Annotated in this window: 102 protein-coding genes and 5 tRNA genes (2 of these 107 cut by a window edge); 29 read left to right on the top strand and 78 right to left on the bottom strand. The window is 71.7% G+C overall.

The window, feature by feature from the left end; all coding sequences use genetic code 11:
• The 8 genes from rnc to ACGH52_RS27550 all read right to left on the bottom strand — a co-directional run.
• Positions 1-794, bottom strand: partial view of a ribonuclease III gene (gene rnc / locus ACGH52_RS27585; protein WP_193777418.1) — the 5' portion only. Its footprint begins 37 nt before the window's first position; only the first 794 of its 831 coding nucleotides appear in the window; it begins with the start codon at positions 792-794; the stop codon falls past the left edge of the window.
• A gap of 7 nt (positions 795-801) precedes the next feature.
• Positions 802-975: a 50S ribosomal protein L32 gene (gene rpmF / locus ACGH52_RS27580; RefSeq protein ID WP_003951102.1), complete on the bottom strand. Its 174-nt coding sequence runs from the start codon at positions 973-975 to the stop codon at positions 802-804.
• Between the two features lie 2 nt (positions 976-977).
• Positions 978-1631 (bottom strand): DUF177 domain-containing protein, encoded by a 654-nt coding sequence (locus ACGH52_RS27575; RefSeq protein WP_059300789.1) that lies wholly within the window; start codon positions 1629-1631, stop codon positions 978-980.
• A 144-nt stretch (positions 1632-1775) separates the two neighbouring features.
• Positions 1776-2918, bottom strand: a complete 1143-nt coding sequence (locus ACGH52_RS27570; protein WP_210974438.1) for a cell division initiation protein — start codon at positions 2916-2918, stop codon at positions 1776-1778.
• Positions 2919-3051: 133 nt separating this feature from the next.
• Positions 3052-3531 carry a pantetheine-phosphate adenylyltransferase gene (coaD, locus tag ACGH52_RS27565; RefSeq protein WP_076976499.1) on the bottom strand — a complete coding sequence of 160 codons (480 nt, stop codon included), beginning with the start codon at positions 3529-3531 and terminating at the stop codon, positions 3052-3054.
• A 26-nt stretch (positions 3532-3557) separates the two neighbouring features.
• Positions 3558-4145, bottom strand: a complete 588-nt coding sequence (gene rsmD, locus ACGH52_RS27560) for a 16S rRNA (guanine(966)-N(2))-methyltransferase RsmD (RefSeq protein ID WP_059300786.1) — start codon at positions 4143-4145, stop codon at positions 3558-3560.
• A gap of 55 nt (positions 4146-4200) precedes the next feature.
• Entirely contained in the window at positions 4201-6417 is a 2217-nt protein-coding gene (recG, locus tag ACGH52_RS27555) for an ATP-dependent DNA helicase RecG (protein ID WP_399943174.1), read from the bottom strand.
• A 61-nt stretch (positions 6418-6478) separates the two neighbouring features.
• A complete protein-coding gene (locus tag ACGH52_RS27550) occupies positions 6479-8227 on the bottom strand; it encodes a DAK2 domain-containing protein (protein WP_399943171.1) in 1749 nt (582 codons plus the stop codon).
• A gap of 267 nt (positions 8228-8494) precedes the next feature.
• On the opposite strand from ACGH52_RS27550, the gene rpmB reads away from it, so the two are divergent.
• The 3 genes from rpmB to ACGH52_RS27535 all read left to right on the top strand — a co-directional run bounded on the left by rpmB (position 8495) and on the right by ACGH52_RS27535 (position 13176).
• Positions 8495-8680, top strand: a complete 186-nt coding sequence (gene rpmB, locus ACGH52_RS27545; protein WP_003973430.1) for a 50S ribosomal protein L28 — start codon at positions 8495-8497, stop codon at positions 8678-8680.
• Positions 8681-8816: 136 nt separating this feature from the next.
• Positions 8817-11849 carry an ATP-binding protein gene (locus tag ACGH52_RS27540; RefSeq protein WP_399943167.1) on the top strand — a complete coding sequence of 1011 codons (3033 nt, stop codon included), beginning with the start codon at positions 8817-8819 and terminating at the stop codon, positions 11847-11849.
• Positions 11850-11973: 124 nt separating this feature from the next.
• Complete coding sequence (locus tag ACGH52_RS27535; protein ID WP_399943164.1) at positions 11974-13176, top strand: FAD-dependent monooxygenase; 1203 nt, start codon at positions 11974-11976, stop codon at positions 13174-13176.
• On the opposite strand, the gene thiD is transcribed toward ACGH52_RS27535, so the two are convergent.
• Together thiD and ACGH52_RS27525 are read right to left on the bottom strand one after the other, a co-directional pair.
• Complete coding sequence (gene thiD / locus ACGH52_RS27530) at positions 13157-13957, bottom strand: bifunctional hydroxymethylpyrimidine kinase/phosphomethylpyrimidine kinase (RefSeq protein ID WP_399943161.1); 801 nt, start codon at positions 13955-13957, stop codon at positions 13157-13159. The genes ACGH52_RS27535 and thiD overlap by 20 nt on opposite strands.
• Positions 13954-14922 carry a thiamine-phosphate kinase gene (locus ACGH52_RS27525; protein ID WP_052838407.1) on the bottom strand — a complete coding sequence of 323 codons (969 nt, stop codon included), beginning with the start codon at positions 14920-14922 and terminating at the stop codon, positions 13954-13956. The genes thiD and ACGH52_RS27525 overlap by 4 nt, the downstream gene beginning before the upstream one ends.
• 239 nt (positions 14923-15161) lie before the next feature.
• Here ACGH52_RS27525 and ACGH52_RS27520 point away from each other — a divergent pair, with 239 nt between their 5' ends.
• The gene (locus ACGH52_RS27520; RefSeq protein WP_003973433.1) at positions 15162-15395 is read left to right on the top strand and encodes an Lrp/AsnC family transcriptional regulator; all 234 of its coding nucleotides are present in this window, start codon (positions 15162-15164) and stop codon (positions 15393-15395) included.
• A gap of 178 nt (positions 15396-15573) precedes the next feature.
• Here the strand turns inward: ACGH52_RS27520 and ACGH52_RS27515 are convergent, their stop codons facing one another.
• From ACGH52_RS27515 to ACGH52_RS27505, 3 genes are all read right to left on the bottom strand, one after another.
• Positions 15574-16743 (bottom strand): D-alanine--D-alanine ligase family protein, encoded by a 1170-nt coding sequence (locus tag ACGH52_RS27515; protein WP_076976493.1) that lies wholly within the window; start codon positions 16741-16743, stop codon positions 15574-15576.
• Between the two features lie 103 nt (positions 16744-16846).
• Complete coding sequence (locus ACGH52_RS27510; RefSeq protein WP_059300779.1) at positions 16847-17857, bottom strand: NAD(P)H-dependent glycerol-3-phosphate dehydrogenase; 1011 nt, start codon at positions 17855-17857, stop codon at positions 16847-16849.
• Positions 17854-18660: a lysophospholipid acyltransferase family protein gene (locus ACGH52_RS27505; RefSeq protein ID WP_399943158.1), complete on the bottom strand. Its 807-nt coding sequence runs from the start codon at positions 18658-18660 to the stop codon at positions 17854-17856. The genes ACGH52_RS27510 and ACGH52_RS27505 overlap by 4 nt, the downstream gene beginning before the upstream one ends.
• A gap of 143 nt (positions 18661-18803) precedes the next feature.
• Here ACGH52_RS27505 and cofC point away from each other — a divergent pair, with 143 nt between their 5' ends.
• On the top strand, positions 18804-19442 hold the full coding sequence (gene cofC / locus ACGH52_RS27500) for a 2-phospho-L-lactate guanylyltransferase (protein ID WP_399943155.1): 639 nt from the start codon (positions 18804-18806) through the stop codon (positions 19440-19442).
• A gap of 9 nt (positions 19443-19451) precedes the next feature.
• Positions 19452-19673, top strand: coding sequence for a hypothetical protein (locus ACGH52_RS27495; protein WP_210974430.1), 222 nt, complete (start codon positions 19452-19454; stop codon positions 19671-19673).
• A gap of 118 nt (positions 19674-19791) precedes the next feature.
• Here the strand turns inward: ACGH52_RS27495 and ACGH52_RS27490 are convergent, their stop codons facing one another.
• The 4 genes from ACGH52_RS27490 to leuC form a co-directional block, all read right to left on the bottom strand.
• Positions 19792-20448, bottom strand: a complete 657-nt coding sequence (locus tag ACGH52_RS27490; protein ID WP_003973439.1) for an HU family DNA-binding protein — start codon at positions 20446-20448, stop codon at positions 19792-19794.
• A 137-nt stretch (positions 20449-20585) separates the two neighbouring features.
• The gene (locus ACGH52_RS27485) at positions 20586-20816 is read right to left on the bottom strand and encodes a hypothetical protein (protein ID WP_076976488.1); all 231 of its coding nucleotides are present in this window, start codon (positions 20814-20816) and stop codon (positions 20586-20588) included.
• Positions 20817-21102: 286 nt separating this feature from the next.
• The gene (gene leuD, locus ACGH52_RS27480; RefSeq protein ID WP_210974429.1) at positions 21103-21696 is read right to left on the bottom strand and encodes a 3-isopropylmalate dehydratase small subunit; all 594 of its coding nucleotides are present in this window, start codon (positions 21694-21696) and stop codon (positions 21103-21105) included.
• Between the two features lie 5 nt (positions 21697-21701).
• Positions 21702-23132 carry a 3-isopropylmalate dehydratase large subunit gene (gene leuC / locus ACGH52_RS27475; RefSeq protein ID WP_059300772.1) on the bottom strand — a complete coding sequence of 477 codons (1431 nt, stop codon included), beginning with the start codon at positions 23130-23132 and terminating at the stop codon, positions 21702-21704.
• Positions 23133-23329: 197 nt separating this feature from the next.
• Here leuC and ndgR point away from each other — a divergent pair, with 197 nt between their 5' ends.
• Positions 23330-24046 (top strand): IclR family transcriptional regulator NdgR, encoded by a 717-nt coding sequence (gene ndgR, locus ACGH52_RS27470; RefSeq protein WP_011030305.1) that lies wholly within the window; start codon positions 23330-23332, stop codon positions 24044-24046.
• Positions 24047-24136: 90 nt separating this feature from the next.
• Here the strand turns inward: ndgR and ACGH52_RS27465 are convergent, their stop codons facing one another.
• Positions 24137-24661, bottom strand: a complete 525-nt coding sequence (locus tag ACGH52_RS27465) for a DUF4188 domain-containing protein (RefSeq protein ID WP_076976487.1) — start codon at positions 24659-24661, stop codon at positions 24137-24139.
• 38 nt (positions 24662-24699) lie between these two features.
• On the opposite strand from ACGH52_RS27465, the gene ACGH52_RS27460 reads away from it, so the two are divergent.
• Positions 24700-25344, top strand: coding sequence for a MerR family transcriptional regulator (locus tag ACGH52_RS27460; RefSeq protein ID WP_399943148.1), 645 nt, complete (start codon positions 24700-24702; stop codon positions 25342-25344).
• A gap of 57 nt (positions 25345-25401) precedes the next feature.
• On the opposite strand, the gene ACGH52_RS27455 is transcribed toward ACGH52_RS27460, so the two are convergent.
• The 9 genes from ACGH52_RS27455 to ACGH52_RS27415 all read right to left on the bottom strand — a co-directional run bounded on the left by ACGH52_RS27455 (position 25402) and on the right by ACGH52_RS27415 (position 29411).
• Positions 25402-25474 (bottom strand) — tRNA-Glu (locus tag ACGH52_RS27455).
• Positions 25475-25518: 44 nt separating this feature from the next.
• A tRNA-Gln gene (locus ACGH52_RS27450) sits at positions 25519-25590 on the bottom strand.
• A 20-nt stretch (positions 25591-25610) separates the two neighbouring features.
• Positions 25611-25683: transfer RNA gene (locus ACGH52_RS27445), tRNA-Glu, on the bottom strand.
• A gap of 62 nt (positions 25684-25745) precedes the next feature.
• Positions 25746-25818 (bottom strand) — tRNA-Glu (locus tag ACGH52_RS27440).
• A gap of 39 nt (positions 25819-25857) precedes the next feature.
• A tRNA-Gln gene (locus ACGH52_RS27435) sits at positions 25858-25929 on the bottom strand.
• Positions 25930-26021: 92 nt separating this feature from the next.
• On the bottom strand, positions 26022-26756 hold the full coding sequence (locus ACGH52_RS27430; RefSeq protein ID WP_059300770.1) for an HAD family hydrolase: 735 nt from the start codon (positions 26754-26756) through the stop codon (positions 26022-26024).
• 99 nt (positions 26757-26855) lie between these two features.
• Positions 26856-28340 (bottom strand): glutamate--tRNA ligase, encoded by a 1485-nt coding sequence (gene gltX, locus ACGH52_RS27425; protein WP_399943144.1) that lies wholly within the window; start codon positions 28338-28340, stop codon positions 26856-26858.
• Positions 28333-29118, bottom strand: a complete 786-nt coding sequence (locus ACGH52_RS27420; protein ID WP_059300768.1) for a fumarylacetoacetate hydrolase family protein — start codon at positions 29116-29118, stop codon at positions 28333-28335. The genes gltX and ACGH52_RS27420 overlap by 8 nt, the downstream gene beginning before the upstream one ends.
• Before the next feature lie 104 nt (positions 29119-29222).
• Positions 29223-29411 (bottom strand): hypothetical protein, encoded by a 189-nt coding sequence (locus ACGH52_RS27415; RefSeq protein ID WP_171987422.1) that lies wholly within the window; start codon positions 29409-29411, stop codon positions 29223-29225.
• Between the two features lie 602 nt (positions 29412-30013).
• Between ACGH52_RS27415 and ACGH52_RS27410 the strand changes: the two genes are divergently transcribed.
• The 8 genes from ACGH52_RS27410 (at position 30014) to ACGH52_RS27375 (ending at position 40815) form a co-directional block, all read left to right on the top strand.
• On the top strand, positions 30014-34033 hold the full coding sequence (locus ACGH52_RS27410) for a nitrate- and nitrite sensing domain-containing protein (RefSeq protein ID WP_399943141.1): 4020 nt from the start codon (positions 30014-30016) through the stop codon (positions 34031-34033).
• A 9-nt stretch (positions 34034-34042) separates the two neighbouring features.
• Positions 34043-34456: a roadblock/LC7 domain-containing protein gene (locus tag ACGH52_RS27405; RefSeq protein WP_003973453.1), complete on the top strand. Its 414-nt coding sequence runs from the start codon at positions 34043-34045 to the stop codon at positions 34454-34456.
• 111 nt (positions 34457-34567) lie between these two features.
• A complete protein-coding gene (locus ACGH52_RS27400) occupies positions 34568-34966 on the top strand; it encodes a DUF742 domain-containing protein (RefSeq protein ID WP_003973454.1) in 399 nt (132 codons plus the stop codon).
• Complete coding sequence (locus tag ACGH52_RS27395) at positions 34947-35522, top strand: ATP/GTP-binding protein (protein ID WP_003973455.1); 576 nt, start codon at positions 34947-34949, stop codon at positions 35520-35522. Before ACGH52_RS27400 ends, ACGH52_RS27395 begins: the two co-directional genes overlap by 20 nt.
• A 406-nt stretch (positions 35523-35928) precedes the next feature.
• On the top strand, positions 35929-39162 hold the full coding sequence (locus tag ACGH52_RS27390; RefSeq protein ID WP_399943138.1) for a nitrate- and nitrite sensing domain-containing protein: 3234 nt from the start codon (positions 35929-35931) through the stop codon (positions 39160-39162).
• Between the two features lie 10 nt (positions 39163-39172).
• Entirely contained in the window at positions 39173-39586 is a 414-nt protein-coding gene (locus ACGH52_RS27385; protein ID WP_004983065.1) for a roadblock/LC7 domain-containing protein, read from the top strand.
• Between the two features lie 94 nt (positions 39587-39680).
• Positions 39681-40253 (top strand): DUF742 domain-containing protein, encoded by a 573-nt coding sequence (locus tag ACGH52_RS27380; protein WP_076976478.1) that lies wholly within the window; start codon positions 39681-39683, stop codon positions 40251-40253.
• Positions 40234-40815: an ATP/GTP-binding protein gene (locus ACGH52_RS27375; RefSeq protein WP_009314218.1), complete on the top strand. Its 582-nt coding sequence runs from the start codon at positions 40234-40236 to the stop codon at positions 40813-40815. The genes ACGH52_RS27380 and ACGH52_RS27375 overlap by 20 nt, the downstream gene beginning before the upstream one ends.
• A gap of 275 nt (positions 40816-41090) precedes the next feature.
• Here ACGH52_RS27375 and ACGH52_RS27370 read toward each other — a convergent pair whose 3' ends face one another.
• From ACGH52_RS27370 to ACGH52_RS27360, 3 genes are all read right to left on the bottom strand, one after another.
• Positions 41091-41288 (bottom strand): acyl-CoA carboxylase epsilon subunit, encoded by a 198-nt coding sequence (locus tag ACGH52_RS27370; RefSeq protein WP_121701115.1) that lies wholly within the window; start codon positions 41286-41288, stop codon positions 41091-41093.
• A 17-nt stretch (positions 41289-41305) separates the two neighbouring features.
• Positions 41306-42889, bottom strand: coding sequence for an acyl-CoA carboxylase subunit beta (locus ACGH52_RS27365; RefSeq protein WP_076976477.1), 1584 nt, complete (start codon positions 42887-42889; stop codon positions 41306-41308).
• 154 nt (positions 42890-43043) lie between these two features.
• Positions 43044-45383, bottom strand: a complete 2340-nt coding sequence (locus tag ACGH52_RS27360) for a polysaccharide lyase 8 family protein (protein ID WP_399943133.1) — start codon at positions 45381-45383, stop codon at positions 43044-43046.
• A gap of 151 nt (positions 45384-45534) precedes the next feature.
• On the opposite strand from ACGH52_RS27360, the gene ACGH52_RS27355 reads away from it, so the two are divergent.
• On the top strand, positions 45535-46092 hold the full coding sequence (locus ACGH52_RS27355) for a YceI family protein (RefSeq protein ID WP_076976475.1): 558 nt from the start codon (positions 45535-45537) through the stop codon (positions 46090-46092).
• Here the strand turns inward: ACGH52_RS27355 and ACGH52_RS27350 are convergent.
• Both ACGH52_RS27350 and ACGH52_RS27345 read right to left on the bottom strand, forming a co-directional pair.
• Positions 46079-46654, bottom strand: coding sequence for an isochorismatase family protein (locus ACGH52_RS27350; RefSeq protein ID WP_210974425.1), 576 nt, complete (start codon positions 46652-46654; stop codon positions 46079-46081). The two genes, ACGH52_RS27355 and ACGH52_RS27350, sit on opposite strands and share 14 nt — an antisense overlap.
• Before the next feature lie 42 nt (positions 46655-46696).
• Complete coding sequence (locus tag ACGH52_RS27345) at positions 46697-47281, bottom strand: TetR/AcrR family transcriptional regulator (RefSeq protein WP_399943129.1); 585 nt, start codon at positions 47279-47281, stop codon at positions 46697-46699.
• Positions 47282-47360: 79 nt separating this feature from the next.
• Between ACGH52_RS27345 and ACGH52_RS27340 the strand changes: the two genes are divergently transcribed.
• Positions 47361-48299 (top strand): DMT family transporter, encoded by a 939-nt coding sequence (locus tag ACGH52_RS27340; protein ID WP_399943126.1) that lies wholly within the window; start codon positions 47361-47363, stop codon positions 48297-48299.
• A gap of 17 nt (positions 48300-48316) precedes the next feature.
• Here the strand turns inward: ACGH52_RS27340 and ACGH52_RS27335 are convergent, their stop codons facing one another.
• The 6 genes from ACGH52_RS27335 to ureA form a co-directional block, all read right to left on the bottom strand.
• Entirely contained in the window at positions 48317-49669 is a 1353-nt protein-coding gene (locus tag ACGH52_RS27335) for a hypothetical protein (protein ID WP_399943123.1), read from the bottom strand.
• A gap of 88 nt (positions 49670-49757) precedes the next feature.
• Positions 49758-51362, bottom strand: a complete 1605-nt coding sequence (gene cimA / locus ACGH52_RS27330; protein ID WP_059302319.1) for a citramalate synthase — start codon at positions 51360-51362, stop codon at positions 49758-49760.
• A gap of 309 nt (positions 51363-51671) precedes the next feature.
• Positions 51672-52271 (bottom strand): TetR/AcrR family transcriptional regulator, encoded by a 600-nt coding sequence (locus ACGH52_RS27325; RefSeq protein ID WP_076976469.1) that lies wholly within the window; start codon positions 52269-52271, stop codon positions 51672-51674.
• A gap of 8 nt (positions 52272-52279) precedes the next feature.
• Positions 52280-53299 carry an agmatine/peptidylarginine deiminase gene (locus tag ACGH52_RS27320; RefSeq protein ID WP_210974421.1) on the bottom strand — a complete coding sequence of 340 codons (1020 nt, stop codon included), beginning with the start codon at positions 53297-53299 and terminating at the stop codon, positions 52280-52282.
• Positions 53300-53327: 28 nt separating this feature from the next.
• On the bottom strand, positions 53328-55004 hold the full coding sequence (locus tag ACGH52_RS27315) for an urease subunit alpha (RefSeq protein WP_361469658.1): 1677 nt from the start codon (positions 55002-55004) through the stop codon (positions 53328-53330).
• Complete coding sequence (gene ureA, locus ACGH52_RS27310) at positions 55001-55684, bottom strand: urease subunit gamma (protein WP_059302315.1); 684 nt, start codon at positions 55682-55684, stop codon at positions 55001-55003. Before ureA ends, ACGH52_RS27315 begins: the two co-directional genes overlap by 4 nt.
• Before the next feature lie 162 nt (positions 55685-55846).
• On the opposite strand from ureA, the gene ACGH52_RS27305 reads away from it, so the two are divergent.
• Positions 55847-57277 carry a cytosine permease gene (locus ACGH52_RS27305; RefSeq protein WP_399943118.1) on the top strand — a complete coding sequence of 477 codons (1431 nt, stop codon included), beginning with the start codon at positions 55847-55849 and terminating at the stop codon, positions 57275-57277.
• A 77-nt stretch (positions 57278-57354) separates the two neighbouring features.
• Here ACGH52_RS27305 and ACGH52_RS27300 read toward each other — a convergent pair whose 3' ends face one another.
• From ACGH52_RS27300 to ACGH52_RS27280, 5 genes are all read right to left on the bottom strand, one after another.
• Positions 57355-58443: a branched-chain amino acid aminotransferase gene (locus tag ACGH52_RS27300; RefSeq protein WP_399943115.1), complete on the bottom strand. Its 1089-nt coding sequence runs from the start codon at positions 58441-58443 to the stop codon at positions 57355-57357.
• Positions 58444-58704: 261 nt separating this feature from the next.
• Positions 58705-59748 carry a 3-isopropylmalate dehydrogenase gene (locus ACGH52_RS27295; RefSeq protein WP_059302312.1) on the bottom strand — a complete coding sequence of 348 codons (1044 nt, stop codon included), beginning with the start codon at positions 59746-59748 and terminating at the stop codon, positions 58705-58707.
• Between the two features lie 75 nt (positions 59749-59823).
• Positions 59824-59955, bottom strand: coding sequence for a hypothetical protein (locus ACGH52_RS27290; RefSeq protein WP_076976462.1), 132 nt, complete (start codon positions 59953-59955; stop codon positions 59824-59826).
• 306 nt (positions 59956-60261) lie between these two features.
• On the bottom strand, positions 60262-61902 hold the full coding sequence (gene pruA, locus ACGH52_RS27285) for an L-glutamate gamma-semialdehyde dehydrogenase (protein ID WP_399943110.1): 1641 nt from the start codon (positions 61900-61902) through the stop codon (positions 60262-60264).
• Positions 61903-61948: 46 nt separating this feature from the next.
• Positions 61949-62875, bottom strand: a complete 927-nt coding sequence (locus tag ACGH52_RS27280) for a proline dehydrogenase family protein (protein WP_121701505.1) — start codon at positions 62873-62875, stop codon at positions 61949-61951.
• Between the two features lie 165 nt (positions 62876-63040).
• On the opposite strand from ACGH52_RS27280, the gene ACGH52_RS27275 reads away from it, so the two are divergent.
• The gene (locus ACGH52_RS27275; RefSeq protein WP_076976459.1) at positions 63041-64246 is read left to right on the top strand and encodes a CdaR family transcriptional regulator; all 1206 of its coding nucleotides are present in this window, start codon (positions 63041-63043) and stop codon (positions 64244-64246) included.
• On the opposite strand, the gene ACGH52_RS27270 is transcribed toward ACGH52_RS27275, so the two are convergent.
• A complete protein-coding gene (locus ACGH52_RS27270) occupies positions 64227-64817 on the bottom strand; it encodes a TetR/AcrR family transcriptional regulator (protein ID WP_076976458.1) in 591 nt (196 codons plus the stop codon). The two genes, ACGH52_RS27275 and ACGH52_RS27270, sit on opposite strands and share 20 nt — an antisense overlap.
• Before the next feature lie 84 nt (positions 64818-64901).
• On the opposite strand from ACGH52_RS27270, the gene ACGH52_RS27265 reads away from it, so the two are divergent.
• Positions 64902-66449: an MFS transporter gene (locus ACGH52_RS27265; protein ID WP_238696685.1), complete on the top strand. Its 1548-nt coding sequence runs from the start codon at positions 64902-64904 to the stop codon at positions 66447-66449.
• 53 nt (positions 66450-66502) lie between these two features.
• Here ACGH52_RS27265 and serA read toward each other — a convergent pair whose 3' ends face one another.
• The 6 genes from serA to ACGH52_RS27235 all read right to left on the bottom strand — a co-directional run bounded on the left by serA (position 66503) and on the right by ACGH52_RS27235 (position 76506).
• Positions 66503-68092, bottom strand: a complete 1590-nt coding sequence (gene serA, locus ACGH52_RS27260) for a phosphoglycerate dehydrogenase (RefSeq protein WP_076976456.1) — start codon at positions 68090-68092, stop codon at positions 66503-66505.
• 221 nt (positions 68093-68313) lie between these two features.
• Positions 68314-69312 (bottom strand): ketol-acid reductoisomerase, encoded by a 999-nt coding sequence (gene ilvC / locus ACGH52_RS27255; protein ID WP_007444763.1) that lies wholly within the window; start codon positions 69310-69312, stop codon positions 68314-68316.
• A 118-nt stretch (positions 69313-69430) separates the two neighbouring features.
• A complete protein-coding gene (gene ilvN, locus ACGH52_RS27250) occupies positions 69431-69955 on the bottom strand; it encodes an acetolactate synthase small subunit (RefSeq protein ID WP_052838449.1) in 525 nt (174 codons plus the stop codon).
• A 21-nt stretch (positions 69956-69976) separates the two neighbouring features.
• The gene (locus ACGH52_RS27245; RefSeq protein WP_076976482.1) at positions 69977-71818 is read right to left on the bottom strand and encodes an acetolactate synthase large subunit; all 1842 of its coding nucleotides are present in this window, start codon (positions 71816-71818) and stop codon (positions 69977-69979) included.
• A gap of 243 nt (positions 71819-72061) precedes the next feature.
• A complete protein-coding gene (locus ACGH52_RS27240) occupies positions 72062-75157 on the bottom strand; it encodes a bifunctional diguanylate cyclase/phosphodiesterase (RefSeq protein ID WP_171987419.1) in 3096 nt (1031 codons plus the stop codon).
• Between the two features lie 407 nt (positions 75158-75564).
• Positions 75565-76506 (bottom strand): 2-hydroxyacid dehydrogenase, encoded by a 942-nt coding sequence (locus ACGH52_RS27235; RefSeq protein ID WP_076976454.1) that lies wholly within the window; start codon positions 76504-76506, stop codon positions 75565-75567.
• A gap of 74 nt (positions 76507-76580) precedes the next feature.
• On the opposite strand from ACGH52_RS27235, the gene ACGH52_RS27230 reads away from it, so the two are divergent.
• Both ACGH52_RS27230 and ACGH52_RS27225 read left to right on the top strand, forming a co-directional pair.
• Positions 76581-77579 (top strand): aldo/keto reductase, encoded by a 999-nt coding sequence (locus ACGH52_RS27230; protein ID WP_059302302.1) that lies wholly within the window; start codon positions 76581-76583, stop codon positions 77577-77579.
• An 87-nt stretch (positions 77580-77666) separates the two neighbouring features.
• Complete coding sequence (locus ACGH52_RS27225; protein ID WP_076976453.1) at positions 77667-78875, top strand: sorbosone dehydrogenase family protein; 1209 nt, start codon at positions 77667-77669, stop codon at positions 78873-78875.
• Between the two features lie 8 nt (positions 78876-78883).
• Here the strand turns inward: ACGH52_RS27225 and ACGH52_RS27220 are convergent, their stop codons facing one another.
• The 11 genes from ACGH52_RS27220 to ACGH52_RS27170 form a co-directional block, all read right to left on the bottom strand.
• Positions 78884-79090 carry a DUF6191 domain-containing protein gene (locus ACGH52_RS27220; RefSeq protein WP_059302300.1) on the bottom strand — a complete coding sequence of 69 codons (207 nt, stop codon included), beginning with the start codon at positions 79088-79090 and terminating at the stop codon, positions 78884-78886.
• 38 nt (positions 79091-79128) lie between these two features.
• Positions 79129-82227, bottom strand: a complete 3099-nt coding sequence (locus ACGH52_RS27215; RefSeq protein WP_399946888.1) for an AAA family ATPase — start codon at positions 82225-82227, stop codon at positions 79129-79131.
• Between the two features lie 104 nt (positions 82228-82331).
• Positions 82332-82517, bottom strand: a complete 186-nt coding sequence (locus ACGH52_RS27210) for a hypothetical protein (protein ID WP_059302299.1) — start codon at positions 82515-82517, stop codon at positions 82332-82334.
• Between the two features lie 196 nt (positions 82518-82713).
• Positions 82714-83310, bottom strand: coding sequence for a hypothetical protein (locus tag ACGH52_RS27205; protein WP_121703849.1), 597 nt, complete (start codon positions 83308-83310; stop codon positions 82714-82716).
• Between the two features lie 35 nt (positions 83311-83345).
• Complete coding sequence (locus tag ACGH52_RS27200) at positions 83346-83930, bottom strand: GNAT family N-acetyltransferase (RefSeq protein WP_399943099.1); 585 nt, start codon at positions 83928-83930, stop codon at positions 83346-83348.
• Positions 83908-86154, bottom strand: coding sequence for an MMPL family transporter (locus ACGH52_RS27195; RefSeq protein ID WP_121703850.1), 2247 nt, complete (start codon positions 86152-86154; stop codon positions 83908-83910). Before ACGH52_RS27195 ends, ACGH52_RS27200 begins: the two co-directional genes overlap by 23 nt.
• Before the next feature lie 241 nt (positions 86155-86395).
• Entirely contained in the window at positions 86396-87910 is a 1515-nt protein-coding gene (gatB, locus tag ACGH52_RS27190; protein WP_121703851.1) for an Asp-tRNA(Asn)/Glu-tRNA(Gln) amidotransferase subunit GatB, read from the bottom strand.
• Between the two features lie 15 nt (positions 87911-87925).
• Positions 87926-88165 (bottom strand): hypothetical protein, encoded by a 240-nt coding sequence (locus ACGH52_RS27185; protein WP_007444751.1) that lies wholly within the window; start codon positions 88163-88165, stop codon positions 87926-87928.
• Complete coding sequence (gene gatA, locus ACGH52_RS27180) at positions 88162-89655, bottom strand: Asp-tRNA(Asn)/Glu-tRNA(Gln) amidotransferase subunit GatA (RefSeq protein WP_121703852.1); 1494 nt, start codon at positions 89653-89655, stop codon at positions 88162-88164. The genes ACGH52_RS27185 and gatA overlap by 4 nt, the downstream gene beginning before the upstream one ends.
• 5 nt (positions 89656-89660) lie before the next feature.
• Positions 89661-89957 carry an Asp-tRNA(Asn)/Glu-tRNA(Gln) amidotransferase subunit GatC gene (gene gatC / locus ACGH52_RS27175; protein ID WP_003973500.1) on the bottom strand — a complete coding sequence of 99 codons (297 nt, stop codon included), beginning with the start codon at positions 89955-89957 and terminating at the stop codon, positions 89661-89663.
• Between the two features lie 208 nt (positions 89958-90165).
• Positions 90166-90537, bottom strand: a complete 372-nt coding sequence (locus ACGH52_RS27170) for a DUF4267 domain-containing protein (protein ID WP_076976447.1) — start codon at positions 90535-90537, stop codon at positions 90166-90168.
• A gap of 85 nt (positions 90538-90622) precedes the next feature.
• Here ACGH52_RS27170 and ACGH52_RS27165 point away from each other — a divergent pair, with 85 nt between their 5' ends.
• Complete coding sequence (locus ACGH52_RS27165; protein ID WP_059302292.1) at positions 90623-91213, top strand: TetR/AcrR family transcriptional regulator; 591 nt, start codon at positions 90623-90625, stop codon at positions 91211-91213.
• 171 nt (positions 91214-91384) lie between these two features.
• On the opposite strand, the gene rmdB is transcribed toward ACGH52_RS27165, so the two are convergent.
• From rmdB to ACGH52_RS27140, 5 genes are all read right to left on the bottom strand, one after another.
• A complete protein-coding gene (gene rmdB, locus ACGH52_RS27160; protein WP_059302291.1) occupies positions 91385-93631 on the bottom strand; it encodes a cyclic Di-GMP phosphodiesterase RmdB in 2247 nt (748 codons plus the stop codon).
• Between the two features lie 257 nt (positions 93632-93888).
• Positions 93889-96096, bottom strand: a complete 2208-nt coding sequence (gene ligA, locus ACGH52_RS27155; protein WP_399943093.1) for an NAD-dependent DNA ligase LigA — start codon at positions 96094-96096, stop codon at positions 93889-93891.
• Positions 96097-96111: 15 nt separating this feature from the next.
• Positions 96112-97107 (bottom strand): methionine synthase, encoded by a 996-nt coding sequence (locus tag ACGH52_RS27150; RefSeq protein WP_076976445.1) that lies wholly within the window; start codon positions 97105-97107, stop codon positions 96112-96114.
• A gap of 64 nt (positions 97108-97171) precedes the next feature.
• A complete protein-coding gene (locus tag ACGH52_RS27145) occupies positions 97172-97861 on the bottom strand; it encodes an SDR family oxidoreductase (protein WP_059302331.1) in 690 nt (229 codons plus the stop codon).
• Between the two features lie 27 nt (positions 97862-97888).
• Positions 97889-98428 (bottom strand): TIGR00730 family Rossman fold protein, encoded by a 540-nt coding sequence (locus ACGH52_RS27140; RefSeq protein ID WP_171987417.1) that lies wholly within the window; start codon positions 98426-98428, stop codon positions 97889-97891.
• A 96-nt stretch (positions 98429-98524) separates the two neighbouring features.
• Here ACGH52_RS27140 and ACGH52_RS27135 point away from each other — a divergent pair, with 96 nt between their 5' ends.
• Both ACGH52_RS27135 and ACGH52_RS27130 read left to right on the top strand, forming a co-directional pair.
• Positions 98525-98857, top strand: a complete 333-nt coding sequence (locus ACGH52_RS27135) for a DUF427 domain-containing protein (protein ID WP_059302287.1) — start codon at positions 98525-98527, stop codon at positions 98855-98857.
• 37 nt (positions 98858-98894) lie between these two features.
• The gene (locus tag ACGH52_RS27130) at positions 98895-99674 is read left to right on the top strand and encodes an alpha/beta fold hydrolase (RefSeq protein WP_399943088.1); all 780 of its coding nucleotides are present in this window, start codon (positions 98895-98897) and stop codon (positions 99672-99674) included.
• 13 nt (positions 99675-99687) lie between these two features.
• On the opposite strand, the gene mnmA is transcribed toward ACGH52_RS27130, so the two are convergent.
• Complete coding sequence (gene mnmA, locus ACGH52_RS27125; RefSeq protein ID WP_361465045.1) at positions 99688-100818, bottom strand: tRNA 2-thiouridine(34) synthase MnmA; 1131 nt, start codon at positions 100816-100818, stop codon at positions 99688-99690.
• Between the two features lie 60 nt (positions 100819-100878).
• Between mnmA and ACGH52_RS27120 the strand changes: the two genes are divergently transcribed.
• A complete protein-coding gene (locus ACGH52_RS27120; RefSeq protein ID WP_399943085.1) occupies positions 100879-101607 on the top strand; it encodes an N-acetylmuramoyl-L-alanine amidase in 729 nt (242 codons plus the stop codon).
• A 16-nt stretch (positions 101608-101623) separates the two neighbouring features.
• Here the strand turns inward: ACGH52_RS27120 and ACGH52_RS27115 are convergent, their stop codons facing one another.
• The 3 genes from ACGH52_RS27115 to ACGH52_RS27105 form a co-directional block, all read right to left on the bottom strand.
• Positions 101624-102793, bottom strand: a complete 1170-nt coding sequence (locus tag ACGH52_RS27115) for a cysteine desulfurase family protein (RefSeq protein WP_399943082.1) — start codon at positions 102791-102793, stop codon at positions 101624-101626.
• 91 nt (positions 102794-102884) lie between these two features.
• Positions 102885-103178, bottom strand: coding sequence for a DUF4190 domain-containing protein (locus ACGH52_RS27110; protein ID WP_076976439.1), 294 nt, complete (start codon positions 103176-103178; stop codon positions 102885-102887).
• A gap of 35 nt (positions 103179-103213) precedes the next feature.
• A complete protein-coding gene (locus ACGH52_RS27105; protein WP_210974408.1) occupies positions 103214-103384 on the bottom strand; it encodes a hypothetical protein in 171 nt (56 codons plus the stop codon).
• A gap of 141 nt (positions 103385-103525) precedes the next feature.
• On the opposite strand from ACGH52_RS27105, the gene ACGH52_RS27100 reads away from it, so the two are divergent.
• Positions 103526-104155 (top strand): TetR family transcriptional regulator, encoded by a 630-nt coding sequence (locus ACGH52_RS27100; protein ID WP_399943079.1) that lies wholly within the window; start codon positions 103526-103528, stop codon positions 104153-104155.
• A 13-nt stretch (positions 104156-104168) separates the two neighbouring features.
• Here the strand turns inward: ACGH52_RS27100 and ACGH52_RS27095 are convergent, their stop codons facing one another.
• Together ACGH52_RS27095 and ACGH52_RS27090 are read right to left on the bottom strand one after the other, a co-directional pair.
• Complete coding sequence (locus tag ACGH52_RS27095) at positions 104169-105029, bottom strand: thioesterase family protein (protein WP_399943076.1); 861 nt, start codon at positions 105027-105029, stop codon at positions 104169-104171.
• A gap of 25 nt (positions 105030-105054) precedes the next feature.
• Positions 105055-105798 (bottom strand): TioE family transcriptional regulator, encoded by a 744-nt coding sequence (locus ACGH52_RS27090; RefSeq protein ID WP_399943074.1) that lies wholly within the window; start codon positions 105796-105798, stop codon positions 105055-105057.
• Positions 105799-105856: 58 nt separating this feature from the next.
• Between ACGH52_RS27090 and ACGH52_RS27085 the strand changes: the two genes are divergently transcribed.
• Positions 105857-107062, top strand: a complete 1206-nt coding sequence (locus ACGH52_RS27085; RefSeq protein ID WP_399943071.1) for an erythromycin esterase family protein — start codon at positions 105857-105859, stop codon at positions 107060-107062.
• 13 nt (positions 107063-107075) lie between these two features.
• On the opposite strand, the gene ACGH52_RS27080 is transcribed toward ACGH52_RS27085, so the two are convergent.
• The 6 genes from ACGH52_RS27080 to ACGH52_RS27055 all read right to left on the bottom strand — a co-directional run.
• Complete coding sequence (locus tag ACGH52_RS27080) at positions 107076-107735, bottom strand: trimeric intracellular cation channel family protein (RefSeq protein ID WP_003973517.1); 660 nt, start codon at positions 107733-107735, stop codon at positions 107076-107078.
• 78 nt (positions 107736-107813) lie between these two features.
• Complete coding sequence (locus ACGH52_RS27075) at positions 107814-109187, bottom strand: ABC transporter ATP-binding protein (protein ID WP_399943068.1); 1374 nt, start codon at positions 109185-109187, stop codon at positions 107814-107816.
• A gap of 23 nt (positions 109188-109210) precedes the next feature.
• Positions 109211-110308, bottom strand: a complete 1098-nt coding sequence (locus ACGH52_RS27070; RefSeq protein WP_076976434.1) for an ABC transporter ATP-binding protein — start codon at positions 110306-110308, stop codon at positions 109211-109213.
• Positions 110305-111303 (bottom strand): ABC transporter permease, encoded by a 999-nt coding sequence (locus ACGH52_RS27065; RefSeq protein WP_076976433.1) that lies wholly within the window; start codon positions 111301-111303, stop codon positions 110305-110307. The genes ACGH52_RS27070 and ACGH52_RS27065 overlap by 4 nt, the downstream gene beginning before the upstream one ends.
• Before the next feature lie 108 nt (positions 111304-111411).
• Entirely contained in the window at positions 111412-113217 is a 1806-nt protein-coding gene (locus ACGH52_RS27060) for an ABC transporter substrate-binding protein (protein ID WP_210974406.1), read from the bottom strand.
• Between the two features lie 71 nt (positions 113218-113288).
• Positions 113289-114036: the 3' portion of an ABC transporter permease gene (locus tag ACGH52_RS27055; RefSeq protein WP_076976431.1), read on the bottom strand. Its footprint extends 260 nt past the window's final position; 748 of the gene's 1008 nt are visible here — the last part of the coding sequence; the start codon falls outside the window, past its right edge; it ends in the stop codon at positions 113289-113291.

Here is a 114036-nt window from a genome sequence, read left to right as displayed (position 1 = left end):
ACGGCGTTGGCCGTCGCCTTGGCGCGCTCGTCCGCCGCGGCCCGGATGGACCGCCACGCGGATTCCGCGGCCTGCTGCTCCGCCTCCTTCTTGCTGCGGCCGGTGCCGGTGCCGTACGAGACGCCTCCGACGCGGGCGGCAGCAGTGAAGGTCTTCTCGTGGTCGGGGCCGGTCTCCGTGACCAGGTACTCGGGGACGCCGAGCCCTTCGGTCGCGGTCAGCTCCTGGAGGCTGGTCTTCCAGTCCAGGCCGGCACCGAGGTTCGAGGACTTCTCGATCAGCGGGTCGAACAGGCGGTGCACCAGTTCGGAGGCCGCGTCGAGGCCCTGGTCGAGATAGACCGCGCCGATCACCGCTTCGAGGGTGTCGGCGAGGATGGACGCCTTGTCCCGGCCGCCCGTGCCCTCTTCACCGCGGCCGAGCCGGATGAAGGAGCCGAGTTCGAGCCCGCGGCCCACCTGAGCCAGCGCACGCGAGTTGACCACCGCGGCCCGCAACTTGGCCAGCTGGCCTTCGGGCAGGTCGGGGTGGGTGCGGTACAGCGTGTCCGTGACGACGAGGCCGAGCACGGAGTCCCCGAGGAACTCCAGCCGCTCGTTCGTCGGCAGACCGCCGTTCTCGTACGCGTAGGAACGGTGGGTCAGTGCACGCACCAGAAGGGCGGACTCGAGCTGATAGCCGAGCCGCCCTTCCAGAAGCGTGTGGGACGAGGCCTGGGTGTCCGCCTTCTTCTTGGCGGGTGGGTCCGCCTTGGCGTCTTCCGCCTTCTTGGGGACTGACACAGTGCCTCTCACCAGCCGCTCAGACCTCGAGGACCTGGCGCTTGTTGTAAGTGCCGCAAGACGGGCACGCGATGTGCTGCTGCTTGGGCTCGTGGCAGCGCTCGCACGCAACCAGGGTGGGGACCGCAGCCTTCCACTGCGACCGGCGGTGGCGCGTGTTGCTGCGCGACATCTTCCGCTTCGGAACAGCCACGGCTACTTCTCCTGCTTCTCGGCGGCGTCCGCGGAGTCTGCCCCGTCGCCGCTCATCTCGTCCTTCTCGCCGTCTCCGAGTGAACCGGCGAGTCCCTGCAATGCCGCCCAACGGATGTCGACGGCGTCGTGGTGGTGGTCCGGGTCGTCCGACAGGCGCACTCCGCACTCGGAGCACAGACCCTGGCAGTCTTCCTGGCACACCGGCTGCATCGGCAGTGCGAGCACCACCGCGTCGCGCAGCACGGGTTCGAGGCCGATCAGTCCGTCCTCGACGAAGAACCTGTCCTCGTCGTCCTCGGCGTCGTCGCCCGGTTCCGCCACGGGGCGGCCACGGTCGTCGGCGTCAGGGTACGAGAACAGCTCCTGGAAGTCCGCTTCGAGCTGCTGCTCCAGCGGCTCCAGACACCTTACGCACTCCCCCTCGGCCCTGGCACGGGCGGTGCCTGTGACGAGCACCCCTTCCATGACCGACTCGAGCCGGAGATCGAGTTCCACGGGGGCGCCTTCCGGCACTCCGATGACTCCCTGGAGACCGAAGTCCTTGGGAGCGTCGACCGTGCGGGTCAGGCGCTGGAGCGCACCGGGCCGCCGTCCCAGCTCGTGCGTGTCGAACACGAGGGGGTCGCGGTGGTCGAGGCGCGCGTTCAGAACCATTCCTGCTTTCGGTCTTCGTGGGTTGGGGGTGCCGCCCTTCGGTGTTCCCGGGCAGCGGCGATCGCGGACGTACACGCGACCGAAGAGCCAGGATACTGGACCAATCGCTCTCGGCCCAATCCGGCCCGGGGCACCCCGCTGCCCCTAGAGCCCGCGGCCCTGTTCGTACGCGCGCAGCTGCTCGGCGCTGATCATGCTGGTGTCGAAGAGGCTGGTCTCGTCGAGCGCCTGCGGCTGGGCCTGCGGGGGGTGCGGAGGCTGCTGCGGGGGGTGCGGGGGCTGCTGCGGCTGGGCGTAGCCCTGCTGTCCGTCGTACGCCTGCTGCCCGCCGCCGTACTGGTAGGCGTACGGGTCGGCGCCCTGCTGCTGGTAGCCGTACGGGTCCTGACCGGCGTCGTAGGTCTGTTGGTAGGCCGCGTAGGGGTCGGGCTGCTGCGGGGCGTAGCCGTACGCCGGTTCCTGGGCGGGCATCTCGGGCACGGCCTGCGCCGGCACCTGGGCGACTGCGGGCTGCCGCTCGCCGTACTGCGGCTGTGCGGGCTGCTCGGCGGCGGCCGGAGCGGGGACGTCGGAGAGGCCCGCGAGGTCGGCGAGGTAGTCGGCGTCGCTGGAGTGCTGGACGGTGGTCATGTCGTCGGCGAGGGCGCCGAGGTCGTCGGTGGCGATGCGGCCGTGCAGCTTCTGGCGGCCCTTGCCGACCGCGTCCAGCGTCTTGGCGAGCACGGCCTCGAAGGCGCCGAGCTTGGTGTCGACGTAGGCGTCGGCGTCGCGGCGCAGGGTCTCCGGGTCGTGGCTGCGCTCGGGGGCGTCCTCGTCCTCGTAGCCGTTCTCGTCGAGGCCGGGTCCGGTGCCGAGGAGCTTCTCGCGGCCCCGGCCGACGGAGCCGAGGGTCTTGGTGAGGACGACCTCGAAGTTGGCGAGCTTGGAGTCGACGTAGTCGTCGGCCTCGGCGCGCACCTCCTCGGCCTCCTGGCGGGCCTCGGCGAGGATCCGGTCGGCCTCGGCCTGGGAGCGGCGGGCGACCTCGGTGTCGGCGATCAGGGAGCCGCGCTCGGCGTGCGCGCTCTCGATGATCCGGTCGGCCTCCTGGCGGGCCTGCGCGACCATCTGCTCGCGGTCGCCGATCAGCTCCTGCGCCTGGGCGAGGGAACCGGGCAGCTGCGCGCGCAGTTCTTCCAGCATCGAGAGCAGTTCGGCGCGGTTGACCACGCACGAGGCCGACATGGGCATGGCGCGGGCGCCGGAGACCATCGCGGTGATCTCGTCGAGCTTGTTCTGCACGTCCACCGTGTGCTCGCCACTCTCTACAGCTGTGTTGGAGACGGACGGGACGACTGTACGACCCCGGGGTGTCCCGGGGACACCGGGTGACGGGTTGTCAGTCTCCGTGCGCGGCGACGGTGGCTGTGCGACGGGGCGGTCAGCGGCCGCGCAGACGCTCCGTGAGCGCTTCGAGGACCAGCGGCGGCACCAGGTGGGCGACGTCGCCGCCCCAGGTCGCGACCTCCTTGACCAGGGAGGACGACAGGAAGCTGTAGGTGGGGTTGGTGGGGATGAAGAGGGTCTCCACTCCGGAGAGGCCGTTGTTCATCTGGGCCATCTGCAGCTCGTAGTCGAAGTCGCTGACCGCGCGCAGGCCCTTGACGATGGCCGGGATCTCGCGCTGCTTGCAGAAGTCGACGAGCAGGCCGTGGAAGGACTCGACGCGGACGTTCCCGTACTCGGCGGTGACCTGGCGGATGAGGTCGATCCGCTCCTCGATCTCGAACAGGCCCTTCTTCGCCTGGTTGATCATCACGGCGACGTAGACCTCGTCATAGAGGCTGGAGGCCCGGGCGATGATGTCGAGGTGTCCGTTGGTGATCGGGTCGAACGACCCGGGACAGACGGCACGGCGCACTTGTGTTCCCTCGCTCTCCGGTCCGGTCATCGTGCGTCTTCGCACGTAGAGGCGGCGCGACCGTACCAAAACGTTCCCTCGCCGTAGCGACGGGCCCGGATCGCTTCGAAGCCGTGCGGCCAGCGGAATTCGCCGCCCCTGGTGCTGCGCTCCACGGTGACGAGCGCTTCGGTCCCGAGCCACCCCTCCGTACGGAGTGTGAGCAGGATCTCCCGAAGATCGTCGTCCGAGACGGCGTACGGCGGGTCCAGGAACACGACGTCGTACGGCTCGTCCGGGGCCGGGGTGCGGATGATCTGTTCCGCTTTGCCCGCCCTGACCTCGGCGCCGGGCAGACCGAGGGACGAGACGTTCTCCCGGACCGTGCGGGCGGCACGGGCGTCGGCCTCGACGAGCAGGACGTGCCCCGCGCCGCGCGAGAGCGCCTCCAGACCGACGGCGCCGGAGCCCGCGTACAGGTCGAGGACCCGCTCGCCGTCCAGCGGGCCACCGAGCAGGGACTGCCAGGTGGAGAACAGGCCCTCGCGCGCGCGGTCGGAGGTGGGGCGGGTGCCGGTCCCCGGCGGGACGGCCAGGCGACGTCCGCCGGCCTTGCCGGCGATCACGCGGGTCATTTCTGCGTCCTTGTCGGTGTACTCGGGTGGACGGACGGTGTCCGTTGCCAGTCTGTCAGCCCTTCTCCAGATACTGCTCCCGGTCCTCGTCCAGCAGCGCCTCGAGGGCCGTGCGCAGCCCCGGCAGACCGGTCAGCTCCGGGTCGGCGGCGACGACGGCCGCGGCCTCCACTCTGGCCTCCGCGATGATCTCCTCGTCCTCGATGACGGCGAGGACGCGCAGGGAGGTGCGGGCGCCGGACTGGGCCTGGCCGAGGACGTCGCCCTCTCGGCGCTGTTCGAGGTCGATGCGGGACAGCTCGAAGCCGTCGCGGGTGCTCGCGACCGCGTTCAGCCGCTGCCGGGCCGCGCTCGCCTCGGGCATCTCGCTGACCAGCAGGCACAGGCCGGGAGCGGAACCGCGGCCGACCCGGCCGCGCAGCTGGTGCAGCTGGGAGACGCCGAAGCGGTCGGCGTCCATGATCACCATCGCGGTGGCGTTGGGGACGTTCACGCCGACCTCGATGACGGTGGTGGCGACCAGGACGTCGGTCTCCCCGGCGGCGAAGCGGCGCATCACCGCGTCCTTGTCGTCGGGCTGCATCCTGCCGTGCAGCACCTCCACCTTGAGGCCCTGGAGCGGGCCCTTGGCGAGCTGCTCGGCGATGTCGAGCACGGCGAGCGGGGGGCGCTTCTCGGCGTCGTCCTCCGGCGATGTGCGCGGGGCGGCCTTCTTCTTCGGGTCGTCGTCCTCGTCGCCGATGCGGGGGCAGACGACGTACGCCTGGTGGCCGCCCGAGACCTCCTCGCGGACCCGCTCCCAGGCGCGGGCGAGGAAGTGCGGTTTGTCGGCGGCCGGGACGACATGGCTGGCGATCGGGGACCGGCCGGCCGGGAGCTGGTCCAGGACGGAGGTCTCCAGGTCGCCGAAGACCGTCATCGCGACGGTGCGCGGGATGGGCGTGGCGGTCATGACGAGCAGGTGCGGGGGCTGCTTGCCCTTGCCGCGCAGGGCGTCGCGCTGCTCGACGCCGAAGCGGTGCTGCTCGTCGACGACGACCAGGCCGAGGTCGTGGAACTGGACCTTGTCCTCGATCAGGGCGTGGGTGCCGATGACGATGCCCGCCTCGCCGGTGGCCAGGTCGAGCAGGGCGTGCCGGCGGGCGGCGGCGCCCATGGAGCCGGTGAGCAGCACCACCTTGGTGGCCTGCTCGGCGCCGCCCAGCATGCCGCCCTCGGCCAGCTCGCCCATCATCTCGACGACCGACCGGTGGTGCTGCTGGGCGAGCACCTCGGTGGGCGCCAGCATCACGGCCTGTCCGCCCGCGTCGACGACGGCGAGCATGGCGCGCAGGGCGACCAGGGTCTTGCCGCTGCCCACCTCGCCCTGGAGCAGCCGGTGCATCGGGTGGTCGGTGGCGAGGTCGTCGAAGATCTCGCGGGAGACCCGCTGCTGGCCGTCGGTGAGGGTGAAGGGGAGGCGGTCGTCGAAGGCGGTGAGCAGGCCGTCCGGGCGGGGCTTCCTGGGAACGGCGGGGAGTTGGGTCTCGGCGTGGCGGCGGCGGGCGAGGGCGACCTGGAGGACGAAGGCCTCGTCCCACTTCAGACGGGCCCGGGCGTCCTCGATGTCGGCCTTGGTGTGCGGGCGGTGGATCTTGAGGAGGGCCTCGGGCAGGGAGACCAGGCCCCGGCCCGCGCGCAGGGAGTCCGGCAGGGGGTCGACGGCTTCCCGGGCGCTGGGCAGCACCGTCTGGATCGCCTTGGCGAGCTTCCAGGACTCCAGCTTGGCGGTGGCGGGGTAGAGGGGGATGAGAGCGCCCGCCCAGGACTCGACGGACTCCTCGCCCTCGGAGTCGCCGCGCAGCAACTCGTACGCCGGATGGGCCAGTTGCAGGCGGCGGTTGAAGACGGAGACCTTGCCCGAGAACATCGCCCGGGTGCCCGGCAGGAGTTCCTTGTGGGGCTTGTGCACGCCGTTGCCGAAGAAGACCAGTTGGAGGCGGCCGCTGCCGTCCGTGATGGTCACTTCGAGGCGCTGCCCCTTGCCGCGCGGGGCCTTCGAGGAGGCGAAGGTGTGCAGCCGGGCGTCGGCGACCTGGGCGACCACGGTGACGTGCTCGTCCATGGGCAGGTCGGCGAGGTGGGTGAGCTGACCGCGCTCCTCGTATCTCCTCGGGTAGTGGTGGAGGAGGTCGCCGACGGTGTGCAGGCCGAGGTGCTCGGCCATCACCTTCGCGGTGGCGGGGCCGAGCACCTTCTTCAGGGGTTCTTGCAGTGCGGGCACGAGATCCATTGCACACCACGCCACTGACAACGGCCCAGGGGAGCGCCGTACCGGCCTGCCGCCGTTGCGTCTACTCCACGCCGACCAGCAGCAGGGCGCGCTGTCGGCCGCCCCGGTAGACCACCGTGTCGACGGCGAGGTAGGCCGCCCGGACGCGGGCCTCCAGCCGGTCGGCGACGTCCTGCGGGGCCTCGTCGCCGAGGACGAGGGTGACCAGCTCGCCGCCGGCCGACAGCATGCGGTCCAGGACGGTGGCGGCGACCTGTGAGACGTCCGCGCCGATCACGGCCACGTCGCCGTCGATTAGGCCGAGCACGTCACCGGCCTGGCAGATGCCCGCCGTGGTCCAGGACTGGCGTTCGGCGACGGTGACCTCGGCGTGGCGGGTGGCGCCGGCCGCCGAGGTCATCGCGACCACGTCCTCGTCGAAGCGGCGCTCGGGCTCGTGCACGGCGAGCGCGGCGATGCCCTGGACCGCGGAGCGGGTCGGGATGAGGGCGACGCGGATGCCCTCGGTGCGGGCCTGCTCGGCCGCCGCGGCCGCGGTGTGACGCAGTTCGGCGTCGTTGGGCAGCAGCACCACCTCGCGGGCGTGCGCCCGCCGGACGGCCTGGACCAGCTCGCCGCTCGCGGGCGGCTCCCCGGGGCGGGCGAGGAGGGTGGTCGCGCCGGCCTCGGCGTACAGCGCCGCCAGCCCCTCCCCCGGTACGACGGCCACCACGGCGCGCTGGGTGCGCTCCCGGGGCGGGCGCTCGGCCTTGGTGGTGTGCGCGTCGCCGTGTCCGAAGTGGGTGATGCGGATCCGGTACGGCCGCCCGGCCTCGACGCCCGCCTCGACGGCGGCGCCGGCGTCGTCGACGTGCACGTGGATGTTCCACAGTCCGTCGCCGCCGACCACGACGAGCGAGTCCCCGAGGGCGTCGAGCCGCTGCCGCAGGCGGGCCACGGCCGCGTCCTCGGCCTCCAGCAGGTAGATCACCTCGAAGGCGGGACCGTTCTCGCCCTCGTCGGTGGGGGGCTCCTCCCGCGTGGGGGGCTCCTCCCGCGTGGGGTGCTCCTCCCGCGTGGGGTGCTCCTCCCGTATGGCGTGCTCCACGCGCGCGTGCGGCAGCGCGAGGGGGCCCGGCGCCCGGCCCGTGAACGTCTCCACCAGGGCCGCGAGGACCGTCACCAGTCCGTGCCCGCCCGCGTCGACCACTCCGGCGCGCTCCAGGACGGGCAGCTGGCCCGGGGTGGCGGCGAGTGCCGCGCGGGCGCCCTCGTAGGCGGCGCGGGCCACCTCGGCGCAGTCGCCCTCGGCACCGTCGGCCGCGTCCGCGGCGGCCGAGGCGACGGTCAGGACGGTGCCCTCGACCGGGTGGGCCACGGCCTGCCGGGCGGAGACGGCCGCGTGCCGCAGGGCCAGCCGCAGTCCGGGCCCTTCGGTGTGGGCGGAGTCGCCCCGCGCGGTGAGCACCTGGGCCATGCCGCGCAGCAGCTGCGCGAGGATCGTGCCGGAGTTGCCCCGCGCCCCGATCAGCGCGCCGTGCGCCATGGCGCCCACCGCGTCGGCCAGCGAGGGCCCCGTGTCCGCGCCCAGGGGCGCCTCGCCCGTGGCCCGGGGGCCTTCGTCGACCTCGTGGGCCGCGAAGACGGCCTCCACGGCGGCGACGGCGGACTCGACGGTCAGGTAGAGGTTCGTGCCGGTGTCCCCGTCGGCGACGGGATAGACGTTGATCGCGTCGATCTCCTCGCGCGCCCGTCCCAGCGCGCGCAGCGACAGACCGCACCAGGTACGCACCGCCAGAGCGTCGAAGAACCTCTGCGGTACCTGCGCCACCTGCGCCTCCCTGAGCTGCGGACGTGGCTGGCAGCGTAGACCTTGGGAACCCGGTCCACCGGAAGAGGGCCGGTACGGGCCCCTGAGCTGCCGTGGTAGTTTCGTTGTACGGGAGCAGCCGTTGTATGCTGCTCCGGTTGCCCGATCCCGATCGGGCCATCCCCCTGGCACCGCCACTCAGATCCCGGGACCGTTCGCGGCTCCGAGAGCTTGATCCCGGCATGCCGGGATCAACCGTAAGTGCATCTGAAGTCTTTGGAGTGACCCGTGGCTGCCAACTGCGACGTCTGCGGCAAGGGGCCGGGCTTCGGCAACAACATCTCGCACTCGCACCGCCGTACGTCCCGTCGCTGGAACCCGAACATCCAGCGTGTGCGTACCGTGGTGAGCGGGACGCCGAAGCGCGTGAACGCTTGCACCTCGTGCATCAAGGCCGGCAAGGTCTCGCGCTGACGCATCAGCTGAGCGCGCGGCCACTGCCTGGTCCGCTGCACAGAGCCGGTCCACCTCGTGTGGGCCGGCTTTTTGCCGTGCTCTCCCCCCTCACCGGGCCGGAACCGGGGTAACCCGCCGTGCCAGAATCCCGGGAATGCGCTTCGGGATCCTCGGCCCCCTGGACATCCGCACCGACGACGGCACCCCCGTCGACCCCGGCGGCCCCCGGCCCCGGGCGCTGCTGACGCTCCTGCTCCTCGACGCCGGCCGCACGGTCCCCGCGGCCCGGCTGATCGACGGCCTGTACGGCAGCGAGCCGCCCGCCGGTGCCGCGAACGCCCTCCAGTCGCAGATCTCACGCCTTCGCGGACGGCTGGCCCCGCACACGCCCGTCGAGGGCAGCGGCGCCGGATACCGCGTCCTCACACCGCCCGAATCCGTCGACAGCCACGTATTCGAACGTCTGTGCGGTGAGGGACGTGCCGCTCTGGCCGCCGGTGACCACGCGCGCGCGGCAGCCGGGTTGCGGGAGGCGCTCGCGCTGTGGCGCGGACCCGCGCTGCCCGACCTGCCGGAGGCGCCCGCCGAGACGGCCCGGCTCACGGAGCTGCGGCTGACCGCCGTACAGGACCGGGTCGAGGCGGAACTGGCGCTCGGGGGCGGCGCCGAGCTGGTGCCCGAGCTGCGGGGGCTGCTGTCCGCGCACCCCCTGAGCGAGCGGCTGTACGGGCAGCTGATGCGGGCCCTGCACGCGGGCGGGCGGCCCGCCGAGGCGCTGACCGTGTACGAGGAGGCGCGGCGCACACTGGCCGAGCAGCTCGGCGTCGATCCCTCGCCCGAGCTGTCCGCCCTCCACGGCGAATTGCTCCGGGGTCACCCCTCCACCGCCCCGCGCCGGCCGCGGCTGCCCGCCCAGCTGACCCGCTGCGTCGGCCGGGACGCGGAGCTGGAGCGCATCACCGCCCTGTTCGCCGACGCCCGCCTGGTCACGCTCACCGGCCCCGGCGGCACCGGCAAGACCCGGCTCGCGATCGAGGCGGCGAGCCGGTGCGACCCGTCGGTCTCCCCCGCGGACGTCTGCTTCGTCGAGCTGGCGCCCCTGACCGACGGCGGGCAGATCCCGTACGCCGTGCTCACCGCGCTCGGTGTGCGCGAGGGTTTCCGCACCGCGGGCGTGGACGCCACCGAGCGGCTGCTGACCGCCCTGGAGGACCGCGAGGCGCTGCTCGTGCTGGACAACTGCGAGCACCTGGTCGACGCGGCCGCCGCGCTGGCGGCACTGCTGCTGGGCGCCTGCCGGGGCGTACGGATCCTCGCCACCAGCCGCGAAAGTCTGGGGATCACCGGCGAGGCCCTGGTGCCGGTTCCGCCGCTGTCGCCGCGCCCGTCGGTCGAGCTGTTCCTGGAACGAGCCCGCGCGGTGCGCCCCGGTTTCGACGGCCACGCGCGCGTGCCGGAGATCTGCGCGGCGCTGGACGGGCTGCCCCTGGCCATCGAGCTGGCGGCGGCCCGGCTGCGCACCCTCGGCCCGGACGAGCTGGCCGACCGCCTGGACGACCGCTTCCGTCTGCTCAGCCGGGGCGACCGTTCCAAGGCGCCCCGCCACCGCACGCTGCGCGCCGTCGTCGAGTGGAGCTGGGAGCTGCTCGACGCGGAGGAGCGGGAGCTGGCCCGGCGGCTGGCGGTCTTCACCGGGGGCGCCACGCTGGAGGCCGTGGAGGCGGTGTGCGGGGTGCCGCACCCGGAGGACCTGCTGGCCTCGCTCGTGGAGAAGTCGCTCCTGGAGCACCTGCCCGAGGGCCGCTACCGGATGCTGGAGACGCTTCGCGCGTTCGCGGCGGAGGGCCTGACCGACCGCGACGGTCTGCGGGACGTGCATGCGGCGTACTTCCTGGACCTGGCCGAGCGGGCGGAGCCGCACCTGCGCACCGGCGGTCAGCTGCCCTGGCTGGCCCGGCTCACCGCCGAGCTGGGCAATCTGGACGCCGCCCAGCGGCACCTCACGGAGACCGACCCGCGCGAGGCCCTGCGGTTCATGGCCGCGCTGACCTGGTTCCACTGGCTGCGCGGCCTGCACGGCGAACAGGTGCCGCGGGCCCGCGCGCTGCTGGCGACGGTCGGCGAGGAGCCGCCCGCGGGGCTGGCCGAGGAGTACGCCCTGTGCGCCTTGAACACGATCTCCTGGGACGGGGACGGTGATCCGGCCGGGGCCGGGCGGGTCGCGCGGGCGTCGGCGCTGATGGAGTCGCTGGACCGGCCGCTGCGGCTGCCGTTCGCGGTCGTCCTGCACTCCGTCACCTGCGGGCCCGTGCTCGTGGCGGACGGCGTGCCGAGGGTCCAGGTCGGAAATGCCCCCTGGGGGCTGGCCCTGCTCGACATGGGGATCGGCTACCAGGAGCTGTTCGCGGGCCGGGCGGACGAGGCGGAGGCCGCCTTCACCCGCTCCCTGGAGCGGTTCAGCGTCACCGGTGACCGTTGGGGCATGGCCAACTGCCTCGACCCGCTGGGCGGTTTCGCCAACCGGCGCGGCGCGTACGACCGAGCCCTCGAACTGCTCGACGAGGGCCTGGCACACGTCCGGGAGCTGGAGGCGCCCGAGGAGACCGCCGACCTGCTGCGCTCGCGCGCGCTCGTGCTGCTGCACCGGGGCGAGACCGAGGAGGCCGCCACGCACTTCACGCGCTCCGCGGCCCTCGCCCGCACGGCCGGGGCCGGTGACAAGGTGGCGAGCGCCCGGCGGGGTCTGGGCGACGTGGCCCGGCTCAGCGGTGACACGGCACGCGCGCGCGTGGAGTACGAGAACGCGCTGCGGTTGTGCGCCGACAACTGGTTCAGCACCGGCGAGTCGGTCCGCATCCTGGTGGGCCTGGGCCGCACGTCCGCCGCGGAGGGCGATGCCGAGTCCGCCGCCGACTGGCTGGAGCAGGCCCGGGTGCTCGCCCTCGACTCGCCCGACGTGCTCGCCCTGGCGGAGGTCGCCGAGTCCCTGGCCGTCGTCGCCCCGGACCCGGAACGCGCCGCCGAACTCCTCGGCGCCGCCACGGGGCTGCGCGGCGCCCCGGCCCCCGGCGACCCGGACGCCGCCCACGCCGAGCGGAACGTCCGCGCCCGGCTCGCCCCCGAGGCGTACGACCGCGCCTTCGAGCGGGGACGGGGGCTGCGGGCGGCGGCGGTGGCCGAGCGGTAGGCGGCGGCCGACGGACGGCGACCACCCGTGCCCCGCAAGGCGCACCCCGTGCGGTCAGCCCCCGGCGACCCGCGGTAAGCGGACGGTGGGCGAACGGTCAGCGGTGGTGCCGAGGCTCTGTGGCATGACGCATCCACACCGACTCGGCCACCTCACCGTCCTCGTATCCGGCGCCGGCGTCGCCGGGCCCGCCCTCGCCCTCTGCCTCGCCCGCTACGGTGCCCGGGTCACCGTCGTCGAGAAGGCGCCCGCGCTGCGCGACGACGGCTTCGCCGTCGACTTCCGGGGCCAGGTGCACCGCAGGGTGCTCACCGCCATGGGCGTCTGGGACGAGATCCACGCCCGCCAGACGCACATGGGCCGGCAGACCGTCGTCGACGCCGACGGCACGCCGCGCGTGGACCTGCCCGCCGAGATGATGAGCGGGGACGTGGAGATCTTCCGCGGCGAACTGGCGAGGATCCTGCACGAGCGCACCGAGGGCACCGTCGAGTACGTCTTCGGCGACTCGGTCGACACGCTCACCGACACCGGGGACGCGGTGGACGTCACCTTCGAGCGCGCCGCGCCCCGCCGCTTCGACCTCGTCGTCGGCGCCGACGGCCTGCACTCGCACACCCGTCGCCTGGTCTTCGGCGACGAGTCCCGGTACCTGCGCTTCCAGGACCACTACGTGGCCGGTTTCGGCGTCCCCAACCACCTGGGCCTCGACCGCACCGGCCGCTTGTACAGCGAGCCCGGCCGCGCGGTCTGCGTCGGCAACTACGACGGGGACCCGGAGCGCGCGGGCGCCCTCCTGGTGTTCCGCTCGCAGCCGTTGGCGTACGACCGCGCGGACGTGGCCGCGCAGAAGCGGATCCTGCGGGAGCGGTTCGCGGGCATGGGCTGGGAGGCGCCGAGCGTACTGAAGGCGCTGGAGGAGGCCGACGACCTGTACTTCGACGCGATCGCGCAGATCCACGTCGACCGGCTCACCGAGGGGCGCGTGGTGCTGCTCGGCGACGCCGGGTACGGCGCCACGATGGGCGGCATGGGCACGGGCGTCGCGATCGTCGGCGCCTACGTCCTGGCCGGGGAACTCGCCCTGGCCGCGGGCGACCACCGCACCGCGTTCGCCGAGTACGAGACGCGGATCCGGGACTTCGCCAAGGGCTGCCAGAAGATCTCCGGCAACGCGGGCCCGTTCTTCGCCCCGCCCACCGAGCGCCGTATCCGCAGCCGCGACCGCATGTACCGGCTGCTCAGCCACCGTCTGATGGCGGGCGTCTTCAAGCGGCTCACGGAGAAGGCGGCCACCGGCATCGAACTCAGGGAGTATCCCGCCTGAGCGCCCAGCCGTGGTCCACCGGTCCGATGCCGCCGCCGAGCGGGAACCCGGCTGCGATCGCCCCGGTGACGTACTCCTTGGCCGCTCTCACCGCATCCGGCACCGACTGCCCCTTCGCCAGCCCGCAGGCCACGGCCGAGGCGAGCGTGCAGCCGGTGCCGTGCGTGTGCCGGTTGTCGAGGCGGGGGGCGCGCAGCCAGTGCTCCTCGGAACCGTCGGTGAGCAGGTCGACGGCGTCGCCGGCCAGGTGGCCGCCCTTGATCAGCACCCAGCGCGGGCCGTACTCCAGCACGGCGGCCGCGGCCCGGCGCAGGTCGGTGTCGGACTCGACGCGTACGCCGGTGAGTTGGGCGACCTCGTCGAGGTTGGGCGTGGCGACGGTGGCGACCGGGAGGAGCCTGGTGCGGACCGACTCCAGGGCCGAGGCGGCGAGCAGCGCGTCCCCGTGCTTGGAGACGCCGACCGGGTCGACGACGGCGGGCGCGTCGGTCCCGGCGAGCAACTCGGCGACGGTCTCCACCAGTTCGGCCGAGGACAGCATCCCGGTCTTGACCGCCTGGACGCCGATGTCGTCCACGACGCTGCGGTACTGGGCGCGCACCGCGTCCGCGGGCAGTTCCCAGGCGCCCTGCACGCCGCGGGAGTTCTGCGCGGTGACCGCGGTGAGGACGCTCATGCCGTGGGTGCCGAGGGCGAGCATCGTCTTCAGGTCGGCCTGGACGCCGGCGCCGCCTCCGGAGTCGGAGCCCGCCACGGTGAGGACCAGGGGCAGGGCGGTCACGACTCCACGTCCCCGCCGAAGTGGTCCCAGCCGCCCTTGCTGGTCCACGGTGCCCCGTCCACGGTCACCTGGGGCAGCGCGGAGGGGTTGAGGACCTCGCCGATGACCTTCCAGCGGGCGGGGAGCTTCACGTCCGGCGGGAAGGTCGCCACGATCGCGTGATCCTCGCCGCCGGTGAGCACCCACTGCATGGGGTCGACGCCGACGGCCTGCCCGATGTCGTTCATCTGGGAGGGGATGTCGATCTGCCCGGAGCGCACGTCGATCCTGACCTTGCTGGCCTCGGCGATGTGCCCCAGGTCGGCGATGAGCCCGTCGCTCACGTCGCACATGGCGGTGGCGCCCAGGCCCGCGGCGGCCGGACCCGCGTGGTACGGCGGCTCGGGGCGGCGGTGGGCCTCGACGAAGGCGCGGGGCGAGCGGAAACCGCGGGAGAGGACGGCGAACCCGGCGGCGGACCAGCCCAGCCAGCCGGTCACCGCGACGAGGTCGCCGGGCTGGGCCCCGCCCCTGGTCACGGGTTCCTGGTTGCGCAGGTCGCCGAGGGCGGTGATGGAGACGGTGATGGTGTCGCCGCGCACCACGTCGCCGCCGACCACGGAGGCGCCCGCGACCTGGCACTCGTCGCGCAGCCCGTCCATCAGCTCGGTCGGCCAGGTCACCGGCAGTTCGGCGGGCACGACCAGGCCGAGCAGCAGCGCGGTCGGCACGGCGCCCATGGCGGCGATGTCGGCCAGGTTCTGCGCCGCCGCCTTGCGGCCCACGTCGTACGCGGTGGACCAGTCGCGGCGGAAGTGCCGCCCCTCGACGAGGATGTCGGTGCTGGCCACCACCCTGCGGTCGGGCGCGGCCACCACCGCGGCGTCGTCGCCGGGGCCGACCCGGACCGCGGGGGTGGTGGTGAGACGGGAGGTGAGCTCCCTGATGAGCCCGAACTCCCCCAGCTCACCAACAGTGCCCTTCATCGCCTTGGCTCCCCTTCCGTCCCTGTCCCTGTCCGTGTCCGTGCCCGGTCGCGCGTCATCTCTGTCCTCGTTACGGTCGAAAGGACCGTCGCCACGGTCGGCGTGATCGTCAACTCGTGTCCCTCAGGCACCCCGACGCGCGAGGTCCGGGGCCCGCGGGTCTCCCCGCGGAGAGCGGCTACGCGATACCGTGGCGTTCCTTTTCCCCACATGATCCTCGTGGCCGCTCTGGAGGTTCCGTGGTACAGGCGTACATCCTGATCCAGACGGAGGTCGGCAAGGCGTCGACCGTCGCCGAGACGATCAGCAAGCTCCCTGGGGTGATCCAGGCCGAGGACGTGACAGGACCTTACGACGTCATCGTCCGCGCCCAGTCCGACACCGTCGACGAACTGGGTCGCATGGTGGTCGCCAAGGTCCAGCAGGTGGACGGCATCACCCGCACCCTGACCTGTCCGGTCGTCCATCTCTAGCTCCTGCCTCCTGTCCGCCGCTCGGTCCCGTCCTGTTGATCGCCGCCGCGTGCTGTTCCTCAGCAGACGACGGCGAGTGGATGACGGTTCCCGGAGCGGACAGGAAACCCGCTGATCATACTGCGAGAAGGCGACCCCCGAGGGAGTCGCCTTCTTCGTGGTCACGGCGCGAGAAGCGTCAGCGCAGTCCCGTGGGCCGCCGCAGCGCGGCCTGGACCAGCCGGTCCACCAGCTCCGGGTAGCTCACGCCGCTCGCCTGCCACATCTGCGGGTACATGGAGATCGGCGTGAAGCCGGGCATGGTGTTGATCTCGTTGATCACGAACTCGTCGTCCTCGGTGAGGAAGAAGTCCGCACGCACCAGCCCCTCGCAGGAGGCCGCGTCGAACGCCGCCACGGCGAGGCGCTGGACCTCGGCGGTCTCCTCGGCCGTGAGCGGGGCGGGCACGATTCCGGGGGTGGAGTCGATGTACTTGGCCTCGAAGTCGTAGTAGGCGTGCTCCGAGGGCGGCGGGATCTCGGCCGGTACGGAGGCCCGGGGGCCGTCCTCGAACTCCAGCACCCCGCACTCGATCTCCCGGCCCCGCAGCGCCGCCTCGACCAGGATCTTCGGGTCGTGGCGCCGGGCCTCCTCGATCGCCTCGTCGAGACCCGCGAGGTCGTCGACCTTGGTGATGCCGATCGAGGAACCCGCGCGCGCGGGCTTCACGAACAGCGGCCAGCCGTGCTCCCCGGCGAAGTCGACGATCTTCTTGCGGGCGCCGGAACGGTCCTGCTCCCACTCGCGGGGCCGGATCACCACGTACGGGCCGACCTTGAGCCCGTAGGAGGTGAAGACCGCCTTCATGTACTCCTTGTCCTGGCCGACGGCGGAGGCCAGCACGCCCGCGCCGACGTAGGGCACCCCGGACAGCTCCAGCAGGCCCTGGAGGGTGCCGTCCTCTCCGTAGGGGCCGTGCAGCACGGGGAAGACGACGTCGACCTCGCCCAGCGCCTTGGGCACCGAGCCCGGTTCGCTGTAGACGACCTCGCGGTTCGCGGGGTCGACGGGCAGCAGCACGCCGCCCTCGGTCGACTCGGCCAGTTCCTCGACGTCGGGCGTACGACGGTCGGTAATCGCCATGCGTTCCGGTTCGTCGGCGGTGAGGGCCCAGCGGCCGTCCCTGGTGATGCCGATCGGCAGGACGTCGTAGCGGGTCCGGTCGATGGCGGCGAGGACGGCGCCGGCGGTGACCACGGAGATCCCGTGTTCGGAGCTGCGCCCGCCGAACACGACGGCCACCCGCGGCTTGCGGGGCGGCCGCTGGGGGCTCTGCTCGGGGCTCTGGGGGAGGTTCTCGGTGCTCATATCGCGTTGAGAGTACCCGTCCGGGGTGCGGTGAGACAGCGTCGGCGGGCCGCGTGGCGCGCGGCTTCCACCGCGCCCCGCAGAGGGCGTCGCCCGGGGTCGCTCAGCGTCGTTCGGGCTTCGCGCTGCGCGACATCAGTTCCTTCACGGCGACCACCGGGGACTTGCCCTCGTGCACGATGGCGACGACCGTCTCGGTGATCGGCATGTCGACGCCGTGCCTGCGGGCCAGGTCCAGCACCGACTCGCAGGACTTGACGCCCTCGGCGGTCTGCTTGGTGACCGCGATGGTCTCCTGAAGGGTCATGCCCTTGCCGAGGTTGGTGCCGAAGGTGTGGTTGCGGGACAGCGGCGAGGAACAGGTCGCCACCAGGTCGCCGAGTCCGGCCAGGCCGGAGAAGGTCAGCGGGTCGGCGCCGAGGGCGACTCCCAGGCGGGTGGTCTCGGCGAGGCCGCGGGTGATGAGGGAGCCCTTGGCGTTGTCGCCGAGGCCCATGCCGTCCGCGATGCCGACGGCGAGACCGATCACGTTCTTCACGGCGCCGCCCAGTTCGCAGCCGACGACGTCGGTGTTGGTGTAGGGGCGGAAGTACGGCGTGTGGCAGGCGGCCTGGAGGCGCTGGGCGACGGACTCGTCGGGGCAGGCGACCACGGCGGCGGCCGGCATGCGGGCGGCGATCTCCCGGGCCAGGTTGGGTCCGGTGACCACGGCGATGCGTTCGGCGCCGACCTTGGCGACGTCCTGGATGACCTCGCTCATCCGCATCGCGGAGCCGAGTTCGACGCCCTTCATCAGCGAGACCAGGACGGTGCCGGGCGCCAGCAGCGGCGTCCAGTCCGCGAGGCCCGCGCGCAGGGTCTGGGAGGGGACGGCGAGGACGGTGAAGTCGGCGTCCCGCGCCGCCTCGGCGGCGTCGGTGGTGGCCCGCAGGTTCTCGGGCAGCTCCACGCCGGGCAGGTAGTCCGGGTTGGTGCGGGTGGAGTTGACGGCGTCGGCGAGTGCGGCGCGGCGCCCCCACAGGGTGACCTCGCAGCCCGCGTCGGCGAGGACCGTGCCGAAGGCGGTGCCCCAGGATCCGGTGCCGAAGACGGCCGCCTTGACCGGCTTGCTCACGTGCTCTGCCCTTCTGTTTCTGCCTGCGGTCCCTGGGCCCGTGTCCGGGTCGGCTGCGCCGACCGTGCCTGCGCCTGGGTGCGGCGCCGCTGCTCGATCCGCTCGCGGCGCGGGTCGTAGGGCGTCTCGGGCGCCTTCTCGCCGCGGATCTCCTCCAGCTGGCGGGTGACGGCGGCCATGATGACCTCGGTGGCCTCCTTCAGAAGCTCCGTGGTCATCTCCTTGCCGTAGAACCGCGACAGGTCGACCGGCGGACCGGCCAGCACCTGGTGGGTCTTGCGCGGCAGGAGGTTCGGCTTCTTGGCGTACGGCGGCAGCAGTTCGTTGCAGCCCCACTGGGCGACCGGTACCACCGGGCACTTGGTCTGCAGGGCGACGCGCGCGGCCCCGGTCTTGGCGGTCATCGGCCAGCCGTCCGGGTCGCGGGTGAGGGTGCCCTCGGGGTAGAACGCGACGCACTCGCCGCGCTCCACGGCGTCGATCGCGGCCCGGAAGGCGCTCAGCGCGTCGGTGCTCTCGCGGTAGACGGGGATCTGTCCGGTCCCCCGCATCGCGGCGCCGACGAAGCCCTTCTTGAAAAGGCCGCTCTTCGCGAGGAATCGCGGGACGCGTCCGGTGTTGTACTGGTAGTGCGCGTACGCGAAGGGGTCGACGTGCGAATTGTGGTTCACGGCGGTGATAAATCCGCCCTCGGCCGGAATGTTCTCCATTCCCCGCCAGTCCCGCTTGATCAGAACCACCAGCGGCGGTTTGCAGATCACCGCGGCCAAGCGGTACCAGAAGCCGATTCTGCGGCGGGGCACGCTGACACCTTTCCTCCAGGGCCTGGGGCCGGACAAGTGTCGCCCCGGGCCGCCCGTCTGTCGAGAACACCGTACGCCCCGAAGAGTGAACCGCCAGGTCTCGCAGGTGACAATGACGGCGACGAGAGAAGGACGGAACGCTCGTGCAGTGGACCTTGGTCGTACCCGTGAAGCCCCTTGCCCGGGCCAAGAGCAGGCTGGCGGACACCGCGGACGACGGGGTGCGGCCTGGGCTCGCGCTGGCGTTCGCACAGGACACCGTGGCAGCCGCGCTGGCCTGCCCGGCGGTCGCGGATGTGGCAGTCGTCACGGACGACGCGCGGGCCGGGCGGGAGCTGGCGGCGCTCGGCGCGCGCATCGTCCCGGGCGAGCCGGGTGGCGGCCTGAACGCCGCGCTGGCGCACGGGGCGGCCGTGGTAAGGGCGGCCCGGCCGGAATGCCCGGTGGCCGCCCTCAACGCCGATCTCCCCGCACTGCGGCCGGCCGAATTGGCGCGGGTACTGGCCGCGGCCGCGCAATTCCCGCGCTCTTTTCTCCCGGACGCGGCCGGAATCGGCACCACCTTGCTGGCCGCGGCGCCGGGCAGCGAATTGGCCCCCGCATTCGGTACGGATTCACGGGCCCGCCACCGGGCGTCCGGCGCGGCGGAACTGCGCCCCGACGCGGTGGATTCCGTACGGCAGGACGTCGACACCGGCGGTGATCTCCGCACCGCGCTGGCGCTCGGGGTGGGGCCCCATACGGCCGCGGTGGCGGCGCGGCTGCTGATCGCCGGGCAGTAGGCTGCCGGCATGCAGGCGACCGCGTACACGTACGACCCCGAAAGCCGCAGCGGGCAGGTGCTGCTCGACGACGGCACGCCCGTGCCCTTCGACGCGGCGGCGTTCGACGCGGGGGGCCTGCGGCTGCTGCGGCCCGGGCAACGGGTGCGGATCGAGACCGAGGAGACGGGCGCGGGCCCGGAATCCGGCTCGGGCCGCCGAATCACTCTGGTGACGCTGCAGACGTTCTGATCCGCGGGGCCTCCCGCAGGTTCCCCCGGACACGCCGCGGGCCGGACTCCCGAGGGAGTCCGGCCCGGCGCGTGAGTGCCCTGTGCCCTTCGCCCGCTGCCGCGGGTCTTGCCTGCTGCTACTTCTTGCGGGCGGTGGCCTTCTTGGCGGTGGTCTTGCGGGCCGTCGACTTCTTGGCCGGGGCCTTCTTGGCGGTCGCCTTCTTCGCGGGGGCCTTCTTGGCGGCGGTCTTCTTCGCGGCCGCCGTGGTGGTCTTGGCCGCGGACTTCTTGGCGGTGGTCTTCTTCGCCGTCGTCTTCGCCGCTCCGGTGGTCTTCTTCGCGGTCGTCTTCTTCGCCGCCGCGGACGTCTTCTTGGCCGCGCCCGTGGTCTTCTTCGCGGCGCCCGTGGCCTTCTTCGCGGCGGCCTTCTTGCCCGCGGCCTTGGAGATGGTGGGCGGCGGGCCGGACAGGCTGCCCTTGGGGGCCTTCTTGACCGCGATGTCGTTCTTCGGAAGCTTCTTCGAGCCGCTCACCAGGTCCTTGAAGCCCTGGCCCGCGCGGAAGCGCGGCACGGAGGTCTTCTTGACCCGAACCCGCTCGCCCGTCTGAGGGTTGCGGGCGTAGCGGGCGGGGCGGTCGACCTTCTCGAAGGAACCGAAGCCGGTGACCGAGACCCGGTCGCCCGCGACGACGGCACGGACGAGGGCGTCCAGGACCGCGTCGACAGCGTCGGCGGCCTGCTGCCGGCCGCCCAGCTTGTCGGCAATCGCTTCTACGAGCTGCGCCTTGTTCACGTCTTCCCCTTCGGAGACATCGCCAGAACGAATGTGTTCAAGCTTTTTCGCACGTTAGGCAGATATATACCGCAAATCAAACACGAAACGGGCTAATCACCCTTGTGCCGCAACGGACTCGGGCCGCCCTGGCCGGTTCAGCCTTCCTCTTCGGGGAATCGACCCGCGTCGAGGTCGGCGGTGAACCGATCCAGGCGCCTTGCCGCACCGGCGAGATCATGTTTGGCCGCGGCCGTAATGACCAGCAGCTTCCGGGTCAGCGCCATCCGTACGCCCTCCGGGACTTGCAGTGCGCGCACTCTTGTGTGCGCTTCCTTGAGCCGGATCGCGACCGCCGTATAGAGCTCGAGTTGGCCGTCGTGTTCCATGCACAGATTGTGCCATCTGGGGCGAGTTGTCGCCTGCCCAGGGGGCAACTGCCGCCTCGAACGGCCTTCCTGGCGCACTCGGAAGTCGGTCCTCCATCACCTGCGTACCCCGGCAACCACGCCTCTAACGTGGGAAGTTGTGCGTCACATCCGCCCCGGGCGGGCGCGGACGGATCGCAAAACGGCCGTACCCCCGATCGGGCTGATCGGGGGTACGGCGGGGATGTCGGATGGCCGAAACTCGACCTTGCGGAGCCCGGGGGAGGCGCGTGCGGGCTCCGGGTGATCAGACCTGGACGGTCTGCGGCTTGAACGACGGACGCTTCGCCTCGTACGCGGCGATGTCGGCCTCGTTCTGGAGGGTGATCGAGATGTCGTCCAGCCCGTTCAGCAGCCGCCAGCGGGAGTTCTCGTCCAGCTCGAAGGCGGCGGTGATGCCCGCCGCGCGGACCTCGCGGGCCTCCAGGTCGACGGTGACCTCGGCCTTCGGGTCGTTCTCCGTCAGCTCCCACAGCGCGTCCACGACCTTCTGGTCGAGGACGACGGTGAGCAGGCCGTTCTTCAGCGAGTTGCCGCGGAAGATGTCGGCGAAACGGGAGGAGATCACGGTCTTGAAGCCGTAGTTCTGCAGGGCCCAGACGGCGTGCTCGCGGGAGGAGCCGGTGCCGAAGTCGGGACCGGCGACCAGGACGGTGGCGCCCTCGCGCTCGGGCCGGTTGAGCACGAACTCCGGGTCCTTGCGCCAGGCCTCGAAGAGCCCGTCCTCGAACCCGTCCCGGGTCACCTTCTTGAGCCAGTGGGCCGGGATGATCTGGTCGGTGTCGACGTTGCTGCGGCGCAGCGGGACGGCCCGGCCGGTGTGCTTGGTGAACGCTTCCATGACTCTCAGACTCCAGCGGGCGTGGGGACGTCGGCGGCGGACAGGTCGGCCGGGGAGGCCAGGTGGCCCAGGACCGCCGTCGCGGCCGCGACCTGCGGCGACACCAGATGGGTGCGGCCGCCCTTGCCCTGGCGCCCCTCGAAGTTGCGGTTGGAGGTGGACGCGGAGCGCTCACCGGGGGCCAGCTGGTCCGGGTTCATGCCCAGGCACATGGAGCAGCCCGCGTGCCGCCATTCGGCGCCGGCCTCCTTGAAGACCACGTCCAGGCCCTCGGAGACGGCCTGCAGCCCGACCCGCGCGGAGCCCGGGACGACCAGCATGCGTACGCCGTCGGCGACTTTGCGGTCCCGGACGATCTCGGCGGCGGCGCGCAGGTCCTCGATGCGGCCGTTGGTGCAGGAACCTACGAAGACGGTGTCCACCTTGATGGAGCGCAGCGGCTGCCCCGCCGCCAAGCCCATGTACTCCAGGGCCTTTTCGGCGGCGAAGCGCTCCGAGGCGTCTTCGTACGAAGCCGGGTCGGGGACGGCGGCGGAAAGCGGCGCGCCCTGGCCGGGGTTGGTGCCCCAGGTGACGAACGGCGCCAGCTCGGCGGCCTCGATGACCACCTCGGCGTCGAACTCGGCGTCGTCGTCCGTGCGCAGCGTCTTCCAGTACTCCACCGCCGCGTCCCAGTCCGCGCCCTCGGGGGCGTGCGGGCGGCCCTGGAGGTAGGCGAAGGTTGTCTCGTCGGGGGCGATCATGCCCGCGCGGGCGCCGGCCTCGATCGACATGTTGCAGATGGTCATGCGGGCCTCCATCGAGAGCTTCTCGATGGCCTCGCCGCGGTACTCCAGGACGTAGCCCTGGCCGCCGCCGGTGCCGATCCGCGCGATGATCGCCAGGATCAGGTCCTTGGCCGTGACGCCCTCGGGCAGTTCACCGTTGATCGTGATCGCCATGGTCTTCGGGCGGGCCATGGGCAGCGTCTGGGTGGCCAGCACGTGCTCGACCTGGGAGGTGCCGATGCCGAACGCCAGCGCGCCGAAGGCGCCGTGCGTGGAGGTGTGCGAGTCGCCGCAGACCACGGTGGTGCCGGGCTGGGTCAGGCCGAGCTGCGGGCCGACGACGTGCACGACGCCCTGCTCCACGTCGCCCAGCGGGTGCAGCCGGACGCCGAAGTCCGCGCAGTTCTTGCGCAGCGTCTCCAGCTGGGCCCGGGAGACCGGGTCCGCGATGGGCTTGTCGATGTCGAGCGTCGGGGTGTTGTGGTCCTCGGTGGCGATGGTCAGGTCGAGCCGCCGCACCGGGCGGCCGCTCTTGCGGAGGCCGTCGAAGGCCTGCGGGCTGGTCACCTCGTGCAGCAGGTGCAGATCGATGAAGAGGAGGTCGGGCTCGCCCTCGGCGCGCCGGACGACGTGGTCGTCCCAGACCTTCTCCGCGAGTGTCCTACCCATCGCTTTCCCTTCGGTCGGCGACGAAGCGCCGACCCAACTAGAGATCTTGGGGAAGCGGCGCCCTCACCCCTGTGTTTCCGGGCAACCGCCACCAGGCCCACGCATCACGGGCCGTTGTGACTTCCTGCCATCCAGAGTGGCGGGTTCCACGGAAAATTGAACTTGCGTTTCACAGAGTGAGACGGGAGTATCGTTTCATGGACAACAGTAGCGGCGTCGGCGTTCTGGACAAGGCGGCCCTCGTCCTGAGCGCTCTGGAGTCCGGCCCGGCCACCCTCGCGGGTTTGGTCGGTGCGACCGGACTGGCACGACCCACGGCCCACCGCCTGGCCGTGGCGCTGGAACACCACCGTATGGTGGCGCGCGACATGCAGGGCCGCTTCATCCTCGGCCCGCGCCTGGCCGAACTGGCCGCGGCGGCCGGCGAGGACCGCCTGCTCGCCACCGCGGGCCCGGTCCTCACTCACCTGCGCGACGTCACCGGCGAGAGCGCCCAGCTCTACCGCCGCCAGGGCGACATGCGCATCTGCGTGGCCGCGGCCGAGCGCCTGTCCGGCCTTCGGGACACGGTCCCGGTCGGCTCCACGCTCACCATGAAGGCCGGTTCCTCCGCGCAGATCCTGATGGCCTGGGAGGAGCCGGAGCGCCTCCACCGCGGCCTCCAGGGCGCCCGCTTCACGGCGACGGCGCTGTCCGGAGTGCGCCGCCGCGGCTGGGCCCAGTCCATCGGCGAGCGGGAGCCCGGCGTCGCGTCCGTCTCCGCGCCGGTGCGCGGCCCCTCCAACCGCGTGGTGGCCGCCGTGTCCGTCTCCGGCCCCATCGAGCGACTCACCCGCCACCCCGGCCGTATGCACGCGCAGGCGATCATCGACGCCGCCGGCCGCCTCTCCGAGGCGCTGCGCCGCAACGGCTGACCGTCCCCGGCCACTCCCGACCGTTCACGGGCCCGCCTCAACGCCGCGGCGGGCTCTTCCCCGGCCGGGAGTGGGCGCCCGACGGCCCGCTCAGGCGGCCTTCTCCTCCCCCGACCTGTGCGCGAACCGGTCCTTCGCGTACCGTCCCCGAGCCTCCAACGGCACCTGCCCGTGCGCCTCCGCCAGCCCGAACGCCGGCATGTCCCCGTAGATCGCCTCGTACGACCCCTCGGGCACGACGTACGCCTCGTGCCAGATGCCGACGTGGCCGCGCACCTTGCCGTTCCGGTCCATCCGGTTCACCCGCGCCCAGACGGTGCGATGGAAGGCGTCCGCCGCGCTCGCGTACGCGTACAGCTTCTCCTTCGACTCCCAGTACTGGACGACGTAGTACGTCCGCGGGGAGGCCGTGAGCAGCACCCGCGACAGCAGTCCCCGCCCCGGGTCGCGCTTCAGCTCGGCCAGCATCCGGAACATCGCCAGCATCACGGGCAGCCAGTGGTGCACCGCCCGGAATCTGTTGACCCGCATCCCGATCAGCAGGACGACGACGTCCCCCCGGGCGTCCGCGGTCGTGAGCCGCGCCCGGCCGGTCCTCTTCCCCGTGTCCGTCATGCTTGGATAGTGGCGCTACCCAAAGAAAGGCGCAAGACGTGCGGCTCGCCGAACTGAGCGATCGCAGCGGTGTCTCCACCGCGACGATCAAGTACTACCTGCGCGAGGGCCTGTTGCCGCCCGGCCGCCAGATCAACGCGACCACCGCGGAGTACGACGGGACGCATCTGCGCAAGCTGCGGCTGGTGCGGGCGCTGATCCAGGTCGGCAAGGTCCCGGTGGCCACCGCCCGCGAGGTGCTCAGGCACATCGAGGACGACTCCCTGGGCCGCACCGTCCGCCTGGGCGCGGCGGTGTGGGAGTTGCCGCAGGGCCCGCAGCCGGACGAGGGGGACGAGTACGACCGGGCCGCGCACCAGGAGGTCACCGCACTCCTGGAGCGGCTCGGCTGGGAGAACGCCAAGCAGTTGACGAGCCTCTCCCCCGCCTACCGGGCGCTGGTGGTGGGGGTGGCCACATTCCGTCGGCTCGGCTACGACTGGGGGGCCGAACAGCTCGTGCCGTACGCGGAGTTGATGCATCGCACGGCCGTCCTGGACCTGGACAACCTGGAGCGGTACCCGTCGGAGGCGGAGCGGGTGGAGTTCGCGGTCCTCGGAGCGATCCTCAACGAACCGGTGCTGCAGGCGCTGCACCGGCTGGCGCAGGAGGAGGAGTCGGCGCGGCGGTACGGCTTCGAGTGAGCCGGTTCGGGCGGACACGGCGAAGGCCCTCCGCCGAAGCGGAGGGCCTTCTCGATGTACCCCCGACCGGATTCGAACCGGCGCTACCGCCTTGAGAGGGCGGCGTGCTAGGCCGCTACACAACGGGGGCGTGGATCTTGCGGGCGTTCAATGCTGCATCGCCGCAGATCCGAGCTGGTCTACCAGGACTCGAACCTAGACTAACTGAACCAGAATCAGTCGTGCTGCCAATTACACCATAGACCAATGTGGTTTAGACCAGTTCGTACCCCCGACCGGATTCGAACCGGCGCTACCGCCTTGAGAGGGCGGCGTGCTAGGCCGCTACACAACGGGGGCCCTAGCGATCCTGCATCGAGAACAGTGGGAGCGACCCGAACTGTCCTCGCGGGAAGGATCTGTACCCCCGACCGGATTCGAACCGGCGCTACCGCCTTGAGAGGGCGGCGTGCTAGGCCGCTACACAACGGGGGCTTTGCGGATGTGCTCCGCGGCGCAGATAAGCTCTGCGAGCTGGCCTACCAGGACTCGAACCTAGACTAACTGAACCAGAATCAGTCGTGCTGCCAATTACACCATAGGCCACTGGAACGCAAGCCCCGGAGGGGTTCTTGTTCTAGCGTTGCGCTTCCGGTTCCCGGCCCTTCGGCCCGCTCTCCGGCGGCGCAGGAAGAACATTACCCGAAGGTGGACGGGGCTCCAAAACGGGTATCGGCGCCAAGGAGCGCGGGAAGTTCGGAGAGCGAGGCGATGCGGCGCGGTCCGGTCGGCGGGTCGACGGTCGCGTACACACCGCCGCGGTCGATCCACACGGAGAGCAGCCCGGCGTCGGCGGCGCCGCGTCCGTCGATCTCCGGATGGTCGCCGACGTAGGCGACCTCTGCCGGACCGAGGGCGAGGGCGTCGCAGGCCGCGAGGAAGGCTCCGGCCTCCGGCTTGGAGACGCCCAGCTCGGCGGCGCACAGGATGGCCTCGAAGCGGTCGTGCACGCCGAGGACGCGCAGCTTGCGGTCCTGGACGGTGAGGCTGGAGTTGGAGAGCACGGCGTGCCGGTGGCTGTCGGCGAGAGCGTCCAGGACGGGCATCACGTCCGGGAAGAGGGACCAGGCGGCCTCGTAGTGCGTGACGTACCGCTGGAACCAGTCGTCGGCCTCGGCGTCCGTCAGCTCCGGCCGGCCCAGGAAGACCCGGGTGCGGTCGCGCCGCTGTGTGACGAAGTCCACCTCGCCCGCGGAGAAGCGCGCCCACTGCTGGTCGGTGATCTCCCGCCAGCGCACGAGGGCCTCGTCGGCCGACCCGTACCCGGCGAGCAGCCCCTCGGCGACCAGATGGGCACGCATGCCCTCACGGTCGGCGGTGGTGTAGTCGAAGAGGGTGTCGTCGACGTCCCAGACCACGGCGCGAATGCTCATGATCCGACGGTAACGCCGCCGGGCCCGGCGTGTCCGCCCCTACGCCCGAGGGGCGGCCCCGGAGGTCCGGGAGCCGCCCCTGGGGCGCGGTACGTACGGTCAGGCGTCGAGCCTCGCCAGCGCCGCGTCGATCCTGGCCAGTGCCTTCTCCTTGCCCAGGACCTCCAGGGACTCGAAGAGGGGCAGGCCGACCGTGCGGCCGGTGACGGCGACGCGGACGGGGGCCTGGGCCTTGCCGAGCTTGAGGCCGTGGGCCTCGCCGGCGGCCAGGACGGCCTCCTTGAGGGACTCCGGGGACGTCCAGTCGGCGGCGTCCAGCTTCTCGCGGGCCGTGCGCAGGAGAGCGTCCGAGCCCTCCTTCATCGCCTTCGTCCAGCTCGCCTCGTCGAAGACCGGCTCCGGCAGGAAGAGGAAGTCGACGTTGTCGGTGATCTCGGAGAGGACCTTCAGGCGGGTCTGCGCGTGCGGCGCGATCGCCTGCCACTTGGCCTCGTCGAAGTCCTCCGGCGCCCAGGGGACGACGGGGGCCTTCAGCCAGGGGCGGCAGCGCTCGGTGAAGTCCTTGATCTCCAGGAGGCGGATGTGGTCGGCGTTGATCGCCTCGCACTTCTTCAGGTCGAAGCGCGCCGGGTTGGGCTGCACGTCGGAGACGTCGAAGGCGGCGACCATCTCCTCGATCGTGAAGATGTCCTGGTCGGCGGAGAGGGACCAGCCGAGGAGGGAGAGGTAGTTGAGCAGGCCCTCGGGGAGGAAGCCGCGCTCGCGGTAGAGGTTGAGGCTCGACTGCGGGTCGCGCTTGGACAGCTTCTTGTTGCCCTCGCCCATGACGTACGGCAGGTGGCCGAAGGCGGGGATCTCCTTGGCGACGCCCAGCTCGATCAGCGCCTTGTACAGGGCGATCTGCCGCGGGGTGGAGGAGAGCAGGTCCTCGCCGCGCAGGACGTGGGTGATCTCCATCAGGGCGTCGTCGACCGGGTTGACCAGCGTGTAGAGGGGCGCTCCGTTGGCGCGGACGATGCCGTAGTCCGGGACGTTCTCCGGGAGGTAGGTGATCTCGCCGCGGACCAGGTCCGTGAAGGTGATCGCCTCGTCGGGCATCCGGAAGCGGACGATGGGCTCGCGGCCCTGCGACACGTACTCCTCGACCTGGGCGGCGCTCAGCTCGCGGCAGTGGCCGTCGTAGCCGGAGGGCTTGCCGGCGGCGCGGGCGGCCTCGCGACGGGAGTCCAGCTCCTCCTGGGAGCAGTAGCAGCGGTAGGCGTGGCCGGCGTCCAGGAGCTTCTGGGCGACGTCCCGGTAGATGTCCATGCGCTGCGACTGGCGGTACGGCGCGTGCGGGCCGCCGACCTCGGGGCCCTCGTCCCAGTCGAAGCCCAGCCAGCGCATCGAGTCGAGCAGCTGCTCGTACGACTCCTCGGAGTCGCGGGCCGCGTCGGTGTCCTCGATGCGGAAGACCAGCGTGCCCTGGTGGTGGCGCGCGAAGGCCCAGTTGAACAGGGCGGTGCGGACCAGGCCCACGTGGGGGTTGCCGGTGGGGGACGGACAGAAACGGACGCGTACGGGAGAGCCGGGTGCGCTAGCCACGCTTGACAACCTTGTTGGTGAGAGTGCCGATGCCTTCGATGGTGACGGCGACCTCGTCGCCGACGTTGAGGGGGCCGACGCCGGCCGGGGTGCCCGTGAGAATCACGTCGCCGGGGAGCAGCGTCATCGCCTCGGAGATGTTGACGATCAGATCCGCGATGGAGTGGGTCATCTCGCTGGTGCGGCCGAGCTGCCGCTGGCCGCCGTTGACCGTGAGCTGGATGGTCAGGTCGCCCGCGGCCGCGAGGTCGAGGTCCGTCTCCACCCAGGGGCCGAGCGGGCAGGAGGAGTCGAAGCCCTTGGCCCTGGCCCACTGCTTCTCACGGCGCTGTACGTCGCGGGCGGTGACGTCGTTGGCGCAGGTGTAGCCGAAGATCACGTCCTGGACGCGCTCGCGCGGGACCTCGCGGCACATGCGGCCGATGACGACGGCCAGTTCGGCCTCGTGGTGCAGTTCCTCGCTGAAGGAGGGGTACTGGATGGCGTCGCCGGGGCCGATCACGGAGGTGGACGGCTTGAAGAAGGCGAACGGGGCGTCGGGCACCTCGTTGCCGAGTTCGCGGGCGTGCTCGGCGTAGTTGCGGCCGAAGGCGACGACCTTGTTGGGGAGTACCGGCGGCAGGAGCCGCACCTTGCTCAGGGGCACCTTGGTGCCGGAGAGCTCGTAGTCCGCGAACGGGATGCCCTTGATGATGTCGAGGACGAGCTGGTCCGGCTGGTCGCCCTCGACCGCGCCGAAGGCGACGTTCCCGTCGATGGAGAACCTGGCGATGCGCACGGGTTGCTTGGCCCCTTGACTGAGCTGGCTGGAGTCTGACGCTCCAGGCTAACGCGGCGGGCCTGCCCGGGTGGCCGCTGAACGGTCCGCGGCCGGGTGCCGTACTACTCTGCGACCGACGCCGTGACCGGGGGCTCCATGAGGATGGTGCGGCGGGGGTTGGCGGTCTGGGTGGGGAGCTCGACGGCGTGCTCCGGCTGTTCCGGCGTCTGCAGTTCGTCGGCGCCCTCGAGGTGTGCCAGCGTCGTGCGTCGCGGGTTGGCGATCTTGTGGAACATCATCGTCGTCTTCACGGTTGTACGAGGCCCTGTCGTGTCCGGGCGCCCCAGGGGCGGGTAAAGCCCCTGAGAGGGCGCGGGTTGTCGGTTTTGCCTTCTCTGTAAAGCGTCAGGCTAAACACGCGATTCCCCGGCAACCGTGGGGGAGACCATCAACCGGGTGTGAGTTTGCTCACTTATCAACGGTCAAACCGGTCAATTGCGACGCCGCTACCGCCCGGACCAAACAGACATTGCACACCTGAAGCCATCATTCCGCTGCTGATCATGTCGACTGGGACACCCCCCGCGCCTCGACGACTCGCGTGCATACGTCCGCTTTACGGGTGATGATCTTCTACGGCTGGTGACCCGCCCCTCACGTGGTGTCACGTATCTCACGGCCTGCCCCACGGGCCTTGTTGGAGATCCTGCACTGTGCTGGAATTCCACGGACCGCCGCAGGATCGAGCCGGCGCACAGGGGGCGCACACCAGCGCCGAGCGGCGGCGAGAAGGGGGAACCAGCGCCGGTCACTCACGACCAACACAGGGGCGAATTCAGGACGCCCCTTTGACGCCGACACCGTGCCCAGCCGTTCACGCGGAGGGGCGCCTGGTCCAGAGGTTGCGACGCTAGTGCAGGGACGTTTCAAGAGGGATGGCAGCGCTTCGGCGGAGCCGGAGCCGCAGGGCGGGACTGGCCCCAAGGCCGTCAGCTCCTCGCCCCAGCACGCCCAGAACCCGGGCCAGACCCAGTCCGGCGACGGCGGGGAGCGCGCCGGTCAGGCGGCGGGCCCGTCCACTCCCGGCCAGCAGCCGCCCACCAAGCCGGCCAAGGGCTCGACCGGCCCCGGCCCTCGAATAGCCCTGCGCAACTGGCGGATCTCCACCCGTCTGGTCTCGCTGCTGGCGCTTCCGGTGGTCGCGGCGACCTCGCTGGGCGCGCTGCGCATCAACCAGTCGATGGACGACATCCAGCAGCTCGAGAACATGAAGCTGCTGACCGAGATGACCAAGCAGGCCACGGAGCTGGCCGCCGCGCTCCAGGAGGAGCGCGACCAGTCCGCCGGCCCGCTGGCCCACGGCTCGAAGTCCAGCGCGATCGCCGTCAAGGGCGACCGCGAGCAGACCGACCGGGCCCTGAAGAACTTCCTCGACAAGTCCGAGCAGATCGACGCGGCGAGCAAGGACGGCAAGCTCGTCGGCGTACGCGACAGCCTCGTCGGCATCGCGAGCGACCTGAACGACCTGACCAAGATCCGCAGCACGGCGTACACGGCCAACGACAACTCGACCCAGACCGTCGAGGCCTACCACCGCCTGATCACCCACCTCCTCGACCTCTCGCAGGACATGGCGGAGGCGACCAGCAACCCCGACATGATCCAGCGCACGCGCGCCCTGTCGGCCTTCTCCTCGGCCAAGGAGTACGCGTCGATCCAGCGCGCGGTCCTCGCCGCGGCCCTCCCGGCGAACAACACGGACAAGGGCGACCTCGCCGAGAACGACCGGCTGTACGCCCAGTCCGCGCTGCAGAGCCAGACCTCCGAGATCCGCAGCTTCACCAGCATCTACGGCGAGGGCGCCGAGGACCTGCTCAAGCCGATCTCCGAGGGCAACCCGGTGATCGAGGCGTCCGACCAGTACGCCGGCCGCGCCCTCAGCAAGACCGACGGCCTGGCGGGCCTGAGGTCCCGGTCCTACCAGGACTGGCTGGACGACAGCTCCACCAAGATCCAGCAGATGAAGAACATCGAGCTGAAGCTGCTGGAGGACATGGAGCAGCAGGCCCGCGAGCTGCGCAACGAGTCCGAGCAAGAGGCCATCATCTCCGGTGTCCTCATCCTGCTCGTGCTCGGCGTCTCCCTGGTCGGCGCGTTCGTCGTGGCCCGGTCCATGATCCGCTCGCTGCGCCGCCTGGAGGACACCGCGACCAAGGTCGCCCAGGACCGCCTGCCCGAGCTGGTCAAGCAGCTCTCCGAGACCGACCCGCAGGACGTCGACACCTCGGTGGAGTCGGTCGGCGTGCACTCCCGGGACGAGATCGGCCGGGTGGCCGCGGCCTTCGACGACGTGCACCGCGAGGCGGTCCGCCTGGCCGCCGAGCAGGCCCTGCTGCGGGGCAACGTCAACGCGATGTTCACCAACCTCTCGCGCCGCTCCCAGGGCCTCATCCAGCGCCAGCTCTCGCTCATCTCCGAACTGGAGTCCCGCGAGGCCGACCCGGACCAGCTCTCCTCGCTGTTCAAGCTCGACCACCTCGCGACCCGCATGCGCCGTAACGGTGAGAACCTCCTCGTCCTCGCCGGTGAGGAGCCGGGCCGACGTTGGACCCGCCCGGTCCCGCTGGTCGACGTGCTCCGTGCCGCCGCCTCCGAGGTGGAGCAGTACGAACGCATCGAGCTGGCCTCCGTGCCGAGCACCGAGGTCGCCGGCCGCGTGGTCAACGACCTCGTGCACCTGCTCGCCGAGCTGCTGGAGAACGCGACCTCGTTCTCCTCGCCGCAGACCAAGGTCAAGGTCACCGGTCACGCGCTGCCCGACGGCCGCGTGCTGATCGAGATCCACGACACCGGCATCGGTCTCTCCCCGGAGGACCTGGCCGCGATCAACGAGCGGCTCGCCTCGCCGCCCACCGTGGACGTCTCCGTCTCCCGCCGCATGGGTCTGTTCGTGGTCGGCCGCCTCTCGCAGCGCCACGGCATCCGCATCCAGCTGCGCCCGTCCGACTCCGGCGGTACGACCGCGCTGGTCATGCTGCCCGTCGACGTCGCCCAGGGTGGCCGCAAGCCGCAGCCCAAGCAGGGTCAGCCCGGCGCGGGCAGCGGCGGTCCGGCCGCCGCGCAGGCCGCCGCCGGTGTCGCGGCCGCCCGCCGCGGCGCACCGGGCGGCGGTGCCCTCGCGGGCGGCGGTGCCTTCGGCGGCGGCAGCGGTGGTGGTGGTGCTCTCGGCGCCGGTGCGCCGGGCGGCCGGCTCAGTGCCGGCCAGGGCCCGCGGGCCGCACTGCCCGGGCGCGACGCGGACGGTCGCCCGGGTGCGCCTGGTGCACCGGGTGGCCCGCGCGGGCCGCAGTCCCCGGGGGCCCCTGCGGCCCCGGGCCGGCAGAACCGTCCGGCCCCGGCCGGCGCGGGAGCCGGTGCCGGTCAGGCGCCGGGCGCCCCGCAAGGGCTGCAGGCCGCGGGTATGAACGCGCCGCAGGGCAGTGCGCCGGGCGGCAACTCCTCGCAGGGCCAGGACATGTTCGGCGGCAACCGCACTCCCGGGGCGCCCCCGCAGCGCGGCAAGCGGGGCGGCACCGGCGACGCCGAGCAGGGCCGTCGTCCCCAGCTGCCGCCGCGCGGCGGTCCGCGGGCCGAGCTGCCCGGCGGCAACCCGCAGCCGCGGGTGCCCAGCTGGAGCGACGAGAACGCGCAGCCGCCCGTGCCGCGCGCCTCGCTGGACGCCCCGCGCGGCCACGACGAGCCGGACAGCTCCCGCACCGACCGGACGCCGCGCCACGACGAGCGGCAGGGCCCGGGTTCGACCGCGGAGATGCCGGCCGTGCCCCGGTTCGGCGAGCCCCAGTCCCCCGCCGCCACGGCCGAGTTCGCCCGCCCCGACTTCGACGCCCCGGCGCCCCGCCGGGACGAGTCGCAGGACACGGGCCAGTTCGCCCAGCCCGCCCAGAACCAGTACGACGGCCAGAACCAGTACGACGGCCGGAACCAGTACGAGGACCAGTACGGCCAGGACCAGTACCGACAGGACCAGTACGGTCAGGGTCAGTACGGTCAGAGCAGACCGGACCAGGAGCAGTACGACCAGAGCCGGTTCGGTCAGGACGCGCCGCGGAACGACCAGTTCGCACGGCCCGAGCCGGCCGCCCCGCAGCAGGGCGCAGGTCCCTTCGTCCGCTCGGACGTCTTCGGCGGGCAGCCCGCCCAGGCGGCCCCGAACGGTCCGGCCCCGGCCGACCGGTTCGCCGGCGCCCAGGGCTACGACAACGGCTCGACCGGACAGCACGACCTGCCGGTCCGTCAGAACCCGGCGGCCACCGGACAGTTCGAGCGCCCTCAGGCGGGCGGCACGCAGGGCGGGAACGACTTCGGCGCCCCGCGCCCGCCGGCCCCGCAGCGACCGGCCGCACCGGAGCCGGCGGGCCAGAACACCAACGGCACGCCCCCGCAGCGGCCCGGAGACGGATGGGCCCTGCCCCCCGCCACCGGTCCCGGTGACGGACGTACGCCGCTGTACGACACGCTGGAGACCAACTGGTTCCACGGGGACCGCGAGGCGGGGGCGCCGCAGGCCGCCCCGGCCGCGTCCCCGGAGCCGCAGGCCGCCCAGCCCCAGACCCCGGCGGCCCCCCAGCGGCCGGCCACCTCGGCCTGGCGCAGCTCGCCGAACGACGACCTCGTCCGGCAGGCGGAGCGCGTCAGGCAGCCGGCCGCGGGCGGGGTCACCACCTCCGGCCTCCCGCGCCGGGTCCCCCGGGCCAACCTCGTCCCGGGGACGGCTCAGCAGCAGTCGCACCAGAGCGGTCCGGCGGTTTCGCGTGCGCCCGACGACGTGCGCGGCCGGCTGACCAATCTCCGTCGGGGAATCGCACAGGGCCGTCAGGCCGGTACCAACCAGACCGGCAGCTACCCGCGGCCCACTCACCAGCAGGAGCGTTAGTTGAGCCCGATGAGCCAGGCGGCACAGAACCTCAACTGGTTGATCACGAATTTCGTGGACAACACCCCAGGGGTGTCCCACACCGTCGTCGTGTCCGCCGACGGACTCCTCCTGGCGATGTCGGAGGGCTTCCCTCGCGACCGCGCCGACCAGCTCGCGGCCGTCGCCTCGGGGCTGACCTCGCTGACGGCCGGGGCCTCCCGGATCTTCGAGGGCGGCAACGTGGCGCAGACGGTCGTGGAGATGGAGCGGGGATTCCTCTTCCTCATGTCCGTCTCGGACGGCTCGTCCCTGGCCGTCCTCGCGCACCCGGAGTGCGACATCGGCCTCGTCGGCTACGAGATGGCGCTCCTGGTCGACCGCGCGGGTGCGGTCCTCACACCCGACCTGCGCGCCGAACTACAAGGCAGTCTGCTCCACTGATCGGCCCCGGCACCACCCGTGTTACCAAATCACCGTCCGGCCGCCACAATCCCCCCACCGGCCTCGTCAGACGGCTTGACTGACCGACTTGCTGTCCCGCCCGGAGGATTCATGACCCCGCCCACCGCCTCTCATGATCCGTACGCGGAGCCGTACGAGGACGAGGGCGACCAGCCGCTGGTCCGTCCCTACGCGATGACCGGTGGCCGGACCAGGCCGCGCTACCAGCTCGCCATCGAGGCGCTGATCAGTACGACGGCCGACCCGGCAGCGCTCATGGGACTGCTCCCCGAGCACCAGCGCATCTGCCACCTGTGCCGCGAGGTGAAATCGGTGGCCGAGGTGTCGGCCCTGCTGGCGATGCCGCTCGGTGTGGCGCGGATCCTGGTCGCGGACCTCGCGGAGGCCGGGCTCGTCGCCATTCACCAGCCTGGCGGAGACGAGAACAACGGCGGTGCGCCGGACGTGACACTGCTCGAAAGGGTGCTCAGTGGACTTCGAAAGCTCTGACGGAGGGCGGGCGACCACCTCCGCGAAGATCGTGGTGGCCGGCGGCTTCGGCGTCGGCAAGACCACGTTCGTGGGCGCCGTCTCCGAGATCAACCCCCTGCGCACCGAGGCCGTGATGACCTCGGCCAGCGCCGGGATCGACGACCTCACACACGCCGGGGACAAGACGACCACGACGGTCGCCATGGACTTCGGCCGCATCACGCTCGACCAGGACCTGATCCTGTACCTGTTCGGCACGCCGGGCCAGGACCGTTTCTGGTTCATGTGGGACGACCTGGTGCGCGGCGCGATCGGCGCGGTCGTGCTGTGCGACACCCGCCGGCTGGCCGACTGCTTCCCGGCCGTCGACTACTTCGAGAACAGCGGTCTGCCGTTCGTCGTCGCGCTCAACGGCTTCGACGGCCAGCAGCCCTACTCCCCGGACGAGGTGCGCGAGGCACTGCAGATCGGCCCGGACACCCCGATCATCACGACCGACGCCCGGCACCGCGCCGACGCGAAGTCGGCACTGATCACGCTGGTCGAGCACGCGCTGATGGCCCGCCTGCGGTAGGTCCGCCCACGGCCGCAGCCAAGTCGGCAGGCCCCTACGGCACTTGTCGTAGACGAGTCGGAGCCGGCTGTGTCCTTTGACACGGTCGGCTCCGCTGTTCATAACGTTTCGGCAGAGGAATCGGGTGGTACCGACACGCGACGCGGTCAACTGGTCTCGCTGCGCGCACGAACGCCCCGTCTTTTGACGGGCCTCGCTCTTTATGACCGTTTTACGCGGGGCTTACATCACGTGTAACCCCCGCGTTCCACTGTTTGGAAGAGCGCTGGTCGCCGTGCTGGAATGCCAGAACTGCCCCATGGTCAAAGACGTACTCAGCAGTAGCGCGTACTCGATGGCTGACGGAGTGGGTTCTGAGACACAGCGGCACGACACAGGTGCCGACCGCCGAGAGGTTGTTGGTCGAGTGAGGCGAAGCAAGAACAGTCCCGAGCCATCGGCCCGGGGCAACTTCACCCCGCCGCCGCGCACAGCGGCGCCCGCCCCCGCCCCCGCCGCGGAACCCAAGGCCGAGCCCGCGCCGAGCGGTGGCCGTTTCACGCCGCGCAACTGGCGGGTGACCACCCGGCTGAACGCGATCCTGCTCATCCCCGTGCTGGTCGGCCTCGTCATGGGCGGCTTCCAGGTGAAGAGCTCGATCGACACCTGGCAGGACGCCGAGGACGCCGAGAGCACCGCGCGTCTGGTGCGCGCCTCCCTCGGCTACGCCAACGCCCTCTACAACGAGCGCGACCTCACGGCGGCCCCGCTGCTGCAGGGCAAGGGTGACAAGGACGCCACCGTCAGCAAGGCCCGCCAGGCCACCGACGACGCGGCCGACGTGTTCGACGAGGCGGCCCAGGGCATGCCGGCCAAGGCGGGCCTGGAGCGCCGGCTGAAGGTCTTCCGCGAGCAGGAGCCCAAGCTCCAGACGCTGCGGGCGGCCGCGTACACCTCCAAGCTCAAGGGCGTGGAGACCGAGGAGGGCTACACCGGTGTCGCCCACCCCCTGATGGAGTTCGCCAACGAGCTGGGTCTGGGCACCGGCAACATCACCTCCTACGGCCGTACCGTCTACGCGATCTCGCTGACGAAGGCGGCGCTCTCCCTGGAGCGCTCCATCGGCATGCACATGCTGGTCAAGCCCGGTCCGGAGCCCAGCCACCTCGCCAGCCAGCGCGTCGCGCTCTCCTCGTACGCCTACCTGGAGCGCATCGCGATCGAGGAGTACATCGGCGGCGGTACCGAGGCGGATGCGCAGAAGCTCGAGGACGCCGAGGCGAAGCTCAAGGAGGACGGTGCGGCCATGGCCAAGGAGGCCAAGGCCAAGGACCCGGACTACGTGCCGCCGCCGTCCGACCCGACGACGATGATCTCGGAGCTGGCCGGTCTCGCCTCCACGGACACCAGCGCCCGGGCGGAGCTGGCCCGGCAGGGCATCACGCCGGAAAACTGGTGGGCGGTCAACACCCTCAAGTTCGACGCGTACCAGAAGATCGAGTCCGACCTGGCCGACAAGGCGGTGTCCGAGGCGTCCGCGATCGCCGACGACGCCGAGCGCGACGCCTACATCACCGGTGCCGCCGTCGTGATCGCGCTGCTCGCCGCGTTCGTCCTGGCCGGCATGGTGGCCCGCGGGATGAGCCGCTCCATGCGCCAGCTGCGCAACGCCGCCTTCGGCATCGCCGAGCAGCGCCTGCCGATGCTGGTCGACCAGCTCTCCCGCACCGACCCCGGCCGGGTCGACACCCGGGTGCAGCCGATCCCGATCACCTCGACCGACGAGATCGGCGAAGTCGCCCGCGCCTTCGACCAGGTGCACCGCGAGGCGGTCCGGCTCGCCGCCGAGCAGGCGCTGCTGCGGGGCAACATCAACGCGATCTTCACCAACCTGTCGCGCCGCAATCAGTCGCTGATCGAGGGCCAGCTGAGCCTGATCACCGAGCTGGAGAACAACGAGGCCGACCCCGACCAGCTGGAGAACCTCTTCCGGCTGGACCACCTCGCCACCCGTATGCGCCGCAACGGCGAGAACCTTCTAGTCCTCGCGGGCGAGGAGCCCGGTCGCCGCTGGGACCAGCCGGTCCCGCTGGTCGACGTGCTGCGCGCCGCCTCCTCCGAGGTGGAGCAGTACGAGCGCATCGAGCTGTCGGGTGTCCCTGAGGCCGAGATCCACGGTCGTGCCGTGACCGACCTCGTGCACCTGCTGGCCGAGCTGCTCGAGAACGCCACCACGTTCTCCTCCCCGCAGACCAAGGTCCGCGTCACCGCGACCCGGCTGCCCGACGGCCGCGTGATGGTGGAGATCCACGACAAGGGCATCGGCCTGACCGCCGAGGACTTCGCGGACATCAACCACAAGCTGGCCAACCCGCCGACCGTGGACGCCGCGATCTCGCAGCGCATGGGCCTGTTCGTGGTCGGCCGGCTGTCCGACCGGCACGGCATCCGCGTCCAGCTGCGCCCCTCCGGCGAGCAGGCGGGCACCACCTCGCTGGTCATGCTCCCGGACGCCATCACCCACGGTGGCGGTGGCGAGCAGCAGCAGCCGCGCGACGAGTTCACCGTCTCGCAGATCATCCCGGAGCAGAACTTCCGGGGCGAGAGCTTCGGGCAGGTCGGCCAGCCCATGCGGACCGCCGCCGAGCTGGGCTTCGACGACAGCCGGTACTCCGAGATCCCGGACGACATACGCGAGCTGGACCCGGTCGGCCGCTCGCTGATGCGCGAGGAGCGCCGCGCGGCCCTGGAGGCCCAGTCGCACCCCGAGCTGCCGGGTCCGGCGGACCAGGGCGACGGCACGAGCCACGAGGCCACCGGCTTCCAGGACCAGTTCACCGGTCAGCAGCCGGGCTACGACGGTCAGCAGCCGGGCTACGACCAGCCCCTCGACGGCTACCAGCAGCAGCCGAACGGCGCTTACCAGGAGCCGGCGAACGGCGGGTACGACCAGCAGTCGGCGTACGCCGACCCGCAGCAGGCCTACCAGGCGCCGCAGCAGCCGTCGTACGACGAGCAGTACTACGCGCCGAACGGCGGTGTGCCGGAGTCCGGGAACTACTCGCCCTTCGAGCAGCGGCGCCACCAGGACGACTGGCCCCAGCAGGACGGTTACCAGAACGGTTATCCGGACCAGTACTCCACCGGCGCCCCGCAGGCACAATCCGCCCAGGCCGCTGACGTGACCGAGGCGGACCGCGTAGGCTTCGACCGTCCGGGGCCGGCCCCCTCCGCCGCCCACGAGCTGACCGACGCCGGTCTTCCCCGCCGCGGATCCACCGCGAGCGGCGCGGGCGATGCGGGGCACGTGGGCCAGGAGACGCCGGCCGCCGCACCGGGGGCGGGCGGCGAGGACACCTGGCGGTCGGCCAACGACGACCGCTGGCAGCAGGCCTCGGCGCTGCGCAAGCCCAAGGCGGGCGGGGTGACCTCCTCGGGTCTGCCGCGGCGGGTGCCCAAGGCCAACCTGGTCGAGGGCGCGGCCGAGACCACTCCACAGGGAGGCCCCCAGGTCTCCCGCGCTCCGGAGGACGTCCGGGGCAGGCTGAGCAACCTGCGGCGCGGCGTCGAGCGAGGCCGCAACGCAGGCAGTGAAACGAACGGCCAGGACACAGGGAATGAACACCGTGGTCCTGACAGCACCTACAACCAGGAGCGTTAGTGTGAGCCCGATGAGCCAGGCGGCGCAGAACCTGAACTGGTTGATCACCAACTTCGTGGACAACACCCCGGGGGTGTCCCACACGGTGGTGGTCTCCGCCGACGGACTCCTTCTGGCGATGTCCGAAGGGTTCCCTCGCGACCGAGCCGATCAGCTCGCGGCCGTCGCCTCCGGCCTGACCTCGCTGACCGCCGGTGCCTCGCGCATCTTCGAGGGCGGCAGCGTGAACCAGACGGTTGTGGAGATGGAGCGCGGATTCCTCTTCATCATGTCCATCTCCGACGGCTCGTCCCTCGCGGTTCTCGCACACCCTGAGGCGGACATCGGTCTCATTGGGTACGAGATGGCCCTTCTGGTGGACCGTGCGGGCACGGTTTTGACCCCCGATCTGCGGGCTGAGCTCCAAGGGAGCCTTCTCAACTAAAGGACAGACGGTGCGTTTTGGCGTCCCGTGGCCGTAAAGTTTCGGGACGCGGCTCCACAGCGATGGGTGCCAGGCACAGTCGGAGGAGGAAAAAGTGGCAACACCCCCAGGCGGTCCGTCATCGGGCAACTGGTCGTACGGCCCTGGTCAGGGCCAAGGCGACGGCTCGGCGAACGGATACGGCTACCCCTCCGTACCGAGTCACCGGCAGCCGTACGCGCCGCAGGGCCCCGGCCCTTCGCCGTACGACCAGCCGCAGGCTCCGCGCATCCAGCCCGTGCAGCCGCAGCGCCGCACCCCTGAGCCGGCGCCCGCCGGGGCGTCGAACAACCCCCTGGTGCGCCCGTACGCCATGACGGGCGGCCGCACCAGGCCCCGGTACCAGCTCGCCATCGAGGCGCTGGTGCACACCACCGCGCAGCCGCACCAGATGCAGGGCCAGCTGCCCGAGCATCAGCGGATCTGCAACCTCTGCCGGGAGATCAAGTCGGTGGCCGAGGTCTCGGCCCTCCTGACGATCCCTCTCGGCGTGGCCAGGATCCTCGTCGCCGACTTGGCGGAGGCGGGACTGGTCGCCATCCATCAGCCCGGCGGCGACGAGAGCGCCGGCGGCCAGCCAGACGTGACACTGCTCGAAAGGGTGCTCAGTGGACTTCGCAAGCTCTAGCGGCGGTCCTTCCCGCTCCACCACTTCCGCGAAGATCGTGGTGGCGGGCGGCTTCGGCGTGGGCAAGACCACGTTCGTCGGCGCTGTCTCGGAGATCAATCCGCTGCGCACCGAGGCCGTGATGACATCCGCGTCCGCGGGCATCGACGACCTCACCCACACGGGGGACAAGACGACCACGACGGTCGCCATGGACTTCGGACGCATCACGCTCGACCAGGACCTGATCCTGTACCTCTTCGGTACGCCCGGCCAGGACCGGTTCTGGTTCATGTGGGACGACCTGGTGCGCGGCGCCATCGGGGCGATCGTCCTGGTCGACACGAGGCGGCTCGCCGACTGCTTCCCCGCCGTCGACTACTTCGAGAACAGCGGTCTGCCGTTCGTCATCGCGCTCAACGGCTTCGACGGGCAGCAGCCGTACAACCCGGACGAGGTCCGGGAGGCGCTGCAGATCGGTCCGGACACCCCGATCATCACGACCGACGCCCGGCACCGCGCCGACGCGAAGTCCGCGCTGATCACGCTGGTCGAGCACGCGCTGATGGCGCGGCTGCGGTAGCACTCCGCCGAGCCTGCGGCCAGTCGTGCCTCCCCCAGCGCCTTGAGGGCCTGGGAGGTTCCCCCAGGGCGGCACGGGTGGGCGCAGGCGGCACCTCGCCGGCGCCGAGTTGCGCGACGCCCCCTGCGGCCGCTGGGCTGCCGGGGGCGGTTTCGTTGCCGGGTGCGGGTGCGTCGTGGTTGGTCGCGCAGTCCCCCGCGCCCCTGCGGCGTTCACCGAGCCCGGCACAACAAGAGAGGCCCCTCCGAGTGGAGGGGCCTCTCTTGTTGCTCAGGTCAGCGCCAGCTGTGGGGCGCGCGGAAGCCCGGCTCGCGTTCCAGGCGGCGCCAGCCCGCGCGGGCTCGGCCGCCGCCGTGGGTCGGGGCGATCTCGGCGGGGCGGGCGGCGGCGCGGGCCAGGAGGAGGGCCGTGATGGCGGCGACTTCCTCGGGCCCGGCGTGGCCCTTCTCGACTCGGATGTCGGGAGTGGACATGGACGTGGCTCCTCGGATCACTGCGGCGGGTTGCCGTGCTTGCGGGAGGGCAGGTCGGCGTGCTTGGTGTGGAGCATCGCCAGGGACTTGATCAGCACCTCGCGGGTCTCGGCGGGGTCGATGACGTCGTCGACCAGACCGCGTTCGGCCGCGTAGTAGGGGTGCATCAGCTCGGACTTGTACTCCTTGACCATGCGGGCCCGCATGGCCTCGGGGTCCTCGGCCCCGGCGATCTGCCGGCGGAAGATGACCCCCGCCGCACCCTCCGCGCCCATGACCGCGATCTCGTTGGTCGGCCAGGCGTAGGTGAGGTCGGCGCCGATGGACTGGCTGTCCATGACGATGTAAGCACCTCCGTACGCCTTGCGCAGGATGAGCGAGATCCGGGGCACCGTCGCGTTGCAGTACGCGTACAGGAGCTTGGCGCCGTGGCGGATGATGCCGCCGTGCTCCTGGTCGACGCCGGGCAGGAACCCGGGTACGTCCAGAAGGGTGACGATCGGGATGTTGAAGGCGTCGCACATCTGGACGAAGCGGGCGGCCTTCTCCGACGCCTCGATGTCCAGGACTCCGGCCAGGGCCTGCGGCTGGTTGGCGACGATGCCGACCACCTGGCCGTCGAGGCGGGCCAGGGCGCAGATGATGTTGCGGGCCCAGCGCTCGTGGACCTCCAGGTACTCGCCCTCGTCGACGAGTTCCTCGATGACCTTGGCCATGTCGTAGGGGCGGTTGCCGTCCGCCGGGACCAGGTCGAGGAGCACGTCCGAGCGGCGGTCCACGGGGTCCGAGGACTCGTGGCGGGGCGGGTTCTCCCGGTTGTTCTGCGGGAGCAGGGAGAGGAGGTAGCGGACCTCGGCGAGGCAGGTCTCCTCGTCGTCGTAGGCGAAGTGGCACACGCCGGACGTCTCGGCGTGCACGTCCGCGCCGCCCAGCCCGTTCTGCGTGATCTCCTCGCCGGTGACCGCCTTGACCACGTCGGGGCCCGTGATGAACATCTGCGAGGTGTCGCGGACCATGAAGACGAAGTCGGTGAGGGCCGGGCTGTAGGCCGCGCCGCCCGCGCACGGGCCCAGCATCACGCTGATCTGCGGGATGACGCCGGACGCCCGGGTGTTGCGCTGGAAGATGCCGCCGTATCCGGCGAGCGCGCTGACGCCCTCCTGGATGCGCGCACCGGCGCCGTCGTTCAGCGAGACCAGCGGAGCACCCGCCGCGATGGCCATGTCCATGATTTTGTGGATCTTCGTGGCGTGGGCCTCGCCCAGCGCGCCGCCGAAGATCCGGAAGTCGTGGGCGTAGACGAAGACCGTGCGGCCCTCGACCGTGCCCCAGCCGGTGATGACACCGTCGGTGTACGGCTTCTTGGTCTCCAGGCCGAAGCCGGTCGCCCGGTGCCGGCGCAGCTGCTCCACCTCGCGGAAGGACCCCGCGTCCAGGAGCAGCTCGATCCGCTCACGCGCCGTCAGCTTGCCCTTGGCGTGCTGCGCCGCCGTCGCCTTCTCGCTCGGTCCGGCCAGCGCCTGCGCACGGATCTCGTGCAGCTCGGCCACTCGCCCGCGCGCGTCCGTCGGCTCACCCGGCGCCTCATCCAAAACGGTCATGTAGTGACTCTACGAACCCGACCAAGGATTGCGAGCCGTCGACTCCGTACAGTCTCCGGCCCGTTTTCCTGGTAGCACTGAACAGAACCCCCACCGCATGCAGCCTTTTCGACTGCTCAGGGGGCCTGGATCTTGTAGGGGTCGCACAAAGTCGTCAGCTGAGAGTCAGCTCACATTCATGGGTGGCGCATACCACCCCCGGAGTGACTCGCAGGTGCAGTCGGCGGCCGGTCGCGAGGATCTCGACCGTCTCGTCGGCCCGCTTCACCGCTCTCACCGGATGGTCCCAGATGATCTCCAGGGGCTCTCCGGTGCGCGGCGGTTCGCTCACGCAGAGCGTAGCGGTACGGCCCCGGCGGCGGACCAGCACACTCGCCCCGGCCGTGGCGGTGAGCGGGCCCGCCGTGCCGGCCTGCCAGAAGTTGGCGGCCGTGAGACCGAGGGCGGGGACGGTCACCGCCTGGCGGCGGCCGTCGTTGGCGAGGACCGTGAGCCGGTGGCGGTCGGCGGCGCGGCGGGCGACGGCCGCCCGGGAGGCGCCCGGCATGACGGTGTAGACGTAACCGGCGTCGACCGGGTCGGTGCCGTGATCGAGCCAGAGGGTCTGCCAGCGGCGGGTGCGGCGCTCGGTGGTGCTGGTGGTGTTGATGTCGGACCAGGCGCCGGTGCGGTCCTCGCGCAGGGTCCGCAGGCCGCCCCCGGGCACGATCCAGCCGCCGTGGCCCGCCAGGTGGGCCCAGTGCCGGCCGCGTGCGAGGGTCTGGTCGCCGCCCTCCCCCAGGTTGCGGTTGTCCACCACCGTCTCGACCGGGACGCCGTCCGCGCAGGTGATGCCGGCGCCCAGGCAGACCACGGAGTCGTCGAGGAAGAACCAGGACTTGCGGGCCTCCAGGGTCGAGCCCAGGCCCTTGAGGTGCTGTCCCACGGCCGCGTACGCGCCGTCGGTCGTGCCGCCGACCCAGCGCACGTCCGGTTTGGGCGCGCCCCATTCGCCGCCCGCCCGGTCGGGCAGGCGCTTGGTGGAGACGGTGGTGCCGGGCAGCCGGTACCAGTCGACGGTGGGCCAGAACCAGTCGGTGTATTGAGCGGACCGGTCGGAGGCGGTGCCGTTCGCCCACCAGGTGAGCATCCCGGCGCCGGTGTGCCAGCCGCGCGGGTTCTCGCCGTTGCCGCACTCGTAGTGGGCGATGCGGTCACTGGCCATGGCGAGGCCCGCGGTGAAGGCGGGGCCGCGGTGGACGGCGCGGTCCATGGCCGCGAAGAGGTGGTGCCCGGCGGGTTCGGGGGCGGCCTCGCCGGGCGCGTCGGCGATCGCGTGCAGCCGGGCCAGGTCGGCGACCGGGAACTGGGGCGCGGTCAGGAGCGGGGTGACGGTGTCCCGTTCGATCCAGCCCTTGATCCGGGCGTGCCAGCGCTCGCGTTCGGCGTCGCTCGCGCCGCCCGCGAGGACCGCCATGGCGGCGATGATCTGCTGGCCGTGGAAGTGGTCGCTGCGCATGACGTGCAGGTCGTCGCTCAGGAGGTAACCCCGGCTGATGGCCCGTCCGTTGACGGTGTCCATGACGAGCCCGTCGTGGATCAGGGGCGCGTAGGCGTGCTCCACGCTGTCCAGGACGATCTGCCGGCCCGGGTCGGTCACCTCCCACTCGGAGCCGGCCAGCAGGGTGAACAGCCGTCCGAGGCCGTCCAGCATGACCTGGCCGTACGTCCCCGAGTAGGCGACCCAGGTGTGCTGGACGAAGGAGCCGTCGGCGTAGAGCCCGTCGCCCTTCGTGACGTACGGGAAGACCGGCGAGAGGGCGTCGCGAGCCAGGGCGAGCTTGGCGGGGGCCCTGCCGAGGACACCGCGCAGGGCGACCGAGCGGCACAGGTCTACGCGGTTGGCGCCGGTGGAGGTGCCGGTGTAGTCGCCGAGCATGGCGTCGGGGACGAAGTGGTCGACTGCGGCGCAGGCGGCGGTCACGCGGTCGGCGCCGAGGTGGTCGTACAGGGCGGCCGTGATGTCCATCAGGAGCCGGGGGCTGCCGATCTGCCATTCCCACCAGTTGCCGTAGCGGGTGGTGGCGGGGTTGTAGACGGTGGCGGAGAGGTGGTCGAGGCCGCGCAGGATGTCGGCGAGGAGGTCGGGGTCGCCGGTGGAGCCGGTGCCCTCCTGCACGTACGCCTCGGTCATCGTCCACAGGCGGCCGTAGGCGAAGGTGATGCCGGCGGGCGGGTCGAAGGGGTGGCCGGGCCACAGGGAGGTGGCGGTGGGGGCCATGGTGGCGCGGTGCTCGCGGGCGCGCGCGCCGGTCTCGGCGAGGCGGGAGGCGTACGGCTCGGCGGCCGGGTCGTAGCCGGTGCCGAGGGCGATCTCCAGCCAGCGTCGGCGGAGGGCGTCGTAGGGGTCGGCCGCGGCGGCCGCGGCCCGGGGGACGGAGGCGAGCGTTGCGGCCGCGGCCGCCGCGAGCAGGACCGCGCGGCGGGTGGGGGCGGTGGGACGCTGTGGGGTCATGCTCATGCCGTCTATCACGTCGGGGGCGGGAGGGGAACGGTGCCGCAACACGTGCGGCGCGGGTGGTTGATGGCGGCGCGGAATAGCTCTAGAGTCGAACCCGTTGGACTGGTTGAACATTCAACTTCAACGACCTTCCCCGGAGGACACCATGACCGCCACCCCCGACCTCTCCACGCTGACCGGCGACTACACCGTCGACCCCGCCCACACGACGATCGGCTTCACGGCGCGCCACGCGATGGTCACCAACGTCAAGGGCAAGTTCCTCGACTTCACCGGCACGCTGCACCTGGACGGCACCGACCCGTCCCGCTCCACGGCGTCCCTGGACATCACGATGGACAGCATCGACACGGGCTCCCCCGACCGTGACGGCCACCTGAAGAGCTCGGACTTCTTCAACACCGGCGAGTACCCGACGATGACCTTCCGCTCCACCAAGGCCGAGTCGCTGGGCGGCGACGACTACCGCATCACCGGTGACCTGTCGATCCTCGGCACGACCAAGCCGCTCACCATCGACCTGGAGTTCAACGGCGCCGCCAAGGACCCGTTCGGCAACGAGCGCGTCGGCTTCGAGGGCAAGGCGGAGATCAAGCGCTCGGAGTGGGGGCTCACCTGGAACGCGGCCCTGGAGACGGGCGGCGTGCTGGTCTCCGACAAGATCAAGCTGAACTTCGACATCTCGGCGATCAGGCAGGCCTGACGTCCCGCGCCCCCTCGGGGGCACCGAAGTCCACGTCGGCGGCGGCCCGGACCCGGATCCGGCGGCCGGGCCAGCCGATCATGCGGTAGACGGCGTTGTACTGCGCGATCGAGCGGTCCGCCGGGACGAGGTCGGCGTCCGCCGCGGTCCGCACCGAGGTGGTGTGCCCGTCGGCGACGACGACCAGGTCGTACCCCCGGCTCAGCGCCTGCCGAGCCGTGGTGTCCACGCACACCTCCGTGGCGAACCCGGTCACGATCACCTGGGTGACGCCGTGCGCCTTCAGGACCGCGTCTAGGTCGGTGTCCAGGAAGCTGTCCGGGGTCGTCTTGTCCACGACCGGCTCGCCCTCCCGCGGTGCCAGCTCGGGCACGACCCGCCAGCCCTCGGTCCCGGGGACCATGCCCGCGTCCTGCTGGCGCACGGTCACCACCGGGACCCCGGCCGCCCGGGCCCGCTCGCTCAGTCCGGCGATCGCGGCGACCGTCTCGGCGGCCCGGTGCGCCATGGCGACCGTGGCGTGCTGCATGTCGATGACGAGGAGCGCGGTGGCGGGCGGCATGGGCTCACCGTAGCGGGGCGCCCGGCCCGTACGCCGCCCGTTTCACCTGCCCAGCAGGTCCCGCACCTGGTCGAGGGCGGTACCGAAGGGGTCGGGGACGACCCCCACTCCGTGAGTGACCAGCGCCCCCTCGTGCAGCAGCATCAGCGTCCGCGCCAGCCGGTCCGCACCGGCCGCGTCGACCTCCCGGGCCAGGCCGGTGAACAGGTCGAGCATCCACCGCTTCTGGCCGGTGATGACCGGGTACGCCGGATGGTCCGGGTCGCTGATCTCCGCATACGCGTTGATCATGCTGCACCCCTTGGCGCCGTACCGCTGCGACCACACGCGCGAGGCCTCGAAGACCGCCTCGATCCGGTCGGCCGCCCCCTCCCCCGCCTCCTCCAGCCGCCCGGCGAGCAGGTCACGCCACCGCTCGTCGCGCCCGGCCAGGTACTCGACGACGATCTGCTCCTTCGAGCCGAACCGGTCGTACAGCGTCTTCTTGGTCACCCCGGCCTCGGCGGCGATGAGATCCACGCCCACGGCATGGATGCCGTGCTCGTAGAACAGCCGCTCGGCGGCCTCCAGCACCCGTCGCGCGCCGGGCGTCAACCTGACGCGGGGCGGTTTCTCTTCCTGGCCCATGGCGTCAAGTATACCGGTCTGTATAGTGGGCACTCCAGACTAGTAAACCGATCTGTCTACTCTGGACGGAGTCGACGACATGAACGTCCTGCTCTCGGCCGCCTTCGTGCTGTGCTGGAGCTCCGGCTTCATCGGCGCCAAGCTCGGTGCGGAGACCGCGCCCACGCCCACCCTCCTGATGTGGCGCTTCCTGCCGCTCGCCGCGGCCCTGATCGCCGCCGCGGCCGTCTCCCGGACGGCCTGGCGGGGCCTGACGCTCCGGAGCACCGGTCGGCAGATCGCCATCGGCGCCCTGTCGCAGAGCGGCTATCTGCTCAGCGTCTACTACGCCATCGAGCTGGGTGTCTCCAGCGGCACCACCGCCCTGATCGACGGCGTCCAGCCACTCGTCGCCGGCGCGCTCGCCGGTCCGCTGCTGCGGCAGTACGTCTCCCGCAGGCAGTGGCTCGGACTGTGGCTCGGACTGTCGGGTGTGGTCACGGTGACCCTCGCGGACGCCGCGGCGGCGGGGGCGGGGGTGGCCTGGTGGGCGTATGGCGTCCCGTTCCTCGGCATGCTGTCGCTGGTGGCGGCCACCTTCCTGGAGAGCCGCACCCGGGAGCCGGTCGCGCCCCGCGTCGCCCTGACGATCCACTGTGCGACCAGCGCCGTCCTCTTCTCCGGCCTGGCCCTGGGCGTCGGGGCGGCGACACCGCCCGCCGGGTCCTCGTTCTGGCTGGCGACCGCCTGGCTGGTGGTGCTGCCGACCTTCGGCGGCTACGGCCTGTACTGGCTGATCCTGCGCCGGTCCGGCATCACCGAGGTCAACACCCTGATGTTCCTCATGGCCCCGGTCACGGCCGTGTGGGGCGCCCTGATGTTCGGTGAGCCCTTCGGTCTCCAGACCGCCCTCGGCCTGGCGGTCGGCCTCGTGGCCGTGGCCGTCGTCCGGCGCGGGGGCGGCACGGTACGGGAGCGGCGGCCCGTGCGTTCCGGCGCGGACCGCCCGGCGGCCGAGCGGGCGGCGGCCAGGCGCTGACCGCCGCCGCCCGCGGCTCAGAAGCCTCCGCCGAAGTCCCCTCCGCCGCCGAAGTCCCCTCCGCCGCCCAGACCGCCACCGCCGAAGCCGCCCCCGAAGTCACCGGGATCGAAGTCGCCGCCCGAGACGTCACCGCCCTCGTGGCCGCCGAAGTCTCCGTACCCGGTGCCGTAACCGGCTCCGTAGGCGGGGCCCGCCATCACGCTGCCGAGCACGGTGCCGACCAGCAGCCCGGGCAGGATGCCGCTGCCGAAGTAGCCGCCCGCCCAGGGGCCGTAGGCCGGGCCCGCGTCCCAGTAGGGGCGGCGGCCGTGGTCGGTGTCCACCTCGCGGATCATCGGGTCCCGGCCGTCGGACAGCCGGGCCTGATCGGCGGCGCACACCGGGACCTGGCGGGTGGCGCCGCCCGGCGGGGTCCAGGTGGCGTCCGCGACCGACGGTCCGTGGCGCGGGTCGAAGAAGCAGGGCGGCCGGCGTTCGGGCAGCGGCCTGCCCTCGCGGCGGGCGGCGAGCTGCGCGAGCGAGAAGCGGCCGTCCTCCACCGCCTGGGTGACGGCCCGCACGTCCTCCGGTTTGCGGGCGTCGGCCATGTACGTCTTCGCCTGCTCGTAGGCGTCGAGGGCGCGTTCGTAGTCCGCCCGCATCGCGTCGTCGGCACCCGGTTCCGCCGGGTGGAAGTCCAGGCGGTCCAGTTCCTCGCCGAACGCCGTGATGTCCTCGTCGACCACCACCCGCAGCCGCTCCAGCGCGACCCGCTGCTCCTGCTCGCGGCGCAGGCGGCCCCGCCGGGACAGCGCGTAGACGCCCGCACCGCCGACCACCACCACCGCGCCCGCGGTGATCAGGGCGCCCGTGGGCGCGGAGCCGCCGCCGGAGTCCCAGGACGAGGGTGCGGAGCCACGCACGCTGCGCAGCGCGTCGTCGACGAAGTCGTTCAGCTGAGCCTTGGGGTCGCCCGCGCCCTGCGCGGCGGTGACCAGGTTGTTCACTCCCTGGCGGCTCAGCACGCTGCTGTCGGCACGCGCGTCGAACTCGTCGCCGAGCCGGACGCCGTACAGGCCGGTGATGCCGGTCTCGGTACGGAGGTTCTGGAAGAGGTTCTCGGTCGGGTAGTCCGCCGGGAGGACCGCCACGAAGACGGGTTCGCCGGCATCCTCGATCTTGTCGGCGAGCGCCTCCGCGTCCGACTTCGCCAGCAGGTCGGAGGCGGCCGGGTCCACGTACACGGGACTCTCGCGCAGTGCCTGGCCGATCTCGGAGACGTCGGTCGCCGCCTGCGCGCCGGGCGCACCGGCCATCAGCACCGCCAGCACGGCGACGACCGGCGCGATCAGGAGGCGTACGAGGACTCGAACACGGGCGCCCTTCATGTGTTCGAAAGTACCCGAATAGCCCTAAATAAGACATCAGAGCGGCAGGGTAATCCTGGATTCCGGTAGAAACGGCGGCACCTCCGGCTCAGCCGGCGGGCGCGACCCCCGCCCGCAGCAGCCCGTACGTGTAGGCGTCCTCCAGGGCCTGCCACGAGGCGGCGATGACGTTCTCCGCGACGCCCACCGTGGCCCACTCCCCCGTGCCGTCCGAGGTGGAGATGAGGACCCGGGTCGTGGACTGGGTGCCGTGCACGCCCTCCAGGATGCGGACCTTGTAGTCGACCAGGTCGAGCTTGGCCAGCTCCGGGTAGATCTTCTCCAGGGCGACGCGCAGCGACCGGTCCAGGGCGTTGACCGGGCCGTTGCCCTCGGCGGTGGCGACGATGCGCTCGCCCTTGGCCCAGAGCTTGACCGTGGCCTCGTTGGCGTGGGTGCCGTCGGGGCGGTCCTCGGTGATCGCGCGCCAGGACTCGACGTCGAAGTACTTGAGCGCCCTGCCCTCGGCCTCGGCGCGCAGCAGCAGCTCGAAGCTGGCGTCGGCGGCCTCGTAGGTGTAGCCCGCCAGCTCCCGCTCCTTGACCCGCTCGACGACCCGGCCGACCAGTTCGCGGTCGCCGCCGAGGTCGATGCCGAGTTCCTTGCCCTTCAGCTCGATGGAGGCGCGGCCGGCCATGTCGGAGACCAGCATCCGCATGGTGTTGCCGACCAGCTCGGGGTCGATGTGCTGGTAGAGGTCCGGGTCGACCTTGATCGCGGAGGCGTGCAGGCCGGCCTTGTGCGCGAAGGCGGAGACACCCACGTACGGCTGGTGGGTGGAGGGGGTGAGATTGACGACCTCGGCGATGGCGTGGGAGATGCGGGTCATCTCGCGCAGCCTGCCCTCGGGCAGCACCTGCTTGCCGTACTTCAGCTCCAGGGCGGCCACGACCGGGAACAGGTTGGCGTTGCCGACGCGCTCGCCGTAGCCGTTGGCCGTGCACTGCACGTGGGTCGCGCCCGCGTCGACGGCGGCGAGGGTGTTGGCGACGGCGCAGCCGGTGTCGTCCTGGGCGTGGATCCCGAGCCGGGCGCCGGTGTCGGCGAGCACCGTGGCGACCACGGCCTGGACCTGCGCCGGGAGCATGCCGCCGTTGGTGTCGCACAGGACGACGACGTCGGCACCGGCCTCGGAGGCGGTGCGCACGACCGACTTCGCGTACTCGGGGTTGGCGCGGTAGCCGTCGAAGAAGTGCTCGCAGTCGACGAAGACCCGGCGGCCCTGGGCCTTGAGGTGGGAGACCGTGTCGGCCACCATCGCCAGGTTCTCGTCCAGCGTGGTGCGCAGGGCCAGTTCGACGTGCCGGTCGTGCGACTTGGCGACCAGGGTGATCACCTGGGCGCCGGAGTCGAGCAGCGCCTTGACCTGGTGGTCCTCGGCGGCGCTGGCGCCCGCGCGGCGGGTGGAGCCGAAGGCGACCAGCTGGGCGTGCTGGAAGTCGATCTCCTCCCGGGCGCGGGCGAAGAACTCGGTGTCCCGCGGGTTGGCGCCGGGCCAGCCGCCCTCGATGAAGCCCACACCGAAGTCGTCCAGGTGCCGTGCGATGGCCAGCTTGTCCGCGACCGTGAGGTTGATGCCCTCGCGCTGCGCGCCGTCGCGCAGGGTGGTGTCGAAGACGTGGAACGAATCGTCGAGTGCGCTGGTTGCGGTCATGATCTGAAGGCTCCTGTTGGGGATCTCGGTCTACCGGAATGACCGGTTCCACCGTCCGTCTATGATCCCTCGCGCTCTCTTCCCGGCTCGGGGTGGGCCAGGAAAGCGAAAAACCCCTCGCGGGTGCGAGAGGTCTGCGCGCGGGTCGAGGACGACGGTGTCCACCCGTACCTGGTCGTACGTGGTGGTCACTGCGGACCGGCGCGCCTGCTGCCAATAATCATGGCGAACGAGAGCACGGGGGCAGTCTGGCACATTCCGTCCCCCTGTCCACCGCCCGTCTCAGGATGCGAGCGACGGGCGTCCGGGTCAGGGCCGCGCCAGGAGCCCCTCGGCGAGGAACTCGCGTGCGTGGCCGAGGACCTGCGCCCGGTCCGTCCCCCGCAGGCCGATCGCCACGTGGATGGCGAAGCCGTCGAGCAGGGCCCGCAGCCGGGACGCGAAGCGGTCCGGGTCCACGGGGCGGAACTCGCCGCGCGAGACGCCCTCGGCGAGCAGGGCGACCAGGTCGCGGTGCCAGGCGCCCTCGATGGCGGCCTGCCGGTCGCGGGCGTCGTCGGGGGCGTTCTGCGAGCGGTTCCACACCTCCAGCCACAGCGTCCAGTGCGGGTCGCGGTGGCCGTCGGGGACGTACAGGTCGACGTAGGCGTCGAGGCGTTCACGGGCGGTTCCGGGCCGGGTGAGCAGGCGGCCGCGTTCGGCGCCGAGGCGGCCCTCGCTCCACTCCAGGGTGCGCAGCAGCAGCTCGTCCTTGGAACGGAAGTAGTAGAGGAGGTGGCCGCTGCTCATGCCGACCTCGCGGCCGAGCGCCGCCATGGTGAGCTTCTCCAGGCCGCGCTCGGCGATCATCTCCATGGCGGCGGCGAGCACGTCCTCGCGCGGCGGGGCCTGTCTGCGCCCACCGGCCATGTCCACTCCTAGGTCTTCGGCTGCTGCTGCGTGATGCAGTGGATGCCCCCGCCACCCGCGAAGATCGTACGCGCGTCCACCAGGGTCACCGTCCGCTCGGGGAACAGGCGGCGGAAGATGCCCGCCGCGAGTTCGTCGTGCGGGTCGCCGAAGGCGCACAGGACGACGCCGCCGTTGCACACGTAGTGGTTGATGTACGAGTAGTCGACCCAGTCGCCCTCCTCGTCCTTCAGGATTGTCGGGGCGGGTACCTCGACGACCTCCAGGCGGCGGCCCTTGGCGTCGCTCTGGCCGCGCAGGATCTCCAGGTACCGCCGCGAGCGCTCGTGGTCGGGGTGGCGGGGGTCGCGCTGGCTGTGCACGACGACGGTGCCCGGCCGCGCGAAGGCGGCGACGATGTCGACGTGGCCCTGGGTGCCGTACCTGCCGTAGTCGCCGGTCAGGCCGTGCGGCAGCCAGATCGCCTTGGTCGTGCCGAGCTTGGCGTGGATCTCCGCCTCGACCTCCTCGCGGCTCCAGCCGGGGTTGCGGCCGGAGCCGAGCTGGACGGTGTCGGTCAGCAGGACCGTGCCCTCGCCGTCGACGTGGATGGCGCCGCCCTCGTTGACGAGCGGGCTGGCCAGTACGGGGGCGCCGGCGAGATCCGCGACACGGCGGGCGATCTTTGCGTCGTGCTCCCAGCGTGCCCAGTCCTGGGCGCCCCAGCCGTTGAACACCCAGTCCACGGCGGCCAGCCCGCCCTGGCCGTCCGTCACGAAGGTCGGGCCGATGTCCCGCATCCAGGCGTCGTCCAGCTCCCGCTCCACCAGGTCGACGTCCGGGCCGAGCAGCTCGCGCGCGGTGTCGCCCTGGCCGGGTCCGTGCACCATCGTCACCGGCTCGAAACGGCGCACCGCGCGGGCGACGGCGGCCCAGGCCGCACGGGCCCCTGCCAGCTCCTCGTCGTCGGTGAACGTCGCGTTGGGGCCGGGCCAGGCCATCCAGGTGCGTTCGTGCGGAGCCCATTCGGGAGGCATGCGGAAGGTCATGGAGGTGTCCCAGGAGATCGGAGGAGCGTCAGAGGAAGTAGAGGCGGTTGAGCGAGACGGACTCGGCCGGGTCGGAACGCAGCGGGTCGCCGTCCAGGGTGACCAGGCCGGTGCGCTGGTCGACGTCGACCGCGCCGGTACGGGAGTTCAGGCGCAGGTCGGCGGGGCCGATGCCGCGGGTGCCGCGCACGGCGACCCGGCGGCGGCGGGTCGGCATGGTGTCGTGCCCCTGGTCGAGGGCGGCCTGTGCGACGAAGGCCACCGATATCTCGGCGGGCGTGGCACCGTGCGCACCGAACTGGGGGCCGAGGACCAGAGGTTCGCAGGTGTCGGTGGCCGCGTTCGGGTCGCCGACCACCCCGTACGCCGGGAAGCCCGACTTGAGGACCAGCTGCGGCTTGGCCCCGAAGTACTCCGGGCGCCACAGCACGATGTCGGCGAGCTTGCCGACCTCGATGGAGCCGACCTCGTGGGACAGGCCGTGGGCGATGGCCGGGTTGACGGTCAGCTTGGCGATGTAGCGCAGGACGCGCTCGTTGTCGTCGTCCCCGTCGGCGCCGAACTGGGCCTTCATCTTCCCGGCCATGGCGAAGGTGCGGCGGACGGTCTCACCGGCCCGGCCCATGCCCTGCGCGTCGGAGGAGGTGATGCCGATGGCGCCCAGGTCGTGCAGCACGTCCTCGGCGCCCATGGTCCCGGCGCGGATGCGGTCGCGGGCCATGGCGGCGTCGCCCGGCAGGTCGGTCTTCAGGTCGTGGACCGAGACGATCATGCCGTAGTGCTCGGCGACCGCGTCCCGGCCGAAGGGCAGGGTGGGGTTGGTGGAGGAGCCGATGACGTTGGGGACGCCGGCCATCTTCAGCACGTTGGGGACGTGTCCGCCGCCGCAGCCCTCGATGTGGAAGGCGTGGATGGTGCGGCCCTCCAGGACGCGGAGGGTGTCCTCCACGGAGAGGCACTCGTTGAGGCCGTCGCTGTGCAGGGCGACCTGGACGTCGTGCTCCTCGGCGACGCGCAGGGCGGTGTCGAGGGCGCGGGTGTGGGCGCCCATGTCCTCGTGCACCTTGAAGCCGGACGCCCCGCCCTCGGCCAGCGCCTCGATCAGGGGGGCGTCGTGGGACGAGGAACCCCGGCCGAGGAAGCCGATGTTGACGGGCCAGGCGTCGAAGGCGCCGAACGCGTGCTTCAGCGCCCAGGGCGAGTTGACGCCGACGCCCCAGACCGGGCCGAACTCCTGGCCGATGATCGTCGTCACGCCGGAGGCGAGCGACGCCTCCATGATGCGCGGGGAGAGCAGGTGGACGTGGGTGTCCACGGCCCCGGCGGTGGCGATGAGCCCCTCGCCGGACACGATCGAGGTGCCGGTGCCGACCACGACGTCGACGCCGTCGAGGGTGTCGGGGTTCCCGGCCCGGCCGATGGCGTGGACGCGCCCCTCGCGGATGCCGATCGACACCTTCCGGATGCCCTGCACGGCGTCGATCACCACCACGTTGCTGATCACGACGTCGCAGGTCTCGCGGACGGCGGCGGCCTTGAGGTGCAGTCCGTCGCGGGCGGTCTTGCCGAAACCGGCGAGGAACTCGTCACCGTGGCGCTGGGCGTCGGACTCGACGCGGATCACCAGCCCCGAGTCGCCGAGGCGGAGCCGGTCACCGGCGCGCGGTCCGTGGGTGGCGGCGTAGGCGTACGGGTCGATGCTCATCGCTGGGCTCCCAGATATCCGCAGGCGGCGGCCCGGCGCAGGGCCTCTTCCCTGGCGCCCGGCGCGTCCAGCGGGCCGTCGACGAGACCGGCGAACCCGATGGCGACGCGCGCGCCGCCGATCGGCACCAGCCCCACCTCGACGCGCTCGCCGGGGCCGAAGCGGACCGAGGACCCGGCGGGCACGGCGAGGCGCATGCCGTAGGCCCGCTCCCGGTCGAAGTCCAGGCGCGGGTTGGCCTCGAAGAAGTGGAAGTGGGAGGTCACGGAGACGGGCACGGTCGCGGTGTTGGTGACCGGGAGCCGCAGCGCCGCCTCGGCCTCCGTGTGGGCGCGCCCCGGCAGCAGACCGCCGGGGGCGTCCGCGCCGAGCCCCGGACCCCCGACGGGGTCGGTGACGACCGCGAGGCGGGAGCCGTCGTCGAAGACGGCCTCCACGTGCACCTCGGTGACCACGTCCGCGACGCCGGGCAGGACGTCGTCCGGGCCGAGCACGGAGCGGGCGCGCTCGATGGCCTCCGCGAGGCGCGCTCCGTCGCGGGCGGCCTCGCACACGGTGTCCGCGATCAGCGCGGTCGCCTCCGGCACGTTCAGCCGGAGCCCGCGGGCCCGGCGGGCGCGGGCCAGCTCGGCCGCCCCGAACAGCAGCAGCCGGTCCCGTTCCGTGGGGGTCAGTCTCACGCCACGACACCTCCTCGCCTAACCAGAATTTGAACAACACTCTAACGGCGCCCATCACCCTAAACGCGAAGCACATGCAGCGGAACCGTTGACGGGCAGCAGGGGCAGACGTCACATTGAACGTCGCTCTAAAAACCGGTGGCCGTCGAAGGAGACCAGCCAATGCCGATAGAACAGCGCGGAGTCGACACCATCCCCGAAGCGGAACGCACCAGCGGGCCCCGGGACCTGGTCTCGATCCTGCTGGGGTCCAACCTCTGCCTGGGCGTGATCGTCTTCGGCTGGCTGCCGCCGTCCTTCGGCCTCGGCTGGTGGGCGTCGGTCGGCTCGGTGGTGGCGGGTACGGTCGTCGGCACCGTCTTCACGGCTCCACTGGCCCTGGTCTCCCTGCGCACCGGCACCAACCTGTCCACGTCCTCCGGCGCCCAGTTCGGCGTGCGCGGGCGGCTGGTCGGCTCGGTGGTCGGGCTGCTGCTGGCCCTCGGCTACACCGCGCTGACCGTGTGGATCGGCGGGGACGTGATGACAGGCGTGCTCGGGCGACTCCTCGATGTGCCGCAGGGCGGTGCGACGTACGCCGTCGTCTACGGCCTGCTGGCCGCCGCGACCGTCGCGGGCGCGGTCTACGGCTACCGGGTGCTGCTCGCCATGTCCCGGGTGCTGGCCTACGGCATGACCGCGCTGCTGGCGCTGGGTGTGATCGCCTACGCGCCCGACTTCACGACCGCCGCGCTGCCGGAGGCGGGCGGGTATCTGCTGGGCGGGTTCTGGCCGACGTGGCTGCTGGCCGCCGTGGCCGCGGGACTGTCCGGGCCGATCGCCTTCATCACGCTGCTCGGCGACTACACCCGCTACATCTCCCCGGCCCGCTTCTCCTCCCGCCGGGTGCTGCACGCCACCTGGCTGGGGCTGATGCTGGGCCTGCTGGTCCCGCAGCTCTTCGGCACCTTCACGGCGTACGCCGCCCGCGCCGCCCTGGACTACGCGGGCCCCCTGGTCGACGCCGCCCCCGCCTGGTACCTGGTCCCGCTGCTGCTGGCCGCCTCGGCCGGCTCGGTCGGCAACGCGGGGCTGATGCTCTACTCGATGGGCCTGGATTTGGACGCCATCCTGCCGCGCGCCTCCCGCGCCCGCGCCACCTGCGCCGTCGCCGTCGTCGCCACGGCCTGTGTCTTCGCCGGGCACTACGCATGGGAGGCCCAGTCGGCGATGACGTCCTTCGTGCTGCTGCTGACGGCGATCGGCACCCCGTGGGCGGTCATCACGATGATCGGCTCGCTGCGCTGCCGCGGGGTCTACGACGCGGACGCCCTCCAGGTCTTCAACCGCCGGGCACGGGGCGGGATCTACTGGTACCGGTCCGGCTGGAACGTCCCCGCGACGGCCGCCTGGGCGGTGGGCGCGCTGGTTGGCGTGCTGGCGGTGTCCCTGCCGTCGTACGAGGGCCCGCTGCTGTCCCTCACCGGCGGGGTGGACTGCAGCTTCCTGCTGTCGGGGCTGGTGGGCGGGGTGGTGTATGTGCTGCTGCCGCAGCCCCGGGCCGCCTCGTCGAAGGAGGCCGGGGCCGATCGACTCAGCCCGTCCGGCGTTTGAGGACGAGGCCGTTCAGGCCGAAGCGGGGGCCTGGGGGCAGAAGCCCCCAGCAGGCCCACCCCATCGCCGGGGGCACGTCAGGCCAGGGTGTGCATCCAACCGTGCGTGTCTTCGACCGTCCCGCGCTGGATGTCGAGCAGCGCGTCCCGCAGCCGCCGCGTCACCTCACCCGGCTCGCCCCCGCTCTGCTGCCACTGGGCACCGGACCGCTTGACCGTGCCGACCGGCGTGATCACGGCCGCGGTTCCGCAGGCGAAGACCTCGGTGAGGGTGCCGTTCTCCGAGTCGCGCTGCCACTGGTCGACCGAGATGCGGCCCTCCTCGGCCTCGTAGCCGAGGTCGCGGGCGACGGTGAGCAGGGAGTCGCGGGTGACGCCCTCCAGGACGGAGCCGGTGAGAGTGGGCGTGATGATCTTGTTCCCGTACACGAAGTACAGGTTCATGCCGCCCAGCTCCTCGACCCACTTGCGCTCGATGGCGTCGAGGTAGCAGACCTGGTCGCAGCCCTTGGCGGCGGCTTCGGCCTGGGCAAGCAGGGAGGCCGCGTAGTTGCCGCCGGTCTTGGCGTCGCCCATGCCGCCGGGGACGGCGCGGACCCGGTCCTCGGAGACCCAGATGGAGACCGGCTTGACGCCGCCCGGGAAGTAGGCGCCGGCCGGGGAGGCGATGACCAGGAAGAGGTACTCGTTGGCCGGCTTGACGCCCAGGCCGACCTCGGTGGCGATCATGAAGGGGCGCAGGTAGAGCGACTCCTCGCCGCCGTGCGCCGGGACCCACTTCTCGTCCTGCCGCACCAGCGCGTCGCAGGCCTCGATGAAGGTGTCCACCGGAAGCTCGGGCATGCCGAGGCGGCGCGCGGACGCCTGGAAGCGGGCGCCGTTCTTCTCCGGGCGGAAGGTGGCGACGGAGCCGTCGGGCCGCCGGTAGGCCTTCAGTCCCTCGAAGATCTCCTGCGCGTAGTGCAGGACCATGGTGGCCGGGTCGAGGGAGAGCGGGGCGTACGGCACGAGCTGGCCGTCGTGCCAGCCGCGGCCCTCGGTCCACTTGATCGTCACCATGTGGTCGGTGAAGTGGCGGCCGAACCCGGGGTTGGCCAGAATCGCCGCCCGCTCGGAGTCCGAGAGCGGGTTGGCGGAGGGCTTGAGCTCGATCGTGGGCGTCGTCATGGGTGGCTGTCCTTCACCGGTGTGTGTTGTGACGGGCCGCGGTCACGCCCGTACGGCCGGTGGCCGGTGCTAGGACGTCCGAGCATTCCCTCAAGTCGCGGCTTCGCGTTCGATTATCGCGCGCGGCCCGCGCCGGGTGAAACGGGGTGAATGCGGCCCAGGGTTCGATGGTCGCACCTGGCGGACGCAGGAGAAAGCCGCCGGGTGCCTTGTTTTTCGGACCCGGCGGCTTCGAAAGGTTGGATTTCGAGTGCGCCGGGGTCAGCCGGCTACTCGTACGGCGAGTGCGTCGCCGATCTCGGTGGTGCTCCGGGCGGGCAGTCCGCCGCGCTCGCCGAGGTCGGCGGAGACGGCGTCCTCGATCCGGGCCGCCTCGTCCTCGTACCCGAGGTGGCGCAGCAGCAGGGCGACGGACAGGACCGTGGCGGTGGGGTCGGCCTTGCCCTGGCCGGCGATGTCGGGCGCGGAGCCGTGCACCGGCTCGAACATCGAGGGGAAGTCGCCGGAGGGGTTGATGTTCCCGCTGGCGGCGACGCCGATGCCGCCGGAGACGGCCGCGGCGAGGTCGGTGATGATGTCGCCGAAGAGGTTGTCGGTGACGATGACGTCGAAGCGGGCCGGGTCGGTGACCAGGTAGATGGTCGCGGCGTCGACGTGGATGTAGTCGGTGGTGACCTCGGGGAACTCGGCGGCCACCTGGTTGAAGATGTTGGTCCACAGGTGGCCCGCGAAGGTCAGCACGTTGTTCTTGTGGACCAGCGTGAGCTTCTTGCGGGGGCGGGCCTGCGCCCGGGCGAAGGCGTCGCGGACGACGCGCTCGACGCCGTAGGCCGTGTTGACGGAGACCTCGGTGGCGACCTCGTGCTCGGTGCCCTTGCGGATGGTGCCGCCGTTGCCCGTGTACGGGCCCTCGGTGCCCTCGCGGACGACGACGAAGTCGATCTCGGGCTGACCGGCGAGCGGGGTGGCGACGCCGGGCAGGAGCTTGCTCGGCCGCAGGTTCACGTGGTGGTCGAAGGCGAAGCGGAGCTTGAGCAGGAAGCCGCGCTCCAGCACGCCGGACGGCACCGACGGGTCGCCGATCGCGCCGAGCAGGATGGCGTCGTGCGCCTTGAGGGCGTCGAGGTCGGCGTCGGTGAGGGTCTCACCGGTGGCGTGGTAGCGCCGGGCGCCGAAGTCGAATTCCTTGGTCTCCAGCTTCACATCCTGCGGAAGGACGGCGGAGAGGACCTTGAGACCCTCGGCCACGACCTCCTGGCCGATGCCGTCACCGGGAATCACTGCGAGATTGAGGCTGCGAGACATGACGGCACCCTACCCCTCGTCCCACGGGATGACATGAGGCGTCCGCGATGCGGACGCCCCCGTCGTCCGCGCGGCTCAGTGGCCGGTGGCGCCGCCGTTGTCCCGGCGGTCGAGGGAGCGCTGGAGGGCGGCCGCGGCGTTCTTGCGGTCGGAGTCGCTGGTACGGGAGAGGCGGCGGACTCGGCGGCGGACGGTCGTCTCGGCCATGGGAATCGACTCCTTCGGCACAAAGGGAGCGCGGAAAGCGAGCGGTACGGGAGACGCCGGAAGGGGCGGGGAGCGCGGTGCCGCAGGGGTTGCCTGCACGGGCACGGGCTCACGACCGCCATTCGCTCGATCGAGCGGGACGTTCGGCTCCTACAAAGTTAAGGGAGCGTGGAGCGTCTGTCTCCACAATTACTCGGACTTCCTACTATCTGAGACAGTGCCTTGGCTCACACGTCCCCGACCTGCGAAAACGCCCGGCGGGCCAGGTCGGTCGACCTGGCCCGCCGGGCGTTCGGCGCGCGGGCGTCAGCCCATGTGCGGGTACGTGTAGTCGGTCGGCGCGACCAGCGTCTCCTTGATGGCGCGGGTCAGCGTCCAGCGCATCAGGTTCTGCGGGGCGCCGGCCTTGTCGTTGGTGCCGGAGGCACGGCCGCCGCCGAAGGGCTGCTGGCCGACGACGGCGCCGGTCGACTTGTCGTTGATGTAGAAGTTGCCGGCCGCGTAGCGCAGCTTCTCCATCGTGTACGCCGCCGCCGCGCGGTCGTTGGAGATGACCGAACCGGTGAGCGCGTAGTCCGACACCGACTCCATCTGGGTCAGCATCGCGTCGTACGCGTCGTCGGCGCTGTCGTCGTACACGTACACGGCGAGGAACGGGCCGAAGTACTCGGTGCGGAAGACCTCGTTCTCCGGGTCGGTGCACTCGACGACGGTCGGGCGGACGAAGTAGCCGACCGAGTCGTCGTAGGAGCCGCCCGCCACGATGGTGCAGGTCTCGTCCTCCCTGGCGCGGTCGATGGCGGCCTTGTTCTTGGCGAAGGACCGCTCGTCGATGACGGCGCCCATGAAGTTCGACAGGTCGGTGACGTCACCCATGGTGAGGTAGTCGACCTCGGCGGCGAACTCCTCCTTGAACCCGTCGTTCCAGATGGACGCCGGGATGTACGCGCGGGAGGTGGCGCTGCACTTCTGGCCCTGGTACTCGAAGGCACCGCGGGTCAGCGCGGTCTTGAGCACCGCGCGGTCGGCACTCGGGTGGGCTACCAGGAAGTCCTTGCCGCCGGTCTCGCCGACCAGGCGCGGGTAGGTCCGGTACTTCTCGATGTTGTTGCCGACCGTCTTCCACACGTGCTGGAAGGTCTTGGTCGAGCCGGTGAAGTGGATGCCCGCGAGGTCCCGGTGCTCCAGGGCGACCTCGGAGACCGCGATGCCGTCGCCGGTGACGAGGTTGATGACGCCCTTGGGCAGTCCGGCCTCCTCCAGGAGCTGCATCAGCAGCACGGCGGCGTGCGTCTGCGTCGGGGACGGCTTCCAGACCACGACGTTGCCCATGAGCGCGGGGGCGGTGGGGAGGTTGGCCGCGATCGCGCTGAAGTTGAAGGGCGTGATCGCGTAGACGAAGCCCTCCAGCGGGCGGTGGTCCATGCGGTTCCACACGCCCTGGGAGTTGGCCGGGGGCTGCTCGGCGAGGATGTTCCGTGCGTAGTGCACGTTGAAGCGCCAGAAGTCGATCAGCTCGCAGGGGCTGTCGATCTCGGCCTGCTGGGCGGTCTTGGACTGGCCGAGCATGGTGGAGGCGGCGATGGTCTCGCGCCAGGGACCCGACAGCAGCTCGGCGGCGCGCAGGATGATCGCCGCGCGGTCGTCGAAGGACATCGCGCGCCACGCGGGGGCGGCGGCCAGGGCGGCGTCGATCGCGTCCTGGGCGTCCTGCTGGGTGGCGTTCGCGTACGTGCCCAGGCGGGACTTGTGGTTGTGCGGCTGCACGACGTCGAAGCGCTCGCCGCCACCCATCCGCTTGACGCCACCGATGGTGCAGGGCAGGTCGACCGGGTTGTCGGCCAGCTCCTTGAGCTTGGCCTCCAGACGGGCGCGCTCGGGCGAGCCGGGGGCGTAGCCGTGCACCGGCTCGTTGACGGGGGTGGGGACCTGGGTCACAGCGTCCATGGGTTCCGTAACTCCTTTAACTGAGCGGTCTTGCGAGCGGGTGGGCTCAGCCCTTGCTGACCATCGAGCGGGCGAAGAACCGGAGGTTGGCCGGCTTCTCCGCCAGACGGCGCATGAAGTAGCCGTACCAGTCGGTGCCGTAGGCGGTGTACACGCGCATGCGGTGGCCCTCGGCGGCGAGCCGCAGGTGCTCGTCGCCGCGGATGCCGTACAGCATCTGGAACTCGTACTCGTCGAGCTTGCGCCCGGCGGTGCGGGCCAGCTCCTGGCCGATGGAGATCAGACGCGGGTCGTGCGACCCGATCATCGGGTAGCCCTCGCCCTCCATCAGCGTGCGCAGGATGCGGACGTACGCCTTGTCGATCTCGTGGCGCTGCTGGTACGCGACCTCGGCGGGCTCCTTGTAGGCGCCCTTCACCAACCGTACGCGAGAGCCGCTGTCGGCGAGCCGGCGCGCGTCGGCCTCGGTGCGGAAGAGGTAGGCCTGGATGACGCAGCCGGTCTGCGGGAAGTCCTTCCGCAGCTCCTCGTGGATGGCGAACATCGAGTCGAGGGTGGTGTGGTCCTCGGCGTCGAGCGTGACCGTGGTGCCGATCTCGGCGGCGGCCTCGACGACCGGGCGGACGTTGGCGAGGGCCAGCTCGTGACCGCCGTCCAGCGCCTGGCCGAACATGGAGAGCTTCACGGACATCTCGGCGCGGGTGCCCAGCTCCAGCGGCTTGAGCCGGTCGATCAGCTCCAGGTAGGCGTCGCGGGCGGCCTCGGCCTGCGCGGGGGTGGTGATGTCCTCGCCGACGACGTCCATCGTCAGTTCCAGGCCCTGATCGGTCAGCTCCCGGACGATCGGCACGATCTGGTCGACCGTCTCGCCGGGGATGAACCGGTCGACGACCGGCTTGGTCACGGGCGCGGCCGAGACGAGACGACGCATCCGGTCGCTGCGCGACGCGGCGAGAATCACGGGACCCAGCACGGGGCACCTCCACTTACCAACCAACACAGGGGCCGCTGCCCGACGAAGGGGGAACGGCACGGAGAACCACCGTGAAATCTAAGGATCCCCCCGATCGTCGGCCATCGACAGCTGTCACGCATCCGTGCCGCGGATCTCAGACAGATGTATGAAGGGCGCGCGCATATGCGGCAGAATGCCCGGGTGATGTCGGATTCCAAGGATGACTACCAGGAGCTGGTCGACGAGATCTCCGAGCTGCTGGGCGCGCCCGCGACCCTGGAGAACCGCGATTTCGAGCTGATCGCCTTCGGTGCCTACGACAGCGAGGGCGACCTCGACCCGTCCGCCCTCGACCCGGTGCGCACCCGCTCGATCCTGACCCGGCGCTCCACCGCGGCCGTCCGGGCCTGGTTCGAGGGCTTCGGCATCACCCGCGCGACCGGCCCGGTCCGCATTCCGCCGACCCCGGAGGCGGGGGTCTACCGGGGGCGCACCTGCCTGCCGGTGCGACACCGGGGTGTCGTCCTCGGCTACGTGTGGCTGCTGGACACCGACCCGGGCCCGACCGACCGGCAGCTGGCGGCGGCCATGGAGGTCACCGCCCGGATCGGCGCGCTGCTCGCGGACGAGGCGCAGCACGGCGCGGACCTGAGCCGGGAGCTGCGGGCGGTGCTGACCGCCGAGCGGGACTGGCAGCGGGACATGGCCGTGGCGGAACTGCGCACCGCCCTCGGCTCCCGCGCGGCGACCCCGCACGCGGTGGTCTGCGTCGCCCCCTGGCCGTCGGCCGACCCCGACGACGCGCCCTCGGTGCGCACGGTGCCGGGAGCGACGGCACTGTGCACGGTGCCGTGGGGGTCGGCGGGCCAGTCACTGGCGTTGCTGGTCCGGCTGCGCTCGGCGGACGTACTGACCCCGGCGACGTCGGCCGCGGGGCGGCTGCTGGAGCGGACGCGGGGCGCGAGCGGGGCCGCTGGCGCCCCGGCGGCCGGGATCTCCGCGCCGCGCACCGGGCTGGCGGAGCTGGGGGCGGCCTGGTGGGAGGCGTCGGCGGCGGCCCGGGCGGCGCGCGCCGAGACCCGGTTCGGGCCGGTCGCCGAGTGGACGTCCATCGGGCCGTTCCGCCTGCTGACCGCACTGCCCCCACGGTCCGCCCACGACCCCGCCGTACGGGTACTGCTCTCCCCCGCCCACCGCGAACTGGCCCGCACGGCGGAGGTGTACCTCGACTGCGCGGGCCAGGCCGGCCGCACCGCCGCCGAGCTGGGCATCCACCGCCAGACGCTGTACTACCGCCTCTCCCGCGTCGAGCAGCTCACGGGCCTGGACCTGGACGACGGCGAGGACCGGCTGCTGCTCCACATGGCGCTCAAGGCGCACCGCCTGTAGCGGCCTCGATCACCCGGCGGAGGCCCTCGGTGAGCTGGGCCGCATCGGGGGCGGACTTGGGATCGAAGGTCCACTGCGCGATGAGGCCCGTCATGAGGGTGACGTAGAACGTCCCGAGGGTGTCCGCCGTCTCGTCGGAGACGTCCTCCTCCCGTCCGCCCATGAGCGAGGGGATGAGGCCGCGCCCGGCCTCCCGCTGGGCCCGCGCCAGGTGGTCGCGCACCTCGGGCATCCGGTCGCCCATGACCAGGATCTCCATGCTGAGGTGCCAGATCGACCCCGGCTCCCGCATGGTCTGGATGATGTTGGTCCACACCACCTGGAACCGCTCGGTCGAGCCGGGTGCCGTCTCCTCCAGTGCGGCCCGGTCCCCCTCGAAGGCGTCGCCCATCCCCTCGACCAGCGAGACGTAGGCCTGCGCGAGCAACGCGTCCTTCGACCCGTAGTGGTAGCCGATGGACGCCAGGTTGGTCCCCGACTCCTTGACGACGTCCCGCGCGGTCGTGCGCGCGAAGCCCTTCTCCAGCAGGCAGCGCTTGGCGCCTTCCAGCAGATCCTCACGGTGTCCCATGCCGCCACCCTACCCACCCGTCCATACGGACGTCTTAAACAGTCGTTCTAGACAGGCGTATAAGACATGCGTACAGTCTCCGCCATGACAACGAACCCGCCCCGCGCAGGCCGCCGTGAGTGGACCGCGCTGACCGTGCTGATGCTGCCGCTCCTCCTGGTCTCGATGGACGTCTCCGTCCTCTACTTCGCGGTCCCGGAGATCAGCGCGGACCTGGAGCCGAGCGGCACCGAGCAGTTGTGGATCTTCGACATCTACGGCTTCGTTCTGGCCGGCCTGCTGATGACGATGGGCTCGCTGGGCGACCGCATCGGCCGCCGCAAACTGCTCCTCATCGGCGCGGCGGCCTTCGGCGCCGCCTCACTGCTCGCGGCCTACGCACACAGTGCCGAGACCCTGATCGCGGCCCGCGCGATCCTCGGCATCGGCGGTGCGACGCTGATGCCGACCACGATGGCGCTGGTCCGCACGATGTTCACCGACCCCGCCCAGCGGGCGAAGGCGATCGGGCTGTGGTCCGGGGTGATGACGGCCGGGATCGCACTCGGCTCGGTGATGAGCGGCGTTCTCGTCGAGCACTTCTGGTGGGGCTCGGTCTTCCTGGTCAACCTGCCCGCGATGGCCCTGCTGCTGATCCTCGGTCCGGTGCTGCTCCCGGAGTCCAAGAACCCCTCCCCCGGCCGCTTCGACCTGCTGAGCGTCCCGCTCTCGATGACCGCGGTCCTGCCGGTGATCTACGGGCTGAAGGAACTGGCCGCCGAGGGCTGGAACGTTCGCTACGTCGTCTCGATCACCGTCGGCCTGCTGTTCGCCGCGCTGTTCGTGCAGCGCCAGCGCACCTCGGCCTCGCCGATGATCTCCCCGGCCCTCTTCCGCGGGCACGGCTTCACCCCGGCACTCGTCCTCAACACCGTGTCGGCCTTCGGAATGATGGGTTCGGCCTACTTCACCACCCAGTACCTGCAGTCGGTCCTGGGCAAGAGCGCGCTGGAGGCCGCGCTGTGGAGCCTGCTGCCGTCGGTGCTCATCGGCGTCGCCGCGCCGGTCGCCGCCCAGTTGGTCCAGCGGGGCGTCGAGCGCGCGTACGTGGTGACGGGCGGCTTCCTCGTCGCGGCGGCCGGCTACGGGCTGCTGGCCCTGGCCGGCACGGACTCGCTCTGGCTGGTGCTGGCCGCGTGCGGTGTCCTGGCCGCCGGCATCGTCATCGTGATGTCCCAGCTCACCGACCTGGCCCTGAGTTCGGCCCCGGTCGAGAAGGCGGGGGCGGCCTCGTCCCTGCTGGAGACCGGCACCGAGTTCGGCGGCGCCCTGGGCATGGCCGCCCTCGGCTCCATCGGTACGGCCCTCTACCGCCACGGCATGCCGTCGGACGCTCCCGCTCCGGCCCAGGAGACGCTGGGCGGCGCGCTGGCCGTCGCCGCCGAACTGCCGGGGCGCGCGGGGGACGCCCTGGCGACGGCGGCGCGGGAGGCGTTCACCGACGGTATGCGGGGCGCCGCGGTCGCCGCGGCGCTGCTGCTGGTCGTGGCGGCCGGACTGGCGGCGGCCGGACTGCGGCGCATCCGGGTACGGGAGGAAGCACCCACGGAAAACGCCGGACAGGCTGGACATCCCAGCCCGTCCGGCGTTTGAGGACGAGCCCGTTCAGGGCGAACGGGGTCCGGGGGCGAAGCCCTCGGGTCACGTCAGACCAGATTCACCGAACGGGCCGACGTCGCGCCGATCTCCGCCCCGACCTCCGCCAGCACCCCGGAGGGCACCGTGTCGTCGACGGTCAGCACGGCCAGCGCCTCGCCGCCCACCGTGGCACGGGCGACCTGCATGCCGGCGATGTTGATACCGGCCTCGCCGATGACGCGGCCGACGGTGCCGACGACACCGGGACGGTCCTCGTAGCGCAGGACGACCATGTGGTCGGCGAGGGCGAGGTCGACGTCGTACTCGCCGACGGCGACGATCTTCTGGAGGTGCTTCGGGCCGGCCAGCGTGCCGGAGACCGACACCTCCTCGCCGTCCGAGAGGGTGCCGCGCACGGTCACCACGTTGCGGTGCTCCGGGGACTCCGAGCTGGTGGTCAGCCGGACCTCGACACCGCGCTCCTGGGCGAACAGCGGGGCGTTGACGTAGGAGACCGTCTCGTCCACGACGTCCTCGAAGACGCCCTTGAGGGCGCTCAGCTCCAGCACCTTCACGTCGTGCTGGGTGATCTCGCCGTAGACCTCGACGTCGAGGCGGACGGCGACCTCACCGGCGAGCGCGGTGAAGATGCGGCCGAGGCGCTCGGCGAGCGGCAGGCCGGGCTTAACGTCTTCGGCGATGACGCCGCCCTGGACGTTGACCGCGTCGGGGACCAGCTCACCGGCGAGGGCCAGGCGCACCGACTTGGCGACGGCGATGCCGGCCTTCTCCTGGGCCTCGTCGGTGGAGGCGCCGAGGTGCGGGGTGGCGACGACCTGGTCGAACTCGAACAGCGGCGAGTCGGTGCAGGGCTCCTTGGCGTACACGTCCAGGCCGGCACCGGCGACGCGGCCCTCCTTGAGCGCCGCGTACAGCGCCTCCTCGTCGACGATGCCACCGCGAGCGGCGTTGACGATGCGGACGCTCGGCTTGACCTTGCGCAGCGCCTCGTCGCCGATGAGGCCGAGGGTCTCGGGGGTCTTGGGCAGGTGGACGGTGATGAAGTCGGAGACCTCGAGCAGCTCGTCCAGCGACAGCACCTTGACACCCATCTGGGCGGCGCGCGCGGGCTGCACGTAGGGGTCGTAGGCGACGACCTTCATGCCGAAGGCCGACATGCGCTGCGCGACGAGCGCGCCGATGCGGCCGAGGCCCACGACGCCGAGGGTCTTCTCGGCCAGCTCGACACCGGTGTACTTGCTGCGCTTCCACTCGCCGTTCTTGAGCGCGGCGTTGGCCTGCGGGATGTTGCGGGCGGTGGCGACGATCAGGCCGCAGGCCAGCTCGGCGGCGGTGACGATGTTGGAGGTCGGGGCGTTGACCACCATCACGCCGGCCTTGGTGGCGGCGGAGACGTCCACGTTGTCCAGGCCGACACCGGCGCGGGCGACGACCTTGAGCTTCTTGGCGGCGGCGATGGCCTCGGCGTCGACCTTGGTGGCGGAGCGGACCAGGATCGCGTCCACGTCGGCGATGGCGGGGAGCAGTTCGGCCCGGTCCGCGCCGTTGCACTGGCGGATCTCGAAGTCGGGTCCGAGCGCGTCCACGGTCGCGGGCGACAGCTCTTCAGCGATGAGTACGACGGGTTTCGAGCTCACGTGAGTCCTCACAAGTCCAATGCGGACGGCCGTCCCGACGGCCGCATGCGGTGGAGGGTTGCTAGCCGCGTGGAAGACGCACGACGCTGTGGGCCTGACGCGTATGTGTTCAGCAGTGTAGTGGCGTGGCGGACGCCGTCCTGCGCCTCTGGGGAAGCATCACCCGGAAGTGGATGCCGAGGGGGTGCCCGGAGATCCGGGCACCCCCTCGGGGAAAAGACCTACGCCTCTTCGTCGACCCAGCTCATGAGCTTGCGCAGCTCCTTGCCGGTGGTCTCCAGGAGGTGCTCGGAGTCCTGCTTCTTGTACTCGTTGTACTTCTTCAGACCGCCGTGGTACTCGTCCATCCAGTTCTTGGCGAAGGTGCCGTCCTGGATCTCGGCGAGGACCTTCTTCATCTCGGCCTTGGTGGCGTCGGTGATGATCCGCGGGCCGGTGACGTAGTCGCCCCACTCGGCGGTCTCGGAGATCGACCAGCGCATCTTCTCCAGGCCGCCCTCGTACATGAGGTCCACGATCAGCTTCAGCTCGTGCAGGCACTCGAAGTAGGCGATCTCCGGCTGGTAACCGGCCTCGGTCAGGGTCTCGAAGCCCGCCTTCACCAGCGCCGCGGTGCCACCGCACAGGACGGCCTGCTCACCGAACAGGTCGGTCTCGGTCTCCTCGGTGAAGGTCGTCTTGATGACGCCGGCGCGGGTGCCGCCGATGCCCTTCGCGTACGACAGGGCCAGCGCGAAGCCGTTGCCCGTGGCGTCCTGCTCGACGGCGGCGATGCAGGGGACGCCGCGGCCTTCCTCGTACTGACGGCGCACCAGGTGGCCCGGGCCCTTGGGGGCGACCATGCAGACGTCCACGCCGGCCGGGGGCTTGATGAAGCCGTAGCGGATGTTCAGGCCGTGACCGAAGAACAGCGCGTCGCCGTCCTTCAGGTTGTCCTTGATGTCCTTCTCGTAGACCTCGGCCTGGATCGGGTCCGGGACGAGGATCATGATGACGTCGGCCTCGGCGGCGGCCTCGGACGGGCTCACCACGCGCAGGCCCTGCTCCTCGGCCTTGGCCTTGGACTTCGAGCCCTCGTGCAGGCCGACGCGCACGTCGACACCGGAGTCGCGCAGCGACAGGGCGTGGGCGTGGCCCTGGCTGCCGTACCCGATGACCGCGACCTTGCGGCCCTGGATGATGGACAGGTCGGCGTCGGCGTCGTAGAACAGCTCGGCCACTGGGTTCTCTCCTTGTGTGCAGGTGTTGCGTCCCACCGTATGCCGGTGAGGGGAAGGGAAGTTTCGGGATCTCGGAATACGGGCGGCCGACGGTGTCCGCGACCGCCCGTTTCCGTCGTTATGCGGACCGGTCGAGTGCGCGCAGCGAGCGGTCCGTGATCGAACGGGCGCCGCGGCCGATGGCGATCGTGCCGGACTGGACGAGTTCCTTGATGCCGTACGGTTCCAGCATCCTGAGCATCGCGGACAGCTTGTCGCCGCTGCCGGTGGCCTCGATGGTGACGGCCTCCGGGGAGACGTCGACGGTCTTGGCGCGGAACAGCTGGACGATCTCGACGATCTGGGAGCGCGTCTCGTTGTCGGAGCGCACCTTCACCAGTACGAGTTCGCGCTGGACGGCCTGGGTGGGCTCCAGCTCGACGATCTTGAGCACGTTGACGAGCTTGTTGAGCTGCTTGGTCACCTGCTCCAGCGGGAAGTCCTCGACGCTCACCACGATGGTGATGCGGGAGATGTCGGGGTGCTCGGTGACACCGACGGCGAGCGAGTCGATGTTGAAGCCGCGGCGGGAGAAGAGGGCGGTGATCCGCGCCAGGACGCCGGGGGTGTTCTCCACCAGGACGGAGAGCGTGTGCTTGGACATGGTCTCTTCGGTCTCTCTCGCTCAGTCGTCTTCGTTGTCGCCGAAGTCGGGGCGGACGTCCCGGGCGGCCATGATCTCGTCGTTGGAGGTGCCGGCGGCGACCATCGGCCAGACCATCGCGTCCTCGTGGACGATGAAGTCGACGACGACGGGGCGGTCGTTGATGGAGTTGGCCTCCTCGATCACCTTGTCGAGGTCGGCGGGGTCCTCGCAGCGGATGGCGTAGCAGCCCATGGCCTCCGACAGCTTCACGAAGTCGGGGACCCGGGTGCCGCGGGCTTCCGGGTTGACGTCGTCCGGGCCGGAGTGCAGCACCGTGTTGGAGTACCGCTGGTTGTAGAACAGGGTCTGCCACTGGCGGACCATCCCGAGGGCGCCGTTGTTGATGACGGCGACCTTGATCGGGATGTTGTTCAGGGCGCAGGTGGTCAGTTCCTGGTTGGTCATCTGGAAGCAGCCGTCGCCGTCGATCGCCCAGACGGTACGGCCGGGCATGCCGGCCTGGGCGCCCATGGCGGCCGGGACCGCGTAGCCCATGGTCCCCGCGCCGCCGGAGTTCAGCCAGGTGGCGGGCTTCTCGTACTGGACGAAGTGCGCGGCCCACATCTGGTGCTGGCCGACGCCCGCCGCGAAGATCGTGCCCTCGGGTGCCAGCTGCCCGATGCGCTCGATGACCTGCTGCGGGGAGAGCGAGCCGTCCTCCGGCTGGTCGTAGCCGAGGGGGTAGGTGTCGCGCCAGCGGGTCAGGTCCTTCCACCAGGCGCTGTAGTCGCCCTTGTTGCCCTCGTCGTGCTCCTTCTGGACCGCCTGCACCAGGTCGGCGATGACCTCGCGGGCGTCGCCGACGATCGGGACGTCGGCCGCGCGGTTCTTGCCGATCTCGGCCGGGTCGATGTCGGCGTGGACGATCTTGGCGTACGGGGCGAAGCTGTCCAGCTTGCCGGTGACACGGTCGTCGAAGCGGGCTCCGAGGGCGACGATCAGGTCGGCCTTCTGCAGCGCGGTGACGGCGGTGACCGCACCGTGCATGCCCGGCATTCCCACGTGCAGCGGGTGGCTGTCGGGGAACGCGCCGAGCGCCATCAGGGTGGTGGTGACGGGCGCTCCGGTGAGTTCGGCGAGGACCTTCAGCTCGGCGGTGGCCCGGGCCTTGAGGACGCCGCCGCCGACGTAGAGCACGGGGCGCTTCGCGGCGGAGATCAGCTTGGCCGCCTCGCGGATCTGCTTGGCGTGCGGCTTGGTGACCGGGCGGTAGCCGGGCAGGTCCATGACCGGCGGCCAGGAGAAGGTGGTCTTCTTCTGGAGGATGTCCTTGGGGATGTCGACCAGCACGGGGCCGGGGCGCCCGGTGGCGGCGATGTGGAACGCCTGCGCGATCACCTTGGGGATGTCCTCGGCCTTGGTGACCAGGAAGCTGTGCTTGGTGATCGGCATGGTGATGCCGACGATGTCCGCCTCCTGGAAGGCGTCCGTGCCGATCGCGGAGGAGACCACCTGCCCGGTGATCGCGACCAGCGGCACGGAGTCCAGGTTGGCGTCGGCGATCGGCGTGACCAGGTTGGTGGCGCCGGGACCCGACGTCGCCATGCAGACGCCCACCTTGCCGGTGGCCTGGGCGTAGCCGGTGGCGGCGTGGCCCGCGCCCTGCTCGTGACGGACCAGGACGTGGCGCACCTTGGTGGAGTCCATCAGCGGGTCGTAGGCCGGAAGGATCGTGCCACCGGGGATGCCGAATACGGTGTCGGCGCCGACCTCCTCGAGAGAGCGAATGAGGGACTGCGCACCCGTGACGTGCTCGGGGGCGGACTGTCCTCCGGATCGGGGCCGGGGCTGCGGGTGTGCCCCGGTGGCCTGCTCGGTCATCGGCATTCTCTTCTCGATGCTGAGGGTTTTTGCGAGGTTCGTGCGGTCTGTTGCTGCTGCTGGGCAGGTGCCTGTGCAACAAAAAACCCCTCGTGCCGTAAGGCAAGCGAGGGGAGCGCGCCGGGTGTGGGTCGCGGGGAGTCCGAGTCGGTCCGGACGTCACCAGCTTCAGCCGACGCGCTTTCCAAGTACGAGAATTCGGGTGCGCATGGCACTGACCTTCCCTCCGGCGCGCACTCACTGTCAAGTGGGTGGGACGGGAGTCTCATTATGTGAGCGGAGGGCCGTGCCACCACTGAGGACGGCCGGAAGCCCGGTGGTGACGCCGCCGACGACCTGGCCGGGGGCGGAGCCGCCGACACCCTTGGTGTACACCCCGGCGCCACCGCCCGCGAAGGCCGGTTCGGCCGGTCCGTGCGGCACCGGGTAGTGGCCGGTGCCGAGCGCTCTGCGTAGCCGGTACTCGTCCAGGGCCCCGGAGAACGCCATGCCCTGTCCGTGCGTACAGCCCATCGCGCGCAGGGCGACGATCTGCTCGGGCAGGTCGACGCCGTCGGCCACGGACTTCAGCCCGAGGTCGGTGGCGATGCGCAGCAGACCGCTGGTGATCTTGTGCAGCCGCGCGGACTCCACGACGCCCTCGACCAGGCCCCGGTCGAGCTTGAGGACGTCCACGGGCAGCCGCCGCAGCGCGGTGATCGCCGCGTACCCGCTGCCGAAGCCGTCCAGGGCGATCCGGACCCCGACCCGGCGCAGGGCGTTCAGCCGGCGGTCCAGCTCGTCGAGTCCGACCCGCGGGTCGATGTCCGACAGCTCGATCACGAGGGAGCCGGGCGGCAGTCCGTGCCGGGTCAGCAGGGCCTCCACGGAGCCCAGCGGCATGGAGCGGTCCAGCAGGCGGCGGGCGCCGATGCGTATGGCCACGGTCACGGACAGCCCGGTCGCCGCGCGTTCGGCGGCCTGCTCGACGGCCTCGCGGAGCACCCAGCGGTCGAGTTCGGCGGTGCGGTCGCCTTCCTCGGTCACCCGCAGGAACTCGGCGGGGGTGAACAGCACGCCCTGCGAGGAACGCCATCGCGGCTGGGCGCAGACCGACGTGATCCGGCCGTCGGTGAGGGAGACCACCGGCTGGTGCAGCAGGGCGAACTCCCCGTCGTGCAGCGCGGCGCGCAGCCGGGTGGCCAGCTCCGCCTTGCGTACGACGTCCTGCTGCATCTGCGGCCGGTACAGCTCGACGCGGCCCTTGCCGCCCGCCTTGGCCCGGTACATGGCGAGGTCGGCGTTGCGCAGCAACTCGCCCGCACCCAGGCCCGGTTCGGCGAAGGCGACGCCGATGGAGGCGTTGACCCGGACCTCGTTGCCGTCGATGAGGTAGGGCTGGGAGAGCGTGAGCCTGAGCCGGTCGGCCAGCTCCCGGATGTGTCCCTCGCGGGCGGCCCGGTCCCGGGCGCCGTCCCCGACGATCAGGGCCGCGAACTCGTCGCCGCCCAGTCTGGAGGCGGTGTCCCCCTTGCGGACGGCCTCGTGGAGTCTGCGGGCGGCCTGGACGAGCAGCTCGTCCCCGGCCTGGTGCCCGATGGTGTCGTTGACGCCCTTGAAGCCGTCGAGGTCGATGAAGAGCACCGCCGTGCCGCGCAGGGCGGCGCCCCGGTCGGAGGCGCGGCGGCCGGAGAGCGCCTGCTGGACGCGCCGGGTGAACAGGGCGCGGTTGGGCAGGTCGGTGAGCGGGTCGTGTTCGGCGTTGTGCTGGAGCTGCGCCTGGAGGCGCACTCTTTCGGTGACGTCGCGGCTGTTGAAGATGAGGCCGCCGTGGTGCCGGTTGACGGTCGACTCGACGTTGAGCCAGCCGCCCTCCCCGGAACGGAAGCGGCACTCGATGCGCGTGGTGGGTTCCTCGACCGGGCTGGCGGCCAGGAACCGGCGTACCTCGTGCACCACGCAGCCGAGGTCCTCGGGGTGGATGAGCCCGGCCAGTTCGGTGCCCACCAGTTCCTCCGCGGGCCGTCCGTAGACCCCGGCGGCGGCCGGGGAGACGTAGCGGAGGATGCCGTTGGGCGCGGCGATCATGATGACGTCGCTGGAGCCCTGGACCAGGGAGCGGAAGTGGTTCTCCTTCTGCGCCAGTTCCTGGGTGAGGACGATGTTGTCGAGCAGCATGATGCCCTGCCGGACGACGAGCGCGAGCACGACGGTACCGCCGGTCAGCAGCACCACGCGGTCGACGCTGCGGCCGTTGAGCACGTTGTAGAGGATGCCCAGGGTGCAGACGGCGGCCGCGAGGTACGGCGTGAGCGCGGCCAGGGACCCGGCGATGGGTCGGGCGGCCGGATAGCGGCCCCGATCGCCGCCCTGTCCCGGCCCGGGCAGGGCGGTGGACGTGGCGGGCGGTACGGCGGGGGGTGTGGGCTGGTGGCCGGCGCCGCGCTGCCCCGGCACGTGCTCGTGCACCACGCGGGTGTGGCCGCCGGACTCCCGCTCCTCCGGAGCCGACCGGCCGCGCCGGGCCGCGGCCCAGGGGGCGTACGCGAGCAGCAGGGAGCCGGCGAACCAGCCCGCGTCGAGCAACTGCCCGGAGCGGTAGCTGTTGTGCAGCAGCGGCGAGGTGAACAGGGCGTCGCACACCACGGTCAGGCCGAGCGCGCCGATGGCGGTGTTGACGGCGGATCTGCACACGGGCGACCGCCTGAAGTGCAGCGCGAGCACCATGCTGACGAGGGCGATGTCGAGCAGCGGGTACGCCACCGAGAGGGCGGAGTGCGCGACGCTGGACCCGCCCTCGACCTTGGCCGCCTGGGCGAGCGCCAGGCTCCAGGCGAGGGTCAGCAGCGAACCGCCGATCAGCCAGGCGTCCAGGCCCAGGCAGATCCAGCCGGCCTTGGTCACCGGCCGCTTGGCCAGCACCAGCAGTCCCACGATGGCGGGCGGGGCGAAGCACAGGAAGAACAGGTCCGCGTAGCTGGGACTGGGCACCGGCACCCGCAGCACGACCTCGTACCAGCCCCAGACCAGGTTGCCCAGGGACGCCATCGCGGAGGAGAGGGCGAAGAGCAGCCAGGCCGGCCGGAAGCGGACGTGGCGTCCGCGGGCGTAGAGGAAGCAGGAGACGGCGGCGGCGGCCGCGGCGGCGCTCAGGCCGAAGTCGCCCATGATCTTGGCGACGTACTGCGAACCCCAGCCGAGCGCGGCACCGACGGCGTAGGCCGCGCAGATCAGGGCGAGTACGAGCTGGCGGACGAGGGGCGGTCCGCCGACGGCGGCCGGCGGCCGGGTCGGCAGCGGTCCGGCCGGGGCCTGGCCGCGCAGCGCTCCGTCCAGCGTGGGCACGGCGGGCGGGCTCACCGGGGCCTCCTGGTCCGCACCGCTTCCGCGTCCCGTCCACACCGGTGGGCCGGCCGGTCCTGCCTCCCGCGGTCGTCCGGTCGGCGCGGGTGGGGGCGGCGCTGAGCGGACCGGCCGTCGTGGTGGCCGTGCCGGCCCCGTCGGTGCGCGGTCGCGGTCGTGCGCCAGGGTCGCCGGCGGCGGCTCCGCCGCGTCGGATCGTTGGTCCATAGGCCGTGCATCGCCCGTCGCCCCCCTCACAGTCTCAGATGTCCATCCCCGGCGCCGTACGGTGCGCGGCGCGTCCCCTGTCGGACGATACACCAGTCTCGTCACTCAGGGACATAGGTTCTCTACGCTCCGTGACGACCAGCGGATATGCGCGCACCCACCGCATCCGGGGCGTCGCGGAGGGTGCCCGAAACGGATTACGCGCCCGTCGTCAGGATCACGTTGCGCAGCGGCTCCCGGTTCACGAACCGGTGCAACTGGCCCACCAGCAGCCGCTTGGCGCGCGGCAGGAAGGCGGAGGTCGGACCGCCCGCGTGCGGGCTGACGACTATGCCGGGAGCATGCCACAGGGGGTGGCCCGGCGGCAGCGGTTCGGGGTCGGTCACGTCGAGGGCGGCGGTGAGGCGCCCGCTCTCCAGTTCGGCGAGCAACGCCTTCGTGTCCACGACCGGTCCGCGCGCCACGTTGACGAGCAGGGCGCCGTCCTTCATCCGGGCCAGGAACTCGGCGTCGACCAGTCCCCGGGTGGCCTCGGTGAGCGGGGTGGACAGGATGACGACGTCGGCTCGCGGGAGCAGGGCGGGGAGTTCGGTGAGCGGGTGCACGGGGCCGCGCTCCGTGGTGCGGGCGGAGCGCGCGACGCGCACCACCGGCGCGACCTCGAACGGCACGAGCCGGTCCTCGATCGCGGCGCCGATCGACCCGTACCCGACGATGAGGACCGTGCGGTCCGCGAGCGCGGGCCGGAACCCGCCGAGCCACTCGCCGCGGTCCTGCGCCCGCACGAAGTCCGGGATGCCGCGCAGCGACGCCAGCACCAGGGCCAGGGTCAGCTCCGCGGTGCTGGCCTCGTGCACGCCGCGCGCGTTGCACAGCCGTACGCCCGCGGGCAGGTGCTTCAGGCCGGGCTCGACGTGGTCGATGCCCGCCGAGAGGGTCTGGACGACCTGGACGGAGCGCATCTCGGGCAGCGGGCGTACGCCGACCGTGGAGGGCTTCATGTAGGGGACGACGTAGAAGGCGCAGTCGGCCGGGTCGGCGGGGAAGGTCTCCTCGCCGTCCCAGTGGTGGTAGGCGGGGCCCTCGGGGAGGCCCTCGATCTCGTCCGGCGGGATGGGCAGCCACACGTCAGCAGTCATGGTCAGGAGGCTATGTCAGGGGGCCGGACGGCAGAGGTTAGGTTGGGTGGCCTGACGAGGGAGGGTCACGACCGGTGGAGCGCAGGACGATCGGCGCGACGGCACTCGCGGTGGGGGCCGTCGGACTGGGGTGCATGCCGATGAACTGGGCGTACAGCGCCTCACGGCAGCGGGGCGACGAGTCGCTCAGGGCGGTGCACCGGGCCCTCGATCTCGGCTCCTCCCTGCTGGACACGGCGGACATGTACGGCCCGTTCACCAACGAGCTGCTGCTGGGCCGGGTGTTGAAGGAGCGGCGCTCCGACGCCTTCGTGTCGACCAAGGTCGGTCTGCTGGTGGGGGAACAGCACATCGTGGCCAACGGCCGCCCCGGCTATGTGCGGCGTGCCTGCGACGCTTCCCTGCGCCGGCTGCAGACGGACGTCATCGACCTGTACCAACTGCACCGCGCCGACCCGGAGATACCCGTCGAGGAGACCTGGGGCGCGATGGCGGAGCTGGTGCGGGCCGGGAAGGTGCGGGCGCTCGGCCTCTGCGCGGTCGGCGCCCGGTCGGCCCGGCGGCCGGGGGCGCGGCTGCACGACGCGACGATCCGCCAACTGGAGCGGGTGCAGCAGGTCTTCCCGGTGAGCGCGGTCGAGGCCGAGCTGTCGGTGTGGTCGCCGGAGGCGCTGCGGACGCTGCTGCCCTGGTGCGTCTCGCGCGGCGTCGGCTTCCTGGCGGCGATGCCGCTGGGCAACGGCTACCTGACCGGCACGCTGACGCCCGGCCAGGGCTTCGAGCCGGAGGACCTGCGGGCCCGGCATCCCCGCTTCACCGCCGAGATGATGGCCGCCAACCAGCCGATCGTGGCCGCGCTGCGCCGGATCGCGGCCCGGCACGGCGACGGGGTCACCGCGGCGCAGGTGGCGCTGGCCTGGGTGCTGGCGCAGGGACGGCACGTGGTGCCGGTGCCGGGCACCAAGCAGGAGCGCTGGGTGGAGCAGAACGCGGGGGCGGTCCGGCTGCGGCTGACCGAGCACGACCTGGCGGAGGTGCGGGCGCTGCCGCCGGCGCAGGGTTCCTGGGAGTGACGCGCGCGGTCGCACATGGCGGCCGCTGCCGAGCCGGTCCCGGATTCGGGATGCGCCGATCGGGAACTTGGACGGCCCGTGCGGTGTATGACAAGGAGAACCCGCCGCGTCGAAGGGACCAAGATCGTGCAACGTCGAGCCGTGCCGGCCGTGCTGGCCGCCGCTCTCCTGCTGACGGCCGGCTGCTCCTCCGACTCCTCCGGCGGCGCGGACCCGTCCGGAACGGACGGCAGCTCCTCTCCGGCCAGTACGGCGGCGCAGTCCTCGCCCGCCGGGACGCCCGCCGAGCAGGCGCCGCCCGCGAAGGGCTCCGTGAAGGTGCTCCGTACGGTCGCCACGGGGCTGGACAGCCCCTGGGGTCTGGCCCCGCTGCCGGGCGGCGACCTGCTGGTCTCCTCCCGCGACGAGGCCACGATCACGCGGGTCGACGCCGAGTCGGGCGAGAAGACCGAGCTGGGCCAGGTGCCCGGGGTGTCCCCGTCCGGCGAGGGCGGCCTGCTCGGCATCGCGCTCTCCCCCGACTACGCCGCGGACCACATGGTCTACGCGTACTTCACCTCGGCCTCGGACAACCGCGTCGTGCGCATGCTGTACGACGAGAAGAAGCCGGCCGGCGAGCAGCTGGGCGCCCCGGACACGGTCTTCCGGGGCATCCCCAAGGGCGTGATCCACAACGGCGGCCGGATCGCGTTCGGCCCCGACAAGATGCTCTACGCGGGCACGGGAGAGAGCGGCGACACGGGCCTGTCGCAGGACAAGGAGTCCCTCGGCGGCAAGATCCTGCGGATGACCCCGGACGGCGAACCGGCGCCCGGCAACCCCTTCCCCGACTCCCCCGTGTACTCGTACGGCCACCGGAACGTGCAGGGGCTGGCCTGGGACGGCAAGCAGCGGCTGTTCGCCTCGGAGTTCGGCCAGGACACCTGGGACGAGCTGAACGCGATCAAGCCGGGTGACAACTACGGCTGGCCCGAGGCGGAGGGCAAGGGCGGCGGCTCCGGGTACCACGACCCGGTCGCCCAGTGGAGCACCGACGAGGCCTCCCCCAGCGGCATCGCCTACGCCGGGGGCTCCGTGTGGATGGCGGGGCTGCGCGGTGAGCGGCTGTGGCGGGTCCCGCTGAAGGGGACGGAGGCCGCGGCCGACCCGCAGGCCTTCCTGGAGGGCGAGTACGGCCGGCTGCGCACGGTGGCTCCGGCGGGCGGCGACAAGCTGTGGCTGGTCACCAGCAACACGGACGGCCGCGGCGACGCGAAGGGCGACGACGACCGCGTTCTGGAGCTGGAGGTGAAGTAGGCGACCGGCTACGCGTCCTTCTCGGCCTCCGGGTCCTGACTCCCCGCCTCGTCGGCACGCGGCCGGTGGACGACGACCTTGCCCGAGCCGAGGTCTATCGGGCCGTGACCGGGGTCGCCGTCGCCGACGTCCTCGCGGGTCAGTTCGAGGCGGTTCTGCTCGTCCTGGGTGTGTTTGCGGCCGGGGGAGAACAGTTCCTCGAATGCGTTGAACATCGTGCCTCCGTCGGTCGGCGTCCCTTACAGCGTAAGCCTCACTCCGCCGAACGGGACGTGAGCCGTTCGGCGGGGAACAGCGCCAGCCGGTGGGCCACCGCCGCCGCCTCGCCCCGGCCGGACACGCCCAGCTTGGCCAGGATGTTGGAGACGTGGACGCTGGCCGTCTTGGGCGAGATGAAGAGTTCCCCGGCTATCTGCCGGTTGGTGCGGCCCTCGGAGACCAGCCGCAGGACGTCGCGCTCCCGGCCGGTGAGGCCGAGGGCCTCGGCGGGGTCGGCGGGCGGGGACGCGGCGTCCGGTTCGGCGGCGCGGCCGAGGGTGAGGCGGGCGCGTCGGCCCAGTTCGGCCACGGCGTCGGCCAGTGGACGGGCGCCGAGGTGGTCGGCGACGGTGCGGGCCAGGCGGAGCAGTTCCGTGGCACGGGCGCGCTCGTCCTCGCCGCCGGTCGCCAGGAGGGCGCCGGCCAGCCGGTGCCGGACGCGGGCGAGGTCGTAGGGCCGCTCCAGGCGTTCGAAGGCGGTGACCGTCTCCGACCAGAGCCCCGGGGTGTCGCGGCCCCGGGCGCGGTGGAGTTCGGCGCGGACCCAGCGCTCGTGGGCGACCCAGACCGGGGCGCCCGTCGTCAGGTGCTTCGCGGCCCCGGTGAGGCGGTCGAGGATGTCGGCGCGGCCCTCTTCGGCGGTCGGCAGGGCGCGCGCGTCGGCCTCCGCCGCGGCGGCGGACAGCAGCAGGGGCCAGCCGAAGCGTTGGGTGCCGGGCGGGAAGCCCGTGTCCAGGGCGCGGACGAGTTCGGCGCGGGCGTCCTGGAGGCGGCCCTCGGCCGCGGCGACGCCGATGGTGAGGGCCGCCAGCGGCAGGCGGCGCTGCGGCATGGGGTCGTGGGTGCCGTAGGCGGCGCGGGCCTCGGCGAGCAGCCGGGCGGCGTGGGCCCGCTCGCCGCGGGCGAGGGCGACGGCGGCGCGCTTGAGGGCGGCGCCACCGCGTGGTGCGGGGCCGCGGTCCGGTGCTCCGGCCCGGTCCGCCGCTTCCAGGGCCTCGTCCCAGCGGCCCAGGGAGATGAGCGACTCGGCGAGGTTGCCCCAGACCCAGGCCTCGGACTCCAGCAGGCCCATCCGCCGGGTGAGTTCGACGCCCTCGCGCAGGACGCCGAGCGCGTCCCGCGAGCGGCCGACCCCCTCCAGGGAGGAGGGCAGGTTGACATGGCTGCGGGCCACCACGGCGGACCGGCCCTGGGCCACCACCAGATCCCTGACCTGGTACATCTCGGCGAGTCCCGGGTCGATCTGCCCCGCGTCCACCATCAGGCCGCCCAGCGTGAGCCGGGCGTTCAGCTCGATCTCGTCGGCGCCCACCATGCGCGCGTACTCGACGGCCCGTTCGGCTGCCGTCATCGCGTCGGGGCCCGGGGAGTGGAGCATCGACCAGTTGGCGGACATGGCCAGCACCTCGGCGTGCACCTGGGAGGGCGGCAGGCCGCGGACCAGTTCCTGGGCGATGCCCAGCTCCCGCCAGCCGTCGCCACGGCCCTGGGCCTGGACCAGCAGGGAGCGCTGGGTCCAGAACCAGGCGGCCCGCTGCGGGTCCCGGCCGCCCGCGCCCGCGCCGGCGCCCGTGTCCTGTTCGTCCAGCAGGCGCAGCGCCCGCTTGGTGATCTTCATGGCGCGCTCGCGCTCGCCGCACAGTCGCCCGGCGACGGCGGCCTCGGCCATCAGGTCCAGGTAGCGCAGGGGTGTGGTGGCGGGGTCGCAGCCGCAGGGCGGGTAGACCTCGGTGCAGTCCACGGGGCGCAGGGTGGCGCGTACGTCGTCGGGGACGGAGTCCCACAGCTCCATCGCGCGCTCCAGCAGGCGCAGCTGCTCGGCGTAGGCGTGCCGGCGGCGGGCCTCGACGGAGGCGTCCAGGACGGCGGGCAGGGCCTTGGCCGGGACGTGGGCGTGGTACCAGTAGCTGGCCAGGCGCATCACGCGCTCGGCGGCGGGCACCAGCGTGGGGTCGGCGTCCAGCGCTTGCGCGTAGTGCCGGTTGAGGCGGGAGCGTTCGCCGGGGAGCAGGTCGTCGCCGACGGCCTCGCGGACCAGGGAGTGGCGGAAGCGGTAGCCGTCGCCGTCGGGCGCGGGGAGCAGGATGTTGGCGTTCACCGCGGAGCGCAGGGCGTCGATCAGGTCGTCCTCGGCGAGCTGGGCGACGGCGGCGAGCAGCCGGTACTCGACGGTGGAGCCGCCCTCGGCGACGATCCGGGCGACCCGCTGGGCGCTCTCGGGCAGGGCTTCGACGCGGACCAGGAGCAGGTCGCGCAGGGAGTCGGTGAGGCCGGTGCGGCTGCCCTCGTGGGCGGCGACGGCGAGTTCCTCGACGAAGAAGGCGTTGCCGTCGGAGCGCTCGAAGATGGCGTCGACCTGGAGCGGGTCGGGCTCGCGGGCGAGGATTCCGGCGATCTGGCGGCCCACCTCGTCGCGGGTGAAGCGGCCGAGTTCGAGACGGCGGACGGTGCGCAGCCGGTCCAGCTCGGCGAGCAGGGGGCGCAGGGGGTGGCGGCGGTGGATGTCGTCGGAGCGGTAGGTGGCCAGGACGACGAGGCGGCCGGTGCGCAGGGTGCGGAAGAGGTAGGCGATCAGGTGGCGGGTGGAGGCGTCGGCCCAGTGCAGGTCCTCCAGGACGAGGACGACGGTGTGCCGGGCGGCGACGCGCTCCAGCAGGCGGGCGGTGAGTTCGAAGAGCCGGGCCATGCTCTCCTCGTCGTGCCGGCCGCCGCCGGTGACCGGGGCGCCCTCGCCCAGTTCGGGCAGCAGCCGGGCCAGCTCCTCCTCCTGCCCGGCGGCCGCGGCGGCCAGCTCCTCGGGCAGGTGGCGGCGCAGGGCGCGCAGCGCGGTGGAGAAGGGCGCGAAGGGCAGCCCGTCGGCGCCGATCTCCACGCAGCCGCCCAGCGCGACGACGGCGCCCCGCCGGTCCGCTACGGCGGCGAACTCCTCGACGAGGCGGGTCTTGCCGACGCCGGCCTCGCCGCCGAGCAGCAGGGCCTGCGGCTCTCCCCCGGCGGCGGACGCGCGGGCGAACGCCTCGTTCAACGTGTCCAGTTCGCCGGTGCGGCCGACGAACACGGGACTGACGGACCTGGTCTCCACGGAGCCGAGCATCGCACGCGGGTACGACAGCGGGTCACCGGTTTTCGGCAGGTGGACGACGGCGGGTACGACGGCGGGGAGGGAGGCCGTGCGGCCTCCCTCCCCGGCTCCCCCGTTCACGCGGCCCGGGCGAACCGGGGCCGGCGCTGCCGCGGCGTATGGCTCTCCGCCTCGGCGGCGCCGTGCCGGGCCCGGCGGCGGGCGGCGCGCCGGGCCCGGACCGCCTCGCGGGCCAGCCGGGCCTCGTCGGCACGGCGGATGAGTTCGGCGGAGCGGTACCGCTGGATCTCGTACTCGTACATGGTGTGTCCCTCGGTTCCTCTTCGGTTTCGGCTTCGCTTGTTCGCGATGCCTCAACCTTCGTCTCCCAGGGGGGTGGGCCACATCGGGCAAGTTCCGCATCTTCGGCGCCGCGGGGGGCCTTAGACGTGCGTGAGGGGTCTTAGGGCGCGTGCCACAGGCGTGCGCTGGTCCTAAGACCCCTCGAGAAGTGCCTGGTCAGCCGGCGGAGGGCAGCCCCAGCAGGACGTCCGTGTACTTCAGGACGGCCAGGAGCAGGCCGATGACGCCGAGGGCGACGCCCGCCCAGGCGACCGACTTGATCCACGGGGCCTGCGGGCGGCCGGGCGCGCCGAACGCGGGGCGGGCCAGCACGACGACGCCGACGACCAGCGCGACCAGGGCGAAGATGCCGCCCCACATCGCGGTGGCCTGCCAGGCGTTGCCGTAGCCCTTCTCGATCAGCGCGCCGACGTCCGAGGACGAGGAGGTCTGCAGCTGGCCCATCAGCGACTCGCGCGCGGAGGCCACGGTGCCGACCCAGCTGCCGGTCAGGGAGACGATGCCGAGACCGGCGGAGACGACGGCGCCCGCGCCCTGGCCGACGCCGGTGGGGCCCGCCCCGGTCGCTTCGGTGTCGTCCGCGTGCGCGTCCTCGTCCGTCGCCGCGTCGGCGCCCTCCGGCGCGTCGGTCTCGGCCGCCTCAGGGGCCTCGGCCGCCTTGGTGACCTCGGTGGACCCGGCGGCCTCGGTCGCCTCGTCCGTCTTGTGCTCGTCGGTCTTCACGCCGGTCTCGTCCACTGTCTTCGTTCCCATGCCTCGCACCGTACGGACGCTGTCTGAGAGGTCCCTTAATGATCCTTGTGTGCGGCACGCGCGCGTGCCTCGCGTGCCGCGCGCCACTCGGGTGCGAGCACCGCCCACACCTCCATGTCCTGGCGCGTGCCCCGGTAGGGGAAGCTTTCGCGCAGCACGCCCTCTCGCATCATGCCCAGTCGCCGCGCGGCGTTGACGCTCGGGGTGTTCGCCGAGGAGGCGTGCCACTCCACGCGGTGCATGCCGCGCTCGTCGAAGGCCCAGTCGATGAGCACGCGTGCGCCGCGGGTGACCAGGCCGCGGCCCGTGGCGGCGGGCTCCAGCCAGCAGCCGACCTCGCAGACGCCGGTGGCGGCGTCGAAGACGCGGTAGAGCAGGCCGCCGACCAGCTTGCCGTCCAGCCACAGCCCGTGCAGGAAGCCGCTGTCGGCGGCGTGCCGGTCGGCGTAGGTCTGGAGCACCTCGCGCGCCGAGTCGACGTCGGTGGCCTTCGCGCCGAAGGGGATGTGTTCGGTGATGAAGTCCCGCCCGCGGTCGAGGTGGGCCAGGAACTCCTCGGCGTGCCAGGTCTCCAGGGGGCGCAGTTCGGCTCCGTCGTCACCCAGTGGTATCGCGTACATCCCGCTGTCGTTCCTCCTCCGCAAGGACGTCCGCCACCTCGGCGTCCGTCGCCGCGGCCAGCCTCTCATGCGCGGCCCGGCACTCGGGCGGCTCGATGCTGATGCGGGGCAGCAGGGCGTCCAGGCGGCGCGGCAGCCACCAGTTGGCGCGGCCGAGCAGGTGCATCAGGGCGGGCACCAGGAGGGTGCGCAGCACGAAGGCGTCCAGCGCGACGGCGGCGGCGAGCGCGATGCCGAACATGGCGATCACCCGCTCGCCGCTGAGGACGAAGGCGAGGAAGACCGAGATCATGATCACGGCGGCGGAGTTGATCACGCGGCCGGTCTCGGCGAGTCCGACCCGGACGGCGCGGCGGTTGTCGCCGGTCTCCAGCCACTCCTCGTACATCCGGCTGACGAGGAAGACCTGGTAGTCCATGGAGAGCCCGAAGAGCACCGAAACCATGATCACGGGCAGGAAGGGTTCGATCGGTCCGGCGCTGCCGAGGCCGAGCAGTTCGCTCCCCCAGCCCCACTGGAAGATCGCCACCACCACGCCGAAGGCGGCGGCCACCGCGGCCACGTTCATGGCGGCGGCCTTGAGGGGGATGCCGACGGAGCGGAAGGCCAGCAGGAGCAGCAGGCAGCCGAGCCCGATGACGACGCCGACGAAGAGGGGCAGCTTGCCGACGATGACGTCGGCGAAGTCGTCGTAGCCGGCCGTCACGCCGCCCACGTGCACGTCGAGCGCCGTACCGGCCTCGGCGCGCGGCAGCACCTCGGAGCGCAGCCGTTCGACCAGGTCGCTGGTCTGCCGGGACTGCGGCGCCGACTCGGGTACGACGGTGAGGTACGCGGCGTCGCCGCCGGAGTTGTACATCACCGGCGTCACCGAGGAGACGCCCTCGGTGGTGCGCAGGGTGGCGTCGAGGTTGTCCAGGGCGAGGCGGTCCTCGGCGCCGCGGACCTCGGTGACCAGGGTGAGCGGACCGTTGACGCCGGGGCCGAAGCCGTCGGCGAGGAGGTCGTAGGCCTGGCGGGTGGTGGTGCCCTTGGGGTCGTTGCCCTGGTCGGAGGTGCCGAGGCGCAGGCCCAGGGTGGGCAGGGCGAGGACGGTGATGACGACGAGGGCGAGGGCACCGAGCAGCTTGGGCCGGCGCTCGACGAAGGCGGACCAGCGGGCGGCGAACCCGGCCGTCACCTCGGGCTCGGGACCGTGCTCGGCGAGCCGGCGCCGCTCCCGCCGGCTCAGGGCGCGCGGACCGATGTACGACAGCAGGGCCGGCAGCAGCGTCACGGAGGCCGCGACGGTGAGGATCACGGTCAGCGAGGCGGCGACGGCGACGCCGTTGAGGAAGCTCAGCCGGAGGATCAGCATGCCGAGCAGGGCGATGCACACGGTGGCGCCCGCGAAGACGACGGCCCGTCCGGTGGTCGCCACGGCGTCGGCGGCGGCCTCCGCGACCGGCAGCCCCCGTTTCAGTCCGCGCCGGTGTCTGGTGACGATGAACAGGGCGTAGTCGATGCCGACGCCGAGTCCGATGAGGGTGCCCAGCATGGGCGCGAAGTCGGCGACGGTCATGGCGTGGCCGAGGAGCGTGATGCCGGCGTAGGCGGTGCCGACGGAGACCAGCGCGGTGGCGATGGGCAGCAGCGCCGCGGCGACGGAGCCGAAGGCGAGGAACAGGACGACCGCGGCCACGGCCACGCCGACGGCCTCGGCGAGGTGGCCGCCGCCGGACTCGGTGAGCGCTATGGCGCCGCCGCCCAGTTCGATCTGGAGTCCATCGGTCTCGGCCGCCTCGGCGGTGTCGACCACGGCCCGCGCCTGGGCCGCGTCGATGTCCTGGGAGGCCGCCCCGAAGGTGACGGTGGCGTAGGCGGTGTCGGCGTTCTCGCTGATCAGGGGCGAGTCGGCGTCGTGGTACGGGTTGGTGACCGCGGCCACCCCGGGCAGGTCGGCGACGCGGTCCAGGGTGCGGGTCATGGCCTGTTCGACGTCGGCGGCGCGGACGGTGCCGGTCGTGGTGTGCCAGACGATGGTGTCGCTGTCCCCGCCGAGGTCGGGGAAGCGCGATTCGAGCAGCCGGGAGGCGCGGTCGGAGCCGGTGCCGGGGATCCCGTAGTCGTTGGAGTACGCGGAGCCGGTGACCGTGGCGGCCGCCGCCACGCCGCCGAGGGTGAGCAGCCAGAGCAGGACGGCTACGAGGCGACGACGAACACACCAGCGTGCGAGGGCTGCCACGAACGTGCTCCCGGGGGTGTCTGATTGTGGATCTTTGACCGGGGAAACCCGGAATGCCGGGAACACCTGGAACAGACGTCCATGGTGTGAACCGCCCGCAAAGAACGCATGAGCAATGCGGAATCACTCTTGCAGGCAGAAGTGATCCTTTGCGGACTTAGTGGCCTTATTCACAACAACGGCCCTGGGGGGACGCGCCGCGGTCGGCGTGTCCCCCCAGGGCCCGTGGTGTGACCGGGTGTCAGCCCTCGGTGACGCCCAGCTTCTCCAGGATCAGCTCCTTGACGCGGGCCGCGTCCGCCTGCCCCCGGGTCGCCTTCATGACCGCGCCGACCAGGGCACCGGCCGCGGCCACCTTGCCGCCGCGGATCTTGTCCGCGACGCCCGGGTTGCCGGCGATGGCCTCGTCGACGGCGGCGGTCAGCGCGCCCTCGTCGGAGACGACCTTCAGGCCGCGCTTGTCGACGACCTCGTCCGGCGTGCCCTCACCGGCGAGGACGCCCAGGATGACCTGGCGGGCCAGCTTGTCGTTCAGCTCGCCCTTCGTGACCAGTTCGGCGACGCGGGCGACCTGGACCGGCGTGATCGCCAGCTCGTCGAGCGTCTTGCCCGACTCGTTGGCGCTGCGGGCCAGCTCGCCCATCCACCACTTGCGGGCGGAGGCCGCGTCGGCACCGGCGTCGATCGTGGCGACGATCGGGTCCAGGGCTCCGGCGTTGAGGATGGACTGCATGTCGTTGCCGGAGATGCCCCACTCCTCGCGGAGCCGGTTGCGGCGCACCAGCGGCAGCTCGGGCAGGGCGGCCCGGATCTCCTCGACCCACTCGCGGGACGGGGCGACGGGCACCAGGTCGGGCTCCGGGAAGTACCGGTAGTCCTCGGCCTCCTCCTTCACGCGGCCCGAGGTGGTGGACCCCGTGTCCTCGTGGAAGTGGCGGGTCTCCTGGATGATCGTGCCGCCGTCGTTCAGCACGGCGGCGTGCCGCTGGATCTCGAAGCGGGCGGCACGCTCCACGGAGCGCAGCGAGTTGACGTTCTTGGTCTCGCTGCGGGTGCCGAACTTCTCCCGGCCGTGCGGGCGCAGCGACAGGTTCACGTCGCAGCGCATCTGGCCCATCTCCATGCGGGCCTCGGACACGCCGAGGGCCCGGATGAGTTCGCGAAGCTCACGGACGTACGCCCGCGCGACCTCGGGGGCCCGCTCGCCCGCTCCCTCGATCGGCTTGGTGACGATCTCGATGAGCGGGATGCCGGCGCGGTTGTAGTCGAGGAGGGAGTGCGAGGCGCCGTGGATACGGCCCGTGGCGCCGCCGACGTGCAGCGACTTGCCGGTGTCCTCCTCCATGTGGGCGCGCTCGATCTGGACGCGGAAGGTCTCCCCGTCCTCCAGCTGCACGTCGAGGTAGCCGTCGAAGGCAATGGGCTCGTCGTACTGGGAGGTCTGGAAGTTCTTCGGCATGTCCGGATAGAAGTAGTTCTTCCGGGCGAAGCGGCACCACTCGGCGATCTCGCAGTTCAGCGCGAGACCGATCCTGATCGCGGACTCGACGCCGGTCGCGTTGACGACCGGGAGCGCGCCGGGCATGCCGAGGCAGACGGGGCAGGTCTGGGTGTTCGGGTCGGCACCCAGTGCGGTCGAGCAGCCGCAGAACATCTTGGTGCGGGTGCCGAGTTCGACATGGACCTCGAGGCCCATGACGGGGTCGTACGACGCGAGTGCGTCCTCGTACGACACCAGGTCGGTCGTGGTGGTCACGGTGAAACTTCCCTCTCAGCCCAGCAGGACGTCGTCGTCGCCGAGACGCTTCAGCTCGCGGTACAGGATGGCGAGGTTGGTGACGACGGCGGCGCCGGTGACGACGGCGTCGAGCAGTCGCAGCGTGTCGCTCTCGCCACGGGCCTTCTTGATCTGCTTGTAGACCCCGACGGCGCCGAACGCCGACGTGGCCATCGAGACGTACAGACCGGACTTGGACTTCTTGAAGCCCTTGGCCTTGGTCAGTGCACTCACAGCGACGGTGCCTCCTCGATCAGCGGGTGGCCCCACTTTTCCACGAAGGCGGCCTCGACGGCGGCGCCGACCTTGTAGAGCCGGTCGTCCTTCATGGCGGGGGCGATGATCTGCAGACCCACCGGCAGGTTGTCCTCGGGCGCGAGGCCGCAGGGCAGCGACATGGCCGCGTTGCCCGCCAGGTTGGTGGGGATGGTGCACAGGTCGGCCAGGTACATCGCCATCGGGTCGTCGGCGCGCTCGCCGATCGGGAAGGCGGTGGTCGGGGTCGTCGGGGAGACGATCACGTCGACCTGCTCGAAGGCCCGCTCGAACTCCTGCTTGATGAGGGTGCGGACCTTCTGGGCGCTGCCGTAGTACGCGTCGTAGTACCCGCTCGACAGGGCGTACGTGCCGAGCATGATGCGGCGCTTGACCTCGGGGCCGAAGCCGGCCTCGCGGGTCAGGGAGGTGACCTCCTCGGCGGAGTGCGTGCCGTCGTCGCCGACGCGCGCGCCGTAGCGCAGGCCGTCGAAGCGGGCGAGGTTGGAGGAGCACTCGGAGGGGGCGATGAGGTAGTACGCGGAGAGCGCGAGGTCGAAGGACGGGCAGTCCAGCTCGACGATCTCGGCGCCCAGCGACTTCAGCAGCTCGACGGACTCGTCGAAGCGCTGGACGACACCGGCCTGGTAGCCCTCGCCGCGGAACTGCTTGACGACGCCGACGCGCATGCCGTCCACGCTGCCGTTGCGGGCGGCCTCGACGACCGCGGGGACCGGCGCGTCGATGGAGGTCGAGTCCATCGGGTCGTGCCCGGCGATCACCTCGTGCAGCAGGGCCGCGTCCAGGACCGTGCGGGCGCAGGGGCCGCCCTGGTCGAGGGAGGAGGAGAAGGCCACCATGCCGTAGCGGGAGACGCCGCCGTAGGTCGGCTTGACGCCGACCGTGCCGGTGACGGACGCGGGCTGGCGGATGGAGCCGCCGGTGTCGGTGCCGATGGCGAGCGGCGCCTGGAAGGCGGCGAGCGCTGCGGAGGAACCGCCGCCGGAGCCGCCGGGGATCTTGGTGAGGTCCCAGGGGTTGCCGGTCGGGCCGTAGGCGCTGTTCTCGGTGGAGGACCCCATGGCGAACTCGTCCATGTTGGTCTTGCCGAGGATGACGACGTCGGCGGCCTTGAGGCGCTTGGTGACGGTCGCGTCGTACGGCGGGATCCAGCCCTCGAGGATCTTCGAGCCGACGGTGGTGGGGATGCCCTCGGTAGTGAAGATGTCCTTGAGCGCGAGCGGGACGCCGGCCAGCGGGCCGAGCTTCTCGCCGCGCTCGCGCTTGGCGTCGACGGCGCGGGCCTGGGCCAGCGCGCCCTCGCGGTCGACGTGCAGGAAGGCGTGCACCTTCTCGTCGACGGCCTCGATGCGGGCCAGGTGGGCCTCGGTGACCTCGACCGCGGTCAGCTCGCCGGAGGCGATCTTCGCGGCGATCTCGGCCGCGGTGAGCTTGATGACGTCGCTCATGGCGGTTACTCCTCCCCCAGGATCTGCGGCACCTTGAAACGCTGCTGCTCCTGGGCCGGGGCGCCGGAGAGCGCCTGCTCGGGCGTGAGCGACGGACGGACCTCGTCCGGCCGCATGACGTTCGTCAGCGGGAGCGGGTGCGAGGTCGGCGGTACGTCTTGGTCGGCGACCTCGCTGACGCGGGCGACCGCGCCGATGATGTCGTCCAGCTGTCCCGCGAAGTGCTCAAGCTCTTCGGGCTTCAGCTCCAGACGCGCCAGCCGGGCGAGGTGGGCGACCTCCTCGCGCGTGATGCCAGGCATGCAGCGTTCCTCTGGGTGAGTGTGTGGTCGGGGCACACCGGTCGGGGCGAGGTGCTCGTCCCGGTCGATTCGGCCCAATGGGTTTGGCCCAATCCTATGGGGCCGGGCCCCGTGGCCGTTAAACGGTTTCCCCCGGGGCGGCTCCACGGCGCCGCGCGTTCCGGCGACCTTACCGAACCCCCGGCGCGGGAACGGTGGATGGGCGTGCTCAGACCGCGAAGAGCAGTCCGGCACTGATCAGGACGACGACCGCGGTGGCGAAGTGGATCCCGAAGGCCACCGCCTTCGTACCCCCGTGGCGCAGCACTATGAGCGTGTCGGCGAGCGGCACGAGGGCGACGCAGAGCATGAACCACGCCTCGGGGCGGGCACCGGCGAAGGCCAGCAGCGCCAGTCCCACCACGCCGAACGTGCCGTCCCTGACGCCCTTGACCGTCAGATAGGCGCCGGCGTCGCCGCCGGGGTCGGCCGGGGCGCCGTAGCCGGTGGCGGCCGGGCCGGGCTGGAACAGGAAGCGGTACCCGAGGAACAGGCAGAACAGGTTGAGCACGATGGCCAGGGTGTACGCGGCGATGGTCACGACGACTCCTTGCTAGCAGCGCTAGGGACGAGAGTGACGCTAGCAGAGCGGCGACAGGTTGGCTAGCGCTGCTAGAATCACTGGCATGACGATCCAGACGCGCCGGGAGCGCGAACGAGCGGAACGCGAGCGGCTGATCGTGACGGCCGCGCGGGACCTGGCCGAGGCGGAGGGCTGGGACGCGGTCACCACCCGCCGGCTGGCCGCCGAGATCGAGTACAGCCAGCCGGTCCTGTACAGCCACTTCAAGGGCAAGGACGCGATCATGGCGGCGGTCGCGGTACGGGGCTGCGAGGAGCTGACGGCCGACCTGCGGGCGTCGACCGCGGCGGCCGAGGGCGCGCACGGGAGGCTGGCGGCGGTCGGCCGGGCGTACACGGACTTCGGACGGCGGCGGCCCGCGCTCTACGACGCGATGTGCACGCACCTGGTGGACCTGCCGTTCGCCACGCCCGAGGCCCCGGCCCCCCTCCAGGAGGCGTTCGGCGAACTGCTGCGCGCCGTCGAGCCGGTCGCGCGCGAGGGTGACGACCTGGCGCTGCTCACGGAGACGTTCTGGGCGGGACTGCACGGCCTGGTGACCCTGATGCGCAGCGGCCGACTCCCCCAGGAGGCCCACGACCGCCGACTCGCCCTACTGATCGAACGGTTCGCGCCGCAGGACGCGGCGGGCTGACGGAATCACGGCCGGCTGCATGAAGCGGCCGATCAGCGTCCGGAAACGGCACGTCGTCCGATGGCCGCCGGGGTACGTCACCGACGGCGGGGCGGCCCGGGGCGGCGGGGCGCGTCGCCCGGAGCCACGGAGGCCCCCCGCGCCGCGGCCGACGGCTTTCGACTCACCCGGTCACTCGTCGCTCGCCGCCGCCGGCAGTGCGGCGGCGGCCCGGACCCAGCCCCGGGAACCGCGGGCGAGCAGCCAGGCGGTGGTCTCCTCCGGGGGCATCGCGGCCGCGACCAGCCAGCCCTGTACGGCGTCGCAGCCGAGGTCCCGCAGGCGCTCCCAGGTCTCGTCGTCCTCCACGCCCTCGGCGACGACGAGCAGGCCGAGCGAGTGGGCGAGGTCGACGGTGCAGCGCACGATCTCGGCGTCCTCGTTGTCGATGGCCAGCCGGGCCACGAAGGAACGGTCGATCTTCAGCTCGCTGACGGGGAGCCTGCGCAGGTGGACGAGGGAGGAGTAGCCGGTGCCGAAGTCGTCCAGGGACATCTTGACGCCGTGTCCGGTCAGCGCGTTGAGGGTGTCGGCCGCCCGCTGCGGGTCCTCCAGCAGGACGTGTTCCGTGATCTCGAGTTGGAGCGCTCCCGCCGGGACCCCGTGCCGGGCGAGCCGGGCGGCCACCGAGCCCGCGAAGCCGGGGGTGTGGACGTCGCGCGGGGAGACGTTGACCGCGACCGGCACGAACAGCCCCTGGGCGCGCCACCGGGCGACCTGGCCGAGCGCCGTCTCCAGCACGTACTCGGTGAGGTGGGGCATCAGCCCGGAGGACTCGGCGATCGCTATGAACTCGTCCGGCGGCACCTTGCCCCGCTCCGGGTGCACCCAGCGCACCAGGGCCTCCAGGCCGGCGACCTGACCGTCGAAGCGGACCTTGGGCTGGTAGTGCAGCTGGACCTCGCGGGCGTCCAGGGCCCGGCGCAGATCGCCGAGGAGACCGAGCCGGTCCGGGGTGTTGGAGTCACGCTTGGACTCGTAGACCTCCACGCCGGTGCGGTCCCGCTTCGCCTGGTACATCGCCACGTCCGCGCGGCGCAGCAGCCCCTCGGCGTCCAGTGCGTGGTCGGGGAAGACGGCGACCCCCGCGCTGGCCTCCAGGACCAGGGTGAGCCCGTCCAGGTCCATCGGGGAGCTGAGCTCGGCCACCAGGCCCCGGGCGATCCGGGTCGCCGACGTGGTGGAGTCGGCGACGGGCAGTAAGACGGCGAACTCGTCACCGCCGAGCCGCGCGGCCTCCGCCCCGCGCGGCAGGGCCTCCCGCAGCCGGTCGGCGGTCTGCAGCAGCAGCCGGTCACCGGCGAGATGACCGAGGGTGTCGTTGACCGACCGGAAACGGTCGAGGTCGATCAGCATCAGGGCGGCGCGGGCACCGATGCGCTCGGCGTCGTCCAGCGCGGTCCAGGTGCGCTCCAGGAGCCACTGCCGGTTGGGCAGGCCGGTGAGCGGGTCGCGCAACTGCTCCTCGGCGCGGGCGCGGGCGATCCACAGCGTGGAGTCGAGGGCGATGAGCGGGATGGCGAACAGCGGCAGCAGCAGCGGCTTGGCGACGGCGACGACGCAGACCAGCGGGGCGATGCCGAGCAGGGCGATCGCGACCAGTCCGTGTCTGACCAGGGCGGTCCGGGCGACGGTGGGCAGGCCGGGGCGCGGGGTCTGGAGATACCACAGCAGGGCGCGGGTGACGGCGAGGTAGGCGACGGCGACGAGCACCACCTTGGGTGCCGCGTACACCCCCCAGGTGGCGGGGTCCCAGGGGCGCTCCACGGACGGTACGGAGCCGCAGACGCCGAGGAGCAGGGCACCCGCGGCGATGCCGAGGATGTCCACCGCGCCGTGCAGGACACCCTGCCGCCAGCGGCCCCGGCGGGCTATGCCGACCAGGACGACGACGGTGAGGCTGACCATGCCGGCCGGAACCCAGCCGTACAGCAGCAGGACGGCGAGGGTGAGGGCGGCGCCCGAACCGGTGCCGCCCCACCAGCGGGAGCGGCCGAGCATGACCAGGTGGCCGACGACGATGCCGGCCAGCACGGCCAGGGACCAGCCGACGGTGCCGGCCGGGAAGAGGGCGTGTCCGTCGCTGAACGCCCGGTAGAAGCCGGCGCCCAGGACGAAGGCGGCGGTCGCGACGACGGTCCCGGGCAACGCGGGCCAGGACAGGTGCCGTTCGCCGTCGGGGTCGGCCGGGCCGTGGAGGTGTCCGTGGGTGTGGAGGTGGCCTTGGGTGTGGCCGGTGGCCTGCGGCACGCGGGTGCCCGTCGCGGGATGCGGGACGCCACCATCGCGTTGCCCGAGCCACCGGCTCACGTGCCACGCGTCCGCCATGCGACGCAGGCTCAGCCGTGAGCCCGCGGCGGCGCTCTCGGTCGGTTCCATTCCCGTCCCTCTCACAGCCGGCGGTGCCCACGCCACGCGGCCCCCGCCTCGACCACCTTCAACGGCTCCGCGTTGGAGACCCCTCCCCCTGTCACTCGGGGCAGGGGGGTGCCCCGACCGCAGCTGGGCACGGCGGGCGCACACCTCAACAGTAGGCCGCGGAAGGCTTCCAGGGGCACTGGTCGTCGACGGTTGCCCGAATGCCACCCGGCCACCCGTATGCATCTGATATGCGCCGATCGGGTGGCCTTCAACCGCTATTCCTCAGCCGAAAGCGCGACATCCGCCGCCGCTTCGGGTCCTTGTTCGAGCAGAACGGCGAAACCGTCTTCGTTCAGAACCGGCACTTTCAGTTGCATCGCCTTGTCGTACTTCGAACCGGGGTTGTCACCGACCACGACGAACGACGTCTTCTTGGACACCGATCCGGTCACCTTGGCGCCGCGGCTCTGCAGGGCGTCCTTGGCTCCGTCCCGGGTGAAGTTCTCCAGGGTGCCGGTGACGACGACGGTGAGTCCTTCGAGCGGACGCGGCCCTTCGTCCTCCCCCGTCGAGCGGTCCTCCAGAGGAACCCCGGCCGCCTTCCACTTGCGCACGATCTCGCGGTGCCAGTCCACGGCGAACCACTCCTTGACGGCGGTGGCGATGGTGCCGCCCACGCCGTCCGTGCTCGCCAGCTCCTCCTCGGTGGCCTGCTCGATGCGGTCGATGGAGCGGAACTCCCGGGCGAGGGCCTGGGCGGCGACCGGTCCGACGTACCGGATGGAGAGGCCGTTGATGAAGCGGGCCAGCGGGCGGGTCTTGGCCTCCTCGATGTGCTGGAGCAGGGCGAGGGTGTTCTTCTTCGGCTCGCCCTCCTTGTTGGCGAAGACCGTGGCGATCTTCTCCTCGCCGGTCTTGGGGTCGCGCTTGGGCAGCCCGCTGTCGGGGTCGAGGACGTACGCCTTGATGGGCAGCAGCTTCTCGACGGTGAGGTCGAAGAGGTCGCCCTCGTCCACCAGCGGCGGCTCGGACGGCTCCAGCGGCCCGGTCAGCGCGGCCGCCACGACCCCGCCGAAGTGCTCGATGTCCAGGCACTCCCGGCCCGCGAGGTAGGCGACCCGCTCGCGCAACTGGGCCGGGCAGGCGCGGGCGTTGGGGCAGCGGAGGTCGATGTCGCCCTCCTTCATCGCCTTGAGCGGCGTCCCGCACTCGGGGCACTCGGCCGGCATCACGAACTCCCGCTCGCTGCCGTCCCTGAGGTCGGCGACCGGCCCGAGGATCTCCGGGATCACGTCACCGGCCTTGCGCAGCACCACGGTGTCGCCGATGAGCACGCCCTTGGCCTTGACGACCTCCTGGTTGTGCAGCGTGGCGAACTCCACCTCGCTGCCGGCCACCGTCACCGGCTCGACCTGCGCGTACGGCGTGACGCGGCCGGTGCGGCCGACGCCCACCTTGATGTCGACGAGCTTGGTGTTGACCTCCTCCGGCGCATACTTGTAGGCGATGGCCCAGCGGGGCGCGCGGGCCGTGGAGCCGAGCCGGCCCTGGAGGCGGATCTCGTCGAGCTTGACGACGACGCCGTCGATCTCGTGCGCGACAGAGTGCCGGTTCTCGCCGTAGTACGCGATGAAGTCCCGTACGCCGTCCAGGCCGTCGACCACCCGGTTGTGCGGGGAGGTGGGCAGGCCCCAGGTCTTCAGCAGGTCGTATGCCTGGGAGAGGCGGGTCAGGCCCGAGTAGCCCTCCAGGGTGCCGATGCCGTGGACGACCATGTGCAGCGGGCGGGAGGCGGTGACGCGCGGGTCCTTCTGGCGCAGCGAACCGGCCGCGGCGTTGCGCGCGTTGGCGAAGGGCTTGTCCCCCGCCTCGTTCAACCGGGCGTTGAGCTCCTGGAACTTCTCCATCGGGAAGTAGACCTCGCCCCGGATCTCCACGAGGTCGGGGACCTTGTCGCCCGCCAGGCGCTCGGGGATCTCGGCGATGGTGCGGACGTTGGGTGTGATGTCCTCGCCGGTGCGGCCGTCGCCGCGGGTGGCGGCGCGGACGAGGCGGCCGCGCTCGTAGGTGAGGTTGACGGCGAGTCCGTCGACCTTCAGCTCGCACAGGAAGTGGTACTCCTGCTCGCCCAGCTCCCGGGCGATGCGCTCGAACCAGGCGGCCAGCTCGTCGTCGTTGAAGGTGTTGTCCAGGGAGAGCATCCGGGTGGGGTGCTGCACGGCCGTGAACTCGGTCGCGTAGGAACCGGCGACCTTCTGGGTCGGTGACTCGGGGGTGCGCAGCTCCGGGTGCCGCTCCTCCAGCTCCTCCAGGGTGCGCAGCAGCCGGTCGAACTCGGCGTCGCTGACGACCGGCGCGTCGTTCACGTAGTACCGGAAGCGGTGCTCCTCGATCTGCTCGGCGAGCTGCGCGTGCCGTTCCCGCGCCTCGGCGGGCACGCTCGTCGTCTCCGCCTGCTTGTCGCCCTGCTTGTCGCCGGCCACCGTATGGTCCTCCCGTTACTCTGGGTTGTCCGCGAGAGATCTTGCCGCCCGGACGCAGTGGGCGAGCGCGCGCCGGGCGTAGTCCGGGGAGGCACCCGCGAGTCCGCACGCCGGAGTGACGGTGACCGCCTCCGCGAGCAGCTCCGGACGCAGCCCCAGCCTGCGCCACAGCGTTCTGACACCCCTGACGCTACCGGCAGGGTCTGACAACGCGGTGTCCGTGCCCGGCACGACACCGACGAAGAGCCGGGTGCCGCCCTCGACGGCCTCGCCGATCGTGTCGTCGTCACGCTCGGTGAGGAGCGAGAAGTCGAAGGAGACGCCCGCGACGCCCGCGCGCCGCAGCAGGGCGAACGGCACGTCCGGCGCGCAGGAGTGGACCACGACGGGGCCGCCGTCGTGCACCCCGGCGACCTCGCGCAGCGCCGCCTCCACGGCCTGGCGGTCGACGGCGCGGTGGGTGCGGTAGCCGCTGGCGGTGCGCACCTGGCCGCGCAGGACTGCGGTGAGGGAGGGTTCGTCGAGCTGGAGGACGACGCGGGCACCCGGCACCCGGCGCTGTACTTCGGCCAGGTGCAGGCGCAGGCCCTCGGCGAGCGAGGCGGCGAGGTCGCGGCAGGCGCCGGGGTCGGAGAGGACCGCCTCGCCGCCTCGCAGTTCCAGGGCGGCGGCGAGCGTCCACGGGCCGACGGCCTGGACCTTGAGCGGGCCCTCGTAGCCCTGGGTGAACTCCTCCAGGGCGTCGAGGTCCTCCCCCAGCCAGGCGCGGGCCCGCTTGGTGTCCCGCCCCGGGCGGTCGCCGAGCCGCCAGCCGCTGGGCTCCACGCGCGCGTACAGCTCGACGAGCATCCCGGCGGTGCGGCCGATCATGTCGGCGCCGGGGCCGCGGGCGGGCAGTTCGGGGAGGAAGGGGAAGTCCTCGAAGCTGCCGGTGGCGGTCTTGGCGGCCTCTCGGGCATCGAGGCCCGGGAGGCTGCCGATGCCGGTGGCGGGGGCGAAGGTGTCGTTCACGGGGCAAGCGTACGCAGGGGCTGCGGGCCGGGTTCCGCCCCCGCCGCCCCTGCCGGGACGGCGCTCACCGTCCCGGGCGCACCGTCAGGTCGTTGACCTCCGCGTCCCTCGGGAGGTCCAGGGCCATCAGGATGGTGGTGGCGACGGACTCGGGGTCGATCCACTTCGCGGGGTCGTACTCCTTGCCCTCCTGCTGGTGGACCTTGGCCTGCATGGCGCTGGCGGTGCGGCCGGGGTAGACCGAGGTGACGCGGACGCCGTTCGCGTGCTCCTCCTGGCGCAGGGCGTCTGCGAGGGCCTTCAGGCCGTGCTTGGAGGCGCCGTACGCGGCCCAGCCGGCGTGGGCGTTCAGGCCGGAGCCGGAGTTGACGAAGATCACCTGGCCCTGGGCGACGCGGAGCTGGGGCAGGAGGAGGCGGGTCAGCTCGGCCGGGGCGACCAGGTTGACGTTCAGCTGGTTGAGCCAGGTCTTCGGGGTGAGGTCGCCGACCGCGCCGAGGTCGACGACCCCGGCGATGTGCAGCAGCGAGTCCACCCGGTCGGGCAGCGACTGGTGCGAGAGCGCCCAGGACAGCTTGGCCGGGTCGGCGAGGTCACCGACCAGGGTCTTCGCCCCGGGGAACGCGGCGGCCAGTTCCTTGGCGCGGCCTGCGTCGCGCGCGTGCAGCACGACCTCGTCGCCGCGTTCGTGCAGGCGGCGGGCGACGGCCGCGCCGATGCCGGAGCCCGCTCCGGTGATCACATGTGTAGCCATGCCCGCCATGCTCGCACCACCGGCGTCCTACTCGATGCCCTGGCTCTCCTCCAGGTAGGCGAGGGCGCCGACCGGCTCCTCGGCGAAGAACACCAGCTCGGTGAGGGGGCGGGGCAGGAAGCCCTCGTCCTCCATGCGGCGGAACTGCTCCCTGAGGCCGTCGTAGAAGCCCGCGGTGTTGAGCAGGACGACCGGCTTGTCGGTGTGCCCGTGCTTCTTCAGCTCCAGGATCTCGGTGGCCTCGTCGAGCGTGCCGGTGCCGCCCACCATGATGACCACGGCGTCGGCCTTCTCCAGCAGCAGCCGCTTGCGCTCGGCCAGGTCCTTCGCGATCACCATCTCGTCGGCGCCCTCGCGCGCCTTGGCCGCCAGGAAGTCCACCGAGACCCCGAGCAGCCGCCCTCCGGCCTCCTGCACGCCGTCGGCGACCACCTTCATCAGACCGACGTCGGAGCCGCCCCAGACAAGGGTGTGCCCGCCCTTTCCGAGCAGTTCGGCGAACTCCTTGGCGGGGCCCGTGTAGCGCTCGTCGAGGTCGGCGGCGGAGAGGAAGACGCAGATTTTCATGGCGTCCACCGTACGGCCCGGTCCGGAGGGGAAGAACCCGGCCTCCGGGGACGCTGTAGTGACGTGACGCAGACCACTGCCACCAGGAGGACGACCGTGACCAAGGGACTCAAGGGACACGTCATCACCGTCGAGCCGAGCGACCGGCACGTGCGCGCGGTGCACGGCGAACAGGTGCTGGCGGAGAGCGACGGGGCGCTGGTCCTGCACGAGACGGGCTGTCCGGACCGCTACTACATCCCGCCGCAGGACGTACGCGTCGACCTGCTGACTGCGTCCGACACCCGGACCCACTGCCCCTTCAAGGGCGACGCGTCCTACTGGTCGCTCCCCGGCGCGGCGGACCTGGTCTGGGCGTATCCGGACCCGAAGCCGGAGGTCGCGGAGATCAGGGACCACTTCTGTTTCTACGACGTCGAGGTGTCCTGAGCGCTGAATTCCGTGCCGTAGGGCAGTCTGCACAGGCATGGAGAAGACGACTGTTTCGCGTGACGGCACCCGCATCGCCTACGAACGTTCCGGGCGGGGACCGGCGGTCGTGCTGGTCAGCGGCGCCATGTCGACCGGTGCCACGACGGCGCCGCTGGCCGCCGAGCTGTCGGGCCGTTTCGACGTCACGGTGTACGACCGCCGGGGGCGCGGCGAGAGCGGCGACACGGCGCCCTACGCGGTGGAACGCGAGATCGAGGACCTGGCGGCGCTGATCGAGGCGGTGGGCGGCGAGGCGTCGCTGTACGGCATGTCGTCGGGCGGCGCGCTGGCGCTCCGGGCGGCGGCGAGCGGTCTGCCGGTGCGCCGGGTCGCCGTGTACGAGGTGCCGTACGCCATGGACGACGCCGCCGCGCGGGCCGCGGCCGAGTACACCGAGCGGCTGACCGAGGTGCTGGGGCAGGGCCGGCGCGGGGACGCTGTGGAGCTGTTCCTGCGCCGCACGGGGCTGGGCGAGGAGATGATCCGCGGTGCCCGGCAGTCCCCCATGTGGGCCGGGATGGAGTCGCTGGCGCCGAGTCTGGCGTACGACGACGCCGTGCTGGGCGACAGCCGGGTGCCCCGCTCCGAGATCGCCGCGATCACCGTCCCCCTGCTGGTCCTCGCGGGCGGCGCGAGCGACGCGTGGTGGCACGAGGCCGCCCGCGCGATCGCGGACGCGGCTCCGGAGGGCACCTACGGCACCGTGGACCGGCAGACCCACATGGTGGAGCCGGGCGTGCTGGCGCCGGTGCTGGCGGAGTTCCTCGCCGGGTGAGCCGGCGGGCGGCTCAGGCCGCGCCGGCCGTCGCGCGCGTGGTGGACGCGATCGTCGCCGAGCCCACCACGCGGGTGCCGTCGTACAGCACGATCGCCTGGCCGGGGGCGACGCCGCGCACCGGCTCGGTGAAGGTCACCTCCAGGGTGCCGTCGACCAGTTCGGCCCGTACCTCGGTCTCGCCGCCGTGGGCGCGGAGCTGCGCGGTGTAGGTGCCGGGGCCGGTGGGGGCGGCGCCGCACCAGCGGGGCTTGATCGCGCGGAGGGCGTCGACGTCGAGCGCCTCGGCCGGGCCGACCGTCACGGTGTTGTCCACCGGGGAGATGTCCAGGACGTAGCGCGGCTTGCCGTCGGGGGCGGGGGTGCCGATCCTGAGGCCCTTGCGCTGGCCGATGGTGTAGCCGTACGCGCCCTCGTGGGTGCCGAGCCGGTTGCCCGCCTCGTCGACGATGTCGCCCTCCGCCTTGCCGAGACGGTCCGCCAGGAAGCCCTGGGTGTCGCCGTCGGCGATGAAGCAGATGTCGTGCGAGTCGGGCTTCTTGGCCACCGCGAGGCCCCTGCGCTCGGCCTCCGCGCGGATCTCGTCCTTGGTGGTGACCGTGTCGCCGAGCGGGAACATCGCGTGGGCGAGCTGCCGGTCGTCGAGCACCCCGAGGACGTAGCTCTGGTCCTTGGCCATGTCGGAGGCGCGGTGCAGCTCGCGGACGCCGTCCTCGCGCAGGACCACCTGCGCGTAGTGGCCGGTGCAGACGGCGTCGAAGCCGAGGGCGAGGGCCTTGTCGAGGAGGGCGGCGAACTTGATCTTCTCGTTGCAGCGCAGGCAGGGGTTGGGGGTGCGGCCGGCCTCGTACTCGGCGACGAAGTCCTCGACCACGTCCTCCCGGAAGCGGTCGGCGAGGTCCCACACGTAGAACGGGATGCCGATGACGTCCGCGGCGCGGCGGGCGTCGCGCGAGTCCTCGATGGTGCAACATCCCCGGGCGCCCGTGCGGAAGGACTGCGGGTTCGCGGAGAGCGCCAGGTGGACGCCGGTCACGTCGTGCCCCGCCTCGGCCGCGCGGGCGGCGGCGACTGCGGAGTCGACTCCGCCCGACATGGCGGCGAGGACACGGAGGGGGCGGGTGCGCTGCGGAGTGTCAGTCATAGCCCCTCCAGAGTACGGGGAGGCGGGAACCGGAGCGCGCGAGTATGCGTTGAAGATCGTATGGGGGCGAAGCAGGGTTCCACGAGCGGGTCCACACCGGGCGGGTCCGGGGACGCTGACCGGCGCATCGGCCGCCGCGCGCTGATCGTCGGCGGTGCGGCGGCGGCCGTGGGCACCGGTGTGCTGGCCCGTGACGAGTTGTCCCGGCTGTGGTGGCGGGTGCCGGGCGTCGAGCGGCCCCGCGAGGAGGGCGTGGTCGACTACGCGGGCGCGCGCTGGGTGGCGGCGTCGGACGCGAACTGGCGGCGGGCGGACCGGCCGGACGACTTCGGCATCGACATGGTGATCGTCCATGTCACGCAGGGCAGCTTCGACAGCGCGGTGCGGGCTTTCCAGGACCCGGGGCACCAGGCTGCCGCGCACTACATCGTGGGGCAGGACGGGCGCGTCACCCAGATGATCCGCGAGCTGGACGTCGCGTACCACGCGGGCAACCGCGACTACAACGAACGCAGTGTCGGCATCGAGCACGAGGGCTTCGTGGACCGCCCGCAGGACTTCACCGACGCGATGTACGCCGCCTCCGCGCGGCTGACGGCGAGGATCTGCGCGCGGTACGACATACCCGTGGACCGGGAGCACATCCTCGGCCATGTGGAGGTGCCGGGCACCGACCACACCGACCCGGGGCCGCACTGGGACTGGGACCGGTACCTGAAGCTGGTGCGGCGGGCGGCCACCAGCGGCCCGTCGAGGCCGCCGACCGAAGCGCCGCCGACCAAAGCCTGAGCCCTGACGGCGTCGCTTAGGACAGCCCCGCCGCCCTGGCCCGCTCCACCGCGGACCCGATCGCCTTGGCGAGTGCCTCCACGTCGGCCTCGGTCGAGGTGTGGCCGAGCGAGAAGCGCAGGGTGCCGCGGGCCAGGTCGGGGTCGGTCCCGGCGGCGAGCAGGACGTGGCTGGGCTGGGCGACGCCCGCGGTGCAGGCGGAGCCGGTGGAGCACTCGATGCCCTGGGCGTCGAGCAGGAGGAGGAGGGAGTCGCCCTCGCAGCCCGGGAAGGTGAAGTGGGCGTTGGCCGGCAGGCGGCCCCCGGGCGACGGGTCGCCGCCGAGGATCGCGTCCGGGACGGCCGTACGGACGGCGGCGACCAGGTCGTCGCGCAGGGCGCCGATCTCGCGGGCGAACCACTCGCGCTGCTCGGCGGCGAGGCGCCCGGCGACGGCGAAGGAGGCGACGGCGGGGACGTCGAGGGTGCCGGAGCGCACATGGCGTTCCTGACCGCCGCCGTGCAGGACGGGGACCGGGGTGTATTCGCGGCCGAGCAGCAGCGCGCCGATGCCGTAGGGGCCGCCGATCTTGTGGCCGGAGACGGTCATGGCGGCGAGCCCGGAGGCGGCGAAGTCGACCGGGAGCTGGCCGAAGGCCTGGACCGCGTCGGCGTGCAGCGGCACGTCGAACTCGGCGGCCACGTCGGCGAGTTCCCGCACCGGCATGATCGTGCCGATCTCGTTGTTGGCCCACATGACGGTGGCGAGCGCGACGTCGCCGGGTTCGCGGGCGATGGCCTCGCGCAGCGTCTCGGGGTGCACCCGGCCGTGGGCGTCGACCGGCAGGTACTCGACGGTGGCGCCCTCGTGCTCGCCGAGCCAGTGGACGGCGTCGAGGACCGCGTGGTGCTCGACGGGGCTGGCCAGGACCCGGGTGCGGGCCGGGTCGGCATCGCGGCGGGCCCAGTACAGGCCCTTGACGGCGAGGTTGTCGGCCTCGGTGCCGCCGGAGGTGAGGACCACCTCGCTGGGGCGGGCGCCGAGCGCTTCGGCGAGGCTCTCGCGGGCCTCCTCGACGGTGCGCCGCGCCCGGCGGCCGGACGCGTGGAGGGAAGAGGCGTTGCCGGTGACGCTCAGGTGCGCGGTGAGTGCCTCGACTGCCTCGGGAAGCATCGGGGTCGTCGCGGCGTGGTCGAGGTAAGCCATGGTGCGGCCGATTCTACGGGGCGGTTCCGCCCGGTCCCGGACCAAGGCCCGCCTCGTCGCGCGGCGGCCCGCACCGGCGTTGCGCGGTGGCTCACAGACTCCACGACATCGTGTTGTCGGCGGACATGAACACCACCAGGACCAGCAGGTCGGCGACGCCCAGGCCGAGGCCGAGGAGGGCCCGGCCCGGGCGGGCGGTGCCGCGCCACAGGGCGATGCTCGCCAGGGCGATGGCTACGGGGCCGAGGAAGACGTTGAGGACGAGCAGACCCAGCAGGCCGAGGACGAAGGAAGCGACGGCCATGCCGTCGGTGTCGTGGATGCCGGTACGACGGGTGGCGCGGTCGGTGTCGGTGGTGCGCTTGGCCGGTGCGGTGAGCTGCATGGCTTTCTCCCTGCCGTGCGTCGGTGGACCGTGTGTCAGTGGGCGGACGTGCCGCTCCGCCGACGGCCGTGCCGCTCGCGGAGGGCGAAGACGCCGAGCCAGACGGCGATGACCAGTCCGGCCGCGACGGAGAAGCTGAGCGGTGCGTGGGCTACGGCGCCCAGGACCACACCGAGGAGCAGAAGTGCGACGACGAGAAACACCATGGAGCTGATCCCCCAATCCTGCGTGGACACTTCGGTGAACGAGCGTCGGTGAACGATTGTGGTTACAGTTGTTCACTGACTTCCCAGTCTAGCGCGCCGTACGGCTTTTCAATTCCGGAGAACAGTTGTTAACTGCATGGCATGAGTCACACCCCCGGCGTTCGGCAGGCGCAGAAGCGGAAGACCCGGCAGGCGCTCCTCGACGCGGCGCTCGGCCTGCTGGAGGAGCAGAGCCTGAGCAGCCTGGGTCTGCGTGAGGTCACCCGCGCCGTGGGGGTCGCCCCGACCGCCTTCTACCGGCACTTCCACTCCACGGCGGATCTCGGTGTGGCGCTGGTCGAGGAGGCGCTGGGCAGCCTGCACCCGATGATCCGGACGACGATGTCACCGGGCGAGGACGACGAGGAGGAACGCATCGCCCGCGCGGTCGAGTTGATCGCCGGTCATGTGGCCGCGCACCCGGCCCACGTCCGCTTCGTCGCGCGGGAACGGCACGGCGGGGTGCAGCCGGTGCGCCGGGCCATACGGGAGCAACTGGCGCGGTTCGCCGAGGAGGTGAAGGCCGAGCTGGCCACGGACGCGTCGGCGGCGGGCTGGAGCGAGACCGATCTGCGCATGCTGGCGGGTCTCTACGTCGACCAGATGCTGATCACGGCGTCCCTGTTCCTGGAAACGCTGGACGCCCCGGAAGAGGAACGCCGCCGGGCCGTCGAGACGGCACGGCGGCAACTGCGGCTGATCAGCATCGGCCGCGCGCACTGGCTGGACTGAGCGGGCCGCAGGGTCAGCCGAGGCGGACCCGGGCCAGCTGGCGGGACTGGGCGACCAGCCGGTCGGCGCTGTCCCAGACCTCGGCGTCCTCCTCCAGGAAGCCGCCGGCGAGGTTGCGGGTGGTGATCGAGACCCGCAGCGGGCCCGGCGCCGGGCGGCACCGCACGTGCACGGTCAGCTCGACCGTCGGCACCCAGCCCTTGAGCCCCAGCTCGAAGGCGGTCGGGGGCAGCGCGTCCACCGCGAGGAGCAGCGAGAGCGGGTCCGCGTCGCGGCCGTCGGCCAGGCCGAACCAGGCCCGCATCTCACCCCGGCCCGAGGGCTGCCCCAGCGCCCAGCCCAGGGTGGCGGGGTCGAGCTTGAGCATCAGCCGGTCGGCGATGGCCGAGCTGCCCTCGACCGGGGCGGGGCCGTCCTCCGGGCCGAAGCACTGGTCCATCGGCGGGATCGCGGGCGGCTCGGCCGAGGTGCGGACGTCGTCGGGCAGCGCGCCGAGGTCGCCGTAGGAGGCGAGGACCCGGATCCGCTCGACCTCGTTGCCCTCGTCGTCGTACTGGAAGAGGGAGGCCTGGCCGGTGGAGAGGGTGCGCCCCGTGCGGACGGTCTCGGTGCGCACGACCGCCGGGCCGGGCCGGGAGGCCGTGAGGTAGTGCGCCGAGATGGTGAAGGGGTCGGGGTGCGGGAGCGCGTCGCCGAGGGCCCGGCCCAGGACGGCCAGCAGATAGCCGCCGTTGACGGCGTTGATGATCGTCCAGCCGGCCGACAGGTCGAGGTCGTAGACGCCGGGGGCGCGCGGGGTGACGGCGGTGTCGCGGTCGAACTCGCTGTCGCCGATGGTGGCCCGGGTGGCCGCTGCGGAGGCTGCTTCTGGCATGCCTGCACGGTACAACAGGAAACTACTAAGCGGTAGCTTTCTCTTCTCGGTCTCGCGCGCGCAGATACGTCTCCAGTTCCGCCGCCCCGGACACCATCGCCCGGCCGCGGGCGGCGACCCGGTGGTGCCACTCGCGCAGGGCGGTCTCCAGCGGCTCCAGCCCTCCGGCCGAGCGCACCTGGGCGATCACGGACGCGATCCGCTCCAGCGGGTAGCCGCCCCGCCTGAGCTGGTGGGCGAGGCGGGCGTCCCGGATGTCGGCCTCGTCGTAGAGGCGGTATCCGGTCACCGGATCGCGGCGTGGGCGCACCAGGCCGGCGCGCTCCCACTTGCGCAGGGTCGCGGGCCGGATGCCCAGCTCCCCCGCGAGCGCCCCGATGAATCCACCCGCCGGTCCCCGGGCGCCCCCGCCGGGCTCGGGCACCAGGTCCCGCAGCGCGCCCTCCACCGCCTCCAGTGTCCGCCGGTCGTCGAGCAACTGGGCGTGGCTCTCGTCGATCAGCCGGAACGCCTCGTCGAGCGCGCCCCCGTTCACGCCCCGCATCACCGCGGCCGCCGTCGCGTGGCCGTGGCCCGCCACCAGGGCGAGGAAGGCGTCCAGGGCCCGGGCGTGCAGCGTGGTGTAGGCGCGGTAGCCGCTGGCCGTCCGGGCGGCGGCCGGGAGGATGCCGGCCGCCTCGTAGTTCCTGACCGCCTGCGCCGACAGACCGTGCGCACGGGCCAGGTCCACGGGCCTCAGTCGCCCCCCGCTTTGAAGGTTTCCGGTCACCTGACCTACGCTCCCACGCCAAAGTTTCAACCGAAGATTCAACGATACCGTTGAAGCCATGGCTGACCGCATCCAGGACATCGCCCTGCCCCTCGACGCCGCCGCCGTCATGCGGCTGTTCCCGGCCCCGCCCCGGTTGCTCGCCCTGGGTGAGCCCACCCACGGCGAGGACGCCCTGCTCGACGTGCGCAACGACGTCTTCCGGCAACTCGTCGAGCGGCACGGCTACCGGACGATCGCGATCGAGAGCGACTGCCTGCGGGGGCTGGTCGTGGACGACTACGTCACCTGGGGCACCGGCACCCTCGACGAGGTCGTGGCGCAGGGGTTCAGCCATCCCTGGGGCCCGAGCGCGCCCAACCGGGAGCTGGTGCTCTGGATGCGTGCCTACAACGAGGACCGGCCCGCCAACGAGCGGCTCCGCTTCGCCGGTTTCGACGGCCCGCTGGAGATCACCGGTGCCGCGAGCCCCCGGCAGGCACTCACCGCGCTGCACGGGTACCTCGCCTCCGCGGTGGACCCGGACCTGCTCCCCTGCGCCGCGCGGACACTCGACCGCCTGCTCGGCGCCGACGACCGGTGGACCGAGCCCGAGGCGATGACGGACCCGGCGCGGTCCGTGGGGCGGTCGGCCGAGGCCGGGGAGCTGCGGACGCTCGCCGCCGACCTGGTGTCGCTGCTCGACGAGCAGGCGCCGCACCTGCTCGCGACGGGCTCGCGCGACGCCTGGGACCGGGCGCGCCTGCACGGACGGACCGCCACCGGACTGCTGACGTACCACTACTGGATGGCCGAGGCCTCCCCGGCCCGCATGACCCGGCTGCTGGGCGTGCGGGACCGGATGATGGCCGACAACCTCCTCGCGCTCGCCGACCGGGGGCCGACGCTCGTCCACGCCCACAACGCCCACCTCCAGCGCGAGAAGAGCTCGATGCGGATGTGGCAGGGGCCGCTGGAATGGTGGAGCGCCGGCGCGCTCGTCGGCGCCCGGCTCGGCGGGGAGTACGCCTTCGTCGCCACGGCGCTCGGCACGATCCGGCACCAGGGGGTGGACACCCCGCCGCCGGACACCGTCGAGGGACTCCTGTACGCGCTCCCGCAGGACGACCCCTGCGTCCTCGACGCCGGACGGCTGGCCGACGCCCTCGGCGACCCGCGGCCCGAACCCCGGGTGTCCCCCTGGTACGGCTACGCGCCGCTCGACCCGGGCCACCTGGACTCGGTCGACGGGGTCGTCTTCGTCAAGGACATGCCGCGGCCCTGACGGGGGCCGGGGGTCAGTCCCCCTCCACCACCGTCGACCGGCGGTTCCAGGCGCGCGGCGCCCGCCAGTGGAAGCGCAGCGCGAGCAGCCGCAGCACGAAGGCCGTGACGACCGCGAGCCCGCTGGTGAACGGGGTGAGCGCCTCGTAGCGGATGCACAGCGCGACCATCGCGGAGCCGACGATCGCGGGGACGGCGTACAGGTCGCGGTCCCAGCGCAGCAGTGACGGCACCTCGTTGGCGAGCACGTCGCGCAGGACACCGCCGCCCACCGCGGTGGTCAGGCCCAGGCAGGCGGAGGCGGTCAGGCCGAGGCCGTAGTCGTACGCCTTGGTGGTGCCGGCGACGCAGAACAGGCCGAGCCCGGCCGCGTCGAAGATGTTCACGCCGGTCTGGAGGCGCTCCACATGGGGGTGGAGGAAGAAGACCAGCAGGGTCGCGAGCAGCGGGGTGAGGAAGTAGCCGAGGTCGGTGAAGGCGGCGGGCGGCACCGCGCCGATCACCAGGTCCCGGAACAGCCCGCCGCCGAGCGCGGTGACCTCGGCGAGGACGGCGATGCCGAAGACGTCGAAGTTCTTGCGTACGGCCAGCAGCGCGCCGGAGATGGCGAAGACGAAGATGCCGACCAGGTCGAGCGTGTGCTGGACGGTGGGGCTGAAGAGTTGCTCGTACACCCTTCCATTCTTACTCGACAGCGAGCCCCTGCCTTACAAACGAAGGCAGGGGCTCGCTGTTGGGTGAGGTGGGCGAGGTCACTTCTCCTTGGCGGGAGGCTCCTCGGCGGCCGGCTCGTCACCGTCCGACGCGGCGCCCTCGGACGCCTCGGTCTCCGACACCTCGGTCTCGGTCGCCTCGGTCTCGGTCGCCTCGGTCTCGGTCGCCTCGGTCTCGGTCGCCTCGGTCTTGGTCGCCTCGGTCTCCGACGCCTCGGTCTCCGACGCCTCGGTCTCGGTCGCCTCAGTCTTGGTCGCCTCGACCTCCGCGGCCACCGCCGCCGAGGTCGCCGCCGACTCGGCCAGCGCGTCCTCCGACACCAGCTCCGCGGCCTCCTTGGCGGCGGAGAGCAGGACGACGTCCTGCGGGGCCTGGTCCTCGAAGTTCTCCGGGTGGTGGCAGGCCACCTGCTGGCCCGGCCGCAGCTCCTTGAGCGGCGGCTCGGTGGTCGTGCAGATCTGCGTCGCCTTCCAGCACCGGGTGTGGAAGCGGCAGCCGCTCGGCGGGGCGATCGGCGAGGGCACGTCGCCCTTGAGCAGGATGCGCTCGCTCTTCGCGCCGCGCCGCGCCGGGTCCGGGATCGGGACGGCCGACATCAGCGCCTTGGTGTACGGGTGCATCGGCGTCTTGTAGAGCAGGTCGCGGTCGGCCAGCTCCATGATCTTGCCGAGGTACATCACCGCGATCCGGTCCGAGACGTGCCGGACGACGGACAGGTCGTGCGCGATGATCACGTACGTCAGGCCCAGCTCGCTCTGGAGGTCGTCGAGCAGGTTGACGACCTGGGCCTGGATCGACACGTCGAGCGCGGAGACCGGCTCGTCGGCCACGACCAGCTTCGGGTTGAGCGCGAGCGCGCGGGCGATGCCGATGCGCTGGCGCTGGCCGCCGGAGAACTCGTGCGGGTAGCGGTTGTAGTGCTCGGGGTTGAGGCCGACCACCGACAGCAGCCGCTGCACCTCCTTCTTGACCCCGCCCTCGGGCTGGACGCCCTGGAGCTTGAAGGGGGCGCTGACGATCGTGCCGATGGTGTGGCGCGGGTTCAGCGAGGAGTACGGGTCCTGGAAGATCATCTGCACGTCGCGGCGCAGCGGACGCATGCCGCCGACCCCGAGGTGGGTGATGTCCTTGCCCTGGAACTCGACCTTGCCCGCGGTCGGCTCCAGCAGCCGGGTGATCAGCCGGCCCATGGTCGACTTGCCGCAGCCGGACTCGCCCACGACGCCCAGCGTCTCGCCGGCCCTGACCTCGAAGTCGATGCCGTCGACGGCGCGGACCGCGCCGACCTGGCGCTGCAGCAGGCCCTTCCTGATCGGGAAGTGCTTCTGCAGCCCGGTCACCTTCAGCAGGGTGTCGCCGGGGGCGGCGTCCTTGGTGAGGGTGGTGCCGCTGGTCTGTGCGGGGATGGTCACCGCTTTGTCCTCTGCCTGGTCGCTCACAGCTTCGGCGCAATCTCTTCGGTCCAGATACGCTCCCGCTGCTCCTGCGACATGTGGCAGGCGGCCCAGTGCTTGCTGCCGACCTCGGTCAGCTCGGGGCGGACCGTGCGGGTGACGTCGTCCTTGGGCACGTCGGCGTACGGGCAGCGCGGGTTGAAGGCGCAGCCGGACGGGAGGTTGATGAGGGAGGGCGGCGAACCCTTGACCGGGATGAGGCGTTCCTGCTGGTCGCGGTCGAGCCGCGGCATCGAGCCGAGCAGGCCCCAGGTGTAGGGGTGGCGGGGCTCGTAGAACACCTTCTCCGCCGGACCGCGCTCCACGCACCGGCCGCCGTACATCACCAGGAGGTCGTCGGCCAGCTCGGCGACGACGCCCAGGTCGTGGGTGATGACGATGACCGCGGAGCCGAACTCCTTCTGCAGGTCCCGGATGAGGTCGAGGATCTGCGCCTGGACGGTGACGTCCAGGGCGGTGGTCGGCTCGTCCGCGATCAGCAGCTCGGGGTTGTTGACCAGCGACATCGCGATCATCGCGCGCTGGCGCATACCGCCGGAGAACTCGTGCGGGTAGCTGTCCACCCGCTTGTCGGGCTGCGGGATGCCGACCCGGTCGAGCATCTCCACCGCGCGGCGCTTGGCGGTCTTCTTGTCCACCTTGTGGTGGATGCGGTACGCCTCCACGATCTGCTGGCCGATCGTGTAGTACGGGTGCAGCGCGGACAGCGGGTCCTGGAAGATCATCGCCATCTCCCGGCCGCGCAGCTTGCGCACGTGGTCGGGGTCGGCGGACAGCAGCTCGGTGCCGTCCAGCCAGATCTCGCCCGATATCTGGGCCTTGCGCTTGCCGTACTGGCCGGCGGTGTGCAGGCCCATGATGCCGAGCGAAGTCACCGACTTGCCGGAGCCGGACTCGCCCACGATGCCGAGGGTCTTGCCCTTCTCCAGCTGGAAGGAGAGCCCGTCGACGGACTTGACCAGGCCGTCGTCGGTCGGGAAGTGGACCTTGAGGTCGCGTACTTCCAGGAAGGCGGTCGGCGCGGGCGAGGCGCCGGTGGGCTCGCCCACCGCTGCCCCGCTCTTGCTCAGTTCGGTCATGCGAGCCTCACTCGGGGGTCGATCACGGCGTACAGGACGTCCACCACGAGGTTGGCGATCAGCACCGCGAGAGAAGTGATCAGGACGACGCCCAGGATAAAGGGCAGGTCGTGGTTCTGGATCGCGTCCAGCACCTTCTGGCCGAGGCCGGGGAGGCTGAACGTGGTCTCGGTCAGGATCGCGCCGCCCATCAGGGCGCCGAGGTCCATGCCGAGCATGGTGAGCAGCGGGGTCAGGGTCGAGCGCATCGCGTGCTTGCTGATGACGACCTGTTCCTTGAGGCCCTTGGCCCGCGCGGTGCGGATGTAGTCCTCGCCGAGGATCTCCAGCATGGTGGCGCGGGTGATCCGGGCGTACATCGCGGCGTAGAGGAAGGCCAGCGTGATCCAGGGCAGGATCATGCCGCCGAGCCATCCGCTGAAGCTTTCCTCGAGCGGTACGAACTCGCCGTCGATCCAGCCGAGGCCGTAGGAGAAGATCGCCAGGCTGAGCAGACCGGTGAAGTAGATGGGGAGCGAGACACCCGCCAGGGCGATGACCATCGCGCCGCGGTCCCACAGCGTGCCGCGCTTGAGGGCGGAGAGCACACCGGCGGCCACACCGAAGATCAGCCACAGCACGGCGGCGCCGAGCGCGAGAGCGAGGGTCACCGGGAAACGCTCGGTCAGGACCGGCCAGACCGACTGCTCGGTCTTGAAGGAGTAGCCGAAGCAGGGCGCGGCGCAGTGGGTCACGTCGCCGCCGGCCGCGTAGGTGCGGCCCGCGAAGATGCCCTTGAAGAACTCCCAGGCCTGGACGAAGACCGGGTCGCCCAGACCCAGCTTCTGCCGCACACCCTCGACGGCGGCGGGGTCCGCCTGCTTGCCGACGAAGTTCAGGGCGATGTCGACCCCGGCCCACTTGGGGACGAGGAAGAAGATGCAGAAGACCACCAGGATGATGACCACGAGCATCACTACGGCGGCGAACAGCCGCCTGATGAGGTAAGCGAGCACGGGTTGCGGCCCGCTGCGTCCCGCGGGCCGCCGGAGGTCTTCCGGCGGCCCGCGGTCACGCCGCGCCGGCCTTCACCTGCCTTTCGTGCCGTACGGCGGGTGTACCGGTTACTTCTTGGGGTTCTTCAGACCGAGGTTCACGAAGTCGTACATACCGCTGTAGGCGTCGGTGGTGTACACGTTCGCGATGTTGCTGGAGCGCCAGTTGATGAACTTCTCGAAGACGAAGGGCAGGTAGTACGCGCCCTCCATCACCTTGTGGTTGATCTCCGAGGCGATCTTCGTCTTGCCGGCGTCGTCCAGCTCGGTCAGGTAGTCGGCGAAGAGACCGTCGATCTTCGGGTCGTCGATCATCGCGAAGTTGTTGTTCGCGCTGTCGAGGATGTAGTCGCTGTGCCACAGCGGCAGACCGTAGCCCTGCACGGACGGGAAGTCCGGGCCCCAGCCCATGATGATGATGCCGTAGCCCTTCTTCTTCACGTTCGTGGGGCTACCGATGACGCTGGCGTACTGCGAGCCGTCGTACTGGTCGATCTCGACGTCGATGCCGACCTTCTTCAGCGAGGCCTGGAGGGACTCGGCGGTGGCGACCTCGACCGGCTTGTTGTTGCGGACCGCGATGGTGGTCTTGAAGCCGTTCGGCTTGTTGCAGGCCTTCAGCTCTTCCTTGGCCTTCTCGACGTTGCCCTTCTTGTTGGCACCGGCCATCTCGTACGGGTCGTACTTCTGGCCCTCGGCACCCGGAACGGCGGGCGGCAGCATGTTGGTGCCGATGTCACCGCCGGCCACCGGACCGCCGCGCGCGGTCTGCAGGGAGACGTGGTCGGCCCCGTAGAGCACGGCCTTGCGGCAGTGGATGTTGTCGAACGGCTTCACGGTCTGCGGGAACGCCGCGTACCGGATGTAACCCGAGACCGGGTTGTCCAGGTTGGACTTGTGCTCCTTCAGGGCGGTGGTGCGGCCCTGCGGGGACAGACCGGTCTGCGCCAGGTCGATGTCGTAGTCGCCGGCGATCAGGCGGGCGTCCATGTCGTTGGCGTTGGTGAAGAACTTGATCGTGATCTTGTCCGGGTACGCCTTGCGGACCGGGTCCGAGCTCTGCTTCCACTCGGCGTTGCGGACCAGGGTCAGGTCCTTGCCGGGGTTGTAGGACTCGAACTTGTACGGGCCCGAGGAGAACGGGTGCAGGCCGTACTTGGACTTGGTGTCCTTGTCCTGGCGGACCGGGGACGCCGAGGTCAGCGCGAGCATCTCCTCGAAGTCCGAGTTGGCCTGCGGGAGCTTGAAGACGATGGTCTTGTCGTCCGGCGTCTCGATCGCCTTCAGGCCGAGCTTGTCCTTGGACTTGTCCTTGTACGGGCCCTTGTACTCGTCCTTGGGGTCGAGCACCTCCTTGAGGTACGTCGGGCCGCCGGACAGCACGTCCTGCGCCCAGACGCGCTCGATGCCGTACTTGACGTCCTTGGAGGTGATCGGCTTGCCGTCCTCCCAGGTGACGCCGTCACGCAGGGTGTACGTGTAGGTCTTGCCGTCGTCCGAGACCTTGGCGACGTCCGCGGCGAGGTCGGGGGTGACCTCCGCACCGGTCTTGCCCGGCTCCGTCTTGTTGGTGACGAGCTGGCGGCTGTAGTAGCGGGAGAAGTTCCACATGAAGCCGTAGTAGCCGCGCGTGGTGTCCCACGAGTCGGCGTCCTGCGTGCTCGCGAACTTCAGCGTGCCGCCCTTCTTGGCCTCGGAGGCCTGGGCGACCTTGTTGTTGGCCGCGTCGAAGCCGGCCGCGCCGTTCTTCGAACCGCCGCTGCCATTGTCGTCGTCGCCGCCTCCGCCGCACGCCGCCGTGGTCAGCAGCGCGGCGACCACTGCGGCAGCGGCCAAAGCCTGCTTGCGCCGCCCTGAGGTGCGTTGGGTAGTCACGATCTCGGATCCTCCGGATTAGATGAGAGACCCCGTGCAGGTGCCACGGGTCGCCTTGCGGTACGGCAGGGTCAGCGGGAGCCCTTCGGGTCCAGCGCGTCGCGCACGCCGTCACCGAAGAGGTTGAAGGCAAGAACGGTGATGAAGATCGCCACACCGGGGACCACCATGTACATGGGGTCCGACTTGTAGTAGTCGATCGCGCTCGAGAGCATCTGCCCCCAGGACGATGTGGGCGGCTTGACGCCCACGCCCAGGAAGCTGAGCGCCGCCTCGGTGAGGATGTTGGTGGGGATCATCATCGTGGTGTAGACGATGATCGGCGCCACCAGGTTGGGCAGCAGTTCCTTGAACAGGATGTAGAACCGTCCGGCCCCCAGCGACCTGGCCGCCTCGACGTACTCCCGCTCACGCATGGACAGGGTCTGGCCGCGGACCACACGGCCGATGTAGGGCCAGCCGAAGAAGCCGATGACCACGATCATCATGAGCAGACGCACGCCCGTGCCGCTCAGCCCCAGCATGGAGTCCGGCATCACGGACACCAGCGCGATGATGAACAGGAGCTGCGGGAAGGCCAGCAGGCCGTCCATGATCCGGCTGATGAGGGAGTCGACCCAGCCGCCGAAGAAGCCGGCGAGCACACCCAGCACGGTGCCGATGACCACGGCGACCATGGCGGACAGGAAGCCGACGAGCAGCGAGATCCGGGCGCCGTGGACGATGCGGGCGAAGATGTCGCGGCCGTTGACCGGCTCCACGCCGAGCCAGTGGTCGCCGTTGACGCCGCCCAGGGAGCCCGTGGGGGTGCCGAAGAGC

It is taken from the genome of Streptomyces sp. BBFR25 (genome assembly GCF_044590125.1).
Classification (GTDB): domain Bacteria; phylum Actinomycetota; class Actinomycetes; order Streptomycetales; family Streptomycetaceae; genus Streptomyces; species Streptomyces canus_D.
The sequence above is the reverse complement of the archived record's forward strand: the minus strand, read 5'-3'. Positions and strand labels throughout refer to the sequence as shown.

Coding starts and splice junctions, on each gene's coding strand:
- ACGH52_RS27245 (WP_076976482.1), bottom strand. CDS start 71,818: ATGACCGAGCAGGCCACCGGGGCACACCCGCAGCCCCGGCCCCGATCC.
- ACGH52_RS27200 (WP_399943099.1), bottom strand. CDS start 83,930: ATGTACGCGATACCACTGGGTGACGACGGAGCCGAACTGCGCCCCCTG.
- ACGH52_RS27575 (WP_059300789.1), bottom strand. CDS start 1,631: ATGGTTCTGAACGCGCGCCTCGACCACCGCGACCCCCTCGTGTTCGAC.
- ACGH52_RS27120 (WP_399943085.1), top strand. CDS start 100,879: ATGGGGGCGAAGCAGGGTTCCACGAGCGGGTCCACACCGGGCGGGTCC.
- gatA (WP_121703852.1), bottom strand. CDS start 89,655: ATGAGCGACGTCATCAAGCTCACCGCGGCCGAGATCGCCGCGAAGATC.
- rmdB (WP_059302291.1), bottom strand. CDS start 93,631: ATGGAACCGACCGAGAGCGCCGCCGCGGGCTCACGGCTGAGCCTGCGT.
- ACGH52_RS27345 (WP_399943129.1), bottom strand. CDS start 47,281: ATGGGCCAGGAAGAGAAACCGCCCCGCGTCAGGTTGACGCCCGGCGCG.
- pruA (WP_399943110.1), bottom strand. CDS start 61,902: ATGGACGCTGTGACCCAGGTCCCCACCCCCGTCAACGAGCCGGTGCAC.
- recG (WP_399943174.1), bottom strand. CDS start 6,417: ATGGATCTCGTGCCCGCACTGCAAGAACCCCTGAAGAAGGTGCTCGGC.
- ACGH52_RS27210 (WP_059302299.1), bottom strand. CDS start 82,517: ATGTACGAGTACGAGATCCAGCGGTACCGCTCCGCCGAACTCATCCGC.
- ACGH52_RS27085 (WP_399943071.1), top strand. CDS start 105,857: ATGGCTGACCGCATCCAGGACATCGCCCTGCCCCTCGACGCCGCCGCC.
- ACGH52_RS27525 (WP_052838407.1), bottom strand. CDS start 14,922: ATGAAGGGCACTGTTGGTGAGCTGGGGGAGTTCGGGCTCATCAGGGAG.
- ACGH52_RS27130 (WP_399943088.1), top strand. CDS start 98,895: ATGGAGAAGACGACTGTTTCGCGTGACGGCACCCGCATCGCCTACGAA.
- ACGH52_RS27360 (WP_399943133.1), bottom strand. CDS start 45,383: ATGACCCCACAGCGTCCCACCGCCCCCACCCGCCGCGCGGTCCTGCTC.
- ACGH52_RS27495 (WP_210974430.1), top strand. CDS start 19,452: ATGCAGGCGACCGCGTACACGTACGACCCCGAAAGCCGCAGCGGGCAG.
- ACGH52_RS27290 (WP_076976462.1), bottom strand. CDS start 59,955: ATGGCCGAGACGACCGTCCGCCGCCGAGTCCGCCGCCTCTCCCGTACC.
- ACGH52_RS27305 (WP_399943118.1), top strand. CDS start 55,847: ATGCCGATAGAACAGCGCGGAGTCGACACCATCCCCGAAGCGGAACGC.
- ACGH52_RS27145 (WP_059302331.1), bottom strand. CDS start 97,861: ATGGCTACACATGTGATCACCGGAGCGGGCTCCGGCATCGGCGCGGCC.
- ACGH52_RS27165 (WP_059302292.1), top strand. CDS start 90,623: ATGACGATCCAGACGCGCCGGGAGCGCGAACGAGCGGAACGCGAGCGG.
- ACGH52_RS27485 (WP_076976488.1), bottom strand. CDS start 20,816: ATGGAACACGACGGCCAACTCGAGCTCTATACGGCGGTCGCGATCCGG.
- ACGH52_RS27205 (WP_121703849.1), bottom strand. CDS start 83,310: ATGGGAACGAAGACAGTGGACGAGACCGGCGTGAAGACCGACGAGCAC.
- ACGH52_RS27225 (WP_076976453.1), top strand. CDS start 77,667: ATGACAAGGAGAACCCGCCGCGTCGAAGGGACCAAGATCGTGCAACGT.
- mnmA (WP_361465045.1), bottom strand. CDS start 100,818: ATGACTGACACTCCGCAGCGCACCCGCCCCCTCCGTGTCCTCGCCGCC.
- ACGH52_RS27350 (WP_210974425.1), bottom strand. CDS start 46,654: ATGCCGCCCGCCACCGCGCTCCTCGTCATCGACATGCAGCACGCCACG.
- ACGH52_RS27430 (WP_059300770.1), bottom strand. CDS start 26,756: ATGAGCATTCGCGCCGTGGTCTGGGACGTCGACGACACCCTCTTCGAC.
- ACGH52_RS27140 (WP_171987417.1), bottom strand. CDS start 98,428: ATGAAAATCTGCGTCTTCCTCTCCGCCGCCGACCTCGACGAGCGCTAC.
- gatC (WP_003973500.1), bottom strand. CDS start 89,957: ATGCCTGGCATCACGCGCGAGGAGGTCGCCCACCTCGCCCGGCTGGCG.
- ACGH52_RS27335 (WP_399943123.1), bottom strand. CDS start 49,669: ATGAAGGGCGCCCGTGTTCGAGTCCTCGTACGCCTCCTGATCGCGCCG.
- ACGH52_RS27540 (WP_399943167.1), top strand. CDS start 8,817: ATGCGCTTCGGGATCCTCGGCCCCCTGGACATCCGCACCGACGACGGC.
- ACGH52_RS27365 (WP_076976477.1), bottom strand. CDS start 42,889: ATGACCGTTTTGGATGAGGCGCCGGGTGAGCCGACGGACGCGCGCGGG.
- ACGH52_RS27220 (WP_059302300.1), bottom strand. CDS start 79,090: ATGTTCAACGCATTCGAGGAACTGTTCTCCCCCGGCCGCAAACACACC.
- leuD (WP_210974429.1), bottom strand. CDS start 21,696: ATGGAAGCGTTCACCAAGCACACCGGCCGGGCCGTCCCGCTGCGCCGC.
- ACGH52_RS27095 (WP_399943076.1), bottom strand. CDS start 105,029: ATGCCAGAAGCAGCCTCCGCAGCGGCCACCCGGGCCACCATCGGCGAC.
- ACGH52_RS27405 (WP_003973453.1), top strand. CDS start 34,043: ATGAGCCAGGCGGCACAGAACCTCAACTGGTTGATCACGAATTTCGTG.
- ACGH52_RS27400 (WP_003973454.1), top strand. CDS start 34,568: ATGACCCCGCCCACCGCCTCTCATGATCCGTACGCGGAGCCGTACGAG.
- ACGH52_RS27110 (WP_076976439.1), bottom strand. CDS start 103,178: ATGCAGCTCACCGCACCGGCCAAGCGCACCACCGACACCGACCGCGCC.
- ilvN (WP_052838449.1), bottom strand. CDS start 69,955: ATGTCCAAGCACACGCTCTCCGTCCTGGTGGAGAACACCCCCGGCGTC.
- ACGH52_RS27295 (WP_059302312.1), bottom strand. CDS start 59,748: ATGTCTCGCAGCCTCAATCTCGCAGTGATTCCCGGTGACGGCATCGGC.
- ACGH52_RS27515 (WP_076976493.1), bottom strand. CDS start 16,743: ATGAGCACCGAGAACCTCCCCCAGAGCCCCGAGCAGAGCCCCCAGCGG.
- ACGH52_RS27115 (WP_399943082.1), bottom strand. CDS start 102,793: ATGGCTTACCTCGACCACGCCGCGACGACCCCGATGCTTCCCGAGGCA.
- ACGH52_RS27300 (WP_399943115.1), bottom strand. CDS start 58,443: ATGACGACGCCCACGATCGAGCTCAAGCCCTCCGCCAACCCGCTCTCG.
- ACGH52_RS27340 (WP_399943126.1), top strand. CDS start 47,361: ATGAACGTCCTGCTCTCGGCCGCCTTCGTGCTGTGCTGGAGCTCCGGC.
- ACGH52_RS27320 (WP_210974421.1), bottom strand. CDS start 53,299: ATGACCTTCCGCATGCCTCCCGAATGGGCTCCGCACGAACGCACCTGG.
- ACGH52_RS27535 (WP_399943164.1), top strand. CDS start 11,974: ATGACGCATCCACACCGACTCGGCCACCTCACCGTCCTCGTATCCGGC.
- ACGH52_RS27370 (WP_121701115.1), bottom strand. CDS start 41,288: ATGTCCACTCCCGACATCCGAGTCGAGAAGGGCCACGCCGGGCCCGAG.
- ACGH52_RS27100 (WP_399943079.1), top strand. CDS start 103,526: ATGAGTCACACCCCCGGCGTTCGGCAGGCGCAGAAGCGGAAGACCCGG.
- ACGH52_RS27275 (WP_076976459.1), top strand. CDS start 63,041: ATGCGGCAGAATGCCCGGGTGATGTCGGATTCCAAGGATGACTACCAG.
- rsmD (WP_059300786.1), bottom strand. CDS start 4,145: ATGACCCGCGTGATCGCCGGCAAGGCCGGCGGACGTCGCCTGGCCGTC.
- ACGH52_RS27355 (WP_076976475.1), top strand. CDS start 45,535: ATGACCGCCACCCCCGACCTCTCCACGCTGACCGGCGACTACACCGTC.
- ACGH52_RS27235 (WP_076976454.1), bottom strand. CDS start 76,506: ATGACTGCTGACGTGTGGCTGCCCATCCCGCCGGACGAGATCGAGGGC.
- ACGH52_RS27315 (WP_361469658.1), bottom strand. CDS start 55,004: ATGAGCATCGACCCGTACGCCTACGCCGCCACCCACGGACCGCGCGCC.
- ACGH52_RS27215 (WP_399946888.1), bottom strand. CDS start 82,227: ATGCTCGGCTCCGTGGAGACCAGGTCCGTCAGTCCCGTGTTCGTCGGC.
- ACGH52_RS27265 (WP_238696685.1), top strand. CDS start 64,902: ATGACAACGAACCCGCCCCGCGCAGGCCGCCGTGAGTGGACCGCGCTG.
- ACGH52_RS27325 (WP_076976469.1), bottom strand. CDS start 52,271: ATGGCCGGTGGGCGCAGACAGGCCCCGCCGCGCGAGGACGTGCTCGCC.
- ndgR (WP_011030305.1), top strand. CDS start 23,330: ATGGACAACAGTAGCGGCGTCGGCGTTCTGGACAAGGCGGCCCTCGTC.
- ACGH52_RS27105 (WP_210974408.1), bottom strand. CDS start 103,384: ATGGTGTTTCTCGTCGTCGCACTTCTGCTCCTCGGTGTGGTCCTGGGC.
- cimA (WP_059302319.1), bottom strand. CDS start 51,362: ATGACCGCAACCAGCGCACTCGACGATTCGTTCCACGTCTTCGACACC.
- ACGH52_RS27385 (WP_004983065.1), top strand. CDS start 39,173: ATGAGCCAGGCGGCGCAGAACCTGAACTGGTTGATCACCAACTTCGTG.
- ACGH52_RS27270 (WP_076976458.1), bottom strand. CDS start 64,817: ATGGGACACCGTGAGGATCTGCTGGAAGGCGCCAAGCGCTGCCTGCTG.
- ACGH52_RS27465 (WP_076976487.1), bottom strand. CDS start 24,661: ATGACGGACACGGGGAAGAGGACCGGCCGGGCGCGGCTCACGACCGCG.
- ACGH52_RS27070 (WP_076976434.1), bottom strand. CDS start 110,308: ATGACCGAACTGAGCAAGAGCGGGGCAGCGGTGGGCGAGCCCACCGGC.
- leuC (WP_059300772.1), bottom strand. CDS start 23,132: ATGGGTAGGACACTCGCGGAGAAGGTCTGGGACGACCACGTCGTCCGG.